The sequence below is a fragment of the Klebsiella sp. M041 genome (genome assembly GCF_059759695.1).
The window spans coordinates 54,661-166,617 of sequence record NZ_JCAXWU010000011.1; the positions used below are offsets into that span (position 1 = coordinate 54,661).

General features: G+C 59.7%; 108 protein-coding genes, 3 pseudogenes and 1 other annotated feature (1 of these 112 only partly in view). Of the genes and pseudogenes, 59 read left to right on the top strand and 52 right to left on the bottom strand.

Going from position 1 to position 111,957, the window contains the following annotated elements; all coding sequences use genetic code 11:
• Positions 1-400 carry the 3' portion of a CDP-alcohol phosphatidyltransferase family protein gene (locus AC6CWS_RS15835; protein ID WP_065882983.1) on the top strand. Its footprint begins 215 nt before the window's first position, so the window shows 400 of its 615 coding nt (coding positions 216-615); its start codon lies beyond the left edge, outside the window; its stop codon occupies positions 398-400.
• Between the two features lie 51 nt (positions 401-451).
• Here AC6CWS_RS15835 and AC6CWS_RS15840 read toward each other — a convergent pair whose 3' ends face one another.
• From AC6CWS_RS15840 to AC6CWS_RS15870, 7 genes are all read right to left on the bottom strand, one after another.
• Positions 452-1,759, bottom strand: a complete 1,308-nt coding sequence (locus tag AC6CWS_RS15840) for a sulfurtransferase (RefSeq protein WP_044522400.1) — start codon at positions 1,757-1,759, stop codon at positions 452-454.
• 93 nt (positions 1,760-1,852) lie between these two features.
• Positions 1,853-2,485 (bottom strand): ATP-binding cassette domain-containing protein, encoded by a 633-nt coding sequence (locus tag AC6CWS_RS15845; RefSeq protein ID WP_065882984.1) that lies wholly within the window; start codon positions 2,483-2,485, stop codon positions 1,853-1,855.
• A complete protein-coding gene (locus tag AC6CWS_RS15850; protein WP_065882985.1) occupies positions 2,485-4,020 on the bottom strand; it encodes an ABC transporter permease subunit in 1,536 nt (511 codons plus the stop codon). The genes AC6CWS_RS15845 and AC6CWS_RS15850 overlap by 1 nt, the downstream gene beginning before the upstream one ends.
• Positions 3,993-5,171 (bottom strand): ABC transporter substrate-binding protein, encoded by a 1,179-nt coding sequence (locus tag AC6CWS_RS15855; RefSeq protein WP_065882986.1) that lies wholly within the window; start codon positions 5,169-5,171, stop codon positions 3,993-3,995. Before AC6CWS_RS15855 ends, AC6CWS_RS15850 begins: the two co-directional genes overlap by 28 nt.
• A gap of 2 nt (positions 5,172-5,173) precedes the next feature.
• Positions 5,174-5,734 carry a carboxymuconolactone decarboxylase family protein gene (locus AC6CWS_RS15860; protein WP_064158338.1) on the bottom strand — a complete coding sequence of 187 codons (561 nt, stop codon included), beginning with the start codon at positions 5,732-5,734 and terminating at the stop codon, positions 5,174-5,176.
• The gene (locus AC6CWS_RS15865; RefSeq protein ID WP_065882987.1) at positions 5,731-6,441 is read right to left on the bottom strand and encodes a TVP38/TMEM64 family protein; all 711 of its coding nucleotides are present in this window, start codon (positions 6,439-6,441) and stop codon (positions 5,731-5,733) included. The genes AC6CWS_RS15860 and AC6CWS_RS15865 overlap by 4 nt, the downstream gene beginning before the upstream one ends.
• Positions 6,428-7,066 carry a TVP38/TMEM64 family protein gene (locus tag AC6CWS_RS15870; protein ID WP_223822588.1) on the bottom strand — a complete coding sequence of 213 codons (639 nt, stop codon included), beginning with the start codon at positions 7,064-7,066 and terminating at the stop codon, positions 6,428-6,430. Before AC6CWS_RS15870 ends, AC6CWS_RS15865 begins: the two co-directional genes overlap by 14 nt.
• Here AC6CWS_RS15870 and AC6CWS_RS15875 point away from each other — a divergent pair.
• A complete protein-coding gene (locus AC6CWS_RS15875; protein ID WP_023289292.1) occupies positions 6,998-7,141 on the top strand; it encodes a hypothetical protein in 144 nt (47 codons plus the stop codon). The genes AC6CWS_RS15870 and AC6CWS_RS15875 overlap by 69 nt on opposite strands.
• A 155-nt stretch (positions 7,142-7,296) precedes the next feature.
• Here AC6CWS_RS15875 and xthA read toward each other — a convergent pair whose 3' ends face one another.
• A complete protein-coding gene (gene xthA / locus AC6CWS_RS15880) occupies positions 7,297-8,103 on the bottom strand; it encodes an exodeoxyribonuclease III (RefSeq protein ID WP_023289293.1) in 807 nt (268 codons plus the stop codon).
• A 438-nt stretch (positions 8,104-8,541) separates the two neighbouring features.
• Here xthA and astC point away from each other — a divergent pair, with 438 nt between their 5' ends.
• From astC to spy, 6 genes are all read left to right on the top strand, one after another.
• Complete coding sequence (astC, locus tag AC6CWS_RS15885; protein ID WP_065882988.1) at positions 8,542-9,762, top strand: succinylornithine/acetylornithine transaminase; 1,221 nt, start codon at positions 8,542-8,544, stop codon at positions 9,760-9,762.
• The gene (astA, locus tag AC6CWS_RS15890) at positions 9,759-10,793 is read left to right on the top strand and encodes an arginine N-succinyltransferase (RefSeq protein WP_065882989.1); all 1,035 of its coding nucleotides are present in this window, start codon (positions 9,759-9,761) and stop codon (positions 10,791-10,793) included. The genes astC and astA overlap by 4 nt, the downstream gene beginning before the upstream one ends.
• On the top strand, positions 10,790-12,268 hold the full coding sequence (gene astD / locus AC6CWS_RS15895; RefSeq protein WP_065882990.1) for a succinylglutamate-semialdehyde dehydrogenase: 1,479 nt from the start codon (positions 10,790-10,792) through the stop codon (positions 12,266-12,268). The genes astA and astD overlap by 4 nt, the downstream gene beginning before the upstream one ends.
• Positions 12,265-13,590 carry an N-succinylarginine dihydrolase gene (gene astB / locus AC6CWS_RS15900; protein WP_065882991.1) on the top strand — a complete coding sequence of 442 codons (1,326 nt, stop codon included), beginning with the start codon at positions 12,265-12,267 and terminating at the stop codon, positions 13,588-13,590. The genes astD and astB overlap by 4 nt, the downstream gene beginning before the upstream one ends.
• Before the next feature lie 9 nt (positions 13,591-13,599).
• Positions 13,600-14,565, top strand: coding sequence for a succinylglutamate desuccinylase (gene astE / locus AC6CWS_RS15905; protein ID WP_065882992.1), 966 nt, complete (start codon positions 13,600-13,602; stop codon positions 14,563-14,565).
• A gap of 343 nt (positions 14,566-14,908) precedes the next feature.
• Entirely contained in the window at positions 14,909-15,394 is a 486-nt protein-coding gene (spy, locus tag AC6CWS_RS15910) for an ATP-independent periplasmic protein-refolding chaperone Spy (RefSeq protein WP_072096650.1), read from the top strand.
• Positions 15,395-15,481: 87 nt separating this feature from the next.
• On the opposite strand, the gene cho is transcribed toward spy, so the two are convergent.
• Both cho and nadE read right to left on the bottom strand, forming a co-directional pair.
• Entirely contained in the window at positions 15,482-16,345 is an 864-nt protein-coding gene (gene cho, locus AC6CWS_RS15915; protein WP_080901664.1) for an excinuclease Cho, read from the bottom strand.
• A 99-nt stretch (positions 16,346-16,444) separates the two neighbouring features.
• Positions 16,445-17,272, bottom strand: a complete 828-nt coding sequence (nadE, locus tag AC6CWS_RS15920; RefSeq protein ID WP_023289301.1) for an NAD(+) synthase — start codon at positions 17,270-17,272, stop codon at positions 16,445-16,447.
• 282 nt (positions 17,273-17,554) lie between these two features.
• On the opposite strand from nadE, the gene osmE reads away from it, so the two are divergent.
• The 8 genes from osmE to chbG all read left to right on the top strand — a co-directional run bounded on the left by osmE (position 17,555) and on the right by chbG (position 23,479).
• On the top strand, positions 17,555-17,893 hold the full coding sequence (osmE, locus tag AC6CWS_RS15925; RefSeq protein WP_023289302.1) for an osmotically-inducible lipoprotein OsmE: 339 nt from the start codon (positions 17,555-17,557) through the stop codon (positions 17,891-17,893).
• Between the two features lie 278 nt (positions 17,894-18,171).
• Positions 18,172-18,492, top strand: a complete 321-nt coding sequence (chbB, locus tag AC6CWS_RS15930; RefSeq protein WP_002901547.1) for a PTS N,N'-diacetylchitobiose transporter subunit IIB — start codon at positions 18,172-18,174, stop codon at positions 18,490-18,492.
• 19 nt (positions 18,493-18,511) lie between these two features.
• Positions 18,512-18,628: a hypothetical protein gene (locus AC6CWS_RS15935; protein ID WP_032429133.1), complete on the top strand. Its 117-nt coding sequence runs from the start codon at positions 18,512-18,514 to the stop codon at positions 18,626-18,628.
• Positions 18,629-18,639: 11 nt separating this feature from the next.
• Positions 18,640-19,998: a PTS N,N'-diacetylchitobiose transporter subunit IIC gene (chbC, locus tag AC6CWS_RS15940; protein WP_004203823.1), complete on the top strand. Its 1,359-nt coding sequence runs from the start codon at positions 18,640-18,642 to the stop codon at positions 19,996-19,998.
• Positions 19,999-20,051: 53 nt separating this feature from the next.
• Complete coding sequence (chbA, locus tag AC6CWS_RS15945) at positions 20,052-20,399, top strand: PTS N,N'-diacetylchitobiose transporter subunit IIA (protein WP_023289303.1); 348 nt, start codon at positions 20,052-20,054, stop codon at positions 20,397-20,399.
• Positions 20,400-20,426: 27 nt separating this feature from the next.
• Positions 20,427-21,251, top strand: coding sequence for a transcriptional regulator ChbR (chbR, locus tag AC6CWS_RS15950; protein WP_140599529.1), 825 nt, complete (start codon positions 20,427-20,429; stop codon positions 21,249-21,251).
• Between the two features lie 110 nt (positions 21,252-21,361).
• Positions 21,362-22,708: a 6-phospho-beta-glucosidase gene (locus tag AC6CWS_RS15955; RefSeq protein WP_023289304.1), complete on the top strand. Its 1,347-nt coding sequence runs from the start codon at positions 21,362-21,364 to the stop codon at positions 22,706-22,708.
• A 12-nt stretch (positions 22,709-22,720) separates the two neighbouring features.
• The gene (gene chbG, locus AC6CWS_RS15960; protein ID WP_065882995.1) at positions 22,721-23,479 is read left to right on the top strand and encodes a chitin disaccharide deacetylase; all 759 of its coding nucleotides are present in this window, start codon (positions 22,721-22,723) and stop codon (positions 23,477-23,479) included.
• A gap of 56 nt (positions 23,480-23,535) precedes the next feature.
• Here the strand turns inward: chbG and katE are convergent, their stop codons facing one another.
• Positions 23,536-25,794, bottom strand: a complete 2,259-nt coding sequence (gene katE, locus AC6CWS_RS15965; RefSeq protein WP_065882996.1) for a catalase HPII — start codon at positions 25,792-25,794, stop codon at positions 23,536-23,538.
• Between the two features lie 190 nt (positions 25,795-25,984).
• On the opposite strand from katE, the gene cedA reads away from it, so the two are divergent.
• Complete coding sequence (cedA, locus tag AC6CWS_RS15970) at positions 25,985-26,239, top strand: cell division activator CedA (RefSeq protein ID WP_008807754.1); 255 nt, start codon at positions 25,985-25,987, stop codon at positions 26,237-26,239.
• Between the two features lie 57 nt (positions 26,240-26,296).
• Here cedA and AC6CWS_RS15975 read toward each other — a convergent pair whose 3' ends face one another.
• The 4 genes from AC6CWS_RS15975 to hxpB all read right to left on the bottom strand — a co-directional run bounded on the left by AC6CWS_RS15975 (position 26,297) and on the right by hxpB (position 30,086).
• Positions 26,297-27,688: an L-cystine transporter gene (locus AC6CWS_RS15975; protein WP_023289308.1), complete on the bottom strand. Its 1,392-nt coding sequence runs from the start codon at positions 27,686-27,688 to the stop codon at positions 26,297-26,299.
• 135 nt (positions 27,689-27,823) lie between these two features.
• A complete protein-coding gene (locus tag AC6CWS_RS15980; protein ID WP_023289309.1) occupies positions 27,824-28,414 on the bottom strand; it encodes a metal-dependent hydrolase in 591 nt (196 codons plus the stop codon).
• A 91-nt stretch (positions 28,415-28,505) separates the two neighbouring features.
• Positions 28,506-29,267 (bottom strand): 2-dehydro-3-deoxy-D-gluconate 5-dehydrogenase KduD, encoded by a 762-nt coding sequence (gene kduD, locus AC6CWS_RS15985; RefSeq protein ID WP_065882998.1) that lies wholly within the window; start codon positions 29,265-29,267, stop codon positions 28,506-28,508.
• A gap of 150 nt (positions 29,268-29,417) precedes the next feature.
• Positions 29,418-30,086, bottom strand: a complete 669-nt coding sequence (gene hxpB, locus AC6CWS_RS15990) for a hexitol phosphatase HxpB (protein WP_065882999.1) — start codon at positions 30,084-30,086, stop codon at positions 29,418-29,420.
• Between the two features lie 188 nt (positions 30,087-30,274).
• On the opposite strand from hxpB, the gene AC6CWS_RS15995 reads away from it, so the two are divergent.
• Positions 30,275-30,811: a YniB family protein gene (locus AC6CWS_RS15995; protein WP_023283571.1), complete on the top strand. Its 537-nt coding sequence runs from the start codon at positions 30,275-30,277 to the stop codon at positions 30,809-30,811.
• 29 nt (positions 30,812-30,840) lie between these two features.
• Here the strand turns inward: AC6CWS_RS15995 and yciA are convergent, their stop codons facing one another.
• The 4 genes from yciA to AC6CWS_RS16015 form a co-directional block, all read right to left on the bottom strand.
• Complete coding sequence (yciA, locus tag AC6CWS_RS16000) at positions 30,841-31,239, bottom strand: acyl-CoA thioester hydrolase YciA (RefSeq protein ID WP_002901629.1); 399 nt, start codon at positions 31,237-31,239, stop codon at positions 30,841-30,843.
• A gap of 107 nt (positions 31,240-31,346) precedes the next feature.
• On the bottom strand, positions 31,347-31,886 hold the full coding sequence (locus tag AC6CWS_RS16005; protein ID WP_004203842.1) for a septation protein A: 540 nt from the start codon (positions 31,884-31,886) through the stop codon (positions 31,347-31,349).
• A 54-nt stretch (positions 31,887-31,940) separates the two neighbouring features.
• A complete protein-coding gene (locus AC6CWS_RS16010; protein ID WP_023289311.1) occupies positions 31,941-32,684 on the bottom strand; it encodes a YciC family protein in 744 nt (247 codons plus the stop codon).
• 25 nt (positions 32,685-32,709) lie between these two features.
• Positions 32,710-33,123, bottom strand: coding sequence for a YkgJ family cysteine cluster protein (locus tag AC6CWS_RS16015; RefSeq protein WP_023289312.1), 414 nt, complete (start codon positions 33,121-33,123; stop codon positions 32,710-32,712).
• 269 nt (positions 33,124-33,392) lie between these two features.
• Here AC6CWS_RS16015 and ompW point away from each other — a divergent pair, with 269 nt between their 5' ends.
• On the top strand, positions 33,393-34,031 hold the full coding sequence (gene ompW, locus AC6CWS_RS16020; protein WP_048334791.1) for an outer membrane protein OmpW: 639 nt from the start codon (positions 33,393-33,395) through the stop codon (positions 34,029-34,031).
• A 77-nt stretch (positions 34,032-34,108) separates the two neighbouring features.
• On the opposite strand, the gene ybiX is transcribed toward ompW, so the two are convergent.
• From ybiX to AC6CWS_RS16035, 3 genes and pseudogenes are all read right to left on the bottom strand, one after another.
• Entirely contained in the window at positions 34,109-34,786 is a 678-nt protein-coding gene (ybiX, locus tag AC6CWS_RS16025) for a PKHD-type hydroxylase YbiX (protein WP_065883000.1), read from the bottom strand.
• Positions 34,787-34,834: 48 nt separating this feature from the next.
• Positions 34,835-37,120, bottom strand: a complete 2,286-nt coding sequence (locus AC6CWS_RS16030) for a catecholate siderophore receptor Fiu (RefSeq protein ID WP_023289315.1) — start codon at positions 37,118-37,120, stop codon at positions 34,835-34,837.
• Positions 37,121-37,443: 323 nt separating this feature from the next.
• Positions 37,444-37,772, bottom strand: a pseudogene (locus AC6CWS_RS16035) (Rossmann-fold NAD(P)-binding domain-containing protein); the annotation flags it as partial.
• Positions 37,773-37,943: 171 nt separating this feature from the next.
• Between AC6CWS_RS16035 and AC6CWS_RS16040 the strand changes: the two are divergent.
• A pseudogene (locus tag AC6CWS_RS16040) lies at positions 37,944-38,206 on the top strand (MarR family transcriptional regulator); the annotation flags it as partial.
• 47 nt (positions 38,207-38,253) lie between these two features.
• Here the strand turns inward: AC6CWS_RS16040 and AC6CWS_RS16045 are convergent.
• The gene (locus AC6CWS_RS16045) at positions 38,254-39,162 is read right to left on the bottom strand and encodes a LysR family transcriptional regulator (RefSeq protein ID WP_065883001.1); all 909 of its coding nucleotides are present in this window, start codon (positions 39,160-39,162) and stop codon (positions 38,254-38,256) included.
• A 127-nt stretch (positions 39,163-39,289) separates the two neighbouring features.
• On the opposite strand from AC6CWS_RS16045, the gene AC6CWS_RS16050 reads away from it, so the two are divergent.
• The 3 genes from AC6CWS_RS16050 to AC6CWS_RS16060 are packed head-to-tail and all read left to right on the top strand — an operon-like array spanning position 39,290 to position 42,965.
• Positions 39,290-40,600 (top strand): MFS transporter, encoded by a 1,311-nt coding sequence (locus tag AC6CWS_RS16050; RefSeq protein WP_004203856.1) that lies wholly within the window; start codon positions 39,290-39,292, stop codon positions 40,598-40,600.
• Between the two features lie 14 nt (positions 40,601-40,614).
• A complete protein-coding gene (locus AC6CWS_RS16055; RefSeq protein WP_065883002.1) occupies positions 40,615-41,703 on the top strand; it encodes a tartrate dehydrogenase in 1,089 nt (362 codons plus the stop codon).
• 2 nt (positions 41,704-41,705) lie between these two features.
• The gene (locus AC6CWS_RS16060) at positions 41,706-42,965 is read left to right on the top strand and encodes a glycerate kinase type-2 family protein (protein WP_065883003.1); all 1,260 of its coding nucleotides are present in this window, start codon (positions 41,706-41,708) and stop codon (positions 42,963-42,965) included.
• A 216-nt stretch (positions 42,966-43,181) separates the two neighbouring features.
• On the opposite strand, the gene trpA is transcribed toward AC6CWS_RS16060, so the two are convergent.
• From trpA to AC6CWS_RS16085, 5 genes are read right to left on the bottom strand one after another with little or no spacing between them, the layout of a single operon-like run.
• The gene (gene trpA, locus AC6CWS_RS16065; protein WP_065883004.1) at positions 43,182-43,991 is read right to left on the bottom strand and encodes a tryptophan synthase subunit alpha; all 810 of its coding nucleotides are present in this window, start codon (positions 43,989-43,991) and stop codon (positions 43,182-43,184) included.
• The gene (trpB, locus tag AC6CWS_RS16070; RefSeq protein ID WP_065883005.1) at positions 43,991-45,184 is read right to left on the bottom strand and encodes a tryptophan synthase subunit beta; all 1,194 of its coding nucleotides are present in this window, start codon (positions 45,182-45,184) and stop codon (positions 43,991-43,993) included. Before trpB ends, trpA begins: the two co-directional genes overlap by 1 nt.
• Positions 45,185-45,193: 9 nt before the next feature.
• A complete protein-coding gene (gene trpCF, locus AC6CWS_RS16075; RefSeq protein WP_065883006.1) occupies positions 45,194-46,552 on the bottom strand; it encodes a bifunctional indole-3-glycerol-phosphate synthase TrpC/phosphoribosylanthranilate isomerase TrpF in 1,359 nt (452 codons plus the stop codon).
• A 3-nt stretch (positions 46,553-46,555) separates the two neighbouring features.
• The gene (gene trpD / locus AC6CWS_RS16080; RefSeq protein ID WP_023289325.1) at positions 46,556-48,151 is read right to left on the bottom strand and encodes a bifunctional anthranilate synthase glutamate amidotransferase component TrpG/anthranilate phosphoribosyltransferase TrpD; all 1,596 of its coding nucleotides are present in this window, start codon (positions 48,149-48,151) and stop codon (positions 46,556-46,558) included.
• A complete protein-coding gene (locus tag AC6CWS_RS16085; RefSeq protein WP_065883007.1) occupies positions 48,151-49,713 on the bottom strand; it encodes an anthranilate synthase component 1 in 1,563 nt (520 codons plus the stop codon). The genes trpD and AC6CWS_RS16085 overlap by 1 nt, the downstream gene beginning before the upstream one ends.
• 33 nt (positions 49,714-49,746) lie before the next feature.
• Positions 49,747-49,842: a sequence feature (Trp leader region), on the bottom strand.
• Between the two features lie 159 nt (positions 49,843-50,001).
• Here AC6CWS_RS16085 and rnm point away from each other — a divergent pair.
• The 4 genes from rnm to rluB all read left to right on the top strand — a co-directional run bounded on the left by rnm (position 50,002) and on the right by rluB (position 53,528).
• Positions 50,002-50,865, top strand: a complete 864-nt coding sequence (gene rnm / locus AC6CWS_RS16090; protein ID WP_023289327.1) for an RNase RNM — start codon at positions 50,002-50,004, stop codon at positions 50,863-50,865.
• 16 nt (positions 50,866-50,881) lie between these two features.
• A complete protein-coding gene (locus tag AC6CWS_RS16095; RefSeq protein ID WP_065883008.1) occupies positions 50,882-51,502 on the top strand; it encodes an L-threonylcarbamoyladenylate synthase in 621 nt (206 codons plus the stop codon).
• An 81-nt stretch (positions 51,503-51,583) separates the two neighbouring features.
• Complete coding sequence (locus AC6CWS_RS16100; RefSeq protein ID WP_023289329.1) at positions 51,584-52,246, top strand: response regulator; 663 nt, start codon at positions 51,584-51,586, stop codon at positions 52,244-52,246.
• A 379-nt stretch (positions 52,247-52,625) separates the two neighbouring features.
• Positions 52,626-53,528 (top strand): 23S rRNA pseudouridine(2605) synthase RluB, encoded by a 903-nt coding sequence (rluB, locus tag AC6CWS_RS16105; protein ID WP_023289330.1) that lies wholly within the window; start codon positions 52,626-52,628, stop codon positions 53,526-53,528.
• A gap of 60 nt (positions 53,529-53,588) precedes the next feature.
• Here rluB and cobO read toward each other — a convergent pair whose 3' ends face one another.
• On the bottom strand, positions 53,589-54,179 hold the full coding sequence (gene cobO / locus AC6CWS_RS16110; protein WP_023289331.1) for a cob(I)yrinic acid a,c-diamide adenosyltransferase: 591 nt from the start codon (positions 54,177-54,179) through the stop codon (positions 53,589-53,591).
• Entirely contained in the window at positions 54,176-54,937 is a 762-nt protein-coding gene (locus AC6CWS_RS16115) for a YciK family oxidoreductase (RefSeq protein ID WP_032452539.1), read from the bottom strand. The genes cobO and AC6CWS_RS16115 overlap by 4 nt, the downstream gene beginning before the upstream one ends.
• A 256-nt stretch (positions 54,938-55,193) precedes the next feature.
• On the opposite strand from AC6CWS_RS16115, the gene sohB reads away from it, so the two are divergent.
• A complete protein-coding gene (gene sohB / locus AC6CWS_RS16120; RefSeq protein WP_032429135.1) occupies positions 55,194-56,240 on the top strand; it encodes a protease SohB in 1,047 nt (348 codons plus the stop codon).
• Positions 56,241-56,302: 62 nt separating this feature from the next.
• Here sohB and AC6CWS_RS16125 read toward each other — a convergent pair whose 3' ends face one another.
• Positions 56,303-56,554: a YciN family protein gene (locus AC6CWS_RS16125; protein WP_002901761.1), complete on the bottom strand. Its 252-nt coding sequence runs from the start codon at positions 56,552-56,554 to the stop codon at positions 56,303-56,305.
• A gap of 406 nt (positions 56,555-56,960) precedes the next feature.
• On the opposite strand from AC6CWS_RS16125, the gene topA reads away from it, so the two are divergent.
• From topA to acnA, 4 genes are all read left to right on the top strand, one after another.
• On the top strand, positions 56,961-59,558 hold the full coding sequence (topA, locus tag AC6CWS_RS16130) for a type I DNA topoisomerase (protein WP_023289334.1): 2,598 nt from the start codon (positions 56,961-56,963) through the stop codon (positions 59,556-59,558).
• A gap of 343 nt (positions 59,559-59,901) precedes the next feature.
• Positions 59,902-60,876 (top strand): HTH-type transcriptional regulator CysB, encoded by a 975-nt coding sequence (cysB, locus tag AC6CWS_RS16135; protein WP_004203875.1) that lies wholly within the window; start codon positions 59,902-59,904, stop codon positions 60,874-60,876.
• A 245-nt stretch (positions 60,877-61,121) separates the two neighbouring features.
• Complete coding sequence (locus tag AC6CWS_RS16140) at positions 61,122-61,289, top strand: YmiA family putative membrane protein (protein WP_002901776.1); 168 nt, start codon at positions 61,122-61,124, stop codon at positions 61,287-61,289.
• 389 nt (positions 61,290-61,678) lie between these two features.
• Positions 61,679-64,357 carry an aconitate hydratase AcnA gene (gene acnA, locus AC6CWS_RS16145; RefSeq protein WP_065883009.1) on the top strand — a complete coding sequence of 893 codons (2,679 nt, stop codon included), beginning with the start codon at positions 61,679-61,681 and terminating at the stop codon, positions 64,355-64,357.
• Positions 64,358-64,404: 47 nt separating this feature from the next.
• Here the strand turns inward: acnA and ribA are convergent, their stop codons facing one another.
• On the bottom strand, positions 64,405-65,007 hold the full coding sequence (ribA, locus tag AC6CWS_RS16150) for a GTP cyclohydrolase II (RefSeq protein WP_023289336.1): 603 nt from the start codon (positions 65,005-65,007) through the stop codon (positions 64,405-64,407).
• Positions 65,008-65,170: 163 nt separating this feature from the next.
• Here ribA and pgpB point away from each other — a divergent pair, with 163 nt between their 5' ends.
• From pgpB to yciH, 5 genes are all read left to right on the top strand, one after another.
• Complete coding sequence (pgpB, locus tag AC6CWS_RS16155; protein WP_065883010.1) at positions 65,171-65,938, top strand: phosphatidylglycerophosphatase B; 768 nt, start codon at positions 65,171-65,173, stop codon at positions 65,936-65,938.
• Positions 65,939-66,073: 135 nt separating this feature from the next.
• Entirely contained in the window at positions 66,074-66,382 is a 309-nt protein-coding gene (locus tag AC6CWS_RS16160) for a LapA family protein (protein ID WP_023289338.1), read from the top strand.
• Between the two features lie 6 nt (positions 66,383-66,388).
• The gene (gene lapB / locus AC6CWS_RS16165; protein ID WP_004203879.1) at positions 66,389-67,558 is read left to right on the top strand and encodes a lipopolysaccharide assembly protein LapB; all 1,170 of its coding nucleotides are present in this window, start codon (positions 66,389-66,391) and stop codon (positions 67,556-67,558) included.
• Positions 67,559-67,749: 191 nt separating this feature from the next.
• Positions 67,750-68,487 (top strand): orotidine-5'-phosphate decarboxylase, encoded by a 738-nt coding sequence (gene pyrF / locus AC6CWS_RS16170; protein ID WP_023289339.1) that lies wholly within the window; start codon positions 67,750-67,752, stop codon positions 68,485-68,487.
• On the top strand, positions 68,487-68,813 hold the full coding sequence (gene yciH / locus AC6CWS_RS16175) for a stress response translation initiation inhibitor YciH (protein ID WP_002901782.1): 327 nt from the start codon (positions 68,487-68,489) through the stop codon (positions 68,811-68,813). The genes pyrF and yciH overlap by 1 nt, the downstream gene beginning before the upstream one ends.
• Positions 68,814-68,942: 129 nt before the next feature.
• Here the strand turns inward: yciH and osmB are convergent, their stop codons facing one another.
• From osmB to AC6CWS_RS16210, 7 genes are all read right to left on the bottom strand, one after another.
• Positions 68,943-69,161 carry an osmotically-inducible lipoprotein OsmB gene (osmB, locus tag AC6CWS_RS16180; protein ID WP_002901783.1) on the bottom strand — a complete coding sequence of 73 codons (219 nt, stop codon included), beginning with the start codon at positions 69,159-69,161 and terminating at the stop codon, positions 68,943-68,945.
• A gap of 271 nt (positions 69,162-69,432) precedes the next feature.
• Complete coding sequence (gene yciT / locus AC6CWS_RS16185) at positions 69,433-70,182, bottom strand: DNA-binding transcriptional regulator YciT (RefSeq protein WP_023289340.1); 750 nt, start codon at positions 70,180-70,182, stop codon at positions 69,433-69,435.
• 73 nt (positions 70,183-70,255) lie between these two features.
• The gene (yciZ, locus tag AC6CWS_RS16190; RefSeq protein WP_004203883.1) at positions 70,256-70,435 is read right to left on the bottom strand and encodes a protein YciZ/DeoL; all 180 of its coding nucleotides are present in this window, start codon (positions 70,433-70,435) and stop codon (positions 70,256-70,258) included.
• 158 nt (positions 70,436-70,593) lie between these two features.
• Complete coding sequence (locus tag AC6CWS_RS16195; RefSeq protein WP_023289341.1) at positions 70,594-72,528, bottom strand: exoribonuclease II; 1,935 nt, start codon at positions 72,526-72,528, stop codon at positions 70,594-70,596.
• Between the two features lie 81 nt (positions 72,529-72,609).
• The gene (locus tag AC6CWS_RS16200; protein WP_060591015.1) at positions 72,610-73,767 is read right to left on the bottom strand and encodes a CMD domain-containing protein; all 1,158 of its coding nucleotides are present in this window, start codon (positions 73,765-73,767) and stop codon (positions 72,610-72,612) included.
• A 188-nt stretch (positions 73,768-73,955) separates the two neighbouring features.
• Positions 73,956-74,744, bottom strand: a complete 789-nt coding sequence (gene fabI / locus AC6CWS_RS16205) for an enoyl-ACP reductase FabI (protein WP_023289343.1) — start codon at positions 74,742-74,744, stop codon at positions 73,956-73,958.
• 199 nt (positions 74,745-74,943) lie between these two features.
• Positions 74,944-75,486: a HutD/Ves family protein gene (locus AC6CWS_RS16210; RefSeq protein WP_065883011.1), complete on the bottom strand. Its 543-nt coding sequence runs from the start codon at positions 75,484-75,486 to the stop codon at positions 74,944-74,946.
• Between the two features lie 209 nt (positions 75,487-75,695).
• On the opposite strand from AC6CWS_RS16210, the gene AC6CWS_RS16215 reads away from it, so the two are divergent.
• Genes AC6CWS_RS16215 through AC6CWS_RS16235 form a run of 5 tightly spaced genes read left to right on the top strand, consistent with a single transcriptional unit; the run spans position 75,696 to position 80,305 of the window.
• A complete protein-coding gene (locus AC6CWS_RS16215) occupies positions 75,696-76,541 on the top strand; it encodes a transporter substrate-binding domain-containing protein (RefSeq protein ID WP_498256418.1) in 846 nt (281 codons plus the stop codon).
• Between the two features lie 11 nt (positions 76,542-76,552).
• On the top strand, positions 76,553-77,272 hold the full coding sequence (locus AC6CWS_RS16220; protein WP_023289346.1) for an ABC transporter permease: 720 nt from the start codon (positions 76,553-76,555) through the stop codon (positions 77,270-77,272).
• Between the two features lie 9 nt (positions 77,273-77,281).
• The gene (locus AC6CWS_RS16225) at positions 77,282-78,013 is read left to right on the top strand and encodes an ABC transporter permease (RefSeq protein ID WP_023289347.1); all 732 of its coding nucleotides are present in this window, start codon (positions 77,282-77,284) and stop codon (positions 78,011-78,013) included.
• Position 78,014: 1 nt separating this feature from the next.
• Positions 78,015-78,809 (top strand): ABC transporter ATP-binding protein, encoded by a 795-nt coding sequence (locus AC6CWS_RS16230; protein WP_017900863.1) that lies wholly within the window; start codon positions 78,015-78,017, stop codon positions 78,807-78,809.
• Positions 78,806-80,305 carry an HAL/PAL/TAL family ammonia-lyase gene (locus AC6CWS_RS16235; RefSeq protein ID WP_065883012.1) on the top strand — a complete coding sequence of 500 codons (1,500 nt, stop codon included), beginning with the start codon at positions 78,806-78,808 and terminating at the stop codon, positions 80,303-80,305. Before AC6CWS_RS16230 ends, AC6CWS_RS16235 begins: the two co-directional genes overlap by 4 nt.
• Positions 80,306-80,334: 29 nt before the next feature.
• On the opposite strand, the gene sapF is transcribed toward AC6CWS_RS16235, so the two are convergent.
• The 6 genes from sapF to AC6CWS_RS16265 all read right to left on the bottom strand — a co-directional run bounded on the left by sapF (position 80,335) and on the right by AC6CWS_RS16265 (position 86,862).
• On the bottom strand, positions 80,335-81,144 hold the full coding sequence (gene sapF, locus AC6CWS_RS16240) for a putrescine export ABC transporter ATP-binding protein SapF (protein ID WP_004203898.1): 810 nt from the start codon (positions 81,142-81,144) through the stop codon (positions 80,335-80,337).
• A 1-nt stretch (position 81,145) separates the two neighbouring features.
• On the bottom strand, positions 81,146-82,138 hold the full coding sequence (gene sapD, locus AC6CWS_RS16245) for a putrescine export ABC transporter ATP-binding protein SapD (protein WP_023289349.1): 993 nt from the start codon (positions 82,136-82,138) through the stop codon (positions 81,146-81,148).
• Positions 82,138-83,028 (bottom strand): putrescine export ABC transporter permease SapC, encoded by an 891-nt coding sequence (sapC, locus tag AC6CWS_RS16250; protein WP_004151901.1) that lies wholly within the window; start codon positions 83,026-83,028, stop codon positions 82,138-82,140. Before sapC ends, sapD begins: the two co-directional genes overlap by 1 nt.
• Positions 83,015-83,980 carry a putrescine export ABC transporter permease SapB gene (gene sapB / locus AC6CWS_RS16255; protein ID WP_017900865.1) on the bottom strand — a complete coding sequence of 322 codons (966 nt, stop codon included), beginning with the start codon at positions 83,978-83,980 and terminating at the stop codon, positions 83,015-83,017. The genes sapC and sapB overlap by 14 nt, the downstream gene beginning before the upstream one ends.
• Positions 83,977-85,620, bottom strand: a complete 1,644-nt coding sequence (gene sapA, locus AC6CWS_RS16260) for an ABC transporter substrate-binding protein SapA (protein ID WP_023289350.1) — start codon at positions 85,618-85,620, stop codon at positions 83,977-83,979. The genes sapB and sapA overlap by 4 nt, the downstream gene beginning before the upstream one ends.
• A gap of 333 nt (positions 85,621-85,953) precedes the next feature.
• Complete coding sequence (locus AC6CWS_RS16265) at positions 85,954-86,862, bottom strand: SDR family oxidoreductase (protein WP_074442654.1); 909 nt, start codon at positions 86,860-86,862, stop codon at positions 85,954-85,956.
• A 107-nt stretch (positions 86,863-86,969) separates the two neighbouring features.
• Between AC6CWS_RS16265 and AC6CWS_RS16270 the strand changes: the two genes are divergently transcribed.
• Positions 86,970-87,812 (top strand): helix-turn-helix transcriptional regulator, encoded by an 843-nt coding sequence (locus AC6CWS_RS16270; protein WP_060591009.1) that lies wholly within the window; start codon positions 86,970-86,972, stop codon positions 87,810-87,812.
• Here the strand turns inward: AC6CWS_RS16270 and AC6CWS_RS16275 are convergent.
• Positions 87,779-90,100 carry a helix-turn-helix domain-containing protein gene (locus AC6CWS_RS16275; protein ID WP_065883015.1) on the bottom strand — a complete coding sequence of 774 codons (2,322 nt, stop codon included), beginning with the start codon at positions 90,098-90,100 and terminating at the stop codon, positions 87,779-87,781. The two genes, AC6CWS_RS16270 and AC6CWS_RS16275, sit on opposite strands and share 34 nt — an antisense overlap.
• A 171-nt stretch (positions 90,101-90,271) precedes the next feature.
• Between AC6CWS_RS16275 and AC6CWS_RS16280 the strand changes: the two genes are divergently transcribed.
• Positions 90,272-91,441, top strand: a complete 1,170-nt coding sequence (locus AC6CWS_RS16280; RefSeq protein WP_065883016.1) for a M20 aminoacylase family protein — start codon at positions 90,272-90,274, stop codon at positions 91,439-91,441.
• 25 nt (positions 91,442-91,466) lie between these two features.
• Complete coding sequence (locus tag AC6CWS_RS16285) at positions 91,467-92,858, top strand: MFS transporter (RefSeq protein ID WP_080901667.1); 1,392 nt, start codon at positions 91,467-91,469, stop codon at positions 92,856-92,858.
• Here AC6CWS_RS16285 and pspF read toward each other — a convergent pair.
• Positions 92,849-93,838, bottom strand: a complete 990-nt coding sequence (pspF, locus tag AC6CWS_RS16290) for a phage shock protein operon transcriptional activator (RefSeq protein ID WP_074442655.1) — start codon at positions 93,836-93,838, stop codon at positions 92,849-92,851. The two genes, AC6CWS_RS16285 and pspF, sit on opposite strands and share 10 nt — an antisense overlap.
• 152 nt (positions 93,839-93,990) lie before the next feature.
• On the opposite strand from pspF, the gene pspA reads away from it, so the two are divergent.
• From pspA to AC6CWS_RS16320, 6 genes are all read left to right on the top strand, one after another.
• A complete protein-coding gene (pspA, locus tag AC6CWS_RS16295; protein ID WP_004203910.1) occupies positions 93,991-94,659 on the top strand; it encodes a phage shock protein PspA in 669 nt (222 codons plus the stop codon).
• A gap of 55 nt (positions 94,660-94,714) precedes the next feature.
• Positions 94,715-94,939, top strand: coding sequence for an envelope stress response membrane protein PspB (gene pspB, locus AC6CWS_RS16300; RefSeq protein ID WP_023289357.1), 225 nt, complete (start codon positions 94,715-94,717; stop codon positions 94,937-94,939).
• The gene (gene pspC, locus AC6CWS_RS16305; RefSeq protein WP_004203911.1) at positions 94,939-95,298 is read left to right on the top strand and encodes an envelope stress response membrane protein PspC; all 360 of its coding nucleotides are present in this window, start codon (positions 94,939-94,941) and stop codon (positions 95,296-95,298) included. The genes pspB and pspC overlap by 1 nt, the downstream gene beginning before the upstream one ends.
• Before the next feature lie 28 nt (positions 95,299-95,326).
• The gene (gene pspD / locus AC6CWS_RS16310; RefSeq protein WP_002901915.1) at positions 95,327-95,545 is read left to right on the top strand and encodes a phage shock protein PspD; all 219 of its coding nucleotides are present in this window, start codon (positions 95,327-95,329) and stop codon (positions 95,543-95,545) included.
• A 102-nt stretch (positions 95,546-95,647) separates the two neighbouring features.
• Complete coding sequence (locus tag AC6CWS_RS16315) at positions 95,648-97,045, top strand: YcjX family GTP-binding protein (RefSeq protein ID WP_032452561.1); 1,398 nt, start codon at positions 95,648-95,650, stop codon at positions 97,043-97,045.
• Positions 97,042-98,103, top strand: a complete 1,062-nt coding sequence (locus AC6CWS_RS16320) for a YcjF family protein (protein WP_065883018.1) — start codon at positions 97,042-97,044, stop codon at positions 98,101-98,103. Before AC6CWS_RS16315 ends, AC6CWS_RS16320 begins: the two co-directional genes overlap by 4 nt.
• 99 nt (positions 98,104-98,202) lie before the next feature.
• Here AC6CWS_RS16320 and AC6CWS_RS16325 read toward each other — a convergent pair whose 3' ends face one another.
• Entirely contained in the window at positions 98,203-99,072 is an 870-nt protein-coding gene (locus tag AC6CWS_RS16325) for a LysR substrate-binding domain-containing protein (protein ID WP_223822587.1), read from the bottom strand.
• A gap of 143 nt (positions 99,073-99,215) precedes the next feature.
• On the opposite strand from AC6CWS_RS16325, the gene AC6CWS_RS16330 reads away from it, so the two are divergent.
• The 3 genes from AC6CWS_RS16330 (at position 99,216) to AC6CWS_RS16340 (ending at position 103,397) form a co-directional block, all read left to right on the top strand.
• Positions 99,216-100,529, top strand: coding sequence for a 6-phospho-beta-glucosidase (locus AC6CWS_RS16330; RefSeq protein ID WP_048297344.1), 1,314 nt, complete (start codon positions 99,216-99,218; stop codon positions 100,527-100,529).
• Positions 100,530-100,701: 172 nt separating this feature from the next.
• Complete coding sequence (tyrR, locus tag AC6CWS_RS16335) at positions 100,702-102,243, top strand: transcriptional regulator TyrR (RefSeq protein ID WP_065883020.1); 1,542 nt, start codon at positions 100,702-100,704, stop codon at positions 102,241-102,243.
• Positions 102,244-102,344: 101 nt separating this feature from the next.
• Positions 102,345-103,397 (top strand): AbrB family transcriptional regulator, encoded by a 1,053-nt coding sequence (locus AC6CWS_RS16340; protein ID WP_065883021.1) that lies wholly within the window; start codon positions 102,345-102,347, stop codon positions 103,395-103,397.
• A 70-nt stretch (positions 103,398-103,467) separates the two neighbouring features.
• On the opposite strand, the gene tpx is transcribed toward AC6CWS_RS16340, so the two are convergent.
• A complete protein-coding gene (gene tpx / locus AC6CWS_RS16345; protein ID WP_008805229.1) occupies positions 103,468-103,974 on the bottom strand; it encodes a thiol peroxidase in 507 nt (168 codons plus the stop codon).
• Between the two features lie 102 nt (positions 103,975-104,076).
• Between tpx and ycjG the strand changes: the two genes are divergently transcribed.
• The gene (gene ycjG / locus AC6CWS_RS16350) at positions 104,077-105,042 is read left to right on the top strand and encodes an L-Ala-D/L-Glu epimerase (protein ID WP_048297345.1); all 966 of its coding nucleotides are present in this window, start codon (positions 104,077-104,079) and stop codon (positions 105,040-105,042) included.
• Here the strand turns inward: ycjG and mpaA are convergent.
• Positions 105,039-105,746, bottom strand: coding sequence for a murein tripeptide amidase MpaA (gene mpaA / locus AC6CWS_RS16355; RefSeq protein WP_065883022.1), 708 nt, complete (start codon positions 105,744-105,746; stop codon positions 105,039-105,041). The genes ycjG and mpaA overlap by 4 nt on opposite strands.
• A 93-nt stretch (positions 105,747-105,839) precedes the next feature.
• Here mpaA and AC6CWS_RS16360 point away from each other — a divergent pair.
• Both AC6CWS_RS16360 and AC6CWS_RS16365 read left to right on the top strand, forming a co-directional pair.
• Positions 105,840-105,932, top strand: a pseudogene (locus AC6CWS_RS16360) (hypothetical protein); the annotation flags it as partial.
• Entirely contained in the window at positions 105,933-107,549 is a 1,617-nt protein-coding gene (locus tag AC6CWS_RS16365; protein ID WP_140599527.1) for a peptide ABC transporter substrate-binding protein, read from the top strand.
• 167 nt (positions 107,550-107,716) lie between these two features.
• Here AC6CWS_RS16365 and AC6CWS_RS16370 read toward each other — a convergent pair whose 3' ends face one another.
• Together AC6CWS_RS16370 and AC6CWS_RS16375 are read right to left on the bottom strand one after the other, a co-directional pair.
• The gene (locus AC6CWS_RS16370; protein WP_323109625.1) at positions 107,717-108,103 is read right to left on the bottom strand and encodes a VOC family protein; all 387 of its coding nucleotides are present in this window, start codon (positions 108,101-108,103) and stop codon (positions 107,717-107,719) included.
• Positions 108,104-108,426: 323 nt separating this feature from the next.
• Complete coding sequence (locus tag AC6CWS_RS16375; RefSeq protein WP_065883023.1) at positions 108,427-109,311, bottom strand: LysR family transcriptional regulator; 885 nt, start codon at positions 109,309-109,311, stop codon at positions 108,427-108,429.
• Between the two features lie 171 nt (positions 109,312-109,482).
• On the opposite strand from AC6CWS_RS16375, the gene AC6CWS_RS16380 reads away from it, so the two are divergent.
• Positions 109,483-110,619, top strand: a complete 1,137-nt coding sequence (locus AC6CWS_RS16380) for an alpha/beta hydrolase (protein WP_065883024.1) — start codon at positions 109,483-109,485, stop codon at positions 110,617-110,619.
• 72 nt (positions 110,620-110,691) lie between these two features.
• Positions 110,692-111,894 (top strand): MFS transporter, encoded by a 1,203-nt coding sequence (locus AC6CWS_RS16385; protein WP_065883025.1) that lies wholly within the window; start codon positions 110,692-110,694, stop codon positions 111,892-111,894.
• The last annotated feature ends 63 nt before the right edge of the window (positions 111,895-111,957 follow it).

Consider the following 111,957-nt stretch of genomic DNA (forward strand, 5'->3'; position numbering starts at 1 on the left):
GCGGCGGCGCGGGCTTAGCGACGCCGGCGGTTTTCTCGATATCTCACTGGATTTTCTCTTCTATGCCCTGGCGCCGTTCGGTTTTATCCTGGCGGATCCGCAAAATAACGCCCTGGCGGGGGGCTGGCTGCTGTTTGCCTTTATCGGCACCGGCAGCAGCTTTCTCGCCTTTGCCGCGCTGGCGGCAAAGCACCAGATCGCCAATCCCGGCTATGCCCATAAATCGCTGCACTATCTCGGGGGGCTGACGGAGGGGACGGAGACTATCCTGCTGTTTGTCCTCAGCTGCCTGTTTCCGGCGCATTTCGCCTGGCTGGCGTGGCTGTTTGGCGCGCTATGCTGGCTGACGACGGCGACGCGTATCGCCAGCGGCTACAGGACCTTAAAGCGGGTGGCGTGAGCAGGAAATCGCGCGTCGCCGGCAGGGGGCGACGCGCGCGGGTGGGACGCGTTACTGGCTGCTTTCCGGGCCGCGTTCTCCGCGGGCGACCGGATTGTGCGGGTTGCTGCTCCATTCGTACCAGCCGCCGTCATAGACGGCGACGTGCGGCCAGCCCATGGCCCGGGCATACATGAAGGTTTCCGAGGCCCGCCAGCCGGTTCCGCAATAGAACGCCACCTGCTGGTCAGGCAGGATGTTCCACTGGCGCCACAGGGCGGCGATATCGTCGGCGCTGCGCATGGTGCCGTCCGGGTTATGGAAGTCTTCCATGTGCGTGGAGTCGCTTCCGGCATGGCCCCAGCGGGCGCCGGCGATGTCGCCCTTCGGTTTGATATAGCTGTACCCGCTGGTGGTGCCGATAAACTCCGGCCACGAGCGGACGCTGACCAGCGAGGCGTCCTGGCGATGCAGCAGACCGCGGGCCTGCCCGGTATCCAGCATCAGCTGCGGCTGGCCGGGGATCGGCGCGCCAAAATCCGGCGCCGGCTGCGGCGTCGGCGGCATGCCGCGCGCCACCGGCAGACCGGCGTCGGACCAGGTCTGCCAGCCGCCGTCCAGCAGGCGCACGTCTTTGACGCCGGCGTACAGCATGATCTGCGCCACCCGCGCCGCGGCGTAGACGTCGCGACCGTAGAGGATCACCGTGGTGTCATGGCGGATGCCGTGCTTCGCCAGCATCGCCTTCAGCTGCGCATCGGACACTTTATTCCACAGCGGTTCGCTCTCCACCTCATTGGTGTCGATATAGCCCGCGCCCGGGATATGACTCAGCAGATAGAGCTTCGGCGCTCCCCAGGCGGCCTCAAACACTTTCCAGTCGCCGGCCGGGGCGGCAGCCACGCTCTTCCCTTGCTGCAGATCGTGTAGCCACTGCGGGTAGACCAGCTGTTCAAAGTGCGGCAGCTTTTGCAGACGGTCGCCCTGGCTTAGAGCGTCGCTCAGGACGTTGAGCCGGGTGAAGCCCGCTTGTTTCAGTCGCGCCGCGACGCTGGCGTTATCCTCAGGACTGCCGTACAGCGCGATGGGGGTATCGGGCTGGAGCTGGTGCTGTTTAGCCCAGCTGTGGAGCTGCTCGTCGCTCATGGCGCCGAGCCAGCGGGCGGAAAGGTTCAGCGCCTGCGGCTCATGCCCTTCCGGGCCGTTGACGTGCTGCGGCCAGCCGTTGTAATAAGCGCTCAGGCGGGTGTCGATGGCCACGCCGTGCTGCTGTTGCAGATGGGAGAGGGTGAGCGCTGGCATGGTTTCAGCGGCGCAGGTGGTGGTGGCAGCAAGCCCCATGAGCAGGGCGAGTGCGGTCAATTGAGAAACACGTTTCATCGAAATGCCCGACGGTAAAAAGTGGAGGGCGTATTCTCCGCTTGCCAGGCGTTGATTTCTTTGCGGTAACGCAGGTTTGCACGCTATTGCGCTTCATTGCCAGCGCTCCATCGCCAGGCACCGCCCCGTCGGCGGACAGTCCTCGCGATCGTGGGTCACCAGGATCGCCGGAATGGCCTGGCGGGCCAGTTCCTCAAATACCCAGCGACGGAACGCGGCGCGCAGGGTCGCATCCAGGCGGCTGAAGGGCTCATCCAGCAGCAGCGCCTCGGGGCGCGCCAGCAGGGCGCGCAGCAGACTCACCCGCGCCCGCTGTCCGCCGGAGAGCGTGGCCGGGTCGCGCGCGGCGAAGCCATGCAGCCCGGCGCGACTGAGCGCCTGCTCCACCGCGGCTTTTCGCGCCTCGCCGCGCACGCTTTCCGGTAGCGCCAGCTGTAAATTTTGCCCGACGCTGAAATGGTCGAACAGCAACGGGTCCTGAAACAGGATGCCGATGCGCCGGCGCTCCGTTGGCAGCGTATCGCAGCGCCGCTCGTTGAGCCACAGCTCGCCCTCGGCGCGGAAGTCGCCGGCCAGAGCGCCAATCATCCATGCAAACAGCGTCGATTTTCCGCTGCCGGAAGGGCCCATCAGCGTCAGCACTTCACCCGGGGCCACCGAGAAGGCGACCTCCCGCAGCAGCGGCTGACGTTTCACGCTCAGGGTCAGATGGTTTACGGTTAGCACTAGCGAAGTCCTCGTCGATAGCGGCCCGCCAGCCAGGCCAGCAGGGACGTCAGGGTAAAGCATACCGCCGGCAGCAGTAATTGCCACAGCGCCTGGGCGGCGAGCGTCTGCGCCTCGCCGCCGCTGCTGAGCGCCACCGCCTGGCTGGTAAGCGTCGGGATACGGCCTGCCCCCAGCCATAGCGTTGGCAGATACTGCGCAATGCTCACCGAGAAACCCACCGCCAGGGCGGTCAGCAGCGGGCGGGTCAGCGAGGGCAGGGTCAGCAGCCAGAAAATACGCGTGGGATCCCAGCCGAGCGTGCGGGCGATCACCGCCATCCGCGGATCGCGCTGGCGCCAGGCCGGGCGCAAAATAAACAGCATCCACGGCACCACCCACAGCAGATGGCCCCACAGGACGGTCCACCATTCGCCGTCTAGCCAGGCGTACAGCGCCAGCCGGTACTGGCCGTCGGCCAGCGGCAGGGCCGGCAGCACCAGCGGCAGCCAGACCCAGCCATCTCCCCGCGCCGGGCCGCAGGCCAGCCACAGCAGGCAGACGGCCGCGCCGAGGGCGCAGGCCGCCAGCGCCAGACCAAGGCTGTTAATCAATGCCTCGGTCTGCGGCGGCGCCGAGCGCGCCAGCCCCGCCAGCAATAGCGCGCACAGCAGGCCGCTCAGCGGCAGGGCTCTCGCCAGCAGGCGGCCGGGCAGGGCGTGGGGATGGGGATGCCGAACGCCGCGCAGATCGGGCAGGCGTCGACGCTGTAGCCGCCATCCGCCCCAGGCGACCAGCGCCAGCCCGCCGAGGATCGCCAGCAGCAGCAGGCTGGCCAGCGCCCCTTTCGCCTGCTGCAGGTCATCGCCCTGGCTTAACCACTGCCACGCCAGCACGGCGAGGGTGGGCGGATTGCCGGGCCCCAGCACCAGGGCGACGTCTACCGTCGACAGGCTCCAGGCCGCGGCGGCCAGCAGCACCATGCCGAGGGCGGGCAGCAGCCCAGGCAGCACCAGCCAGCGCAGGCACTGCCAGCGGCCGTAGCCGAGGCTCTTTAGCGCTGTCGCCTGGTCGGCGAGGCGCGCCTCCCCCAGCAGGCCGTAGATCACCCACAGCACAAAGGCGCTCTCTTTCAGGGCCATCGTCAGGCCAAGCCCGATGCCGTACCGGTCGACCGGCGGCGTCAAAAACGGCAGCCGCTGCCAGATCCAGCCGCCTTCGGCGAACAGCAGCAGCGCCGCCGTCGCCAGGGCTAGATGGGGCACCGCCAGCAGCAAGGGCAGGCGGGAAGCCAGTCGCCGCCAGCGGGCCGAAGGCCAGAGGGCAGCGACGATGGTCAGGGCGATCAGTAACGCGCCGCCGACGGACAGCAGCGTGGAAACAAGGGTGGCGGCCAGCGCCTGGCCCAGCTGCGGGTCGGCGAACAGCGCCCGCCAGTGGACCGGGGAGAGCGCCGGCCACACCAGCCCTGCGGCGGCGGGGAATAAGGGCAGATAGATTGCCGCCATCGTCCCCCAGGCCAGCAGGATCAGTGGGTACCGTAGCGGCGCAGCCATTCCTGCTCCAGTGCGTCAACCCACGCCGCGTGCGGCTCGGCAAGCACCGGCGGCAGATCCTGCGGCAGGGTGGCCGCCAGCGCCTGGCGCTGCTTGTCAGGTAGACGCTGCGGGTCCAGGACGCTTGGATCGCCCCAGACGGCGGCATCCGCCTTGCGCAATTGCGCCTCAGGGGAGAGCAGGAAATTGGCCACCACTTTGGCGGCGGCGACGGCGCGCGCGTTGGCCGGAATAGTCACGAAATGGACGTTGCCGAGGGTCCCTCCGGTAAAGCCGAAGCTGTAGCTGTCCGCCGGTAACTCCCCGCTGGCGGCCTTCTGCCGGGCATGGAGCGGATTAAACGTCAGCGACAGGCGGAGGATGCCCTGGTTGAGCATGGCGTCCATCCGCGCCGGCGACGCCGGGAAATCCTTGCCCGCCCGCCACAGCGTCGGGTGCAGCGCATCGAGATAGCGCCACAGCGGGGCGGTGACCGCCGCGAAAGTCGCCGTCTGCGGCGGCTGGCGCAGGGCGGCAGGCTGGTCGGTGAGGGCGAGCAGCAGCTGCTCCAGCAGGGCGGTACCGGTGAAGTCCGGTGGCCGCGGGTAGGTTACGCTGCCCGGATGGGCTCTGGCGAAGGCCAGCAGCGCCTGCGGGCTGGTGGGAGGCTGCGGGGTTTGTTCGCGGCGGGCGATAAACGTCAGCTGGGCGCTGCCCCACGGCGACTCGGCGCCCTCGGTGGCGACAGAAAAATCTTCCTGAACCGGCTTTTGCCGATCGACATAGCGCCAGTTGGGCAGCGATTCGGCCCAGCCGGAGAGCAGCAGGTTGGCCTGTTTTAGGGTGTGAAAGTTTTCGCCGTTGATCCACAGCAAATCCACCGAACCGCCGCGGCGACGGCCAGCCTGCGCCTCAGTCTGGATGCGTTTCACCGCGTCGGCGGCGTCGGCGATGGGGACAATACGCAGGTCGATCGCGTAGTGGCGTTTGACCTCCTCGCTGACCCACGCCAGATAGCGGTTGACGGCCGGGTCGCCGCCCCAGGCGTTAAACCAGACGGTCTGGCCACGGGCTTCCGTCTGGGTCTGCCGCCAGCTGTCGTCGGCATTCACCACCAGCGGCCAGAGCAGCAGCAGGTACAGACAGAGGCTGAAATCACGCAAACGGCGCATCATTACTCCTTATTGTGCGGGGAAGAGGGGGGTATCTTGCACAGCCCCTGGGCCGGGATCGCCATCGCGGCGTTGAACCGCGCTGATAAATTTTGCAGGCCAATCAGGGCGGTCAGCTCGGTGAGCGCCCGGGCGTCAAAATGCGCCGCCATCGCGCTGCGCAGGGCATCATCCACCTCCGGCGGCGTTTGACTGGCGGCTTCGGCATAGGCCAGCGCCAGACGCTCTTGCTCGCTAAACAGCGTACTGTTGCGCCAGTCGGCGACCGCCAGCAGTTTGTCGCGGCCTCCGCTCCGCGCAGCGAGGGTCATGCTGGTGATATCGATGCAGAATTCGCAGTGGCACAGCTGGGCGATACGGGCGCTGACCAGCGAGCGCAGCACCGGATCCAGCGGCGAGCGGCGGCGTTCAATATAGCCGACGAACAGCGAGACCAGGTAAAACAGCCACGGGATCCGCCCCCACCAGCGAATGGGGCTCAGCACCTGGCCGTAATGACGACGGTGCAGCCAGGCCTGCGGACGAAGGATCAGGGGGACAGTATCCAGCGGGGGTAAGCTCATGGCGACGATCTCTTATGACGTTCACGGTAAATATTTTTGGCGATGGAGATGACCACCGCCAGGGCAAAAAGCAGCGAAAGGCCAGTGGCCAGCCAGAAGGCGCCTCCGGTCAGCAGGCTCCCGGCCCAGGAATAGACGATGGTCGCCGGCAGCTGTCCCACGCCGGTGGCCAGCATAAAGGGCCAGAAGCGCAGCGAAGTCAGTCCGGCGGCATAGCTGACCGGATCAAAAGGGACAAACGGCAGCAGGCGACAGATCAGGATCGTCTGCGGGCCAAAGCGGGCGAAATAGCCGTCGACGCTGCGCAGCACCGTGCGGCCGGTGAGTTTCTCCACCACCTCGCGCCCCAGCGCTCTGGCGATGCAGAAGCAGAGCCCGGCGCCGACCATGGCGCTGAACCACGACAGCGCGCCGCCCCAGAAGGCGCCGAACAGCGCGGCGTTCGCCAGGGTGATCAGGAAGGCCGGCAGCGGGGCGACGATCGCCTGGAGGATCATCAGCGCAAAAGAGACCAGCGCCGCCTGCGCCCCCCAGGCGGCGATAAAGTCTTTAACATGCTGGGGATCCAGCGACGCTAGCGCCGTCAGGCTGTGCTGCAGAAAGGCTCGCCCGCCGGGGAACCACAGCCAGGCGGCCAGAGCGGCAACGGCCACCACGGCGAGAGCCAGCCGGGCGCGGCGCAGGTGACGGCGATCAGGTCGGGTCATGGCGCACCTCCTCGCCGGGCGTTGCCACACGGCGGGCGCGGGCAAACCGTTTGCCCATCTGCACCAGGGCAAACAGCAGCCCGCCGGCGAGGCTCAGCTTGAGCGCGAAGGCGAAGGTCGCTCCCTCGCGAGCCAGTTCGCTGGCCATCACCGAATAGATCACCAGGCCCGGCAGGGTGGTCACGGCGGAGATCAGGGTAAAAGGCCAGAAGGGGATCGCCGTCAGGCCGTAGGCGTAATTCTGAATGTTGTAGGGAAAGAGCGGTACCAGGCGGGTGAGGATCAGAAAATCGCTGCCGCTGCGGGCGATACCGCGCTCAATGGCCTGGAAGACGGCGGTATGGCCCACATAGCGCTGCAGCAGATCGCGCCCAAGCCAGCGGGCGATCAAAAACGACAGCGAAGAGGCGACAGTGGCCGCGGCAAACGAGAGCAGAGAGCCGGTCAGCGGGCCGAAGAGTATTCCGCCGGCGATCACCAGCAGGCTGCCGGGGATCAGGCACAGGGTGGCAATGATAAACAGCGCTGCATAGACCAGATAGCCCCAGGCGCCCTGATGGCGCAGGGTCTCCTGCAGCAGATGCAGGTGAGTCAGCAGATCGTGGAGACCGACGCGGTGGCTGATAACGGCCAGCGTGGCCGCCAGCGCGATGAGTCCCAGCCCTTTACCAATGGCCGGATGATGGCTTCTTTTTCATGAAGGGGTCTCCTGTACAGCCTGGACGCGGTGGACATTAAAAAGTGCGCGCGACAGTATCCTGTTCAGACGACGGCCACAATGGTTTACCGTCGCTTTGTTGATTTTGCTCAGGAAATTCTGCCCCTCGCGCGGCGGGAGGCAGGTCAGGACGTGGCTTACGGCCGGAAGGTGGCCCACACCGGCGCGTGGTCGGACGGTTTTTCCATCCCGCGGATCTCATAATCGATTCCGGTCTCCACGCAGCGCTGGGCCAGAGGCTGGCTGGCCAGCAGCAGGTCGATGCGCAGCCCGCGGTTATCGTCGAAGCCTTTGGAGCGGTAATCAAACCACGAGAAGTGCTCCTGATTGTCCGGGTTAGCCTGACGCCAGGTATCCACCAGGCCCCAGCCCAGCAGACGGTCCATCCATTCCCGCTCTTCCGGCAGGAAGGAACATTTGCCGGTGCGCAGCCAGCGTTTGCGGTTCTCTTCACCGATACCGATGTCGAGATCGGTAGGGCTGATGTTCATATCGCCCATGATCAGCACCGGATTCTCTTTATTGAGCTCGGTCTCCAGATAGTTCTGCAGATTCTGATAGAACGCCGCTTTGGCCGGGAATTTGGTCTCATGATCGCGGCTTTCACCTTGCGGGAAATAACCATTAATCACCGTAACGTTACCGAACGGCGACGGGATCTCGGCCATGATGATGCGGCGCTGAGCCTCTTCGCCATCGTCCGGGAAACCGCGGCGGACGGCAATCGGCGTCTCTTTGGTCAGCAGAGCGACGCCATAATGGCCTTTCTGGCCGTGATAAAAGACGTTATAGCCGAGTCTGGCGACCTCTTCGAGAGGGAACATATCGTCGTGAACTTTGGTTTCCTGCAGGCCAATCACGTCCGGCTGGTGCTTTTCGACGATGGCGGCCAGTTGGTGTGGGCGGGCGCGCAGGCCGTTGATATTAAAAGAGACGAATTTCATAGTCGCTGCCACTGTGCAAGGTGAATAGTGCAGGGATGGTAGCAGAAATTCGCCAGGCTGGCTGCCATCCGATGCGTCATTCTGCCAATCGCTGCGCATGAGCGTACCGTGGGTGCCCCTTTTGCGGGCACGCCGCGCCAAAAAAGGGCAAATAGCTACGATAAATTTCGCAGAAGATCACAATTACAGAATTATATCTTACCTTTGCATAACTTATCTTCTTTAATCACTGTTCATCCCCCTTTGTCGGATACTTATTCACTAATTATGCATTTTATGTGAATAGCGACAGGTTGTAACTCATTGATATTGCGTTATCTCATCCGGTTTATGCATTTTTATCGCTGGCTGGCACGAACCGTGCAATCTACATTTACAGCGTAATAACTCATATTTATTAACATTATTGCTACTTTTAATTTACCGGAAGAGGTCGATATGTCTCAGTCAATTACGCGTAACCACTTTGATGAATGGATGATGCCGGTCTACGCGCCAGCGGCTTTTATTCCGGTGCGGGGCACCGGGTCGCGGCTGTGGGATCAGCAGGGCAAAGAGTATATCGATTTTGCCGGAGGCATCGCCGTGAACGCGCTGGGGCATGCGCATCCGCGTCTGGTGCAGGCCCTCACCGATCAGGCTGGCAAGTTCTGGCATACCGGCAATGGCTATACCAATGAGCCGATCCTGCGTCTGGCCAAAATGCTTATCGATGCCACCTTCGCCGACCGGGTCTTCTTCTGTAACTCCGGGGCCGAGGCCAATGAGGCGGCGCTCAAGCTGGCGCGTAAATATGCCCACGATCGCTTTGGCAGCGAGAAAAGCGGCATTGTCGCCTTCCAGAACGCCTTCCACGGGCGGACGCTGTTCACCGTTTCGGCAGGCGGTCAGCCGGCCTACTCCCGGGATTTTGCCCCGCTGCCGCCGCAGATCCAGCATGCGGTGTTTAACGATCTCGCGTCGGCAAAGGCCTTAATCAATGACCAAACCTGCGCGGTGATCGTCGAGCCGGTGCAGGGCGAAGGCGGCGTGGTGCCGGCCAGCGTCGAGTTTTTACGCGGCCTGCGCCAGCTTTGCGACCAGCACAACGCCCTGCTGATTTTCGATGAAGTGCAGACCGGGGTCGGGCGCACCGGCGAACTGTATGCCTATATGCACTACGGCGTGACCCCTGATGTGCTGACCACCGCCAAAGCGCTGGGCGGCGGCTTCCCCATCGGCGCGCTGCTGGCGACAGAGGCCTGCGCCAGCGTAATGACCGTCGGCACCCACGGCACCACCTACGGCGGTAACCCGCTGGCGGGGGCGGTGGCCGGCGAGCTGCTGTCGATCGTCAATACCCCGGAAGTGCTCTCCGGCGTCAGACAGCGCCATCAGTGGTTTTGCGAACGCCTGCAGGCGATCAACGCCCGCTATGGTCTGTTCAAGGAGATCCGCGGCCTGGGGCTGCTGATCGGCTGCGTGCTGAACGACGCCTGGGCCGGGAAGGCGAAAACCCTCAGCAACCTGGCGGCGGAAGAGGGCGTGATGATCCTGATCGCCGGCGCCAACGTGGTGCGTTTCGCGCCAGCGCTGAACGTCAGTGAAGAAGAGGTGAACAGCGGGCTGGATCGCGTCGAGCGGGCCTGCGCGCGATTCCTGGCGGGAGTTTCATCATGATGGTTATTCGACCGGTGGAGCCGGGCGATCTGCCCGGGCTGCTGAAGCTGGCGGCGGAGACCGGCGGCGGGCTGACCTCGCTGCCGGTGGATGAAGCCACCCTCGCGGCGCGGATCGCCCGCTCACAGCAAACCTGGCGCGGCGAGCTGCCGAAAAGCGAGCAGGGCTATGTCTTTGTGCTGGAAGAGAGCGAGAGCGGCGCTGTGGTGGGCATCTGCGCGATAGAGGTGGCGGTGGGGCTCAACGATCCCTGGTACAACTACCGGGTCGGCACCCAGGTCCATGCCTCGAAGGAGCTTAACGTCTATCAGGCGCTGCCGACGCTGTTTCTCAGTAACGACCACACCGGCAGCAGCGAGCTGTGTACCCTGTTCCTCGACCCGCAGTGGCGCAAAGAGGGTAATGGCTATCTGCTGTCGAAATCGCGCTTCTTATTTATGGCCGCCTTTCGCGAGCGCTTTAATGAGAAGGTGGTTGCCGAGATGCGCGGGGTGATTGACGAGCACGGCTATTCCCCGTTCTGGGAGAGCCTGGGCAAACGCTTTTTCGCCATGGAGTTTTCCCGCGCCGACTACCTGTGCGGCACCGGACAGAAGGCTTTTATTGCCGCCCTGATGCCCAAGCACCCGCTGTATATCGATTTCCTCACCCCCGAGGCGCAGGCGGTGATCGGCAAGGTCCACCCGCAGACCGCCCCGGCCCGGACGGTGCTGGAGAAAGAGGGATTCCGCTACCTGAACTACATCGATATTTTCGACGGCGGCCCGACCCTGGAGTGCGATATCGACCGGGTGCGGGCGATCCGTCAAAGCCGTCTGGTGACCACCGAGGCCGGCGAAACGCCGCCCGGCGACGGGCCGCTGTGCCTGGTGGCGAACGAACAGTACCACCAGTTCCGCGCCCTGCTGGTGCATGCCGACCCGGATGGCGACACCCTGACCCTCAGCGCCCGCGAGCTGGATATGCTGAAGTGTCATGCCGGCGACCAGGTGCGCATGGTGCGCCTGATCCCTGAGGAGAAAACCGCATGAGTCTGTGGATTAACGGCGAGTGGCGGCCCGGCGATGGGCCGCGCTTCAGCAAACAGGATCCGGTCAACCTGAAGGTTGTCTGGCAGGGAGAGGCGGCGGACGCCGGGCAGGTCGCCGAGGCGGTGGCGGCAGCCCGCCAGGCGTTCCCGGCCTGGGCGCGGCTGCCGTTTGCCGACCGCCAGGCCCTCGTCGAAAAGTTTGCCGCGCTGCTGGAGGCCAGCAAGGCGGAGCTGACGGCGATTATCGGCGCCGAGACCGGAAAGCCGCGCTGGGAGGCGGCCGGGGAAGTGACGGCGATGATCAACAAGGTGGCGATCTCGGTGAAGGCGTACCACACCCGCACCGGCGAACAGCACAGCGAGCTGCCCGATGGCGCCGCGACGCTGCGTCACCGGCCGCATGGCGTGCTGGCGGTCTTTGGCCCCTATAACTTTCCCGGCCATCTGCCGAACGGGCATATCGTGCCAGCGCTGCTGGCGGGCAATACCGTGGTGTTCAAACCCAGCGAACTCACCCCGCACAGTGGCGAAGCGGTGGTGAAGCTGTGGGAGCAGGCCGGCCTGCCCGCCGGGGTGCTCAACCTGCTGCAGGGCGGTCGGGAAACCGGCGAGGCGCTCAGCGGCCAGGCGGATATCGACGGGCTGCTGTTTACCGGCAGCTCGACCACCGGTTTTCATCTGCATCGCCAGCTGGCCGGACAGCCGCAGAAGATCCTCGCGCTGGAGATGGGCGGCAATAACCCGCTGATCGTCGACGATCCGCGGGACGTCGATGCCGCGGTGCATCTGACCATCCAGTCCGCCTTTATTACCGCCGGCCAGCGCTGCACCTGCGCCCGGCGTCTGCTGGTCCGGCGCGGAGAGGCGGGAGATGCTTTCCTCTCCAGGCTGGTGACGGTGAGCCAACGGCTGATCCCCGCGGCGTGGGACGCTGAGCCGCAGCCGTTTCTCGGCGGGCTTATCTCTGAACAGGCCGCGCAGAAAGTGCATCAGGCCTGGCTGCAGCGGGTCGCCGCAGGCGCAGCCACCCTACTGGAGCCGCGCTTATTGCAGGCCGGGACGTCGCTGCTGACGCCGGGGATTGTCGACATGAGCGACGTGGCCCAGGTCGAGGATGAAGAGGTGTTCGGCCCGCTGCTTGGCGTGTGGCGCTACGACACTTTCGAGGAGGCGATTGCCCTGGCCAATGCCACCCGCTTCGGGCTCTCCTGCGGGTTAATTTCCCCGGAACGGGAGAAGTTCGATCGGCTGCTGCTCGAGGCGCGGGCCGGGATAGTCAACTGGAACAAACCGCTGACCGGGGCGGCGAGTACCGCGCCGTTCGGCGGCACCGGGGCCTCTGGCAATCATCGCCCCGGGGCCTGGTATGCCGCTGATTATTGCGCCTGGCCGATGGCCAGTCTCGAATCGCCGACCCTGACGCTGCCCGCCAGTCTCAATCCGGGGCTCGACTTTCGGGCCGGGGAGGCGTCATGACCGCCCGCGAAGTCAATTTTGACGGTCTGCCCGGACTGACCCATCACTACGCCGGGCTCTCCTTTGGCAATGAGGCCTCCACCCGGCACCGCTTTCGGGTGTCGAACCCGCAGCTGGCGGCAAAGCAGGGGCTAAAAAAAATGAAAGCCCTCGCCGACGCCGGCTATCCGCAGGCGGTGATCCCCCCTCAGGAGCGGCCCAACGTGCCGCTCCTGCGTCAGCTGGGCTTTAGCGGCAGCGATGAACAGGTGGTGGCTCGCGCGGCTCAGCAGGATCCGGATCTGCTGTCGGCGGTGAGTTCGGCCTCGGCGATGTGGGTGGCCAACGCCGCGACGGTCTGTCCCTCCGCCGATTCGCTGGATGGCCTGGTACACCTGACGGTGGCGAATCTGCAGGATAAATTCCACCGCGCCAGCGAAGCCCCCACCACCCGGGCGTTGCTGCAGGCGATATTCCCGGACCGCACGCGATTTGCCATCCACCCGGCGCTGCCTGCCTCGGCATGGTTTGGCGACGAAGGGGCGGCGAACCATAACCGTCTCGGCGGGGAATATGGCGCCCCCGGCGTTCAGCTCTTTGTCTATGGCCGCCGCCGGGGAAGCGAAGAGGCGCCGCGTCGCTATCCGGCGCGGCAAACTCTTGAGGCCAGCCAGGCGGTGGCGCGCCTTAATCAGGTCAATCCCCGCCAGCTGATCTTCGCCCGCCAGCATCCGGCGGCGATCGACATGGGGGTTTTTCATAACGATGTCATCGCGGTGAGCAATCGTCAGGTCCTGTTCTGCCATGAGCAGGCCTTTGCCGACCAGAACGCGGTTTTGCAGCAGCTGGCGCAGCAGGTGCCGGGCTTCACCCCGCTGGTGGTTCCCGCCAGCCGGGTCACGGTGGAAGAGGCGGTTGCCACCTATCTGTTCAATAGCCAGCTGTTGAGCCGGGCGGACGGCAGCATGGCGCTGATCCTGCCCCAGGAAGCCCAGGCGCATCCGGGCGTGTGGAACTATCTCAATGAGCTGCTGGCCGGGGATAACCCCATCGCCGCGCTGCAGGTGTTTGATCTGCGCGAGAGTATGGCCAACGGCGGCGGTCCGGCGTGCCTGCGTCTGCGGGTAGTGTTGACGGCCGAGGAGTATCAGGCGGTCAATCCGCACGTCCTGATGAACGATACGCTGTTTGCCACCCTCAATGATTGGGTGGATCGCTACTATCGCGATCGTCTCACCCAGGCCGACCTCGCCGACCCCCAGCTGCTGCGGGAAGGGCGCGACGCGCTGGATCGGTTGACCCAGATCCTGCAGCTCGGTTCGGTTTATCCATTTCAGCAATAAGGGGGCGCGGTGGAACACTTTCTGGCATTAACCCTGGCGGGGCGTTTGCCCCATCACTTTCACGGCGAGACGGCCCATTTCCGCTGGCACTGGCTTGGGGAGGGGATCCTTGAGCTGACGCCGCATGCGCGCTGCGAGCGCGGGCTGGTGCTCTCCTGCGCCATCCATGGCAACGAAACGGCGCCGGTGGAGATTGTCGACCGGCTGGTGCAGCGGCTGGTTCGGGAGGAACTCCCCCTGCGCTGGCGGCTGCTGGTGATCGTCGGTAACCCGCCGGCGCTGCGGGCGAATAAACGCTATCTGCACAGCGATATGAACCGGATGTTTGGCGAGCGCTGGCGGCAATTCCCGACCAGCGAGGAGACACAGCGGGCGCAGCGGCTGGAGCAGGCGGTGGGCCGCTTCTATCGCGACCACGGTGGTCCGCGCTGGCACCTCGATCTGCATACCGCGATCCGCGGGTCGCTGCATCCGCGCTTCGGGGTGCTCCCGGCTCGCGATACGCCCTGGGAGGAGGATTTTCTTCACTGGCTGGGCGGCGCCGGGCTGGAGGCGTTGGTGTTTCATCGCCAGCCAGGCGGGACCTTCACCCACTTCAGCTGCGAGCGGTTCGCGGCGCTGGCCTGCACCCTTGAGCTGGGCAAAGCGCTGCCGTTGGGGGAAAACGATCTGTCGCAGTTTGCCGCCGCCGAGGGGGCTATCTCCCGGCTGCTGGTGGGGGATCTGGCCATTGCCGACGCCCCGGCGCCGTTGCGCTACCGGGTGGTGCAGCAGATCACCCGCCATAGCGATGATTTCCGTCTGCATATGGCGGATCGGACGCTGAACTTCACCCCCTTCGCCCCAGGCACGCTGCTGGCGGAGGAGGGGGAGATGCGGTATGTGGTGGGGGCAGAGCCGGAGTATGTTCTGTTTCCCAATCCGGCGGTGGCCAGGGGGCTGCGCGCTGGCCTGATGCTGGAAAAATTACCCTGACGGCAAGCCGTCCACCGGGCGGCCTGCTTAATTTCGCGCGTCGTTTTACATCTTCTTATTTTTTCGTGCGCCAGCGTAAATTTGCAGATTATTCCTGGTAAAATGCTTTGTTTTTAATCTCCCCTCCTTTATGCTCTCCATAATTTCTCTGAAAAACAGTAGGTTATTTATTTTTTATTGCAATTCCTCGTTCAAATTCCTTATTTTCTCCATAATTGGTGAGAAACTGTTTTTTACACTTTCATTGTTTTACTCTTGCTCTGACTAATTGACGATTAACGTCGTAAAGTTAATCTCGTCAACACGGCAACGCGCCGTAAGAATAACGTAAAGTAAGGATTGAATGATGAAGAAACTCACTGCACTGTTTGTTGCCTCTACTCTGGCTCTGGGCGCGGCTAACCTGGCACACGCCGCCGATACCACCACCGCGCCGAGCGACAGCAAGCCGATGATGATGCATCATAAAGGCGGCCCGGGTCAGCATGACATGATGTTTAAAGGCCTCAACCTGACCGATGCGCAGAAGCAGCAGATCCGTGACATCATGAAGAGCCAGCGCGAAAACATGAAGCGTCCGTCCCTTGACGAACGCCGCGCGATGCACGAGCTGATCGCCAGCGATACCTTCGACAAGGCGAAAGCGGAAGCGCAGATCGATAAGATGGAGGCGCAGCATAAAGCGATGGCGCTGTCCCGCCTGGAAACGCAGAACAAGATCTACAACATTCTGACCCCAGAGCAGAAAAAACAGTTCAATGCCAATTTTGAGAAGCATCTGACAGAACGCAACGCGCCGGCAGGTAAAATGCCTGCACCCGCTGAATAATGTAGCGTACTGAATCAAGACCGCCGGTCTTGCCCAATAATGCCATCAGGCGTTGGGCAGGGCCGGCGGTTTTTTCTTTCTGGCTTCTCAGCTAAGCGGGTGCAGCGGGTAGTTGCCGCTGAGCAGAGGTTTACAGAGAATTTTGTAACCATCCTGGTCGAATCCGGCGGGCAGGCGGGTGAGCTCAGCGGCCTGGTCGAGCGAGTCGACGGCCCCCAGCCACAGCCAGTTATGAATGACATGATACTGCGTCATATCAGTGCCGCGCTCCTCCAGCGCCACCGGTCCTGCCCAAGGCCAGCACACCAGCTGTAGCTTGCTCATCTGCGCCAGCAGACGCTGGCGGTGCGCCTCCACGCTCTCCTTTCCACAGCAGGCGCCGGCGCAGCGGCCCAGCGCGGATCGAAAGCAGGCGCGGCCGCGGCTGAGCGGCTCCAGACCGAGCAGGCCATAACAGAGGCGCTGTTCGTCAGCGAGGCTCTGCAGCATCTGCATCGCCGCCCGCCGGTTGGCGAACAGACCATAGAGATGCTGCTGATGAGAGAAATCAACTTCGCGGGCATAGACAATCTGCGGCCGGTCGTCCGCAAGCAGCCAGGCGCAGAGTTGCTTGTTACGCCGTAGCCGCTTGTTAAACAGCGGCTGCTGCTCTTTAATTAACCGCGCCTCCAGCAGCAGCGCCCCCAGCTCGCCAGCGGTGCGCTGCCAGGTAATACGCCGGGACTGACGCAGCATCGCGGCCTCTTCAGGCGTGCGCAGGTGGGAGAGCACCCGGCTGCGCAGGTTAACGCTCTTGCCGATATAGAGCGGCATCGTGTCGCTGTCGCCGTGAAATTGATAGACGCCCGGCAGCTTCGGCAGCGCCTCCAGCCACGGGCGAAGGTGTTCGGGATATTCATAGATCGCCGCCGCCTCAAACTCCAGACGCGGGGCAGATTGCTTTCTGGCCACAATAACTCCTGATACTGTCTATCTATCCAGTATAGCAGGCGGTTTTTGCGGCGAAAAGCGCAAAAAATAACCCCGGCGCGGGCCGGGGCGAGGGAGGGACTATTTTTTCCAGAAATCGTCAAAGACGGTGATGGGCGGCCGACGCTTGTGTTCGGTTTTCAGATACCAGCCTTCGATTGTTTTGGCGATGCTGGGGTCCAGCGTTTTGCCTTCCAGATAGTCGTCGATATTCTCATAGGTGACCCCCAGCGCCACTTCATCCGGCAGGGAGGGACGATCGTCTTCCAGATCGGCGGTCGGCAGCTTCTTATACAGATGTTCCGGGCAGCCGAGATGGGCCAGCAGCTGTTTGCCCTGACGTTTGTTCAGGCGGAAGATCGGGTTGATGTCGGTGCCGCCGTCGCCATATTTAGTGAAGAAGCCGGTAATCGCTTCCGCCGCATGGTCGGTGCCGACCACCACCCCTTTGGTCATCCCGGCGATGCTGTACTGGGCTTTCATGCGCTCACGGGCTTTTTCGTTGCCGCGAACGAAGTCGCTCAATTCGATCCCCGCTTCGCGCAGGGCCTGTTCGCTTGCCAGTACCGAGGCTTTGATATTCACCGTCAACACGCGGTCAGGCTGAATAAAGGCGATGGCATCCTGGCAGTCCTGCTCATCCGCCTGCACGCCGTAGGGTAAACGGACGGCGATAAACTGCAGGCTGCTGTCGCCAGTTTCGGCGCGCAGTTCATTGATCGCCATCTGGCACAGTTTCCCCGTCAGGGTCGAGTCCTGGCCGCCGCTGATACCCAGCACCAGCGATTTAATAAAAGGGTAAGTCTGCAGATAGGATTTCAGGAAATCGACGCTGCGGCGGATCTCGCCTGCGGCATCAATCTGCGGCTTCGCGCCCAGCGCCTGAATAATCTCTTGTTGTAGCGTCATCGCGCCCTCCGAAAGTGAATCTGTTTGGCAACCTGTTGGCTTAAAGCTACCTCTTTGCCGCTGAAACGACAAGGACCGGGGTTTTGACTGCCGGAAAAGAAGGCAATCAATGACATAGGATTTCATTATAGATGCCCGCGCGCAGGAGGAAGCGCCGGTCTTCGGCGGAGCGTCAATCCTGTTTACGCATTAACACAATCAGACATGATTTCGCTGTTCGGCTTGAAAAATAACACTATTTATTCCAGGCTTATCGTTACACAGTGGAAGAGAGGAACCAAAATGAACAAAAGCTTAGCAGGAATACTGGGCGTCACCGTCGCGTTAACCTTACTCGCGGGCTGTACCGCTTACGATCGTACCAAAGACCAGTTTACCCAGCCGGTGGTGAAAGATGTGAAGAAAGGAATGTCGCGTGAGCAGGTGATGCAGATCGCTGGCAAACCTTCAACGGAAGTGACGATGGTCCATGCCCGCGGCACCTGCCAGACCTATATCCTCGGTCAACGAGATGGTAAAGTGGAGACCTACTTTGTGGCCCTCGACGAAACGGGGCACGTGATGAACTCCGGCTACCAGACCTGCGCTGAGTATGATACGGATCCGCGCAACGCTAAGTAAGCGCCCTACTGTTGACTGAGTTGTACGTAAGCCCGACCACTGGTCGGGCTTTTTTGTGAGTCCTGATGCTTATTTAATTGCGCGAATTATTTGGATGAAAATGTGAGGGTAGTCAAAACCGGAGGTCAATGAGAGACAATTCTGTTCAACAGGGAATTATCACGACGGCTCAGGTTGCCGTATACTCAACCCATAAACAGAATTAACCGGATGTTACCAGTCTTACCGGCTCTCAGCGGTTACTGAAGGCCCTGGTCTCACACATTGAGGAAGCGTTCATGGAAAAGAAACACATTTATCTGTTCTGCTCGGCAGGCATGTCCACGTCACTGCTGGTCTCCAAAATGCGGGCGCAGGCGGAAAAATACGAAGTCCCGGTCATTATTGAAGCCTATCCTGAGACTCTCGCGGGTGAAAAGGGACCGGAAGCCGACGTTGTATTATTAGGGCCACAAATTGCGTATATGTTACCGGAAATTCAGCGCCTGCTGCCGAATAAACCGGTAGAAGTCATCGATTCTCTTCTGTATGGCAAGGTGGATGGTTTAGGGGTATTGAAAGCCGCCGTCGCGGCCATTAAGAAAGCTGCAGCACAATAATTTTAAATTTTAAAACTCGATATATTTTGACGCCTGGCGGCATCCCGTTGCCGGACGTCAAAGAATAAAGAGTTTATTTTCCCGTCAAAGAGTAATTTCATACATCATCGCCGTAATAGTTTATTGCGGCTTTTAAGGGTATTGACTATGAGTAAAGTGATCGACTCGCTTGAAAAGGTACTCCTTCCTTTTGCAGTGAAAATAGGAAAACAGCCGCATATTAATGCGATTAAAAATGGATTCATTAAATTAATGCCGTTGACCCTCGCCGGGGCCATGTTTGTATTAATTAACAACGTTTTTCTGAGCTTCGGCGAAGGCTCTTTCTTTTATTCCATGGGCATTCGCCTGGATGCCTCCACCATTGAAACCTTAAACGGTTTTAAGGCTATCGGCGGTAACGTCTATAACGGCACCCTCGGCATTATGTCGCTGATGGCGCCATTCTTTATTGGCTCCGCGCTGGCGGAAGAGCGCAAAGTCGACCCGATGGCCGCAGGCCTGTTGGCGGTCGCGGCCTTCATGACCGTGACCCCGTATAGCGTGGGCGAAGCCTATGCCGTCGGCGCCAACTGGCTGGGCGGGCAGAACATCATCTCCGGCATGATTATCGGTCTGGTCGTCGCGGAGCTGTTCACCTTCGTGATCCGTCGCAACTGGGTGATCAGACTGCCGGACAGCGTGCCGGGGTCGGTATCGCGCTCTTTCTCCGCGCTGATCCCTGGCTTCTTGATCCTCTCCATCTTCGGCATTATCTCGTGGGCCCTGTCGAGCTACGGCAGCAACTTCCACCAGATCATCATGGACTCCATCTCTACGCCGCTGGCGGCGATGGGCAGCGTGGTCGGCTGGGCATACGTCATCTTCAACTCCCTGCTGTGGTTCTTCGGGGTGCATGGTTCGCTGGCGCTGACCGCGCTGGATAACGGCATCATGACGCCGTGGGCGCTGGAAAACATCGCGCTGTACAACCAGTACGGATCGGTTGATGCGGCGATCGAAGCGGGTAAACAGTTCCACTTCTGGGCCAAGCCGATGCTCGACTCCTACATCCTGCTGGGGGGTTCCGGGGCGACGCTGGGTCTGATCATCGCCATCTTTATCGCTTCCCGTCGCGCTGACCATCGTCAGGTTGCGAAGCTGGCGCTGCCGTCAGGCATCTTCCAGATTAACGAACCGATTCTGTTTGGCCTGCCGATCATCATGAACCCGGTCATGTTCATCCCGTTCGTGCTGGTCCAGCCGATTCTGGCGGCCATTACTCTCGCGGCCTACAGCCTGGGGATTATCCCACCGGTGACCAACCTGGCGCCGTGGACCATGCCAACTGGCCTGGGGGCGTTCTTCAACAGTAACGGCAGCGTCGCCGCTCTGCTGGTCGCCCTGTTCAACCTTGGCGTCTCCACCCTGGTCTACCTGCCGTTTGTGGTGCTGTCGAATAAAGCGCAGACCGTCATCGAGCAGGAAGAGAGCGAAGAAGACATCGCCAACGCACTGAAATTCTGATACCGCGCGGTACGGGCAGCGTCCCGTACCGCCTGAGAAATGAGGGAAATATTATGTTTGATCTGGACAACATCGACGCGGTAGAGACCCCGGAAAACGACCTCGAAGAGGTGGTGATGGGGCTGATTATCAACTCCGGACAAGCCCGTAGCCTGGCCTATGCCGCGCTAAAACAGGCCAAGCAGGGGGATTTTGCCGCGGCGAAATCGATGATGGAGCAGTCGCGTCAGGCGCTGAGCGAGGCGCATCGCGTGCAGACCCAGCTTATCGAAAGCGACGAGGGCGAAGGGAAAATGAAGGTCAGCCTGGTGCTGGTGCATGCTCAGGATCACCTGATGACCTCCATGCTGGCCCGCGAGCTGGTTGCGGAATTGATTGAGCTGCACGAGAAGGTACAATAGGCCATCACGACGATGAGGCAGCCCAGGATGATGACCACCGAGATCAGTACCGCCAGAGAACAGCAGTTGTTCAACGGGAAGAACTTTCATGTGGTCATCTATAACAAAACGGAAAGCGTGAGCGGGCTCCACCAGCATGATTACTACGAATTTACCGTCGTATTAACCGGGCGCTATTACCAGGAGATCAATGGCAAACGGGTGCTGCTGGAGCGCGGGGATTTTGTCTTTATCCCGATGGGCTCGCACCACCAGAGCTTCTACGAATTTGGTGCGACGCGCATCCCTAACGTCGGCATCAGCAGGCGCTTCTTTGAGAAACACTATCTGCCGCTGCTGCCGTTTGGCCTTGTGGCGTCGCAGGTCTATGCCGTGCAGAGCGCTTTTCTCGGCTATATTGAGTCGGTCATCGCCTCACTCAATTTTCGCGAAACGGAATTTGACGAATTTATCGAGCTGGTCTCCTTTTATGTCATTAACCGTTTACGTCACTATCGCGAAGAGCCAGTTGCAGACGTCGTTCCACAATGGTTAAAAAATACCGTTGAGGCCATGCACGATAAACTGGAGTTTGGCGAGAGCGCCCTCGAGAATATGGTTCGGCTATCGGGCAAAACGCAGGAATATTTAACCCGGGCGACCCAGCGCTATTATGGTAAAACGCCGATGCAGATAATTAACGATATCCGTATTAACTTTGCCAAAAAGCAGCTGGAAATTACCAACTATTCGGTGACGGATATTGCCTATGAATCAGGGTACAGCAGCCCGAGCCTGTTTATTAAAACCTTTAAAAAGCTGACCTCGTTTACGCCGAGCAGTTATCGCAAACATTTGACCAGTATTAATTAAACCCGCGCGGTATTAGCCGCCCGGCTTACACCGTAACTAATTTAAGTTAACTGTCCGCATTTATGCGGAGAGCTGCCTGCGCCCAGGCGCAGCGCCTAAGGGAGAAAAAAATGAGCCAGAAATTAAAAGTCGTCACCATTGGCGGCGGTAGCAGCTATACCCCGGAATTACTGGAAGGTTTTCTGAAACGTTATCATGAACTGCCGGTGACAGAGCTGTGGCTGGTGGATGTGGAAGAGGGCCAGGAGAAGCTCGATATTATCCATGCGCTGTGCGAGCGGATGGTGGAAAAAGCCGGCGTGCCGATGAAGGTTTATAAAACGCTGGACCGCCGCGAGGCGCTGCAGGGCGCGGATTTCGTTACCACCCAGCTGCGGGTGGGCCAGCTGAAGGCGCGTGAAAAAGATGAGCGCATCCCGCTGAGCCACGGCTATCTTGGCCAGGAGACCAACGGGGCGGGTGGGCTGTTTAAAGGGCTGCGCACCATCCCGGTGATTTTCGACATCGTGAAAGATGTGCAGGAGATCTGCCCGGACGCATGGATCATTAACTTCACCAACCCGGCGGGCATGGTCACCGAGGCGGTCTATCGCCACACCAGTTTCAAACGCTTTATCGGCGTGTGCAACATTCCCATCGGCATGAAGATGTTCATCACCGACGTGCTGCAGCTCAGCCCGAGCGATGAGCTGAACATCGACCTGTTCGGTCTGAACCACCTGGTGTTCGTCCGCGACGTGCTGGTTAACGGCGTCTCGCGCTTCGATGAACTGCTGGACGGCGTTGCCTCCGGCCGCCTGACCGCGAACTCGGTAAAAAATATCTTCGACCTGCCGTTTAGCGAGGGGCTGATCCGCTCCCTGCGCCTGATCCCATGCTCCTATCTGCTCTATTACTTTAAGCCAAAAGAGATGCTGGCGATTGAGATGGGCGAGTACTATAAGGGCGGCGCGCGCGCCCAGGTGGTGCAGAAGGTGGAGAAGCAGCTGTTCGAGCTGTATAAAAATCCGGATCTCAAGGTCAAGCCGAAGGAGCTGGAGCAGCGCGGCGGCGCCTATTACTCCGATGCCGCTTGCGAAGTGATCAACGCTATCTATAACGACAAGCAGACTGAGCACTATGTAAATATCCCGCATCATGGCCATATCGATAATATCCCGGCGGACTGGGCGGTCGAGATGAGCTGCACCTTAGGTCGCGATGGCGCGAAGCCGACGCCGCGCATCACCCATTTCGACGAGAAGGTGCTGGGGCTTATCTACACCATCAAAGGGTTTGAAGTGGCGGCCAGCCAGGCGGCGATCAGCGGCGAGCTGAACGACGTGCTGCTGGCGCTGAACTTAAGCCCGCTGATCCATTCCGATCGTGACGCCGAGCAGCTGGCGCGGGAGATGATTCTGGCTCATGAAAAATGGCTGCCGAACTTTGCGGCGACGATCGAAAAACTGAAAGCGTAACGGGAGCGGCAAATGGAACGGGTATTGATCGTCAACGCCGACGACTTCGGCCTCAGTAAAGGGCAGAACTACGGCATTATCGAAGCCTGCCGCAACGGCGTGGTGACATCGACTACGGCGCTGGTCAACGGCGCGGCTATTGACCACGCCGCCCAGCTGAGCCGCAGTACGCCGGAGCTGGCGGTCGGGATGCACTTTGTGCTGACGCTGGGCGAACCGCTGTCGGCCATGCCGGGGTTAACCCGCGACGGCCGGCTGGGCAAATGGATCTGGCAGCAGGCGGAAGAAGATAACCTGCCGCTGGAGGAAATTGCCCACGAGCTGGCGTGTCAGTACCGTCGTTTTATCGATCTCTTCGGCCATGAGCCGACGCATCTCGACAGCCATCACCATGTGCATATGATCGCCGCGATCTATCCCATCGTCGCCGCTTTTGCCCGCGATAAAGGCATCGCGTTGCGCATCGATCGCCAGGTGGCGGCGCAGAGCGGTCTCGATCAGCAGGCGGCGCGCAGCAGCGCAGGCTTCAGCAGCGAGTTTTACGGGGAAGCCGTCTCTGAGGCGCTGTTCCTGCAGACGCTGGACGCCTCAATCGCCCGCGAGGAGCGCTCGCTGGAGGTGATGTGTCATCCGGCCTTTGTCGACCAGACCATCATGGGCAGCGCCTACTGCTACCCGCGGCTGGGCGAGCTTGATGTGCTGACCTCTGCCTCGCTGAAAGCGGCGGTGGCCGACCGGGGTTATCGCCTGGGAACCTACCGCGACGTGTAAGCCCGACGGGGGAAAGGAAAGTGAGTCAAGCCCGGCACACTGTGCCGGGCTTTTTGCTACGCCGGAATAGCGGCGATTTTTGGGCTTCTCGACCACACCCGGTGGGCCGTCATCAGCGCGAGCAGTTTATCTGCCGCCGGGGTGTCGAGAGCATCGGTAACGATGATGCCCTCTTCTCCCTGGGCCGGGACCTGGAGAACCGACGTTAACTGCCGCGCATCGCCTGCCAGCAGGATCGGCTTCAGGTGCTTATAGGCCTCCAGCAGGTAGTAGCGCGCATCGCCGCTCTGGCTCAGGGCGCTGAGGTCGCCGCCGGGCACCACCACGGCATCCACCGTCAGCGATGGGGAACCGGCGAAGGTGCCGGCGATCGGCACGGGAGAACCATCGTCGGCGATGACCTCGCCCATCCGCGAATAGAGCAGTTTACTGTGCACGCCCTGGGCCTGTAGCGCCTGCAGGAGATGGACCAGGTCCTGCGCCGAGGTACGCTCATTGAGCAGCACCGCCACCACGCGACCTTTCACATCTCCTTCGGCGTCCGCATAGAGGCTGAGGGTGGGATCTTTCTCCACGCCGTTGACCGGGGAGGGCAGAGTGAGGCTGCGCTGCTCATCGCTCAGTTCAATACCTAAATTCGCCCCGACCGCTTCCGCCAGCCGGGTATCAATATGGGCCAGGTGATCGACCACCCGCTCGCGGATCCAGGTGCGGACCACTTTGCTGAGCTCGAAGCTGAAGCCATCGATAATATGCTGCTGCTCAATCGGCGTCTGGCTCAGCCAGAACAGACGCGGCTGGGCGTAATATTCGCCGAATGAAGGGCTGCGCTGGCGGATCTTCTCGCCGTCGACGCGCTCGGCAAGGGACTCGAAACCGCCGCGTTTGGCGGCTGGCGGCGTCTCGCGCGGCCAGTTGTCGTTGATCGAGTTGGGTTCGTAGTTGGCCGGGTTGGTGTCAATCTCCATCCGGTGCATACCGTCGCGCTGGAAGTTGTGGTACGGGCAGGTTGGCCGGTTGATCGGGATTTCATGGAAATTCGGTCCGCCGAGGCGGCTAATCTGCGTATCGGTGTAGGAGAAGAGACGTCCCTGCAGCAGCGGATCGTTGCTGAAATCGATGCCCGGTACGATATGCCCGGGATGGAAGGCCGCCTGTTCGTTCTCGGCAAAGAAGTTGTCCGGGTTGCGGTTGAGGACCATTTTGCCGACCCGTTGCACCGGCACCAGCGCCTCAGGGATCAGCTTGGTGGGATCTAACAGGTCGAAGTCAAAATCAAATTCGTTCTCCTCGGGGATCAGCTGCAGCCCGAGCTCAAATTCCGGGTAGTCCCCGGCTTCAATGGCCTCCCACAGGTCGCGGCGATGAAAATCGGGGTCACGGCCGGTCAGCTTCTGCGCTTCATCCCACACCAGCGACGCCTTGCCGGCGACCGGTTTCCAGTGGAAGCGAACAAAGGTGGCTTTGCCCTCGGCATTGATCAGGCGGAAGGTGTGGATCCCGAAGCCTTCCATGGTGCGATAGCTGCGCGGGATGCCGCGATCGGACATCGCCCACATCACGTTGTGCAGCGTTTCCGGCTGCAGGGAAACGTAGTCCCAGAAGGTGTCGTGAGCGCTTTGTCCCTGGGGGATGGCCCAGTGGGGCTCAGGCTTCACGGCGTGGACAAAGTCGGGAAACTTCAGCGCGTCCTGAATGAAGAAGACCGGGGTGTTGTTGCCGACGAGGTCAAAAATCCCCTCGTCGGTGTAAAACTTGGTGGCGAAGCCGCGAATATCGCGAACGGTGTCCGCCGACCCCGCGCCGCCCTGCACGGTGGAGAAGCGCACAAAGACCGGGGTGATTTTATCGGCTGCCGAGAGAAAATCGGCTTTGGTCAACGCTGTCAGACTTTTGTAGGGCTGGAAGTAACCGTGGGCCGCTGAGCCGCGGGCATGTACGATACGCTCCGGAATTCGCTCATGGTCGAAGTGGGTGATCTTCTCCCGCAGAATGAAATCTTCCAGCAGCGTTGGGCCGCGGGCGCCGGCGCGCAGCGAGTTCTGATCGTCGGCAATGCGCACGCCCTGGTTGGTGGTCAGCGGATAGTCTTCTCCGCCTTTGCGCTGCGGCTCCAGGGCGTCAAGTTTGCTGCTGTGGGTATCAGGCGCTTTCAGGCTGCCAGGGGCGGTCGGTTCAGCGCCAGGGGCGGTCGGTTTCGGCGTGGGGCGCCACTCCCGATCATCCGGCGCCAGCGAGTCGAGACCCGGCTGCGCTTCCTCGCTGCCGTGAACCGGTGCCTGCTGGTGGTGCGGGTTTGGGTGCTTATCAGACATTGCTCGTCTCCTGCTTTCATTGCTAAAAGTGGTCGTTGATAAACCAAAACCCTTCTAACTATAGAACATTACGCTGGCTGCGCCCGACGAGGGGGCAGGGAGTTATCCTAAAATGCGCATCGGCGGCAGGGGGGCGACGAACGGGGCCACGATCGGCTATGATAGAGGTTTCTGTTTCCCGCTTTGCTTAGTGAATCCATTTGTTATGAAACCATTGCGCCAACAAAATCGCCCTGTCATTAGCTACGTGCCGCGCGTGGAGCCTGCGCCCCCGGAACATGCCGTGAAAATGGACCATTTTCGCGATGTCTGGATTTTGCGCGGGAAGTATGTCGCCTTTCTGCTGATGGGGGAGCATTTCCGCCGTTCACCGGCGTTCAGCGTGCCGGAGTCGGCGCAGCGCTGGGCTAACCAGGTGCGTCAGGAAGGTGAGATTGAAGCCTGAATCTGCTGCAGAAATAAAAAAACCGCTGATTATCAGCGGTTTTTTTGTGCTTACCGTTTAGCGATGTGCCAGTTCGGCCTCTTCTTCGCTATCGAAAATCGACTTGTCCGTCTGGCGCAGCCACTGGCTGGTCAGCGTCCCGGCGGTCATGGAACCGTTAACGTTCAGCGCGGTACGCCCCATATCGATCAGGGGTTCGACGGAGATCAGCAGCGCCACGAGGGTCACCGGCAGGCCCATCGCCGGCAGGACGATCAGCGCGGCGAAGGTGGCCCCGCCGCCCACTCCGGCGACGCCCGCCGAGCTGACGGTGACGATGCCCACGAGGGTGGCAATCCACATCGGATCCAGCGGGTTGATGCCTACGGTCGGTGCGACCATCACCGCCAGCATGGCCGGGTAGATACCGGCGCAGCCGTTCTGACCAATGGTGGCGCCAAAGGAGGCGGAGAAGCTGGCAATCGACTCCGGTACGCCGAGACGACGGGTCTGCGCTTCCACGTTCAGCGGAATGGAGGCGGCGCTGGAGCGGCTGGTGAAGGCGAAGGTGATCACCGGCCAGACTTTACGGAAGTACTTCAGCGGGCTGATGCCGTTAATCGCCAGCAGCAGGCCGTGAACGACAAACATGATGCCCAGCGCGATGTACGAGGCCACCACGAAGCCGCCAAGCTTGATGATATCCTGTAGATTCGACCCGGCAACCACTTTGGTCATCAGCGCCAGCACGCCGTAAGGGGTCAGCTGCATTACCAGACGAACCAGCTTCATCACCCAGCCCTGCAGGGTATCGATGGCGGTCAGTACGCGCTGGCCTTTTTCCACATCCTCTTTCAGCAGCTTCAGGGCTGCGACGCCGAGGAACGCCGAGAAAATGACGATGCTGATGATCGAGGTCGGGTTAGCCCCGGTGAGGTCAGCAAACGGGTTCTTCGGCACGAAGGAGAGGATCAGCTGCGGGACGCTGAGATCGGCCACTTTACCCACATAGTTGCTCTGAATGGCGTTCAGACGGGCGGTCTCCGCGCTGCCCTGGACCAGCCCCTCGGCGGTGAGGCCGAACATGTTGGTCACCAGCACGCCAACCAGGGCGGCGATCAGGGTGGTGAACAGCAGAGTACCGATGCTCAGGAAGCTGATTTTCCCCAGCTGCGAGGCATTGTGCAGGCGGGCCACCGCGCTAAGGATTGATGCGAAGACCAGCGGCATAACGATCATTTGCAGCAGCTGGACATAACCGTTGCCGACGATATTGAACCACTGGATGGAATCTTTCAGCACCTGGCTGTCAGACCCATAGATCAGCTGTAGCGCCAGACCGAAGATCACGCCAATCGCCAGGCCGACCAGGACCTTCCTGGCCAGGCTCCACTGTTTATGGCGAGTTTGCCCCAGCGCAAACAGCAATACGGCGAACACGACTACGTTCGCTATTAATGGAAAGTTCATCCCCGTTCTCCTGATATTTTTATAACCTGGGCTGGTGGATAACCAGCTCTTATGACCGCAAGGTTAGCAGAAGGCGTTATCAAGGACTTATATTCAAATGGAATGGGTTATAACCAAATGGCGTTTTCTGCCGGTTTATCGCCCACTCTGGTGACTTATGAAGCGATTGAAGGTGATCTGCAGGGAATTAATCACCCCGGAAGACCAGCGTATCGCGCTGTTGTCCGCCAGCGTCTGCGGCATCCAGACGGCATAGACGAACAGCGCCATGCATAAGGCGCGCTCCAGCTGGTTGCCTTTGCGCGGCGCAAGGATCGGCAGCCGGAAGCGCCAGCGACACGGCCATAGCAGCGGCACTCCGGCGGGGGTGAGCATATCGGCGAGAATGTGGCTGAGATAGCCCAGCACCAGGCCCTGGAGGGCGTCCGCCGGGACAATCCAGCTGTCAGGCACCTTGAGGTAGAATAGCGTCAGCGCGCCAAACACCGCCAGCAGGCTGTGGGTGAAGCCGCGGTGGCCAAAGGCCCGCGCCACGGGCCTGGAGATCCAGCTCAGCCGCTGGCCAAGAAACGACTTTGGGTGATCGATGTCCGGCAGCAGGCAGGTCAAGACCGCGGAGGGCACAATATGCCACCAGTCGCCCTGCGCCAGCACCGGCGTTAACTCTGCGTTTTTGGCAAATACTGCGCAGGCGATTGAAAAGAAGAGATGGCCTTCCGCCGTCATGATAACACACCCTAAACTGTCGATTCATACAGTATAGGGTTTTTATACAGTGCACGGAAGAGGTGACGGTGTAACTCTTTGTCACAAATTCTCAGCGCGCCAGCCATCCGCCGTCGACGGCCAGGGTATAGCCATGAATATAGTCGGCGGCGGACGAGGCGAGAAACACCGCCGGCCCCTGCAGGTCACCCGGCACCCCCCAGCGACCGGCGGGGATACGCTCAAGGATTGCCTGGTTACGCTCTTCATCTTCGCGCAGCGCCTGGGTGTTATTAGTGGCCATATACCCGGGCGCAATGGCGTTGACGTTGATACCCTGACCAGCCCATTCGTTGGCCAGCAGGCGGGTCAGGCCCAGCACGCCGCTTTTCGAGGCGGTATAAGAGGGGACGCGGATCCCGCCCTGAAACGAGAGCATCGAGGCGATGTTAATAATTTTCCCGCCTTCACCCTGGCGAATGAACTGCCTGGCGACCGCCTGGCAGAGGAAGAAAACCGCTTTCAAATTCAGATCGATGACCGCGTCCCAGTCGCTTTCCGTGAAGGTCAGGGCGTCATGGCGGCGGATAATCCCGGCGTTGTTAACCAGAATATCGACCCGGCCCATCGCTGCTACCGCCTGGTCGACCAGAACGGTCATATCATCCTGATGGCTGAGATCCGCCTGAATGGCATGAAAGCGGCGGCCCAGCGCCTCAACCTGCGCGGCCGTGTCGTGGGGAATTTTGCGGTTGACGCCGACGATATCGCATCCGGCCTGCGCCAGGCCCAGCGTCATTCCCTGTCCCAGGCCGGTATCGCAACCGGTCACGATGGCGACCTTACCCGTCAGGTCGAAGGCGTTCAGTACCATATTCACCTCTGCGTGCTGATCTTCAGGCGTACGATGACGCCACCTGTGCCCAGCATAGAGGCAGGAAAACAAAATTACAATTAAAATGAAACGCTGTTTTGTTTTTTATTGCCGGCGGCGTGACGGCGATCGCGTCAGCCGCCAGCGGCCTTACCCGAGCAGCGCCTCGACGGTCAGGGCCTGCAGTGACGGCAGCTTGACGTCCGCCAGCACAAAGCGCGGGTCGCGGCTGTTCTCCGCTTCCGGCACCACGATAGCGCGCATGCGCGCAGCTTTGCTGGCGATCATGCCGTTGACCGAGTCCTCCAGCGCGACGCAGCGCTGTGGGTCGACCCCGAGGGCGGCGGCGCAGTTGAGATACACCTGCGGGTGCGGTTTGCTCCAGGGCAGATGCTCCGCCGAGGCGAGGGCATCAAACTGATCGCGCAGCTCGAACATATTGAGCACTTTCTCCAGCATCACCAGCGGCGAGGCTGAGGCCAGCCCAACCTTCAACCCCTGGGCTTTACACAGGGTCACCGCCTCGCGCACCCCCGGCAGCAGCGGACGTGAGGCTTCCACCAGTTCAATGGCGCGACGGATAATGCGCGCGGTGGCTTCCGCGCGGTCCACGCCGCGCCACGGCTGCTGCGCGTACCACAGATCCACCACCAGGTCGATTCGAAGACCCAGCAGGTCGGGCAGTTCATCGCGGCGGCGGGTATCCACCCCCAGGCTCTCCATGACCTCGACCTCCGCCTGATCCCAAAGCGGCTCAGAGTCAATCAGCAACCCGTCCATATCAAAAATCGCAGCCTCAATGCGGCGCTTCGCTGACATATGTCCTTCTCCTGTTGCGTAATCAGATAAACGAATCGGCATTCATGGTATATCATACCGCGCGTTATTGGGCGAAATTCGCCGTGGAAGATAGACTTATACCCGACACATTCGGGTAAGCGAGGAGCGCCTGCGCCACGCAACGGGCGGCAGGCGAACCACTAACGCGTCTTTAACAAGGGGAACTCATGACGTACCAACAAGCTGGACGCATTGCGGTCATCAAACGTATTTTGGGATGGGTCATCTTTATTCCCGCCGTGCTGTCGACGCTGATTTCTGTCCTCAAATTTATGTATGAGCACAGTGAAAAGAAACCCGGCATTGACGCGGTAATGATGGATTTTGCGCACGTCATGATTGAGATGATGCGCTTTAACACGCCGTTCCTGAACTTTTTCTGGTACAACTCACCGCTGCCGGATTTTCACCACAGCCTGAACATCGGCTTCTGGATTATCTTCATTCTGGTGTTCGTCGGTATGGCGCTGCAGGCCTCCGGCGCGCGGATGGCGCGGCAGGCGAAATTTCTCCGCGAGGGGATTGAGGATCAGCTGATCCTCGAGCAGGCGAAAGGCGCGGAAGGGTTAACTCGCGAGCAGCTCGCCGAACGCATTGTGGTGCCGCGACATACGATCCTGGTGCAGTATTTCCCGCTGTACGTGCTGCCGGTGATCGTAATTGTCATCGGCTACTTCTTCTTCTCGCTGCTGGGCTTTCTCTAAGCCAGGTGCCCGGTTAGCCGGGCGCCATCTTATTCCGCCGGCAGAGGGCGTGGTTTACCCTGATTATCGACGGCAACGTAGATAAACAGCGCTTCCGTCGCCTTGTAGCGCTGGCCAATCGGTTCTGAAGAGACTTTTTTCACCCACACTTCGATGTTAATGGTCACCGAGGTATTGCCGCGCTTCACGCAGCGGGCATAGCAGCACACCACGTCGCCGACGGCCACCGGGCGTAAAAAGGTCATCCCATCCACGCGCACGGTCACCACGCGTCCCTGGGCGATCTCTTTGGCCATAATGGCGCCGCCGATATCCATCTGCGACATCAGCCAGCCGCCAAAAATATCCCCGTTGGCATTAGTATCCGCCGGCATTGCCAGGGTGCGTAAAACCATTTCGCCCTTCGGGGCGAGATCTGTTGTTGTCATGCTCTACTCTGTTGTGGTCAAAGACGATCAGCGGGATGCTACTATGAAAACGGCGGAGAGAGAATAGGGGATAGCGCCCGCGGAGGCGGGCGCAGGCTGCCGGGGGATTAGTGGTGGTCGTCCTGCGGCATATGGCGGTAGATGTAGATCCCGCTCAGCAAGGTAAAGACCAGCGTGAGGGCGGTTAAACCGAAGACCTTAAAGTTAACCCAGATATTCTGCGGCAACCAGAAGGCGATATAGATATTAGCCAGCCCACAAAGGATAAAAAACGCCGCCCACGCCAGGTTTAGACGCGACCAGACCTGCTGCGGCAGGGTCAGCTCTTTACCCAGCATACGCTGGATAAGCGGCTTTTTCATTACCCACTGGCTGAACAGCAGCGCGCCGGCGAACAGCGCATAGATCACCGTCACCTTCCATTTAATAAACTCATCATTGTGGAAGAAGAGCGTTAATCCGCCGAAGACGGCCACCAGCACGAAGGTGATCAGCGCCATTTTTTCGATTTTACGGTAGCGCACCCAGCTGTAGATCAGCACGATGGCGGTCGCCACAATCAGCGCCGTGGTAGCGGCGTAGATATCGTAAAGCTTGTAGAAGGCGAAGAAGACCACCAGCGGTAAAAAATCCAGAAACTGCTTCATACATCGATCCCGTCTGTCAGGACGGACCGGGAAATTTCCCGGTCCAGGTTAAAATTAGCTACGGATAAGCATATACACGCGGAATAAATAGATCAGCAACAGGGCGGAAATCAGGTTGCTGATGGTGTTGATGACCACCGCGCCGACGTTCGGCGTCAGCACGGCAAAGCTGGAAGCGAACAGCAGCAGCAGGGTTTTCGCCACCAGCCAGCCGATAATGGCCGGCGCCACCAGCCGCAAATTGGCCCAGGCCAGACGCATGCTGCTGCGCATGGCGCTGAGGATGCCCATTTTGTCCTGCACCAGCATGATCGGCGCAAAGGCCAGCACAATGGCCAACAGGACGCCGGGCACCAGCACTAACATCATCCCCATCTGCACCAGGAAGGTGGTGAAGAGGATCAACAGCAGCAGCTTCGGCAGCACCGGCGCCGAGGCGCCGATAGCGCGCAGAGCGCTGACGCGATGACCGGCAGAGACCAGCTGGATGAGCAGCAGGACGCCGCCGGCGAGGATCGCATTGCCCACCAGACCCGAGAAGGTCGATGCCGCCGAGGCGCGCAGCAGAACCTGCTGCTGCTCCGGCGTCATATTCTGCACCAGCTCGAACAGGCCTGCGCTACCGGCGAGGTTGTCGCCTTCGCTGAGTATCGACAGCTGCTCGTCGCTGGGTGAAAAGGCATGGCCAAGTACTACCGTAATGAACGCGCACAACAGCGCAATCAGCAAAATGGTAATGAACTGATTACGAAAAAAATTCCCCGTGTCACGGTAGACGGACTTCGCCGTGATAGACATGCATTCTCCTTGAGTGTCGCAGGTGTTAACTAGCCGGCGATTGTACCGCAAATCGTTCCGTCGTAGCACTCTCTGCGCCGGTCAGGGCAGGTATATCTTTGTAAAGAGGCCGCAATGGCGGCAGGCCATAGCGCGCTCGCGCCCGGTTGCAGGCGTCGTTTTCCTCGCCATCTTCCCCGGACATGGCGAATTCGCGACATGGCGAGGGACGGTTTTCATAGATAGTGCAGTGGACAGCGTCGCCGATTTCGCCCGATAGCGCCGCGCAGCGGCCCTGGCGTTGGTTGGTGCCGCTCATGCAGCGCAGGAAAGGGGTTAGCGGCTCGGTCAGCGCGGAGGGCACCAGGCCGCCCGCGTCGTCGGCTTCCGCCCAGTAGAAAGAGACACGAAAATACGCACAACAGGCACCGCACGTCATGCACGGGTTGATTTCACTCATAATTACACCTGAAAAAAACGCATCAACACAGATTGTCGGCAGTTAACTTATCCAGCCGCCTCAGCGGCGGCAAGAGGGGCAGAAATAATTTTTTTCGCGAAAAGTGAAAATTGATGTGCGAAGGATTCAGCGTATTGCGATCGGTATCAAAAATTAATCTGGATCAATAAATGTTAAATCTAAGGTTTTAGTGTGATCTAAAACAGATCAAACGTAACTCGTTATAGGTATATTTGGCCGCGCTGAAAAACCATAATGAGGAAGTGGACATGAAGAAGTTAGCAGCGGCGGCATTAATTCTAAGCACTCTTTCCACCGGCAGCGTCTGGGCGCATGAAGCGGGTGAATTTTTCATTCGCGCCGGGACCGCCACCGTCCGACCGACGGAGGGCTCTGACAATGTGTTAGGCAGCCTTGGCGGTTTCAACGTCAGTAACAACACTCAGTTGGGTTTAACCTTTACCTATATGGCGACCGATAACATCGGCGTGGAACTGCTGGCGGCAACGCCCTTCCGCCATAAGGTTGGTACCGGGCCAACCGGCACCATCGCCACCGTCCATCAGTTGCCACCCACCCTGATGGCGCAGTGGTACTTTGGCGATGCGCAAAGCAAGGTACGCCCGTACGTGGGGGCGGGGATTAACTACACCACCTTCTTTAATGAAGACTTTAACGATAACGGCAAGGCGGCCGGGCTTTCCGATCTGAGCCTGAAGGACTCCTGGGGCGCGGCGGGGCAGGTCGGCCTCGATTACCTGATTAACCGTGACTGGCTGCTGAATATGTCGGTGTGGTACATGGATATCGATACCGATGTGAAATTCAAAGCCAACGGCGTGGACCAGAAAGTCAGCACCCGCCTGGATCCGTGGGTGTTTATGTTCTCCGCAGGCTATCGGTTCTAACGCCTGCTGCAAACTGGCCAGCGGACGGCCAGTTTGTTCCTCCTCACTCCTCCCTGCGATACCCCTTCGCCTGCGGATCACACTTCCGTCCACTGGCGCAGCAGGTTGTGATACATATTGAGCAGGGAGAGCACCTCTTCTCCGTCGCCAAAGCGAGTTTTGAGCGACTGGATCGTGCGGTCCAGGTCGTAGAGCATCGCGCGCTGCTTATCGTCGCGGACCATCGACTGGATCCACAGGAAAGAGGCCTGGCGTACGCCGCGGGTGACCGGGGTGACGCAGTGCAGGCTGCTGGCGGGATAGAGCACCAGATGCCCGGCCGGGAGCTTCACCCGATGCTGGCCATAGGTGTCTTCAATGACCAGTTCGCCTCCTTCATAGCTTTCCGGTTCGCAGAGAAACAGCGTCGCCGATAAATCGGTCCGCATCCAGCCCGCTTCGCCGTTCTGACGCACCGCGCCATCGACATGAAAGCCGTAGGTCTCCCCCGGCCCGTAGCGATTAAACAACGGTGCGGAAATCGTCCGCGGCAGCGCGGCGGAAAAAAACTGCGGATGGCCGCGCAGCGCGTCGAGTACGGCGCCCTGAAGACGGGCGTACAGCGGCGTGCGGGTATCGATCTGCTGGTTTTGTTTGACGGTCGCCCCCTGGCTGCCGACGGTAACCCGCCCGTCAACCCATTCGGCCTGCGCCAGCAGGCGGGCATATTCAGCCACCTGGTCCGCCGTTAGCACGTCAGGAATGTGATACATCATTGCGGTGTCCTCTCAAAAAGGTGGGGCGCGATGGCCCCACGTACAGACTCAGAAATGGACGTTCGCCGTCAGCATAAAGGTACGGGGTTCGCCCGGATGATAGCGATAGCCGCTCTTGTTGATCGAAGCCACGTAATCGGTATCAAACAGGTTGTACATATTGAGCTGCAGATCGAGGTTGCTGTTGACCCGATAGCCCAGTTTGGCGTCGGCGACCCAGTAGCCCTCGGTATGATCCGGGGTACCCACCGCGCCATCGCTGCCCCGGCGCAGGCTTCCGACATAGCGCACGCCGCCGCCGACGGACAAATCGCTGGTGGCCTGATACTGCGTCCACAGCGTAAAGGCATGTTTCGGGGTGTAGGCCAGCGCGGAAGAGCCATCCTGCGCCACATTCTGCCCCTCTGTCACCTTGGCATGCTGCTGGGTGTAGCCGGCGATGATCGTCCAGTCCGGGGTCAGGTTCCCGGTCGCGGAGAGCTCATACCCCTCCACGCGCTTTTTGCCGTATTGCGACCAGGTTCCGTCATCGTTAGCGGCCACTTCGTTTTCAATATCGGTACGGAATAACGCCGCGCTGAGCAGCAGGCGCTTGTCGAGGATCTGCCACTTGGTACCCAGCTCGCTGGATTTCGCCTTCTGCGGTTTAAAGTCGGTCCGGTTGGCGCTGTTGCCGCTGCCGCTGGCGGCCAGCGCGAAGCTGCTGCCCCCCGGCGGTTGCTGCGAGATGGCATAGTTGACGTAGATATTGCCCTGCTCGGTTAAGCGATACAGCGCCCCGGCCTTCCAGTTAACCAGGTTACCGGATTTGGCGGTATCGACTGTGGTGACCGGGCTGCCGGTCGACTGTCCTGGCGGGCAGGCGACAGCCCCGCGTCCGCTGCCGCCGCAGGCGGTGGCGCTGTCATATTTGGTATGGTAACTGTCGAGACGCAGCCCGCCGTTGACCTCAACCCGATCGGTCAGCGCCAGCGTATCGAAGGCATAAATGCCGAAGGTATCGGTCTGGCCGTTGGCGTTCGCCCCGTTTCTGTCCAGCCCGCCAATCGACAGGCTGCTCACCGGATGATAGAGATTCACTGCCGGGGCGGTCAGGGCGTTGACGCCATAGTTGGTCTGGTTTTCCCGGGTAAACTCCACGCCGGCGCTAACGTCATGGCCTATCGAGCCGGTATTGAAGGTCGAGGTGATATTGGTCTGGTTGGTCAGAATGCGGTTGCTGACATCTTTGGTATTAACCAGCCGTGACCAGCTCCAGGTATTGACGTCATTGATGTCGGGGGCAGTGATATTGCTCGCGCCGCCCATCACCGCAGTCAGGAGATACTCCTGCTTCACCCGCGACCAGCGGGTGGTATTGCGCACGGTGGTATTGTCCGTCAGATCGTGTTCGAAGCGCAGGGTGCCGCTGTCGGTGGTGGATTTATCATAATCGGAGTCGGTGCCATAGAAATTGCTGGTATTGACCTTACCGGCGGAATTGAGCGCGGCATACTTCGGCGAAGGCGCTGAATAGCCCGGCAGGCCGACGGTGGGGATCCCGCCATCCGGGGTGTTGTTCTGCCGGACGTGGAGATAGTTCAGATACAGACGGGTGGGCGTATCGAGGCCAAAGGCCAGCGACGGAGCGATGCCGTAGCGCTCGTTCTCAATTTTATCCCGGCCGGCGTCGTGGGTTTTTTCGCCCATCAGGTTGAGGCGAAACGCGGCGTTGTCGCCGAAGGCCTGGTTAAGATCAAGAGTACCCCGGCGCGACCAGGCGCTGCCGATGCTGGCCGAACCGTCGATCCCGGAGTCAAGACGCGGCTGTTTGCTGATCATATTGATCGAGCCGGAGGGGGCGCTGCGGCCATAGTCCGTGCCGGCGGGCCCTTTGATGACTTCCACCTGCTGGGTATTGAAGGTATCCCGCGTCACGCTGCCGATATCGCGAATGCCGTCCACATAAATACTGTTGGAGGTGTCCACGCCGCGCATAAAGATGGCGTCCCCGGTGGTTGAGCTGCCATTCTCCCCGGCGTAAAACGCCCCGACGCCAGGGACGTTCTTGAGGGCGTCAGTCAGGTTGGTGACGCCCTGATCTTTAATGACCTGTTCGGGGATCACGGTGATGGTGCGAGTGGTATCCACCAGCGGTTTATTAAACTTGGGATCGGCGGAGGCCCCGGGAGAATAAAGCGAAGGCGGGGCGGCTTCCACCACCAGCGTCTCTTCATTATTTTTGACTGATTTTTCCGCTGCCATGCCGGTTGCCGGCGCGGCCCCCAGACACAGACCCGTAAACAATGCCAATGAGTTGAAACTGCCAAACGGCAGAGAAGCGTTTTTTTCCATGATAAATGCAGGCTTATTTTTAGTTATTCGCACATATCACGCCGCGCAAAAGCGACGTTATTCGTCGTCTGGCTTGCGCTGACCCGGCGTGACTCTATAAATGATAAAAAGAATAGTTATCATTCGCCTTAATATTTACACAGAAAAGTTGACGTTTAAACTGATTTCTTCACCACCGTTTACAAATTTCATAAATTTTGAACAAAAAAGGCGAATTAGCTCGGCAAAGGCGGCGGGACAAAGCGGTACATGGCGTGGTGATCTGGGATCGATGACGCCGGGCGGGCGCCGGAGGACGCCCGGAGGCAGGCGTCCCGGCGGGCTTACCAGGGCACCGTGCGGCCCTGGTAATCCGGAAACTCCAGTCCCGGGCGCCGCTGCTTGTCGAGCAGGACGTTCACCAGGCATGGGATGGTCTCTTCGATGGTCAGGGGGCGTCGGCCCCGCCGAGCTCGGTGCGGATCCATCCCGGAGCCATCACTACCAGCGGGTGGCAGGCCGAGGTGGGGCGAGCGGCGAAGCTGCGCATGAACATATTCAGCGCGGCTTTACTTCCGCGGTAGAGCTCCCGCTGGCCGCCGAGATTGTTCGTCAGACTGCCCTGGCCGGAGGACATCACGCCCAGCAGCCCCTGCGGCTTGACCGCCGGCTGTGGCAGCTGGTGCGTGAGGTGTGTTGTGAGTAAAAAAAAGCCCGCACAAGTGCGGGCAAAAATACTGGAAGCAATGTGAGCAATGTCGTACTGAATACCTGAGTTATTTACTCAACTATTCAGTAATGAGAAAGATAATATTTCTCATTTAAGATATCAACCCCATCTTTTGTGCGGAAGCGATTTTTATCCAAGGGTAAAGACCGTGCGCTGCTGGATAGCATCAGCGTGATGAACCAGCCGGTGCGCGATGAGCAGAACCTCCAGGCGGCTGGCGTCCAGCTGGAACAGATGCTGTTTCCGCTGCTGATGGCGGTAGGGCGTCATGGCCGGTGGGGGGTGAGCTGGCGGATCATTTAGGGCGCGATTACACCACCGTCAGTCGCCAGGTGAAGAAACTGGAAGCCCAGGGGCTCGCCTGTAAGCAACCGAACTAAATTCTCGCGTGTTGCCGCCCCGGCGCAACAATCATCTTTTTCCGTCACAAATCACGGGTCAGCTCGTCGATATTGTCGGAGAGTATCTCCAGTAGGGATCGCAAATAGATAGTGTTATTTCCCTGATGCCACATCGCGCTGAGGGGAAGGCCTTCGATATGTTTTGTGGGCGCGAGCTTAAGGTATTTCACGCCGTCCGCATTCATATCTTTATATGACGCAGGCACCAGAGCAATGCCCAGTCCAGCGGCAACAAAACTCAGGATAGTCTGCTTCTCTTCGGCATACTGCGCGATGACAGGCATGCTGCCACCCTCCTTGAAAATATTCATTGTCAGGTCATGGCTGTGACGCCGGGTGCCTCTTTCCGGCACGATAACCGGCTCGTGTCGGAAGTCATCGATACTGACTTCGTCATAACTGACCAGGCGGTGGTTAGCGGGCACGGCGAGCACGCAGGTTTCATTGGCGATAAAACGTGTTGTCAGCGTGGCATCAATATGTTCCGGCGGACGTACAAAGACCACATCCAGCCATCCTGAAATGAGTCGGGGGATAAGTTTGTGAGATTTATCTTCCGTAAGATGAATGTCTGCCTCCGGAAAACGCCTGACGAAAAGATTAAGCAGTTCAGGAAGTAATCCTTTGGCTGCGCTATCGATAGCTCCGATCCGCAACGTCCTTTTCTGCAACAGGCTATTTTTCCGGAATCGCTGCCGTAGCGCATCGAAATCAGCAATGACCGTTTTGGCCTCATTTAAAAAGGCGGCACCTTCAGGCGTTAGCGACACATTGCGGGTCGATCGATTCAGTAGTCTTATCCCCAAATCATCTTCCAGCAGTTTGATGAAGCGACTCAGTGACGCAGGCATCATTTCAAGTTTACGGGCAGCACGGCCGAAGTGAAGCTCATCACCCAATACCACAAAGCAACGTAGCTGATTTATATCCATTTTTTCACCAAAACCTGATTATGCAAATTATTTATATAAAGCCATGCCGATGATAAAGCGGTTCAAAACTTCATACTGGGTTTATTACAAAACGATAACAACCCTACATCACTATGGAGCATCCGTCATGAAAAACGACCTCGAAAAGAAGGTGATGCGCAAGGTTACCCTGCGCATTATTCCTTTCATCATGCTGCTGTACTTCATTGCCTTCCTCGACCGTGTCAACATTGGCTTTGCCGCCCTGACCATGAATCAGGATCTGGGTTTTTCACCCACCGTTTTTGGGCTGGGCGCCGGCATCTTCTTCCTGGGGTACTTTCTGTTTGAGGTGCCGTCAAACTTAATTCTCCATAAAGTAGGTGCCCGCATCTGGATTGCCCGCGTCATGATCACCTGGGGCCTGGTCTCTGGCTGCATGGCTTTTGTGCAGGGTACGACGAGCTTCTACATTCTGCGTTTTCTACTCGGTGTAGCGGAAGCCGGTTTCTTCCCGGGAATTATCCTTTATCTCAGTTATTGGTTCCCGGCAGCCAGACGCGCGCAGGTTACCGCCATCTTTATGGCCGCAGCCCCGCTCTCTACAGCATTGGGATCGCCTGTTTCTGCCGCCCTGCTGGAGATGCATGGCTTTCTCGGCTACGCCGGCTGGCAGTGGATGTTTGTGCTGGAAGCCTTGCCAGCGCTGATACTCGGCGTTGTGGTTCTGTTCTTTCTTACCGATCGTCCGGCCAAAGCCAAATGGCTGACTGACGAAGAGCGTGCATGGCTGGAAAACACCATGCAGGCCGAGGAGCTGGCCCGGGCGGCAAAACAGAACCACAGCAGCGCATGGAAAGGACTGGCGGATAAGCGGGTACTGGCTCTGGCGCTGGTCTATTTCGGTACTTCTGCCGGCTTGTACACACTTGGCATCTGGTCCCCGCAAATCATCCGCAGCTTCGGTGCTACCTCACTGGAGATTGGCTTCCTCAACGCCTTCCCGGCGGTCATCGGCGTCATCGCCATGATCCTGTGGGCGCGGCATTCTGACCGCACCAGAGAGCGCAGCTGGCATGTGATTGGTGCCTGCCTGCTGGCAGCAGCCGGTCTGATTTACGCCGGTAACGTCAGCACACTGTTTACCGTGATTGTTGCCTTAACCCTGGTCACCGCAGGCATCAGCGCCTCGAAACCGCCCCTCTGGAGTATGCCTACCGTGTTCCTCAGCGGCCCGGCTGCGGCCGCGGGTATTGCCACGATTAACTCCATCGGCAATCTGGGCGGTTTTGTCGGCCCGATGATGATTGGCGTGATCCGCGAGCAGACCGGTAGCTACACCTGGGGCCTGTACTTTGTCGCCGGACTGCTGGCTATTTCGGCCCTCATTGTCCTGATCCTTTCTGCCAGGGCGGGTAAACCGCAAACGGCAGAACTCACTCATCCTCATACTCATTAACCGGAGAATTTACTATGCGTAACTATAAAATTGCCGCCATACCTGCCGACGGTATTGGTCCTGAAGTCATCTCGGCAGGTGTTGAAGTGCTGCATGCACTGACACGCCACGATCCGCAGCTGAAGTTTGATGTGGAGACCTTTGACTGGGGGTCGGACTATTACAAAAAACATGGCGTGATGATGCCGGAAGAAGGGCTGAACACACTAAAAAAATTTGATGCCATTTACTTCGGCGCGGTGGGCGCACCGGATGTCCCTGACCACATCACACTCTGGGGTCTGCGCCTGCCAATTTGCCAGGGGTTTGACCAGTACGCCAACGTGCGTCCAACCAAAATCCTGCCGGGTGTCACCTCACCGCTGCGCAACCGCGGGCCCGGCGATCTTGACTGGGTGATTGTGCGCGAAAACTCCGAAGGTGAGTATTCCGGTAACGGCGGCCGTGCACACCGTGGCTTACCGGAAGAAGTCGGCACCGAGGTGGCCATCTTCACCCGCGTCGGGGTTACTCGCATTATGCGCTATGCCTTCAGACTGGCGCAGTCTCGTCCACGTAAACTGCTGACCGTGGTGACTAAATCCAACGCCCAGCGCCACGGAATGGTGATGTGGGATGAGATTGCCGCCGAGGTGGCGCAGGAATTCCCGGATGTGCAGTGGGACAAGATGCTGGTCGATGCGATGACGCACCGCATGACGCTGCATCCCCAGACCCTGGATACCATCGTTGCCACCAATTTGCATGCCGATATCCTTTCCGATCTGGCCGGCGCGCTGGCGGGCAGTCTGGGCGTAGCGCCGACCGCCAATATTGATCCGGAACGCCGCTTCCCTTCCATGTTCGAACCTATCCATGGTTCAGCTTTTGATATCACCGGCAAAGGCATTGCTAACCCGATAGCAACCTTCTGGACTGCGGTACAGATGCTTGATCATCTGGGAGAGCGTAACGCCGCGGCGCTGATTATGGAAAGTATCGAATATGTTTGTGAGAAAGGCATTCTGACGCCAGATGTCGGTGGAACGGCCAGTACCGCGGACGTCACCCGCGCTGTAGTGGAATTTATTGAAGCCAGAGCAAATATCGCCGAGACCGTATAACCATGATAAATGAACAGCCTGCAGAGATCCTGCAGGATATTTTTCAGCATGCTGTCGACAGCGCCCGAGCCGGGCCTGCGATCCTGTCTAACCTGCCGGAAAAACCGCGTGGCCGCTGCGTGGTAATCGGTGCCGGTAAAGCCTCGGCGGCAATGGCAGCGGCTGTGGATGCAGCCTGGCCGGATGTGGATGTGTCTGGCGTGGTGGTGACGCGTTACGGTTACGCGGTGCCTGCTGGTCGCATCCGCATTATCGAGGCTGCTCATCCGGTATCGGATTCGATGAGCGAAGTTGCCGCAATGCTGATTGTGGAAGCGCTGCGCGGATTGACCTCTGATGACCTGGTGCTGGCGCTCATTTCCGGTGGCGGGTCGGCGTTGATGGCGCTGCCCGCACCAGGATTAACATTGAAAGATAAGCAGGCCATTACCCGCGCGCTACTGCACAGCGGTGCCAATATCAAAGAGATGAATCTGGTACGTCGTCATCTCTCCGCGGTGAAAGGCGGCAAGCTGGCAAGAATAGCGCAACCGGCCCGTATTGTGTCACTGATTATCAGCGATGTGCCGGGGGATAACCCGGCAGATGTGGCATCAGGTCCTACTGTCGCCGATGACAGCACGCCGCTTGATGCGCTTCGGGTACTTCAGCGCTACGGTATTCAGACCCCGGAACCTGTTCATAAACTGCTAAGCCAGCCGGCAGGCCCGGTTGAAAGCACAGCGAACAGCGAAGTAAAACTCATTGCCACGCCGCAGCTGGCTTTGCAGGCTGCCGCGCTGGCTGCGTGCAGACACGGACTTACGCCGCTTATTCTCGGCGATGCGTTAGAAGGCGAAAGTCGTGAAGTGGCCATTGTTATGGCCGGGATTGCTAAATCCGTGAAGCAATATGGTCATCCGGTTTCCGGTCCGGCAGTGCTATTGTCGGGGGGCGAAACCACCGTGACGGTAAGTCAGGGTCAGCACGGGAAAGGGGGTCGTAATACTGAATTTGCGCTCAGTCTGGCCTGTGCGTTGCAGGGAGAAAGCGGTATATGGGCAATCGCTGGCGACAGTGATGGTATCGACGGAACGGAAGATGCAGCAGGTGCGCTGGTATTCCCGGACACGCTAACACGCGGCAAAATGGGTGGTCTAAATGCGGCTAGTTATCTTGATGTACACGATAGCTATAGCTATTTTCATGCGCTCGATGACCTGGTAATGACCGGCCCAACGTTAACCAACGTCAATGATATTCGGGCAATATTGATTGCCTGACCTATCGCTCTCCTGTACCAGGGAGAGCGATATTTTTACTCTCAACATGGTGCAAATCTTCGGTATCCGCCCGCCATCAATTTCCACGTTAAAGCGCATCGCCTGGCGTCAAGGTGTCGATCATCGTTCAGTCTGATGTGCAGGCGTGCAAGATGACATGGAAGGGGAGCTAACGCGAGGAAATCGCCGCCTGGCGCGATGCCAGGCGGCTGACGGTCAGGCGGTTTTGGTCGCCGCCTTCAGGCTCCGGACGAAGGCTTTCAGCTCGTCGAGCATGGTTTGCGGCTCATCAAGATGACGTTCGATGATTTTGACGATGGCGGAACCGGAGATCGCCCCGGCGGCCCCGGCGTCAATGGCGGCGCTCACCTGCTCCGGCGCGGAGATGCCAAAGCCCTGCAGCGGCGGCGCAGCGTGATATTCCGCCAGCTTCTCCACCAGATGGTGCAGCGGCAGCGCAGCGCGATTTTCCGCTCCCGTCACCCCGGCGCGCGACAGCAGATAGGTGTAGCCGCGGCCATAAGAGGCGATCTGGCGCAGTAAATCGTCATCCGCATTGGGCGGGCAAATGAAAATTGGCGCGATGTTATGGCGCATCGCCGCCTGGCGGAACGGGGCGGACTCTTCCACCGGCACGTCGGCTACCAGCACCGAGTCGACGCCGACGCGGGCGCACTGGGCATAGAACTCATCGATACCCGGGCTGAAGACGAGGTTGGCGTACATCAGCAGGCCGATTGGGATCGTCGGATGCTTCTGGCGGATCGCCGCCAGCATCTCAAAGCACTGCGCCGGGGTTACCCCCGCGGCGAAGGCGCGCAGGGCCGCTCCCTGGATGGTCGGGCCGTCCGCCAGCGGGTCGGAGAAGGGGATCCCCAGCTCAAGGGCATCGGCGCCGCCTTCGATCAGCGCATCGATAATTTTCAGCGACTGCTCCGGTCCCGGATCGCCAAGGGTGACAAAGGGGACGAAAGCGCCTTCCTGGCGGTTTTTCAGTTGGGCAAACAGCGTCTCATAGCGTTCCATCAGATTTCCCCTCGCGCTTTCAGGATGTCGTGTACGGTGAAAATGTCTTTATCGCCGCGGCCGGAGAGGTTAACCACCAGCAGCTGCTCTTTTTCCGGGTTCTCGCGCATCATTTTCAGCGCATGGGCCAGAGCGTGAGAGGACTCCAGCGCCGGGATGATCCCTTCGTGGCGGGAGAGCGCTTTAAACGCCTCCAGCGCTTCGTCATCGGTGATCGACACATAGTCGGCGCGCCCGGTGCTGTTCAGATACGCGTGCTGCGGCCCAACGGACGGGAAGTCCAGCCCGGCGGAAATGGAATAAGATTCCTCGATCTGGCCGTCGGCGGTTTGCATCATCGGCGACTTCATCCCGAAGTAGATCCCCACACGACCATGCTTCAGCGGCGCGCCGTGCTCCCCGCTTTCGATACCGTGCCCGGCAGGCTCCACGCCGATCAGGCCGACGCGGGTTTCCTCGATAAAATCAGCGAACATGCCGATGGCGTTTGACCCGCCGCCGACGCAGGCGATCACCGCGTCCGGCAGACGGCCCTCTTTTTCGAGGATCTGCGCTTTGGTCTCTTCGCCGATCATGCGCTGGAATTCACGCACGATGGTCGGGAACGGGTGCGGACCGGCGGCGGTGCCCAGCATATAGTGCGCCTTCTCGTAGCTACCGGACCAGTCGCGCAGCGCCTCGTTACAGGCATCTTTCAGCGTGGCGGAGCCGCTGTGCACCGGGATCACCTCGGCGCCCATCAGGCGCATACGGAAGACGTTCGGCGACTGGCGTTCGACGTCCTTGGCGCCCATGTAGATACGGCATTTCAGGCCGAGCAGGGCGCTGGCCAGCGCTGAGGCGACGCCGTGCTGGCCGGCGCCGGTCTCGGCGATAATTTCGGTTTTGCCCATCCGTTTGGCCAGCAGAGCCTGGCCCAGTACCTGGTTGGTTTTGTGCGCGCCGCCGTGCAGCAGATCTTCGCGTTTCAGGTACAGGGTGGTGCGGGTCCCTTCGGTCAGGTTCCGACATTTGGTCAGGGCCGTCGGACGACCGGCGTAGTTTTTCAGCAGGTCGGTGAATTCCGCCTGAAAAGCCGGGTCCTTCTGCGCGCTGACAAAGGCTTCTTCCAGCTGGCGCAGGGCGGGCATCAGGATCTGCGGCACATACATGCCGCCGAATTCGCCGAAGTAGGGGTTCAGTAAAGTGCTCATTATTGCTCCTTAATATGCGCGCAGCGTCTGGAAAACGGAGGCCAGCTTGCTGGCGTCTTTAATCCCGGGTTGCGACTCTACGCCTGAATTGAAATCGAGTCCGGCACAGCCGCTTTTGGCCGCTTCCACACAGTTATCGGCGCCGAGGCCGCCGGCCAGCATAACGTTGCGCAGATCCTGGCCCTGCAGCAGGCTCCAGTCAAAACGCTGGCCGCTGCCGCCCTGGCCGTTGTCGAGCAGATACTTATCGACATGGCGGAGTGTACGGGCCGGCAACGTTTCGCCAACGCTCAACGCCTTCCAGATGCGGACGTTATCCGCGAGGGCGTCGCGCAGTGCGTCGATATAAGCCTGGTCTTCATCACCGTGCAGCTGCACGGCGGCCAGCCTCAGGGCCTGGGCGCGGGCGACCACCTCGTCCAGCGGCGCATTGCGGAAGACGCCGACGTACTGCAGCGGCGCGGCGGCGATCACCGCTTTGGCCTGGGCATCATTTACCGCCCGCGGCGAGGTCGGGACGAAGATCAGGCCACCGTAGATGGCGCCGGACTCCCAGGCCACCTGGGCATCCTGTGGGCGCGTCAGGCCGCACACTTTGTTCTCGCCGAGCAGCACGCGTTTGACCGCCGCTTCCAGATCCGCCTGCTCCATCAGGGCGGAGCCGATCAGGAAGCCGTTGGCGAAGTGGCTCAGCTCACGCACTTCGGCATAGGTATGGATGCCGGATTCGCTGATCACCGTGACATCCGGGCCGAGACGCGCCGCCAGCTGACGGGTGCGGTTAAGGTCAATCGACATATCGCGCAGGTCGCGGTTGTTAATGCCTACCACCTTCGCCTTCAGAGCGATGGCGCGCTCCAGCTCCTCTTCATTGCTGACTTCGGTCAGTACGCCCATATTCAGGCTGTGAGCCACCGCGGAGAGCTGACGATACTGTTCATCGTCGAGCACCGAGAGCATCAGCAGGCAGGCGTCGGCCTGATAGTAGCGCGCCAGGTAGATCTGGTAAGGGTCGATGGTGAAGTCCTTACACAGGATCGGCTGCGGCGCGACCTTGCTGACGATCGGCAGAAAATCGAAGCTGCCCTGGAAATATTTCTCATCACACAGCACCGAGATCGCCGAGGCGTAGTGTTTGTAGATGCTGGCGATCGCCGCCGGATCGAAATCTTCGCGAATCAACCCCTTCGACGGCGAGGCCTTTTTGCACTCGAGAATAAACGCGGTGCGGGTGCCGGCCAGCGCGTCATAGAAATTGCGCTGCGTCGGGACGACCTCATTCTGAAAACTGGCTAACGGTTGTTGTTGTTTGCGGGCTTCCACCCAAATCGCTTTGTCGGCAACGATTTTTGCTAAAACGGTCTGCATTCTTTACCCTCTTGCCGCTAAGGCGGTCACTCTGTCATAGGCCGCGCCGCTGTGCAGCACATCCAGTACCTGCTGAGCGTTAGCTTTCAGATCTTCATGCCCGTGTAAACGCATCAACATGGCGACGTTGGCGGCGACGGCGGCTTCGTGAGCGGCTTCACCTTTACCTTGTAGCAAGCGCGTCAGAATGTCACGGTTTTCTTCCGGCGTGCCGCCCGCCAACTGCGCCTGATGGTAAGGCGTCAGGCCGAAGTCGTCGGCGGTCAGCTGATAGCTTTTGATTTCCCCGGCATGCAGCTCGGCGACCACCGTGGGCGCATGCAGCGAGACTTCATCCATCCCGCCGCTGTGCACCACGGCCGCGCGCTGATAACCGAGTACGCGCAGGGTTTCCGCAATCGGCAACACCAGCTCCGGGCTGTAGACGCCAATCAGCGCCAGCGGCGGATGCGCCGGGTTGATCAGCGGTCCCAGCACATTAAACAGGGTACGGGTCTTCAACTGCTGACGGACCGGCATCGCGTGGCGGAAACCGGTGTGATACTTGGGCGCGAACAGGAAGCAGACGCCCAGCTCATCGAGCGCCGCGCGGGATTTATCGGCGTTCATATCGAGATTAATGCCGAAGGCCGCCAGCAGGTCGGAAGAGCCTGATTTACTGGAGACGCTGCGGTTGCCGTGCTTCGCCACTTTCAATCCACAGGCGGCGGCGACAAACGCGCTGGCGGTGGAGATATTAATGCTGTTGCTGCCGTCGCCACCGGTGCCGACGATGTCGGCAAACAGGTAGTCCGGGCGCGGGAACGGCGCGGCGTTTTCCAGTAGCGCGGTGGCGGCGCCGGCAATTTCCTGCGGCTGCTCGCCGCGCACTTTCATGCTGACCAGCGCGGCGGCCAGCTGTTCAGGCTTCACTTCGCCGCGCACCACAGCGGAGAACAGCTGGTGGCTCTCCTGCTGACTCAGGGTTTCCGCCTGGTACAGTTTCTCCAGGATCGGCTGGAGGGTGTTGGTATGCTCCAGCTTCTGCAGCGCCCAGGCCAGAGTCTGCTCCAGCAGTCGCGCGCCCTGGGTGGTGAGGATTGATTCCGGGTGGAACTGGAAGCCGCACACCCGGTCCGCATCGTGACGCACCGCCATCACCATGCCGTTGAAATTGGCGTTAATCGTCAGCCCGGCGGGAATATTGCTGCCGACCAGCGAGTGGTAGCGCGCCACCGGCAGCGGGTTAGCCAGACCGGCAAACATCGCCTGGCCGTCGTGCTCAATGCTGGAGGCTTTGCCATGGAGGATCTCGCCCGCCTGGCCGACATAGCCGCCGTAGGCTTCGACAATGGCCTGGTGGCCGAGGCAGATGCCGATGATCGGCAGCTTGCCCCGCATGCGGGTCAGCAATTCCGGCATGCAGCCGGCTTCGCTTGGCGTACCCGGGCCAGGGGAGAGCATCAGCACCGGGTTGTCCATGGTGCCCAGACGCTCAATCAGCGCCTGCGCCGGAACGGAGTTACGGTAAATGACCACGTTATGGCCGTTGGCGCGCAGCTGGTCTGCCAGGTTATAGGTGAAAGAATCGATATTATCGAGCAGCAGAATGTCAGCCATCAGAAAATCTCCTTCGCGTGATGGGCCTGGGCAATGGCGCGCAGCACCGCGCGGGCTTTATTTCGGGTCTCATCCGCTTCCGACTGGGGAACCGAGTCGAGCACAATGCCGGCTCCGGCCTGGACGGTAGCGATACCCTCCTGCACGTAGGCGGAACGGATGACGATGCAGGTGTCGAGGTCGCCGTGGGCGGTGAAATAGCCCACCGCGCCGCCGTAGCTGCCGCGTCGTTTACCTTCGGCGGCGGCAATCAACTGCATGGCGCGAACCTTCGGCGCGCCGCTGAGAGTGCCCATGTTCATGCAGGCGCGGTAGGCGTGCAGTACATCAAGATCCTGACGCAGTTCACCCACCACCCGGGAGACCAGATGCATGACAAAGGAGTAACGGTCAACCTTGGTTAAATCGGCGACATAGCGGCTGCCCGGGGTGCAGATACGGGCCAGATCGTTGCGCGCCAGGTCCACCAGCATCAGGTGCTCGGAAAGCTCTTTGTGATCGGTGCGCATTTCCAGTTCGATACGGCTGTCGAGATCGCGATCCAGCGAACCGTCGGCGCGGCGGCCGCGCGGCCGGGTGCCGGCGATGGGGTAGATCTCAATCTGACGGCTGACGGCATCGTACTTCAGCGAGCTCTCCGGCGAGGCGCCGAACAGGGTGAAATCGTTGTCCTGCATAAAGAACATATACGGGCTGGGGTTGCTCTTCTTCAGCACATCATAGGCGGCCAGCGGTGACGGGCAGGGCAGCGAGAAGCGGCGGGAAGGGACCACCTGGAAGATTTCCCCGGCGCGGATCGCGCGCTGCATTTTGCGCACCACCGCGCCGTACTCTTCATCGCTCTGGTCAACGTCGCAGCGCATTTCGGCCACGGTGGTGACCGGCAGCGGCAGCGGCGGCTCGTTCAGCTGCTGGCGCAGCTGGCTCAGGCGCTGCTCCAGGCGCTGTTTTTCATTCTCCAGCGGCGTAAACAGGCTCGCCTGAATGCGGGTATGCTTGGTCTGATGGTCGATGACCAGCAGGGTCTCCGCCAGATAGAAACAGTAGTCCGGGCAGGCGGTGTCGCTCTGCAGCGGCGGCAGATCTTCAAAGCCGGCCACCAGGTCATAGGCGAACAGGCCGCCGAAGAACATCGCTTCACGCTCGTTGGCCGGGACGGTCACCAGCTCCTGCAGGAGACGAAAGGCGTCAAACACTGACAGCGAGCAGAGGCGGGCGTCTTCATCGAGCAGGGAGCTGACCGCCGGGAAGGTCAGGATGCGGCCATTGGGCTGGCGCTGATTGGCGATCCCGGAGGGCAGCGCGCCGTCCAGCAGCTCCAGCAGCGCGGCGCCGTTGGCGGAGAGGGCCTGAATGGTGACAGTGTCACCGAGGGCAGTGATGCGCAGCGCGCTGTCGACCAGCAGCAGGCTTTTTAAGTCATCTTTGCTGTCGATGTCAGCCGATTCCAGCAGCAGGGTGGCCGGACGGGCGCCGCACAGTTGGTGGAATAACGCCGTCGGGTTCTCCCGGTAGATGGCGTCGCTGGTGAGAAGCTCGAGTGCCGGTTTGGATGTTTGCATTATTGTTCTCGCCTGTTCGTATTATTTTTGTCCAATAAAAAGCCCGCTCATTGGCGGGCCGGGTATCTGTATGCTGAATGCAAAACGCGATCACGCCGCCCGTTATCAGGAGGTGCGCCACCAGCTGTGCAGAGTGATAAAGTGCATTTTCATCGTGATACCCCTTCATGTGAACTTGCGTACTAGTTAACTAGTTCGATGGAATAAAGTCAACCCTTGTTTGCAGATTTTCTCTGCCTGTCGGTATGATAATGCGCTTATTTACGTTGATGTCCAGCAGGAGTCCTTTTGAGCGACAGCCAATACGCAGTGATTTACGATCTGCACAGCCATACCACCGCCTCTGACGGGCGGCTGACTCCGCAGGAACTGGTCCATCGCGCCCATGAGATGCGCGTTGGCACGCTGGCGATCACCGACCATGACAGCGTGGCGGCTATCCCGGCGGCCCGGGAAGAGATTGCCCGCGCCGGATTACCCTTGACCCTGGTGAACGGCGTCGAGATTTCCACCCTCTGGGAGAATCACGAGATTCATATTGTGGGTCTCAATATTGATATTGCACACCCGGCGATGACCGCCCTGCTGGAGGAGCAGAAAGCGCGGCGCCAGCAGCGCGGCCAGATGATTGCCGAGCGTCTGGAGAAGGCGCGCATCCCCGGCGCCTGGGAAGGGGCGCTGCGGCTGGCGGACGGTGGCGCCGTCACCCGAGGCCATTTTGCCCGTTTTCTGGTGGAGGCCGGCCACGCGAAGAACATGGCGGAGGTCTTCAAAAAATACCTTGCCCGCGGGAAAACCGGTTACGTGCCGCCGCAGTGGTGTACAATAAAACAAGCAATTGATGTCATTCATCATTCTGGCGGCAAGGCGGTGATAGCCCATCCCGGACGTTACGATCTTTCCGCCAAGTGGCTGAAGCGGCTGTTGGCCCACTTTAGCGAGCAGGGCGGTGATGCCATGGAAGTGGCCCAGTGCCAGCAGGCGCCCCACGAACGCGCTCAACTGGCCGCCCTGGCCGTGCAGTTTGGTCTTCTGGCGTCGCAGGGATCCGATTTCCATCAACCCTGCGCGTGGATCGAGCTTGGCCGTAAGCTCTGGCTCCCTGCCGGCGTCGAAGGCGTCTGGCACAGCTGGGAAGCGGCCGCCGAATAAAAATTGAGAGGGAAGTATGAGCCAGTTTTTTTATATCCATCCGGATAACCCGCAGGCGCGGTTGATTAACCAGGCGGTGGAGATTGTGCGTAAGGGCGGGGTGATCGTTTATCCTACTGACTCCGGCTACGCGCTGGGCTGCAAAATTGAAGACAAGGGCGCGATGGAGCGGATCTGCCGCATCCGTCAGCTGCCGGACGGACACAACTTCACCCTGATGTGCCGCGACCTGTCCGAACTGTCAACCTACGCCTTTGTGGACAACGTGGCGTTTCGCCTGATGAAAAACAATACGCCGGGCAACTACACTTTTATCCTCAAAGGAACGAAAGAGGTGCCGCGCCGGCTGCTGCAGGAGAAGCGTAAAACCATTGGTATGCGCGTCCCGTCCAATCCCATCGCTCAGGCGTTGCTTGAGACCTTAGGCGAACCGATGCTCTCCACCTCGCTGATGCTGCCCGGCAGCGACTTTACCGAATCCGACCCGGAAGAGATCAAAGATCGTCTGGAGAAAGTCGTGGACCTCATTATCCACGGCGGCTTCCTTGGACAGCAGCCGACCACGGTTATCGATCTCACTGAAGACGCTCCGGTGGTGCTGCGCGAAGGCGTCGGCGACGTGAAGCCGTTTCTGTAATCTGACGAAAAGTGGGCTGAAGCAACGCTCGAACGTCAGGAGCCTGTCTGGCTCCTGAAAGTCTCATGGGAGAACCTGGTTATGCTTCATGAGCTGATATCGTTAATCAATGTTGTTATTTGGCCCGCTATTGTTCTGTTTTTTCTATGTCGATTTGGAACTGCAATCAACCGGTTTCTTGAAAACCTCAGCCGCCTTTCCATTAAAGGTCCTGGCTTTGAAGTCGAGACCTTCAATAAAGGGGCTGAGTCTAGTGCCAATCTTGCCGCTGCATTGGCCAGCAAAGGTACCATTGCTAAAGGCGAGGGTAATGTAGAGCAAAGCGTTCTGGATGACGTCAACGTAGTGACTCAGGCTGTAACGCCGAGAGTATTGCGAAGAGCGGGTGATGCCGTCATCTTGTGGGTAGATGACAGACCCAATGGTAATCGCTTTGAACGTCAGTCCATGGAAGCTCTGGGCATAAGGTTTGTTAATGTAGTATCTACCGACGAGGCTCTCGAAAGACTAAAAAATCAGTCGTTTGATGTGATTATTTCCGATATGAAGAGGCCAGGGGATGATCGTGCGGGATATACTCTCCTGGATGAGCTAAGAAGAAAGGGCAAAGACATTCCATACATTATCTATGCGAGCTCCAATGCTGCTCAGCATAAGGAACAAGCAAAACAGCATGGCGCTTTAGACGCGACCAATAATCCGCCGGAATTATTTCGCCTGGTCATGGGGGCGTTAAAAAAATAATTATCGATCAAATCCAGAGGATGACTTCTGCATTCCACCTCTTGCTATATCCTCGGCTGGAGGCGGGTTATCTGTAAATTCCCTTTCCCGGATTGATAATCAATGACCCACCAGGTCTTTATAGGTTCAGGCTGCTCGCAAATCTAAGCGTCCGCGCAAAATCTGTTCCATACTCAGCGCAATGCGGCGAACAGAAGCTTTCCCGACGAAGTTAGTGTAGTATGTTCGGCCACGATTACGGGCTCGCGGTGAATGTTTTGCGCATGCCAGCGAGACTTTACGTAAAAAGTATATACGTAACAATGAGTTGTTGAAAAAGGCCTCATTGTTTCATAAAGCATACCAGACGCCTGGGAAGGCGACACCTTAAGGAAGCTCAATGAGCGAGAAACTGCAAAAAGTGCTGGCCCGCGCCGGCCACGGCTCCCGCCGTGAAATTGAAGCGAAAATCGAAGCTGGCCGCGTCAGCGTCGATGGCAAAATCGCCACCCTCGGCGACCGTGTGGAGATCGTCCCCGGTTTAAAAATTCGTATCGATGGCCATCTGATCTCGGTGAAAGAGTCCGCTGAGCAGATCTGCCGCGTGCTGGCTTACTACAAGCCGGAAGGCGAACTGTGCACCCGTAACGATCCGGAAGGGCGCCCGACGGTGTTCGATCGTCTGCCTAAACTGCGCGGCGCGCGCTGGATTGCCGTTGGTCGTCTGGACGTCAACACCTGCGGCCTGCTGCTGTTCACCACCGACGGCGAACTGGCAAACCGTCTGATGCACCCGAGCCGTGAAGTCGAGCGTGAGTACGCCGTTCGCGTTTTCGGCCAGGTGGATGAAGATAAGCTGCGTCAGCTGTCTCGCGGCGTGCAGCTAGAAGATGGTCCGGCGGCGTTTAAAACCATTAAATTCACCGGCGGTGAAGGGATTAACCAGTGGTACAACGTCACCCTGACCGAAGGGCGTAACCGCGAAGTGCGTCGCCTGTGGGAAGCGGTCGGCGTGCAGGTCAGTCGCCTGATCCGCGTGCGCTATGGCGATATCTTGCTGCCGAAAGGCCTGCCGCGCGGCGGCTATACCGAGCTGGACCTGGCGCAGACCAACTACCTGCGCGAGCTGGTGGAACTCACTCCGGAAACCAGCTCTAAGGTCGCCGTTGAAAAAGATCGTCGCCGGTTGAAAGCCAATCAGATCCGCCGGGCGGTGAAGCGCCACAGCCAGAGCAGCGCTAACCCGCGCCAGGGTAATAACAGCAACCGCCGTTCCAGTACCCGCAATAAGACCAACGGTTAATGTTGCGCGTTCCGGTGGTTTTGCGCCGGAACGCGGACTTCCTTTCGCCGTATCCGGCCCTCAGTAGTCAATCCCCATCTGTGCTTTAATGCCGGCATCAAAGGCATGTTTCACCGGGCGCAGCTCGCTGACGGTATCCGCCAGTTCAATAATATCGCGATGACAGCCGCGGCCGGTGATGATCACCGACTGGTGGGCAGGACGCTCACGTAGGGCGCTCAGCACCGCCTCCAGCGGCAGGTAATCGTAGGCCACCATGTAGGTCAGTTCGTCCAGCAGCACCAGATCGAGCTGGTCGTCGGCAAGCATACGGCGGGCATGCTCCCAGACCGCCAGACAGGCGGCGGTATCGCTGTCGCGGTCCTGGGTGTTCCAGGTAAAGCCTGTCGCCATTACCTGGAATTCGACGCCGTGTGGCTCCAGCAGATTACGCTCGCCGTTAGGCCAGGTCCCCTTGATAAACTGGATCACGCCGACTTTTTTGCCGTGGCCGACGGCGCGGGTCGCGGTGCCAAAGGCGGCGGTGGTTTTGCCTTTGCCGTTGCCGGTAAAGACCATCACAATGCCGCGTTCGTCCTGGGCCGCCGCCACCCGGGCGTCAACTTTATCTTTCAGCCGCTGCTGGCGTTCGCGGTAGCGTTCATCACTCATTGGGCAATTCCTGGTTTACGCCCCGGTTGGGCGTCGAAGGTCATTCCCGTCTTGCGACGACTGTCGTCGCCCATCAGCCACAGATAGACGGGCATAATGTCAGCGGGGGTTTTCAGTTTCAGCGGATCTTCCGTCGGGAACGCGCTGGCGCGCATGCCGGTGCGGGTACCGCCAGGGTTGATGCAGTTCACGCGCAGGTGGCGGCTTTGGTACTCGTCGGCCAGCACCTGCATCATCCCTTCGGTAGCGAATTTGGAGACGGCATAGGCGCCCCAGTTGGCGCGACCCTGACGACCGACGCTGGATGAGGTAAAGACCAGCGAACCTGATTCAGAACGGAGTAATAAAGGAAGAAGCGCCTGGGTCAGCATAAAGGTGCCATTGACGTTCACCTGCATCACCTGCTGCCAGACCTCCGGTTTCTGCTCATCCATCGGGCAGATGTCGCCGAGCAGGCCAGCATTGTGCAGCACGCCGTCAAGGCGGGGATAGTGCATGCTGATCTGCTGCGCCAGCTGCTGACACGCCTGCGGCGTGCAGGTTAGCAGGTCGAGAGTAAACCAGCGGGGGGAAATACCGCCCTCGCGTTCAATCTCCTGGGCGACGGCGCGCAGTTTTTCGTCGTTGCGGCCAAGCAGAATCACGCTGGCGCTGTAGCGGGCGTAGGTCAGGGCCGCTTCACGGCCAATTCCGTCGCTGGCCCCGGTGACCAGAATGATGCGATCTTTCAGCAAGTGGCGTTGCGGTTGATAATGCACGGCGACTCCTTTGGCGATCGGCTCTCGATCGCGCTTCATCTTTGGTATCTCACTTTTGCGCTGTTATGCCTGAAAGCGCCCGCCATTGCAATCGGCGAAGCGGAAAGTATTCACAAAATTAATATCTTGCAACGATTTCAGCCTCGCTGAAAAAAAAACGGAATCCGCTGCGCAGAGGACACAAAGCACAAAGACTTCTCGCCAGGGGCTGATGTACACTGTGCCGCAACGTCAGTGCTTTACACAAGGTGAAAACGTGGAATTACTTGCTCAATATGGCTTATTTTTAGCCAAGATCGCGACCGTTGTCGTCGCTATCGCGGTGATTGCCGCTATTATCGTCAACCTGGCCCAGCGCAAGAAGCAGCGCGGCGAGCTGCGGGTGACGAATCTTAGCGAGCATTATAAAGAGATGAAGGAATCGCTGGCGGTGGCCCTGCTGGATGGCCCGCAGCAGAAGCAGTGGCATAAGTCGCAGAAGAAAAAGCAAAAGCAAGAGGCGAAGGCGGCGAAAGCGCGGGCGAAGCTGGGTAACGTGGAGCCGGAAGGCAAGCCGCGCGCCTGGGTGCTGGATTTCAAAGGCAGTATGGATGCCCATGAGGTCACCAGCCTGCGCGAAGAGATCACCGCGGTGCTGGCCGCGGCGAAAGCGCGCGATCAGGTGGTGATTCGTCTGGAAAGCCCCGGCGGGGTGGTGCACGGCTACGGGCTGGCTGCCTCTCAGCTGCAGCGCTTGCGTGACAAACAAATCCCGCTGACGGTGGCGGTCGATAAAGTGGCGGCCAGCGGCGGCTATATGATGGCCTGCGTGGCGAACAAAATTGTCTCGGCGCCGTTTGCGATCCTCGGCTCTATTGGCGTGGTGGCGCAGATCCCAAACCTGCACCGTTTCCTGAAGAACAAAGATATTGATATCGAACTGCACACCGCCGGACAGTACAAACGAACGCTCACTATGCTGGGTGAAAACACTGAAGAAGGACGGCGCAAGTTCCGCGAGGATCTCAATGAGACGCACCATTTGTTCAAGGATTTCGTTCATCGGATGCGCCCGGGCCTTGATATTGAGCAGGTGGCCACTGGCGAGCACTGGTACGGGGTACAGGCGCTGGAAAAAGGGCTGGTGGATGCGGTTGAAACCAGCGATGAGCTGCTGCTGGGATTAATGGAAAGCCACGAGGTGATCGGGGTGCGTTATCAACAGCGTAAGAAAATGCTCGATCGCTTCACCGGTAGCGCGGCGGAGAGTGCCGATCGACTGCTGCTGCGCTGGTGGCAGCGCGGACAGAAGCCGCTGATGTAGATGATAAAACGCGAGGCTCTGCCTCGCGTTCTCGTTTAGAGCGGTCTTAATCTACGCCGGTCTTAATCGACAAGGTGATATTTGTCCGACAGCTCATGGGCGAGGTACTTAAACATATTAAATACCGCTGTACTCTTTGGCGTCGGCAGACCCTGCTCATCAAGATAAAACTCACCGCTAAACACCAGGACATTGTTGCGCTGAACGACGTCGGTGGCTTCGATACCGGCTAACGTATCCTCATGTTCGCGAATAAGTTTGTTGGCTTTTTCGAGCAGCGTCTGGCGATCGATTGGTTGGGTTGTACCTTGCATAACGGACTCCTCTTTTTCTCCGGGCGTAGTTTACGCCGCGCGGCGGCGCGGGGCAAATTTTCCATGGACAAAACAGGGGTAATCGTAACCAGTGGAGAAACAGCGGTTTACTGGCGTGATTCGCTTTTGCATGCTAATAAAGTTGCGTAACGAATTTTATCAGGTACAGTGTGACGCTTTCGGCGATCTGGCAACAGATTTGCTTGACATTCGGCCAAAAATTCTTCGTGCTATGTCACCTGACGAAAAAAGGTCAGTAAACTCAAGCGCCTGGTTTTACGGAGTTGAAACAGGTGTTCTGGGTTGATATTCACCGACGGTGCCGCAACATATGAGGCAGTCGCCAGTGGAGGGTGTATGAATGTGCGATGTATTCCTGGATGAATCAAATTAGGTAAAGGTGAATATGGGTAAAGCTCTCGTTATCGTTGAGTCCCCGGCAAAAGCCAAAACGATCAATAAGTATCTGGGTAATGACTACGTGGTGAAATCCAGCGTCGGTCATATCCGCGATTTGCCGACCAGTGGATCAGCTTCCAAAAAGAGCACCGACTCTACCGCCACCAAAGGGGCTAAAAAGCCTAAAAAGGACGAACGTGGTGCTCTGGTTAACCGCATGGGCGTGGACCCATGGCATGACTGGAATGCGCATTATGAAGTACTTCCGGGTAAAGAAAAGGTCGTTTCCGAACTCAAACAGTTGGCGGAAAAAGCTGACCACATCTATCTCGCAACCGACCTTGACCGCGAAGGGGAAGCCATTGCCTGGCACCTGCGGGAAGTCATCGGCGGCGATGAGCAGCGTTACAGCCGCGTGGTGTTCAATGAGATCACCAAAAACGCCATTCGTCAGGCTTTCGAAAAGCCGGGCGAGCTGAATATCGATCGGGTTAACGCTCAGCAGGCGCGTCGCTTTATGGACCGCGTGGTGGGTTATATGGTTTCGCCGCTGCTGTGGAAAAAAATCGCCCGTGGTCTTTCTGCCGGGCGCGTGCAGTCCGTCGCGGTCCGCCTGGTGGTGGAGCGTGAGCGTGAAATCAAAGCGTTCGTCCCGGAAGAGTACTGGGAAGTTGATGCCAGTACCACCACGCCGGGCGGCGACGCGCTGCCGCTGCAGGTGACCCATAAGGATGATAAGCCATTCCGTCCGGTCAGCCGTGATGAGACGATGGCGGCGGTATCGCTGCTGGAAAAAGCCAGCTACAGCGTACTGGAGCGGGAAGACAAGCCGACCAGCAGTAAGCCGGGCGCGCCGTTCATCACCTCCACCCTGCAGCAGGCGGCCAGCACCCGCCTCGGCTTCGGCGTGAAAAAGACCATGATGATGGCTCAACGTCTCTATGAGGCGGGGCATATCACCTATATGCGTACCGACTCCACCAACCTGAGTCAGGACGCGCTGAACATGGTTCGCGGTTATATCAGCGATAAGTTTGGTAAAAAATATTTGCCGGAAAGCGCGAATCAGTACGCCAGCAAAGAAAATTCACAAGAAGCGCACGAAGCGATTCGTCCGTCTGATGTGAACGTGCTGGCGGAAACGCTGAAAGATATGGAAGCGGATGCGCAGAAACTGTATCAGCTGATCTGGCGCCAGTTTGTCGCCTGTCAGATGACGCCGGCGCAGTACGACTCCACGACGCTGACCGTGGCGGCGGGCGATTTCAAACTGAAAGCGCGCGGTCGTACCTTACGCTTCGACGGCTGGACCAAAGTGATGCCGGCCCTGCGCAAGGGCGATGAAGACCGGACCCTGCCGCTGGTCAAACAGGGCGACCAGCTGAGCCTGGTCGAGCTGACGCCTGCGCAGCACTTTACCAAGCCGCCGGCGCGCTTCAGCGAAGCCTCGCTGGTTAAAGAGCTGGAAAAACGCGGCATCGGCCGTCCGTCGACTTATGCCTCGATTATTTCCACCATTCAGGATCGTGGTTACGTGCGAGTGGAAAACCGTCGTTTCTACGCGGAGAAAATGGGCGAGATCGTCACCGACCGACTGGAAGAGAACTTCCGCGATCTGATGAACTACGACTTCACCGCGCAGATGGAAGATCGTCTCGATCAGGTGGCTAACCACCAGGCCGAGTGGAAAGAGGTGCTGAACCACTTCTTCGGCGATTTTACCACCCAGCTGGAGACGGCGGAGAAAGATCCGGAAGAGGGCGGCATGCAGCCGAACCCGATGGTGCTTACCAGCATCGACTGCCCGACCTGCGGCCGTAAAATGGGTATCCGTACCGCCAGCACCGGCGTTTTCCTCGGCTGTTCGGGCTATGCCCTGTCGCCGAAAGAGCGCTGCAAAACCACCATTAACCTGGTGCCGGAAAACGAAGTCCTCAACGTGCTGGAAGGCGATGACGCCGAAACTAACGCGCTGCGCGCCAAACGCCGCTGCCAGAAGTGCGGTACGGCGATGGACAGCTACCTTATCGATCCCAAGCGTAAACTGCACGTCTGCGGTAACAACCCGACCTGCGATGGCTATGAGATTGAAGAGGGCGAGTTCCGCATCAAGGGCTATGACGGTCCGGTAGTGGAGTGCGAGAAGTGCGGCTCCGAGATGCACCTGAAGATGGGGCGTTTTGGGAAGTACATGGCTTGTACCAACGACGAGTGTAAGAATACGCGTAAGATCCTGCGAAATGGGGAAGTGGCGCCGCCGAAGGAAGATCCGGTGCCGCTGCCGGAGCTGCCGTGCGAGAAGTCTGACGCCTATTTCGTGCTGCGTGACGGGGCCGCGGGCGTCTTCCTGGCGGCCAACACCTTCCCGAAATCACGGGAAACGCGCGCGCCGCTGGTGGAAGAGCTGTACCGCTTCCGCGATCGTCTGCCGGAAAAACTGCGTTATCTCGCCGATGCGCCGCAGCAGGATCCGGAAGGCAATAAGACGCTGGTGCGCTTTAGCCGTAAAACGAAGCAACAGTACGTAGCGTCCGAAAAAGAGGGCAAAGCGACCGGCTGGTCAGCCTTCTTTATCGACGGTAAATGGACGGAAGCTAAAAAGTAACTGACCATTATCAGGCAGGAAAAGGGCGCTTTTCCTGCTCTGGCGGCCGGCAGGGGCCATGGATGCCTCTGCCGTGTCGTTTTCCTTTTTCTCCGCGCTTTTCACCCTCTTATAACCACCTATATTATTTTTCGTTACCGTCTATACAGTGTTGATATAAATGATATAGTGGTTATAGTTAATGCCTTTTTTATTATTAAAACGTCTTATACATCATCGCTTTCAGGATGCGTTGCGGCGCCACTATGGCCAACTGCCGGGAGGCCTGGCCTTCACCGGCGACAAGTTGCCTGAACGTAAAGTGTATTAAGCGGCTTCATTTTACGCGCAAACGGATATCAGCATGAAACTACAACAGCTTCGCTACATCGTTGAGGTGGTTAACCATAACCTGAATGTTTCATCCACCGCCGAAGGGCTTTATACCTCTCAGCCAGGCATCAGTAAGCAGGTGCGTATGCTGGAAGATGAGCTGGGCATCCAAATCTTTGCCCGCAGCGGCAAGCATTTGACTCAGGTGACGCCTGCCGGGCAGGAGATCATCCGTATTGCCCGCGAGGTGTTGTCGAAAGTCGATGCCATCAAATCTGTCGCCGGGGAGCATACCTGGCCGGACAAAGGGTCGCTGTACGTGGCGACCACCCATACCCAGGCGCGCTATGCGTTGCCCGGGGTGATCAAGGGCTTTATTGAACGCTATCCGCGGGTGTCGCTCCATATGCATCAGGGTTCGCCAACCCAGATCGCCGAAGCCGTGTCGAAAGGCAACGCCGACTTCGCCATTGCTACCGAAGCGCTGCATCTGTATGACGACCTGGTGATGCTGCCATGCTATCACTGGAACCGGTCGATCGTGGTGACGCCGGAGCATCCTCTGGCCTCCAGGGGCTCGGTATCAATAGAAGAGCTGGCGCAGTACCCGCTGGTGACCTATACCTTTGGCTTCACGGGCCGCTCCGAACTGGACACCGCGTTTAACCGTGCGGGCCTGACGCCGCGCATTGTCTTTACCGCTACCGATGCCGACGTCATTAAAACCTATGTTCGCCTGGGGCTGGGGGTGGGGGTGATTGCCAGCATGGCGGTAGATCCGGTCTCCGATCCGGACCTGGTGAAGCTGGATGCCAACGGTATTTTCAGCCACAGCACCACTAAAATAGGCTTCCGCCGCAGCACCTTCTTACGAAGCTACATGTATGATTTTATTCAACGTTTTGCACCCCATCTGACCCGCGATGTCGTGGATACCGCAGTGGCGCTACGGTCGAATGAAGATATTGAAGCGATGTTCAAAGATATAAAACTTCCGGAAAAATAACCCCGTTAAAAATAATGGCATTCCGTGTAAGGAGTGCCATTAACTATCATGGCCCTTATTTAACAACTTAAACCTCGAACCAATCACAAAATTAAGAATTTCTGATAACGCGTTTTTCATAATGCCCGTCGCGATCAAATAACCGGTCAAATATATTCCATCAGGCCTAAATTCACTGGATTAATCGTTTATCCATAATTAAGATTTATCTGTACCTGATGATTTGAGCAATTGGTGGTGACAATATGATAAGTAATATCGATTACATGAAACTGGCGATGTCATACGAAAATGACAAAACCGAAATCGATCCCGTTCTGCGTAGTCGCGTATGGGGCGTAGTGTTGGTAGGGCTGGCGATGTTCTGGAGCATCATCGCGCTCACCATCTGCAACATCTGGATTGTCAGCTAAAGCTGTAGGTCATCGTTGTAGATACATGTCATTTTTATGACAGTGAAAGGAAACTGTAATATAAAATCAGTGACCGGCAATACAGGGAGAATATATTTTGCCGCGGGATTCATCCAACCTGAAATCAATCACAAGAGCTAATCGGCCAGCAGGTAATGATTAGCTCTTTTTTTGTCCTCGTGTACTAATACAATATCGCTTAAAAGACCTCCCTGCACTATTTTGGTGCTATTTCCTCTGCGCGTAGATAATTCCCTTTTAACCCCTCTCCGTCACATCAGATTTAGCAATTTGGGTTGTTATCAAAGTGTTATGCCCAGCATGTGTTATCTTTAATGGAGACCCTGAGGAGAATCGGGGTATGCCATCCCTGAGATAAAGGAGGAGCTATGTCGTCAACCCTACGAGAAGCCAGTAAGGATACGCTGCAGGTTAACGCGAAAACCTGGCATTACTACAGTCTGCCGCTGGCGGAGAAGCAACTGGGCGATCTCAGTCGACTGCCCAAGTCGCTGAAGGTGCTGATGGAGAACCTGTTGCGCTGGCAGGACGGTGACTCGGTGACTGAAGAAGATATTCGCGCCCTTGCCGGTTGGCTGCAGCAGGCCCATGCCGACAGGGAGATTGCTTATCGTCCGGCCCGCGTCCTGATGCAGGACTTTACCGGCGTACCGGCGGTGGTGGATCTGGCCGCCATGCGCGAGGCGGTGAAACGCCTGGGCGGCGATACCGCGAAGGTGAACCCGCTGTCGCCGGTCGACCTGGTGATCGACCACTCGGTGACGGTCGACCGCTTCGGCGATGACGAAGCCTTTGAAGACAACGTCCGCCTGGAAATGGAGCGTAACCACGAACGCTACGCTTTTCTGCGCTGGGGGCAGCAGGCCTTCAGCCGCTTCAGCGTGGTGCCGCCGGGCACCGGGATTTGCCACCAGGTCAACCTGGAATATCTCGGACGGGCGGTGTGGAGCGAAGAGGTGAATGGGAAGTGGATGGCGTGGCCGGATACCCTGGTGGGTACCGACTCCCATACCACCATGATTAACGGGCTCGGCGTGCTGGGCTGGGGCGTGGGCGGGATTGAAGCGGAAGCCGCCATGCTTGGCCAGCCGGTGTCGATGCTGATCCCCGATGTGGTAGGCTTTAAGCTCAGCGGCAAATTGCGCGAAGGCATTACCGCTACTGACCTGGTCCTGACGGTCACCCAGATGCTGCGCCAGCACGGCGTGGTCGGAAAATTTGTTGAGTTCTACGGTGACGGTCTGGATACCTTACCCCTGGCCGACCGCGCCACCATCGCCAATATGGCGCCAGAGTATGGCGCCACCTGCGGTTTCTTCCCGATCGATGACGTGACGCTCAGCTATATGCGCCTCAGCGGACGTAGCGAAGAACAGGTGGCGCTGGTGGAAGCCTATGCCAAAGCGCAGGGCATGTGGCGCCAGCCGGGCGATGAGCCGGTCTTTACCAGTACCCTGGCGCTGGATATGGGCAGCGTTGAAGCAAGCCTCGCCGGGCCGAAGCGGCCGCAGGATCGCGTGGCGCTCGGCGATGTGCCGAAAGCCTTTGCCGCCAGCGGCGAGCTGGAGGTTAACCACCTTCAGCGTCAGCGTCAGCGCCAGCCGGTGGCGTATACGCTGAACGGGCATCACTATTCGCTGCCGGATGGCGCTGTGGCCATTGCGGCGATCACGTCCTGTACCAACACCTCCAACCCCAGCGTGCTGATGGCCGCCGGCCTGCTGGCGAAAAAAGCCGTCGAACGCGGACTGCAGCCGCAGCCGTGGGTGAAAGCTTCTCTGGCCCCTGGCTCGAAAGTGGTGTCGGATTATCTGGCCCATGCCGGCCTGACGCCTTACCTCGACCAGCTCGGCTTCAATCTGGTGGGGTATGGCTGTACCACCTGTATCGGTAACTCCGGCCCGCTGCCGGAACCTATTGAAGAAGCAATCAAAAAAGGCGATCTCACCGTCGGGGCGGTGCTCTCCGGTAACCGTAACTTCGAAGGGCGTATCCACCCGCTGGTGAAAACCAACTGGCTGGCCTCGCCGCCGCTGGTGGTCGCTTACGCGCTGGCCGGGAACATGAACATCGATCTTACCCGCGAGCCGCTGGGGCAGGGCAGCGACGGCGAGCCGGTCTATCTGAGAGATATCTGGCCGAGCGGGGAGGAGATTGCCTGCGCGGTGGAACAGGTCTCCACGGAGATGTTCCGCAAAGAGTACGCGGAAGTGTTTTCCGGGACAGAGGAGTGGAAGGCGATCAAGGTGGAGGCGTCAGATACCTACGGCTGGCAGGAAGATTCGACCTATATTCGCCTGTCGCCGTTCTTTGACGAGATGGGCATTGAGCCGCTGCCGGTGGAGGATATTCACGGCGCGCGGATCCTCGCCATGCTGGGCGATTCAGTGACCACTGACCACATTTCGCCGGCGGGAAGCATCAAAGCCGATAGTCCGGCAGGCCGCTATCTGCAGGAGCATGGGGTTGCCCGGCGCGACTTTAACTCCTACGGCTCCCGTCGCGGTAACCATGAGGTGATGATGCGCGGCACCTTCGCCAATATCCGCATCCGCAACGAAATGGTGCCGGGGGTGGAAGGGGGCATGACCCGCCATCTGCCGGACCGCGAACCGGTGGCAATCTACGATGCAGCGATGCTATATAAAGCTGAGGGCATACCGCTGGCGGTGATTGCTGGTAAGGAGTATGGCTCAGGTTCCAGTCGCGACTGGGCGGCGAAGGGGCCGCGCCTGCTGGGGATCCGGGTGGTGATCGCCGAGTCCTTCGAACGTATCCACCGCTCCAACCTGATCGGGATGGGGATTCTGCCGCTGGAGTTCCCGCAGGGCGTCACCCGTAAAACGCTACAGTTGACCGGCGAAGAGCGGATTGATGTCAGTAACCTGCAGTCGCTGCAGCCCGGCGCCACGGTGCCAGTGACCCTCACCCGCGCTGACGGCTCGCAGGAGGTGATCGCCTGCCGGTGTCGTATCGACACGGCGACCGAACTCACCTACTACCGCAACGACGGCATTTTGCACTACGTTATCCGCAATATGCTGTAAAACGAAGGGCCAGCATCGCTGGCCCTCTCTTTACGCTGCCGCCGGTATTATTCCGCCGGCTTGCTGTTCAGCAGATGGCCCATCTTGGCGGCTTTGGTGTCCAGATAGTGGGCGTTTTTCGGGTTGCGCCCGACGATCAGCGGAACGCGCTCCACAATGTTAATCCCGGCTTCGCTGAGGATTTCCACTTTTTTCGGATTGTTGGTTAACAACCGCACTTGCTCAACGTTGAGCAGCTTGAACATATCGGCGCACAGGGTGAAGTCGCGTTCATCGGCGGCGAAGCCAAGCTGATGGTTCGCTTCGACAGTGTCATAACCCTGATCCTGCAGCGCGTAGGCGCGGATCTTATTCAATAAACCAATGTTGCGACCTTCCTGACGATGATAGAGCAGGATCCCCCGGCCTTCTTCGGCGATATGCGACAGGGCCGCCTCCAGCTGAAAGCCGCAATCACAGCGCAGGCTAAACAGGGCATCGCCCGTCAGACATTCTGAATGGACGCGGGCGAGCACCGGCGACTGCCCTGAAATATCGCCGTATACCAGCGCGACATGATCCTGTCCGGTTGCCAGTTCTTCAAAACCCACCATCAGGAAATCGCCCCAGGGGGTTGGCAGTTTGGCTTCTGCCACACGTTTAAGCTGCATGTGATTCTCCAGATTCTGTCAGCACCTGAATGTGCTTTCTGTTTACCGCTATTTTGCCACAACGCCGGGACGTTCTCCTAATCACGAACGGTTAGCCGCGCGGAAAGCGCACAAACGATCTACTTTCCGCTATGATGTTCATCTACAAGGAGAAGGAGAGAAAATGCTGTTGATTGCCCGACGAACCGCTCTCGCGGCGGCGCTGCTGCTGGTCATGCCCCTCACGGTCTGGCTGTCTGGTTGGCTGTGGCAGCCAGGACTGCCGGTGGTATGGCTGAAAAGCCTCTGGTGGGTGACGGAAACGGTGACCCAGCCGTGGGGAATTATCACCCATGTTGTGCTGTGCGCCTGGTTTCTCTGGTGCCTGCGCTTTCGCCTGCGCGCGGCGCTGATCCTGTTCCTCATTCTTGCCGCCGCCATCCTGGTGGGACAGGGGGCCAAATCCTGGGTCAAGGCGCGGGTTCAGGAGCCGAGACCGTTTGTCATCTGGCTGGAAAACGCAAGGCAGGTGCCGGTGACGCAATTCTACGCGTTAAAGCGCAAAGAACGCGCTAAACTGGTGCATGAGCAGCTGGCGCAGGCGCAGGACATCCCGCCGTTTTTACGCAAACACTGGCAGAAAGAGACCGGGTTTGCATTCCCGTCAGGCCATACGATGTTCGCCGCCAGCTGGGCGCTGCTCGCTGCCGGGCTGCTGTGGCCGCGTCGGCGCTGGGGCACGATCGCGTTACTGCTGGCGTGGGCGACGGCGGTGATGGGGAGTCGCCTGGCGCTCGGTATGCACTGGCCGCTGGATCTCATCGTCGCTACGCTGATCTCCTGGCTGCTGGTCACGGTGGCCTGCTGGCTGACGCAGCGTCTTTGCGGGCCGCTTTCGCCGCCGGGGGAAGAGGCGCAGGATATTAAAAAACGGATGCCTGAAGCGGAATAATGTTGATTTTAGCGGCATCCGACCGCATATCCTGTCGAGTTGCCGTGCTTTTTCGTTCCACCGCTGCGGCGAAAATGATACTTTATAGGGCTGAAAGCGGGCTTTTTACGCGCAACCCACAGAACGGGAAGTCATGTGAAATATTTACTCATTTTCTTACTGGTGTTAGCAATCTTCGTCATTTCAGTGACGCTGGGGGCGCAGAATGACCAACAGGTCACTTTCAACTATTTGCTCGCTCAGGGTGAATTCCGCATTTCGACGCTGCTGGCGGTGCTGTTCGCCGCGGGCTTTGCTATCGGCTGGCTGATCTGCGGCCTGTTCTGGCTGCGGGTGCGCGTCTCGCTGGCGCGCGCGGAGCGGAAAATTAAGCGCCTGGAGCACCAGATTGCTCCTGTTAGCCCGGCGGCTGTCGAGGCAGGCGTGCCTGCGGTGAAGGAATAACCTCTTATGCTGGAGTTGTTGTTTCTGCTTTTACCCGTTGCCGCCGCCTACGGCTGGTACATGGGGCGCAGAAGTGCACAACAGTCCAAACAGGACGACGCGAGCCGCCTGTCACGGGATTACGTGGCGGGGGTTAACTTTCTGCTTAGCAACCAGCAGGATAAAGCCGTCGATCTGTTCCTTGATATGCTGAAAGAGGATACCGGCACCGTTGAGGCCCACCTGACCCTTGGCAACCTGTTCCGCTCGCGCGGCGAGGTTGACCGCGCGATCCGTATTCACCAGAGTTTGATGGAAAGCGCGTCGCTCACCTACGACCAGCGCCTGCTGGCGGTGCAACAGCTGGGGCGCGACTATATGGCCGCCGGGCTGTATGACCGCGCGGAAGATATGTTCAAACAGCTGGTGGATGAGACCGATTTTCGCCTCGGCGCGCTGCAGCAGCTGCTGCAGATCTACCAGGCGACCAGCGACTGGCAGTCGGCTATCGAGGTGGCTGAACGGCTGGTGAAGCTGGGGAAAGAGAAGCATCGTGGCGAAATCGCCAACTTTTGGTGCGAACTGGCCCTGCAGCAGATGGCGGCCAACGATCTGGATAAGGCGATGGCGCTGTTGAAGAAAGGCGCCGCCGCGGACCGCAACAGCGCCCGGGTTTCGATCATGATGGGCCGGGTGTGGATGGAGAAGGGCGACTACGCCAAAGCGGTGGAGAGCCTCGAGCGGGTTATCGATCAGGATAAAGAGCTGGTGGGTGAGACGCTGGAGATGCTGCAAACCTGTTACCAGCAGCTCGGCAAAGCCGATGAATGGGAAGTTTTCCTGCGCCGCTGTGTGGAGGAGAACGCCGGGGCGACCGCCGAACTGATGCTGGCGCAGATCCTTGAGCAGCGGGAAGGGGTCGAAGCGGCGCAAAACTACGTGACCCGGCAGCTTGAGCGCCACCCGACCATGCGCGTTTTCCATAAGCTGATGGACTACCATCTCAACGAAGCGGAAGAAGGGCGGGCGAAAGAAAGCCTTGGGGTGCTGCGAAACATGGTCGGCGAACAGGTGCGCAGCAAACCGCGCTACCGTTGCCAGAAATGCGGCTTTACCGCTCATACTCTCTACTGGCATTGTCCGTCCTGCCGCTCCTGGGCGACCATCAAACCTATTCGCGGCCTCGACGGCCAGTAAGGTCAAAAAAAACAGACGATTTAGTTACAACATACTTATCATTTCTTTCCCGTCACCGCCTGCAGCCCCGGCAACGGCATCGTCCGCACAGGGCAAAACAGCAGCCTGTTATTTTGTTAGCTTCACAGGTAGAATGCTGCCCGTTTACCTTTTTTGCGCCCTCTGGCGCCCATCAACACTAAGGTCTGGTCATGACGTCAACAGCTATCCCATCTTCCCGCGCTGTCACTTCCTCTCCCGTTGTGGTTGCGCTCGACTATGATAATCGCGATAAAGCGCTGGCATTTGTCGACCGCATCGACCCGCGCGACTGCCGCCTGAAGGTGGGCAAAGAGATGTTCACCCTGCTGGGACCGCAGTTTGTCCGCGATCTGCATCAGCGTGGGTTTGAGGTGTTCCTGGACCTTAAGTTTCACGATATTCCCAACACTACCGCCCGCGCGGTGGCGGCCGCCGCCGAGCTTGGCGTATGGATGGTGAATGTCCATGCCTCCGGCGGCGCGCGGATGATGACCGCGGCACGCGAAGCGCTGCTGCCCTTTGGTCAAGACGCGCCGCTGCTCATCGCCGTCACCGTCCTCACCAGCATGGAGTCCAGCGACCTGCAGGATCTGGGCATTACCTTATCCCCGGCTGACTACGCGGCGAAGCTGGCGGCGCTGACCCAACGCTGCGGCCTCGACGGGGTGGTGTGTTCAGCTCAGGAGGCGGTACGCTTTAAGCAAGAGCTGGGGCAGGCGTTCAAGCTGGTCACCCCGGGTATCCGTCCGCAGGGCAGCGACGCTGGCGATCAGCGGCGGATCATGACTCCCGAGCAGGCTCAGGCGGCAGGGGTGGACTATATGGTTATTGGCCGCCCGGTTACCCAGTCGACCGATCCAGCCGCGACGCTGCGGGCGATCAACGATTCTCTGCGCAAGGGGGCATAATGAGCGATTCCAACAGCCGTCTGGTCTACTCCACCGAAACCGGGCGTATCGACGAGGCGAAACCGGCGCCGGTGCGCCCGAAAGGCGACGGTATTGTGCGGATCCAGCGCCAGACCAGCGGCCGCAAGGGCAAAGGCGTCTGTCTGATTAGCGGAATTGATGCCGACGATGCGGCGCTCACTGCGCTGGCGGCAGAGCTGAAGAAGAAATGCGGCTGCGGCGGCGCGGTGAAAGATGGCGTGATCGAGATCCAGGGCGACAAACGGGATTTACTGAAGTCGCTGCTCGAGGCGAAAGGGATGAAGGTGAAGTTAGCCGGCGGCTAATTGTTATTTCAACCCTAATTAATGGCCTGGTGAAATAACAAGGCCGCGGTGAATGCCGCGGCCTTGAATGTTTTAACGTGCGTAAGTCAATTCGTGTGAATTATTCTTTTATTTCGTCAGATAAATATATTATTTGCCGACCTGGTGACCAATAATACCACCGACTGCTGCGCCACCCAGGGTACCGAGTGCGCTACCGTCAGTTAACACCGCACCGCCGATGGCGCCGGCACCTGCGCCGATAGCAGTGTTACGATCGCGTTTAGACATGTTAGAGCAAGCGCTCAGAGACATTGCTACAGTGACAGCCAGAACAACAGCAGCCATTTTTTTGCTCGTTGAAGTCATCATTTTTTTCTCCTGAATAATCTATTCATGGATTACAGCGCTCCTGTAAGCATAGCCTGATAAAGCAGCTTTAGGGCAATTCCATGAAGTTAGGGTGCGCAGGTATCACGAAAATCACGCAGGTGATAGTCACTTCCTGTTATATCGCTAATAATAATTTTACTTTTTTTAAAATTTAGCGTCAGGTAAAAAGTCTTAATTACCGGCTCGGAATACTCTCAGAGCGTTAACGCGCCCGTCCGACGCTTGGCTGGGACGGGGCGGAGACACATCAGACGTAGGGTACAATATCCACAGTCAGGCCGCTGCGCAGCAACTGCTCACGGCAGTCGTTCGGCAGACGATCGTCGGTTATAACACGATTGAAGCGGCCGGCTGGCCCAAGCGGATAGGGGTGCACCGCGCTGAATTTTGAGCTATCGCTGAGGATAATCGCTTCGCAGTGCTTCTCCAGAACGGCGTTAACCACGTCCGCACGCATCATATCGCGACCGGTAAAGCCGGTTTCCGCCTGCCAGCCATCGATCCCGATAAAGGCTTTACTGAAATGCACCTGCTGGATGAACTGGCGGGTCAGTGGGCCAACCATACTTTCACTGCGTTTCTGGTAAATCCCGCCCAGCAGGATCACCTCTCCCGGCGTCTCTTTCAGCAGATGGGCGATATAGCTGCTGACGGTGATGATGGTGATATCGCCGCGTTCGGCCAGGGTGCGCGCCAGCAGGGCGTTGCTGCTGCCGTTTTCGATAAATACTGTTTCGCCGGCATTCACCAGCGCCGCGGCGCGGCTGGCCAGTTCACGCTTAATGGCGAAATGGGTCATCATGCGGGTTTCGACATCTTCACTGTCCAGTGGGACGGCGTAGCCATGGGTGCGGCGCAGATAGCTCTGCTTCTCCAGCAGGTTCAGATCCTGACGGATGGTGACCTCTGAGACTCCGGTCATCTTCGCCAGATCGGCGACGCTCATGCGGCCTTTATCGATGACCACTTGCAAAATACTTTGTTGTCGGGCGTTCATAGCAACATCACTGTTAGGGGGCTATACGGCGAGCAACCGGTCAGCATCGCCGGTTGCGGCATGTGGGCGATAATCAGATTTCCCAGGGCGCTTTGGGTGGTTTGTTTTGCTCGGCGTCGTCTGCCGCCAGCGCCAGCAGCTCCGCTTTGAGGATCTCCAGATTATGGATCGCGGAGTGGTAATCACCGGCAACCAGAATATCCAGCACGGTATCGATACGTTGGGCGAGCAGGTGGGCATTCACATCTGACATGGCATTATCCTGGTAACAAAAACGAATGAAATCAATGATGCTAAAAATGGGTGAAAAAGAGAAGCGAAAAAAACGCACAACCTTAATCGGTGCGACGGAAATGGCGGGACAGGGAGGAAAGAAGGAGCGGTTCCCGGAGGAACCGCTGTGATGAGACGTCAGGCAGCCGGACGAGCAATGATGCTACGAGTTTCCATGCGGACTTCAGCGATAGTGACATCGATAACATCGGTCACTTTGTAGACCACTTCTCCCTTAATCTGCACGGTGCCGTTTTCCTGGCTGCAGACCAGTTCGTCGCGCACGGCGTGAAGGAACGGGGCCGGAATAAAGGCGACCGCGCCATTGTCCACCAGACGCACGCGCATCCCGCCGCGGCTGATGTCGATGATCTCCGCCGCAAAGCGGGTATCGGTGCCGGCTTTATCGTTGAGGAAACGGGCATACAGCCAGTCGGCGACATCGCGTTCGGCCATGCGGTTGAGACGACGGCGCTCCGCCATCTGCACGGTGGCTTCATCCTGCGGGCGCGCAATGGTTTCGCCTTTGATGATGGCCTTAAGCAGACGGTGGTTGATCATGTCGCCATACTTACGGATCGGCGAGGTCCAGGTGGCGTAGGCCTCAAGACCGAGACCAAAGTGCGGGCCCGGCTCGGTGCTGATTTCAGCAAACGACTGGAAACGACGTATGCGGCTGTCGAGGAAACCGGTCGGCTGGGCGTCCAGTTCGCGGCGCAGCTTGCAGAAACCTTCCAGGGTGAGCACTTCCGTCGGATCAACGTGTACGTCGTGGGTCTTCAGCAGGGCCGCCAGCTGCTCGGTATTCGCCGGATCGAAGCCGGTGTGGACGTTATAAACGCCGAAGCCGAGCTTGTCGCGCAGAACGCGGGCGGCACAGATGTTGGCGGCGATCATCGACTCTTCGACAATACGGTTGGCAATACGACGCGGTTCCGCGACGATGTCCAGCACTTCGCCTTTTTCGCCGAGGACGAAACGGTAATCCGGGCGGTCTTTAAACACCAGCGCGTGGGTCTGACGCCATTCGCTGCGACGCTGACACACGTCCTTCAGCAGCGTAATTTGCTGCGCGATTGCCTCGCTGCCCGGCTGCCAGCTGCCGCGGCCTTCCAGCCAGTCAGAGACGTCGTCATAGGCCAGCTTGGCTTTCGATTCGATGGTGGCGGCAAAGAACTCGATGTTGTCTTCAATGGTGCCATCGGCCGCCAGGGTCATCCGGCAGGCCAGCACCGGGCGCACTTCATCGGCACGCAGGGAACACAGGTCGTCTGACAGTTCGCGAGGCAGCATCGGGATGTTGAAGCCCGGCAGATAGTTGGTAAAGGCGCGTACTTTTGCGGCGTTGTCCAGCTTGCTGCCTTCGGCAATCCATGCGGTCGGGTCAGCGATCGCCACCGTCAGCAACAGTTTGCCGTCGGCGCCAGATTCGACATACAGCGCATCGTCCATATCTTCGGTGCTGGCGCTGTCAATGGTGACGAAGTCGAGGGCGGTCAAATCGCGGCGTGTCAGCCCTTCGTCAAGCATCTCGGTGGCGACGCCGTCCGGTGCCTCTTTTTCCAGATTATGGCGCGCCAGCGTCACCCACCACGGGACAAAGTGGTCGTCGCTGAAGGTGATGAACTGGGTCAGCTCCGCGTAAAACCCGCGGTCGCCTTTTAACGGATGACGGCGCATTTCAGCGACGGCCCAGTCACCCTGTTTGAAATCATGCTCAACGCCACGGGCGGCGCGGCAGGGAATGGCGTCTTTCAGCAGCGGATGGTCAGGAACGATAGCGAGGCGATCGTCTTTCTTCTGGACTTTACCGACGAAACGGGTCAGGAAAGGCTCAACCAGCGACTCCGGCTCGGCGCTTTCGCGTTCTTTTTCAGAATGGATCACCGCAACGATACGGTCGCCATGCATCACTTTTTTCATCTGCGGCGGCGGAATGAAGTAGCTCTTCTGAGCGTCCACTTCGAGGAAGCCAAAGCCCTTTTCCGTGCCCTTAACGACCCCTTCCGCGCGCGGCGTTTGGGAATGCAGTTGCTGTTTAAGCTGCGCTAGCAGCGGGTTATCCTGAAACATAATTAGGTATTTTCGTGGCTAAAAGAGCGGCTGACATTTTTACGCGATTATGCCTGTCGCAGCAAGCGCTGTTTCAGCAATTTACGTCTGCTGACGCACATTGCCGAGGGCGATTTTCAGACGATTCATCCAGCCGCACAGCCCGCTCCAGGTTAACAGATCGATCGCTTGTTCCGCTGAGAGTCCATATTCGCCGAGGGGTGTTAACTGGGCGGCGCTAAACCGGTCCGGGGAGCGGGTTAACAACTGTACCGCGGTAACGAGCGCGCGCGACTGAGGATGCTGCCCAAGCCAGCGATGGAGAGCCTGATCGCCCTCCCGTAAATGGCTGGCGAACGCTTCTTCACCGTGCCAGTGGGGGAGCCAGGCGTCAAAACAGGTGGCGCTGCCATTGGTGCGCGCGGTGAGTAAGGCGACCTGCGGGCCAAAGGTATCGTTGCCGCTGAGCTGGCGTAACAGCGTCTCCAGCGGCGCCATCAACTGCGGGTCGCAGGCCAGCAGCGGAGCCAGCGGGCCCAGGCCGGGCAGCGACTGCCAGCTGGCGATGCGCCGCTGGCGCTCGTCATCGGCATACTGCAGATCGGGATCTTCAATGTCGGTTTGCCACTCTCCCGGTGGGATGGCAAACAGGCCGGCGGGCGCCTCCTCTTGCTGCGGCATTCCGGGGATCCAGCGCACCGGGAAGCCCTGCGCCGCCTGCAGCACGGCAATCGCCCGCGCCTGGAAGCCGACAAAACCGATAATCTGGTTGATCAGGATAATATCCCGGCTGGTCAGGCCCACTTCGTCCAGCTGGCTGCGGGAAAGGGCGTTAATGACGGAGGGGGAACCGGCGAGCTGACGAGCGTATTGGGTGATCTGCGCCAGACGACGGTTGCTCTCGCGCGAAGAGTCGGGCCCCGGCAGGGGCGCCAGGCGGGCGGCATAGTGGTTACACAGCCGCTGGACGCCGTAGACCTGGGCGACGGTGAGCGCAGTGCTCAGGCGATCGTAGGCGGTAAAGGTTTGCAGGCGGCTTACCGGCACCTGGTCGGGAAACAGCCGCTCGGCGAGCTGGCGCGCGGGGCGTAGCCAGCCTGTGTGGGCGTGTAGCCAGGCGTCCGGCAGCGTCAGGTCCAGCAAAAAGCGGTCTTCAACATGGGCGGCTTCAGGGACGAGCGGCAGGACATCCACCGGGCAGATTGTTGACTGGGTTTCGTGATACCAGTGGTTTTTGCCATTCACGCGGCGTGGCTCCATGGGCTTTCCTTGTTCGGTATGTGGCGAACCGCCGTTCCGCGGATCGTTTATGCAGAACTATCCTGGCGTAACCCGGAAGCAGGAGAAAATATTGATACGTGCTATCAAATAGCCGATTGGAATAACAGGGGGAGCGCAAGGCCTGGGAAGGGAAAACCCTCCTCACCGGGGCGAGGAGGGGAAGGAACTTATTTCAGTTCCAGCTCGTTCATAGCGGCGATACTGAACCCACCATCAACGTGAACGACTTCACCGGAGATACCCGCAGACAGGTTGGAGCACAGGAAGGCTGCGCTGTTACCCACGTCTTCAATGGTGACGGTGCGACGGATCGGGGTGACCGCTTCGCAGTGCGCCAGCATTTTACGGAAATCTTTGATACCGGACGCGGCCAGGGTACGGATCGGACCGGCGGAGATAGCGTTGACGCGAACGCCTTCCGGACCCATCGCGTTCGCCATATAGCGCACGTTCGCTTCCAGAGAGGCTTTCGCCAGACCCATCACGTTGTAGTTCGGGATCGCGCGCTCGGCGCCCAGGTAGGAGAGCGTCAGCAGAGCAGAATCCGGGTTCAGCATCGTGCGGCAGGCTTTAGCCATCGCCACGAAGCTGTAGGCGCTGATGTCGTGCGCAATTTTGAAACCTTCGCGGGTGACCGCGTTGACATAGTCGCCGTCTAACTGGTCAGCCGGGGCATAACCGATAGAGTGGACGAAACCATCGAATTTTGGCCAGACTTTTTCCAGCTCGGTGAACAGCGCGGTGATGCTCTCATCTTCAGCAACGTCGCACGGCAGCACAATGTCAGAACCCAGCGCGGCAGCAAACTCTTCAACACGACCTTTCAGTTTTTCATTCTGATAGGTGAATGCCAGTTCCGCGCCTTCGCGGTGCATTGCCTGCGCAATACCGTAGGCGATGGACAGTTTGCTGGCGACGCCAGTGATCAAAATGCGCTTACCGGAAAGAAAACCCATAGCTTTAATCCTTATCGTTATTGCTTATTTTTACTTTAACAATCATAACGTTATCATTGTTATTTCAAAATAACTCAAATTTAGCCGGGAATTATATCCCACTGACGACCCCTTGTGTCACGATATTTTTCAGCCGGCCCGCGCCGCGCGGGGTAAAAGCCGATCGCGATGGCTCAAGTATACCATTTTTCTCTGCTGACTATTTGAGCGCAATCGCCGCCAGCAGCAGACGCCCATCGGCGCTGAGAGGCAGCAACTCCCCCGGAGCGTCGTCGTGCCAGCAGAGCCCGCTGCCGACGGCGCAGCGCCGTCCGGCCAGATCCCATTCACCCTGCAGTACATAAGCAACCCCGTTAGTGGCCGGTCGCTGCCGGTCGCTCACCACTTCAACCTGCGCGAGGGCTCGCCCGCGCTGGGTCATGACATTGAAGTCCAGTCCAGGCTCAACGATCCCGACGCTGGACAGCGCCCATTCGCCGGGAAACGCCCACGGCTGCCAGCGCGCCAGCGGATGGTCGATCTCCTCCCCGCGTAGCCGTAGCGGTTGCCCCGCCAGCAGGACGATCGTCCGGTCGACGCCGGGAAAAGGGGAGAATGGGCCATCGGCCTGCAGGGTGGCAATGCTCGCGCGCCAGAGAAAAGGCGCATCTACGGAAGGAACGGCGATAATTTCCCGGGTGGCGCCAGCGCCGTTCTTCCATGGCGTGACGGGCAAGGTAGCGTAATCAAAATAGGTGATCATAGTTTGCTCGGCGGAAGTCGGAAGTGGATAGTATTTGTTACACACTTGTCTCAATGTTCTTACAAATTATTTACAACAGGGCTCACAAATCCATCATTGAGCGCGTGTGCGGGTTTGTCAATGCTTGTATATACATGAGCAGTCATCTGCGAATTATCTTATCGCCTTGACCAGAGCCATCATGACAAAACGCGATCGGGAGAATGAAAATGCAACAGCGTATTACTTTCCGCCAGGCCTGCCTGGTCACCCTGTTTTCGGGGCTACTGCTGTCTGGTGGCTCAACATACGCTAAAGAGTGGAAATCGATCACCATCGCTACGGAAGGCGGCTATGAACCTTGGAATCTGACGCTTCCCGGCGGGAAACTCAGCGGTTTCGAGCCCGAGCTTATGGCGAATTTATGCCAGCGGATGCAGATCGAATGCAAACTGGTGGTGCAGAACTGGGATGGCATGATTGCCGGACTTAACGCCGGAAAATATGACGTGATCATGGATGCTATCGTCGTCACCCCAGAGCGCTCGAAGGTCGTGGCGTTTACCCAGGCATACGCAGCCACGCCGGCCTCTTTCATTGGGGTAAAAGGGTCGCTGCTACCGCCTTCGCCAGCGGTCAAGCTTCATGATAATGAGAAAGAGATTCAGGCGGCGATTGCGCCGCTGCGCGCGGCGTTGAAAGGGAAAACCATCGGCATCGCGTCCGGCACCGTGTACACGCCGTTTATTGATAAGTATTTCAAGGATATCGCTGATGTCCGGGAATATAACAACTCAGCGGATGCGATCCTCGACCTGCAGGCTGAGCGCATCGACGCGGTGTTTGATGATATTACCTTTGCCAACACCACCCTGTCGCGCCCGGAGAATAGCAATCTGGCATTGAGCGGTCCGCTGATGAGCGGCCCAATCTGGGGAGGCGGTGAGGCGATGGGCGTGCGCCTCGCCGATACCGAACTCAAAGCGAAACTGGATAGCGCCATTCAGGCGGCGCTGGCCGATGGGACGGTAAAAAAACTGAGTGAGAAATGGTTTAAAAGCGACGTGACTCCCTGAGCGAGGCAACCATGTTAAATCTTCTGAGTTTGGGTGAAAACGGGTGGGGGACGCTGATCCTCAGCGCAACGCTGACTACGTTGCTGCTGTCGCTCGCGGCGCTGGCCGTCGGTGCGGGGGTGGGCGGCGTTATCGCCGCCGCGAAGCTGTCCCGCCACGCGCCAGCGCGCTGGTTCGGCGCCGCCTGGTCGGTGGTATTCCGCGGTATCCCTGAATTACTGGTGATCTATCTGTTTTATTTTGGCGGCTCAGGGATGATTTCATGGCTGGGGCGTCTGTTTGGCGCAGACGGCTTTATTGAGGTTCCGCCATTTCTGATTGGCGCTCTGGCGATTGGCTTGATCTCCTCCTCGTATCAGGCGGAAGTCTACCGTGCTGCTCGTCTGGCGCTGATGCCCGGGGAAGTGGAGGCGGCTTCCGCCATTGGCATGCCGCGCTGGCGGATCCTGCAGCGCATCCTGTTGCCGCAGATTGTCCGTTATTCGCTGCCGGGTTTGTCCAACGTCTGGCAAATGAGCCTCAAAGACTCGGCGCTGGTATCGGTGACCGGGATGGTTGAACTGATGCGCGCCAGCCAGATTGCCGCTGGCTCTACCCGCGATTATTTCCTGTTCTATCTCATCGGCGGCGGCTGCTATTTGATCCTGACGCTGCTCTCTAACCGCGCGTTTACCCGGGCGGAGAGCCGTCTGAACCGCGCCTGGCTGCGTCGCAGCGCCGCGCAGGCGTAAGGAGCCCATATGATTATCGATTTTGCCTTTCTCGGTGAGACGTTGTTGAAGCTCGGCGCGGCGCTGCCGGTGACGCTGGGACTCTTTATCTGCTCTTTTTTGCTCGGCGGCGTGTTGGCTCTTGGCGTTCTGGCGCTGCGAATGAGCCGCTGGCCGCTGGCTAGCGGTTTCGCCAAAGGCTATATCCTGATCTTTCGCGGTTCGCCATTGCTGATCCAGTTGTTTCTCATTTATTACGGGCTGGGTCAGTTTGGGGTGATCCGCCACAGTTTCCTGTGGCCGCTGCTGCGCGAACCCTTTATCTGCGCCGTTCTGGCGCTGGCGCTCTGTACGGCGGCCTATACCGCGGAAATTCTGCGCGGCGGGTTGCTGGCGATACCGCCGGGCCAGATTGAAGCCGGCCAGGCTTGCGGTATGTCGCGCTGGCTGCTGCTGCGGCGGATCATTGCCCCGGTGATGCTGCGCTATGCGCTGCCAGCCTACTCCACGGAGGCCATTTTATTGGTCAAGTCGACGGCGCTGGCAAGCCTGGTGACCGTCTGGGACGTCACGGGGGTGGCCCAACAGATTATTCAGCGTACCTACCGGACGATGGAGGTATTCCTCTGCGCGGCGGCCATCTACCTGCTGCTCAATTTCATCATTGTGCAGCTGTACGCCCTGCTTGAACGGCGTTTAACCCCGCATACCCGGCAAAATCCGGCGACCGTGTCGCTCAAGCCGATAACCAAAGGAGAGTAAGATGCTCGATTCACGTCCGGTGACCTTATCGGTCAGCGATATTCATAAGTCCTTTGGCTCCCTGGATGTCCTGAAGGGGATCACCATTCAGGCGCAGCAGGGCGATGTCATTTCGATCCTCGGCGCCAGCGGCTCCGGTAAAAGTACGCTGCTGCGCTGCATTAACCTGCTGGAAACGCCCGATGCCGGAGTGGTCAGCGTCGGCGGCGAGACGATTGAAATGAAGCATCATGCCCGCGGGCATCGGCTGGCGGCGAACCCCCGGCAGATAGAGCGCCTGCGCTCGCGGTTGGGGATGGTCTTCCAAAGTTTTAACCTCTGGTCGCATATGACGGTTCTGCAGAATGTCATTGAGGGGCCGCATTATGTGCTCAAACGGGACAAACGGACCTGCATTGAACAGGCTGAGCAGTTGCTGGAGCGAGTGGGGATGTTGAACCGAAAGGATTTCTATCCTGCGCAGCTCTCCGGCGGCCAGCAGCAGCGCGTGGCGATAGCCCGCGCGCTGGCCATGGAGCCGGACGTCATGCTCTTTGATGAACCTACCTCCGCGCTGGATCCCGAACTGGTCGGCGAGGTGCTAAAGGTGATGCGCAGCCTGGCGGAGGAGGGACGGACGATGCTGGTGGTCACCCATGAGCTGGGATTCGCCCGCCATGTTTCCAACCGGGTGGTCTTTATGCACCAGGGGACGATTGACTGCGACGGTGCGCCAGAGGCGCTGTTTGGCAGCCAGGGATCCGCGCGCTTCAAGCAATTTATCTCCAGCCACCAACAGCCAGGACAGGTCGTATGAAAATGATCCAGTGGGGCGATGCGCCGATACGCTGGCAGGAGGTGGCTTGCGTTGCCCGGGGCGAGGCGACCTTGAGCCTCAGCGACAGCGCCTGGTCGCGTATCGCGCAAGGGCGGGCGATTGTCCAGCATATCGTTAAAGCCGGCCAGGTAGCCTATGGGATCAACACCGGGCTGGGGGCGCTGTGCAATATTACGCTGCCGGAAGCGCAGCTACACCAGCTGTCGCGCAATACGTTGCTCAGCCACGCCTGCGGGGTGGGACCGTTGCTGGAGGTCGCCCCAACCCGGGCAATTATGTGCGCCGCGGTGGCCAATTTCAGCCACGGTAAATCCGGGATCTCCGCCGGGATAGTGCAGCAGCTGTTGGCGTTTTTGCAGCATGGCGTCACCCCTCAGGTGCCCTCCCAGGGGTCAGTTGGCTATTTAACGCATATGGCGCACATTGGCCTGGCCCTGATGGGGGTTGGCGATGTGCTCTGGCAGGGGCGAACGTGGTCAGCGGCAAAGGTCCTGTCGCAGCTAGATCTGCAGCCCATCGCGCCGGGAGCGAAAGAGGGGCTGAGTCTGGTCAACGGTACGCCGTGCATGACCGGTCTGGCCTGTCTGGCGTTAGACGACGCCGAGCGCTTAATGAACTGGGCCGATGTAACCGGCGCGATGAGCTTTGAAGCGCTGCGCGGCCAGCTTGTGGCATTCGATGCCGAGATCCTGGCGCTGAAAGCCAGCCCCGGGATCCAGACCAGCGGCCAGCGGCTGCGTGAGCTACTGGCGGACAGCCGTCTGCTGGCCGAAAGTGAAGGACTTCGCACCCAGGATGCGCTAAGCCTTCGCTCGATGCCTCAGGTGCATGGCGCCTGCCGCGATCAGTTTAGCCACGCGCAGACGCAGATAAATATCGAACTCAACGCCTGTACTGATAATCCGCTGATCATTGGAACCGTTGAGCAGTGGCGGGTGGTCTCCCAGGCGCATCCGCACGGCGAATCGGTGGCGATGGCCTGCGATTTGCTGGCCATTGCCATGGCTGAGCTGGGCGCCATCGCTGAACGACGCCTTGACCGGCTGGTGAATCCTCTGGTGAGCGGGTTGCCGGCGTTCCTGGTCGCCCGACCGGGCGTGAATTCAGGCATGATGATTGCCCAGTACGTCGCCGCGTCGTTGTGCGCGGAAAACAAGCAGCTGGCGCAGCCGGCGGTGCTGGATAATTTTGTTACCTCGGGTCTGCAGGAGGATCATTTAAGCTTGGGCACCGGCGCAGCGCTGAAACTGCAGCGCCTGCTGGGCAACCTCTATCAGATCCTGGGCATCGAATATTTACTCGCCGCCCAGGGGCTCGATTTTTACGAGCCGCAGAAGCTGGCGGCGGGCACGCGCCGGGCGCGAGACCTGCTGCGCGAAAGCGTGCCTGGCTGGGAGGACGATCGCTGGCTGGCGCCGGACATCGCCAGCGCGGTGGCCATCCTTAAGCGAACCGCTGGCCACGCGCCGGCGTGAGGTCAGCGGGCGAGGTGAATGAGACGGCGCTATTTGCCGTCTTTGCGCCAGGCGTCGGCGGTGAGAGCCTCACCGAAGTGGCCAGCGATCAGGCGTCGTGTCAGGTCGTGCAGCGGTGAGGCCAGCACATCGGCGGTGCTGCCGCGCTCAACCACTTCCCCGTTATGCATCACCAGCACCTGATCGCTGATGTGCTTCATCATTCCCAGGTGCTGGGTGACATAGATGTAAGAGATACCCTGTTTCTCCTGCAGCTCCAGCATCAGGTTGATGAGCTGGGAACGCATCGACATATCCAGCGAGGCCAGCGCCTCATCGCAGACGATGACCTTCGGACGCAGGATCAGCGCCCGGGCGAGGCCAAGACGCTGCTTCTGACCCGGGGCAAGCATATGGGGATAGTAGCTGACGTGGTCCGGCAGCAGGCCGACCATGCGCAGGGTATCGATGATCTGTTTCTGCCGCGCTTCGGCGTCGAGGTCGGTATTCAGCCGCAGCGGAAAATCGAGGATCTGCGAGATGCGCTGGCGCGGGTTTAGCGACGTCGACGGATCCTGAAAGATCATGCGAATCTTCTGGCTGCGGTAGGAGTAATCCCCGAAGGTCAGCGGATGGTCATCGATCAGCACCTCGCCGCTGGTGGGCTCCACCATGCCGGCCAGCATCTTCGCGAGGGTGGATTTCCCGGAGCCATTCTCGCCGATAATCGCCAGCGTCTGCCGTTCGCGCAGGGTAAAACTCAGCGGCTTAACCGCCTCCACCGTCTGGCGGTGAAACCAGCCGGTGCGATAGCGAAAGGTCTTACTGAGTTGGCGCACTTCCAGCAATGTTTCGACCATTTCACTCTTTCTCCATGTTCAGCGGGAAATGACAGGCGTACAGGTGATTGCGCGCCCCGGTAAGACGCGGGGTTTCAATACACTCGCGCTGGGCGTACGGGCAGCGCGGCCCCAGCCGACAGCCGATGGGCAGCTGCTCCAGCAGGGGTATTGCCCCCGGCAGGGTGTTGAGACGGCTTTTATGCGGCATGGCGCTGCCAAAATCCGGGATCGCGCGGATTAACGCCTGGGTGTAGGGGTGATGCGGCAGGGTGATCAGCTCTTCGCTGGGCCCGCTCTCCACCGTCTGCCCGCAGTACATGACGTTGATTTTATCCGCCCATTTGCTGAGCATCTGCAGATCGTGGCTGATCAGCAAAATGGTGGTGTTGTTGTTCTGGTTGAGCCGCGTCAGCAGGCGGATAATCTGCGCCTGCGTCGTGGGCTCCATAGCGTTAGTCGGTTCATCGGCGATCAGCAGGCGCGGCTGGTTGGCCAGGGCGATGGCAATCATCACCTTCTGGCACTCGCCTTCGGTCAGCTGATAGGGGAAGCTGCGCATGGCGTCTTTGTGATCTTTAATCCCGACGCGGTGCAACAGCTCGATGGCCCGACGTTTACGCCAGCCCAGCCGCTGCCACCAGCGGCCCTTGTAGGTCCAGCCAGGGATACTCTGGATCAGCTGCTGGCCGATGCGCTCAGAGGGGTCGAGGCACGACTGGGGCTCCTGGAATATCATCGACACGTTGTGGCCGATCAGTTTCCGGCGCTCGCGGTTCGACAGCCGCAGCAGATCGATGTCGTCGAAACGCATGCGGTCGGCCGTGACCCGCCAGTTGTCTTTTGTCACGCCGCAGATAGCTTTGGCGATCAGGCTCTTCCCGGAGCCGGATTCCCCCACCAGGCCACGGATTTCGCCTTCGGTCAGGGTCAGGCTGACGCGGTCGACGGCTTTTACCCAGCCTTCGTTGGTTTTGAATTCGATGGTTAAGTGACGAATATCGAGTAACGGCATTATTCTACCCCGGCAATGATCGCCCGGCGAATACCGTCGCCCAGCAGGTTGACCAGCAGTACGCTGAGCATAATCGCGGCCCCGGGCAGCATCACGGTCCACGGCGCAACATAGATAAGCTCCAGCGCATCGCCCAGCATCGCTCCCCATTCCGGCGAAGGCAGCTGAGCGCCGAGGTCAAGAAAGCCCAGCGCGGCAATATCCAGAATAGCCATCGACAGGGCGCGGGTGATCTCGGTCACCAGGCCGGAGGCGATATTGGGCAGGATGGCGAACAGCAGAATATTCAGCGTCGACGCGCCGTCGAGGCGGGCGGCGATAATGTACTCTTTCTCCAGCTCATCGTGGACCATGCTGTAGACGGAGCGCACCATGCGCGGCAGCAGCGCCAGCCAGACGGCAAACATCGCATGGCTGAGGTGCGGCCCGGCAAAGGCGACGACGATGATCGCCAGCAGCAGCGAGGGGATGGAGAGCAGGGTATCAAGGATATGGTTCATCACCGCCGAGCGCAGGCCGTGGGTCGATCCGGCAATGACGCCCAGCACCAGGCCAAACAGCGTGGCGCCGAGGGTGACGACAAAAGCGCCGCCGACGGTCGGCGCCGCGCCGCTCAGCAGTCGGCTGAGCACATCGCGCCCCAGGTCATCGGTTCCGAGGAAGAAAGAGACTTCCCCATAGCGCGACCACGATGGCGGCAGCAGCTGGTAGCCGAGGAACTGCTGGTCGATGCCGTAGGGGGCGAACCAGCCGCCGAAGACGCAAAGCAGCAGCAGCCCCGCGCAGCCGTACAGGCCGATCATCGCCGTGGTGTCGCCATAGAATTTACGCCATACGGTGCGCAGCGCGCCGGGCGGACGCTTTTCCAGATAAACGCTATCGTAGGGCATACCATTCCTTATGTTTCAGTGGGTTAGCCATGGCACCGAGAATATCGGAAATCACGTTGACAATAATCACCAGCGCGCCAATCACCATCACTCCGGCGGAGATCGCCGCGTAGTCCTGCTGACGAATGGCGTTGATAAGCCACCGGCCCAGCCCTGGCCAGCTGAACACCATCTCCGTGATCATCGCCAGGGTGAGCATGGTGGAAAACTGCAGGCCGAGGCGCGGGATCACCGGCGGCAGGGCGTTGTGCAGCACGTGGCGCAGTAAAATTTTGCGTCGCGAGACGCCGCGGGTGGCGGCCGCCTTGACGTAGTTGGTGTCATAGACTTCGCTGGTGCTAATGCGCATCAGGCGGATCACTTCGGTAGTGGGGGCTACCGCCAGGGTCAGCACCGGCAGCACCATATGCCGGGCGGCGCTGACGATCATCTCATGGCGCCACGGCGAGTCCGAAAGCCAGGCGTCAATCAGCGCGAAACCGGTGACGTTTTTCACCTCATACAGCAGGTCGAAGCGGCCGGAGACCGGAAGCCAGCCGAGGGTCAGGGAGAAGAAGAGGGTCAGGAGCAGCGCCAGCCAGAAGACCGGGATCGAGAAACCGACCAGCGCGACGGCGCTGATCAGGGTATCGGGCCATTTGTTGCGCATCACGCCGGCGATCATCCCCACCGGAATGCCAATCAGCAGGGCAAAGCCGAAGGCGAGGATGCACAGCTCCATGGTCGCCGGGAACACCTCGCGCAGCTGCTCGGAAATCAGCTGGCCGTTAATGCTGGAGACGCCAAAATCCCAGTGCAGCACCCCTTCAAACCAGAACAGCCATGCATTCCACAGGGTCGCGCCCTGCAGCGGGGCATGGGGAGTGAAGTAGCTCAGGCTGAAGCCGACAAAGGTCAGAAAAAAGAGGGTGACCAACAGCAGCAGCAGACGGCGCAGGGTAAAAATAATCATGGTTTTTTCACCTCTTCGGTTTTCTCCCGCGATACGCCAGCGAACGAAGCGTTACCGAAGGGGCTAAGCACCAGGCCTTTCATATCATAGCGATAGGCCTGCAACCGCAGCGATGAGGCCAGCGGCAGGACCGGCAGTTCACGAGCGAGGATGCGCTGGGCCTCTTTGTAAGCGTCCATCCGCGAGGAGAGCTGCTGCGAGAGCAGCGCTTTTTGCAGCACGTCATCAAATTCCCGGTTACACCAGTGGGCAAAGTTGGTTTGCGAGGCGATCGCCGCGCAGCTCAGCAGCGGCCGGAAGAAGCTGTCCGGATCGTTACTGTCCGTCGCCCAGCCGGAGAGCGTCAGGTCATGGTTCATGTCCATCAGCCGTGCCTCCTGGAAGCGCCCCTCCACCGGCATGATGATCACCTTGACGCCAATCTGCGCCATATCCGCCTGGATCAGCTCTGCTGTTTTCAACGGGCTGGGGTTCCACGCCTGCGAGCTGGTGGGAACCCACAGTTTGAGGGTCAGATTTTCCAGCCCCAGGGCCTTCAGGCGGGTGCGGGCTTCCTGGGGATTATATTCGGTAATCTTAGCGTCGTTATCGTAGGCCCACGAGGCGCGCGGCAGCATCGACGCCGCCGTCTCCGCGGTGCCATAGTAGATAGACTGCATCAGGCGCTGGTTGTTAATGGCCAGCGCCAGCGCGTGGCGCACCTCCGGGTTGTCCAGCGGCGGTTTGGCGGTGTTGAAGGCCAGCCAGGCAATGTTCATCCCCGGACGCAGCGTCAGGCGCAGGCGCGGGTCGTCACGCAGGATCGTCAACTGGCTGGCGGCCGGCCAGGCCAGCACGTCGCATTCGCCGGTCAGCAGTTTCGACAGGCGGCCGGTTCCACCGGAGCCGAGGTCGACCACCACCTGCGGCATCAACGGTTTTCCGCGCCAGTAGCCGGGGTGGCGCTGCAGGCGAACATACTGCCCGGAGCGGTACTCCGACAGCTGGAACGGGCCGGTACCCACCGGCTGGCGATCGAGCTGTTCCTGACGATCGTCCTGCGTTAAGCGGGCGGCATATTCGGCGGAGGTAATCGACGCATAGTGGGTGGCCAGATGCCAGAGGAATGATGCATCCGGCCGCTTGAGGCGAAACTCCACGGTCTGATTATCGAGCTTGCGGACGCTCTCCACGCTGTCAGCAAACTGCAGGCTGTCGAAGTAGGGGAAGCTGCTGCCGTTGACGTTGTGCCAGGGGTGATCGCGGTTAAAAATGCGGCCAAAGGTGAAAATCACGTCATCGGCGTTGAAATCCCGCGTCGGGGAGAACCATGCCGTGCGTTGAAACGGGACGTGGCGGCGCAGGTGAAAGCGGTAGGTGGCGCCGTTATCGAGGACTTCCCAGCTCTCCGCCAGCTCGGGGACCAGCCGATAGGTATAAGGGTCGACGTCAAGCAGGCGATCGTAGATCTGCGCGGCCAGCGTATCGACGATCAGGCCGCTGCTCACTTTCTGCGGATTAAAGGTATTAACCTGGCCGCTGACGCAATAGACGAAACCGCTGTCGCGAATATCGGCGCGGTCGGGGAGCGCAGGGGCGGCAAAAGCCTGCCCACACAGCAGGGAAACCGCTGCCAGGAGAGATGACAATTTCAGGCGCATATTTTCTGTTTGATTATAGAGTTGAACTCTATCTTATTAAGATTCATAGACATTCACCACCGCCTTCAACAAGCCTGAGGGATAATGCGGTTACCGGGTGCGTATAGTATTCAGTCAATTGATTAAAATAGTCGCGGAACCGAGTCTGTATAATGAAACATGGTAACTTTTTATCGCCGATATCGCCAGTCAGCTCTGTTTGGCCGAGGTTGACCGGACGGTGGACGCGACGCTAACGCCGGGGATAAATTCAGTATAGCGGGGAGAAAGCAGAGGGTCCGACGGGCGGGTAACCCTACCCGTCGGATGTCATACAGGGGGGGACGTTTTTGTTTATCGTGACAACGTCACTTTTTGATAATCCATATCCCGCAAGTCCTCCAGCAGCCCGGGGCCGACCGGCTGCCACTGCAATCGCTCGCGAGTCCATGCCGAGCTGGCGCGCAGGTCAAGGGCGGTAAAGGGGGCAAACCAGCCGAACCAGGCGTCAGCCTGCTCCTCATCCAGCTGGGTCAGCGGCAGATTTAAGCCCCGGGCGATGACTGCGGCAATCTCCCGTAATGCGATCCCCTCTTCAGCCACCGCATGGTAGCGCTCGCCCGCAGCGCCCTGCAGCAGTGCGCTGACGTACAGGCGCGCGACGTCATCGACATGGGCGGCGGACCAGCGGTGGTTCCCCTCGCCGCGCAAGGCCACCGCGCCGCTGGCGACCGCGCGTTCGATATAGCTGGTGAGCAGCCCCTGGCGCACGGTGTCATGCACCTGCGGCAGGCGAACGACCCGGACGTCCACTCCCGCCTCCAGCAGCTGCTGGCCGGCAAGTTCTGAGGCGGTCCGCGGGCTGGGGTGCGCGGCGTTAAAGCACGACTCGCGGGCCGGGGCGCCGCTCCCGTCGTCGCCCATCAGCGTGCCGGAGGTGATGACCAGCGGCCGCGCGCTGCCCCGCAGCGCCTGGCCCATGGTGAGGATCGCCTGGCGGTCTTTCTCGCAGTTGGCGGCAAAGCGGCTGAAGTCGTGGTCGAAAGCGGTATGGATCACCGCGTCGGCGCTCTCGACGCCCGCCAGCAGCGAATCGGGGGCGTCCAGCGTGCCGCGGCGCACCTCGACCCCTGCCGCTTCCAGGGCCTGCGCCGTGGCGTCGCTTCGCGCGAGGCCGATAACCTGATGGCCCGACGCCTGCAGCGCCGGAAGAATACGCGAGCCGATAAATCCGCTCGCGCCGGTAAGAAATATACGCATTATGAACCTCCTGGACGGGTTATCAGGCGTATCCTACCCGCGATGTCATACTATAAAAGTAGAGACATTATCGGGGTATAAATTCTAACAGGCAGACTTACAGGCAGATGATGAACACTTCTGACAATCATGCTTTAGGTGATTTTCTCCGCGCCAGGCGCCAGCGTCTCGACCCGGTAACGTTTGGCTTCCCGGCGGGACGCCGGCGCACGCCGGGCCTGCGCCGTGAAGAGGTCGCCCAGCTCGCCAGCATCAGCCCGACCTGGTATACCTGGCTTGAACAGGGGCGCGGCGGGGCGCCTTCCCGCGAGGTGCTGGAGCGGATCGCCCGCGGTCTTCGGCTGACCACCCCGGAGCGCGAACATCTGTTTATACTCGCCTTCGGCCATCCGCCGCAGACCCGTTTGACGATCACAGATGATATGACGCCGCGGCTGCAGCGGGTGCTCGATGCCTTCGCCATTCCGGCGATTATCCGTACCGCCAGCTGGGACGTGATCGCCTGGAACGCGGCGGCGGCCAGGGTGCTGACCGACTACGGCCAGCTGCCGCTGGCGGAGCGCAACGTGCTGCGCCGCCTGTTTACCCGGCCTGAGGCCCGCTGCACCCTGGAGGACTGGCAGACGGTGGGGCAGCTTATCGTTAATGCCTTTCGCGCCGACGTCACGCGGATGGGCGCCACGACGGAAACTGACCAGCTGATCGCGGAGCTCAGCCAGCAGAGTGTCGAGTTCGCCCGTTTCTGGCAAAGCCACGACGTCGCCGGCCACGGCGAGGGCTATAAGCGCATTCACCACCCGCAGATGGGCCCGCTCGATCTGGAGTTCACCTCTTTTGCCGTGGAGGGCCGCCCCGATCTGTCGCTGCTGGTTTTCAACCCGGCGACGACGGAGAGCCAGCGCAAAATTCACGGCCTGCTTCAGGCGTCGGGATCCTCATCGGGGGAGTACTGAGGGGTAAATTCGTACAGGGCCAGGGCGTTGCTCTCCAGCGAGTCGACCCGCAGCCAGTGGCCGTCGAGTCGGGCTTCCTCCACGCTGAGCGCCGGACGGGCCTGATGCATCAGCCACTGATAATCTTCGGCGTCGGGGCCGCTGCGGCTGCGAAAGGCGTCCACCAGCGGGAACAGCGCGCCGTGGTGCTGATCGAAGAGGTGCTGTTTGATGCGCCAGCGGCCCTTGAGCCCCTGCAGCCGCACATTGTACGGCTGGCTGAAGCGTTGAATAAAAGCCGCTTCGCTGGAGAGCCAGGGGTTATAGACCACCGTATTGCGCAGCAGCAGCTGGTAGTGCCCCTGGTGATGGAGCAGCAGCAGGTTTTTGTCGTGAAACAGGATCTCGCCGCGCAGCCGTCGCCAGAGCCACAGCACCCAGTAAACCGGGCGCGGCAGCCCGTGCAGATAGTGTAGCGCCAGGCTGGAGGTATCCAGCTTGCCGTTGGCGCGGGCTTCGCCCTGGAGGCCGGAGTTTAACCAGAAGCCCGCCAGCCAGACCTGGTCCGCGACCCCCAGCAGATTATCCATCAACAGCGCGCCGCGAAAAAAGCGCCCGTTGGTGTCCCGCGTATCGCCGGTCAGCGTATTCCACGAGAGCAGCCATAGCGGCAGGTTAAGCTGCCGTTGACGCAGGGCGCTGTGGATCTGTCGCAGCTTATGTGCCGGATAGTGCTCGCTGGAGGCCAGACTGCTGCTGTCCGCCTGAGCCAGATCCAGCCGTTCGTTGGCATCCGCCTGGCAGGCGAGAAAATCGGCTTCCGCCAGCAGCGGCGAGTGGAACAGCGGATCGTCCCCGGGCGCGCTGGCGGCAAAGCGGTGCCAGATCCCCAGCTGCGGCTGCGGCAGCAGACGGTGAAGAACCTCGCGCTGCTGCCGCCAGGCGGCCTGGCGGGCCGCTTCGCTGGCCTGCGGCGACCAGTGCCAGACAAAGCGCCAGCTGCTGAGCGTCGTCGGTGGAAAATGGTTGGCGGCGAGTTGCAGGAAGCGCTGCAGCAGATCGCTGCGGGTGGTGACCCCGGTATGCAGGATCACCTGCCAGCCCATCGCCGCCAGCCAGCTGAAGATCTGCTGCAGGTTGTACCAGCAGGCGTAGCCAGCCATCTGCGGATCGTCCCAGCCGGTGCCGAACAGGCGGCTGCTGAGAAAGGCATCGTTGATATCAATGGCATACACCGGCAGGGCGCGGTGCAACTGCTCCAGTTCGCGGCGCACGTCCTCCCGCAGCAGATCGTCCAGCTCGCGCACGGTCACCACCATCCGGGTATGGCGCAGCACCGCGGCGCGCGCCGGTCGCTGGTGCAGATTAATCTCCCGGGTTTGCGGCGGATTGATCAACAGCGGCTGACTCTCCCGGTCGCGTTGTTCCGGCTCATTAAGGCGGGCGTAGAGCCGGTCCACGGCCACCGGCTGCCAGCGATCGCCCTGCGGCGGGCGCGGTCGGCCAGGCTCCCGGGGGGACCGCTCGCGATACTGGCGCGGCGTCACCCCATGGTGGCGCTTAAACAGATCGCTCATCATTCGCGTGCTGGCGAACCCCTGCTCGCGGGCAATTTGCTGAACGGGTTTGCGGGTGGTTAACAGCTGATCGGCGGCGTGGCGCAGGCGCAGCGCGGTGAGGTACTGAACAAAACTGACGCCAACCTCCTTGTGAAACAGGCGTGACAGCCAGGCCTCGGAGACAAACTCGGCGGCCGCCACCTCCTGTAAAGAGAGACGGCGCTGATAGTTGGCGTCGATCCGCGCCACTACGCTGGCTATCCTCCGGCTCCATTTTTCAGCATCGCGCCGGGGCGTGAAGGCGATGGGCTGGCTGAAGCGCGTGGCCAGCAGCAGCGCTATCTCACTCAGCCAACGGTTGGCCTCCAGCCGGTAATGGCCGGGATGATTGACCAGGCCGCTCACCAGCAGCTGGCGCATCAGGCGGCGCAGGCCGTCATCGGCATCGCGGGTGCGCGGCGATATCTGATAGTCGACGGCAAAAAAGGCGTTGTCGAGGCGGGCCAGCCAGCTGGCGGAGAGGGTCAGGATCATCACCGCGTTGCCCCCGGCGCTGCGCAGGCTCCAGCGACGGTTGCGGTTAACGATCGCCAGCCTGTCGACGGCAAGCTGCTGCGGCGCGCCTTCCGCCTCCGCCAGATTTACGCTCCCCTCCAGTACCCACAGCAGCGTCAGCAGATCGCTCTCCGGCTGGCTTAGCTGACGCACATCGCGCACGGTGACGCTAAAGTCGCCTGAATGCTGCTCCACATGGTTCTCCTCTGTAGACAAAAAGCAACCGGTTGTTTTTTGTCATAACCGATATGTATGAAAAACACTCATTCATTTCTCGTCAATATAAAACAAAAAAGCGCGCCTGAAAGCTGTTTCACCCGCATAAACTCGAAAGTGTCGTGCAAACACAACACAGGAATAACAAAAATGACACATCCGTTGCTTGAAGCCTTGCAGGTCAACGAGGCGCAATTTATTGCCTTACGTCGCCAGTTCCACCAGCAGCCGGAGATCGGCTTTGAAGAGCATCAGACCAGCAGCGAGGTCGCCCGACTGCTTGGCGAATGGGGATACGAGGTTCATCGCGGCCTGGCGGGCACCGGGGTGGTGGGTACGCTGCGCGTCGGCCACGGGGAAAAACGCCTCGGCCTGCGGGCGGATATGGATGCCCTGCCGATGCAGGAGCGGAGCGGGAAGCCGTGGGCAAGCCAGGTTGACGGGCGCTTTCACGGCTGCGGCCATGACGGGCACACCACCACGCTGCTCTACGCGGCTGAATATCTGGCGCGCACCCGCCAGTTTAACGGGACGCTGCAGCTGATTTTCCAGCCCGCGGAAGAGTTGCTGTACGGCGGGCGGGTGATGGTCGAGGACGGTCTGTTTGACCAGTTTCCCTGCGACGCCATCTTCGGCCTGCACAATATGCCGGGTCAGCCGCTGGGTAAAATCGGTCTGCGCGACGGGGCGATGATGGCCTCCTCCGATACGCTGCATATTGAAGTGAAGGGCGTTGGCGGCCACGGCGCGGTACCGGAGCATACGGTGGATGCCACGCTGGTGGCCTGCCATATTACCCTCGCGCTGCAGTCCATCGTCTCGCGCAATATCACCCCGTTTGAGCCAGCGGTCGTGACCGTCGGCAGCATCCAGGCCGGACATGCGCCCAATATCATTAACGATCATGTGTTGATGAAGCTCACGGTGCGCACCCTCAATGAGCAGGTACGCGAGACCGTGCTGCAGCGGATCCATGATATTGCCGTGGCTCAGGCGGAGAGCTTTAACGCCACGGCTACGCTGACCCACGTTAACGGCAGCCCGGTATTACGTAACGATCCGGCGGCTAACGCCATGGTGCGGGAGGTGGCCACAGCGCTGTTTGGCGCAGAGCAGGTGGGCGAGGTGAAGCCGTTTATGGGCAGTGAAGATTTCGCCTTCATGCTGGAGCAGCACCCCCACGGCAGTTATTTCACTATCGGCGCTGGCGACGAGCCGGATCGCTGCATGGTGCATAACCCGGGCTATGACTTCAACGACGCGCTGTTGCTTAGCGGCGCGGCGCTGTGGTGCGGCCTGACGGAACACTATCTGCGTTAATCACCGGAAACGGGAGGGCCATGCAATGAGCACTGTCACCGTAAGCGACACCCCCTATGTCGGCAGCGATCGTCTGCTGGTGGGGATTGTGCTGAGCGTTTTAACCTTCTGGCTGTTTGCCCAGTCGGTGATTAACGTCGTGCCGGCGATGAAAAGCAGTCTTGATATTTCCCTTGAGACCTTAACCCTGGCCGTCAGCCTCAGCGCGCTGTTCAGCGGCTGTTTCGTGGTGGCCAGCGGCGGCCTGGCGGACAAGTTTGGCCGCATGCGAATGACCACCCTCGGGCTGGGGCTGAGCATCGTCGGCAGCGCCATGCTGGTACTGGCCCAGGGGCCGGGGCTGTTCCTCGCCGGCCGGGTGCTGCAGGGGCTGTCGGCGGCGTGCATTATGCCGGCGACGCTGGCGCTGATTAAGACCTGGTACCAGGGGCGCGCGCGTCAGCGGGCGGTCAGCTTCTGGGTCATCGGCTCGTGGGGCGGCAGCGGCCTGTGCTCCTTCGTCGGCGGAGCTATCGCCACCGGCCTGGGCTGGCGCTGGATCTTTGTCTTTTCCATCGCCGTTGCCCTGGCGGCGCTGGCGTTACTGCGCGGCACGCCTGAGAGCCGCAGCGCCAGCGCCAGCCAGCAGAAGCTGGACGTTGGCGGCCTGCTGAGCCTTATCGCCGGGCTGGTGCTGGTGAATCTGTTTATCAGCAAAGGCCACGGCTGGGGCTGGAGCAGTCCGCTGTCGTTGAGCATGCTGGCGGGGGCGCTGATCGCTGGCGCGGTGTTTATTCGCAGCGGGCTGCGCAAAGGCGAGGCGGCGCTGATCGATTTTGCGCTGTTTCGCAACCGGGCGTACGGCGCGGCGGTGCTGTCTAACTTTCTGCTCAACGGGGCGATTGGCACCATGATGATCGCCAGCATCTGGCTGCAGCAGGGGCACCACCTGACGCCGCTGGAGAGTGGAATGATGACCCTCGGCTATCTGGTCACCGTCCTGGCGATGATCCGGGTCGGCGAGAAGCTGCTGCAGCGCTACGGCGCCCGGCTGCCGATGATGGCCGGCCCGGTGCTGACCGCCATCGCCATCGGCCTGATATCCTGCACCTTTCTCGATAAGGCGCTCTATATCGGCGTGGTGTTCGGCAGCAATGTGCTGTTCGGCCTCGGGCTGGGCTGCTACGCCACGCCGTCAACGGATACGGCGGTGGCCAACGCGCCGGAGAACAAAATTGGCGTCGCCTCGGGGATCTACAAGATGGGCAGCTCGCTGGGCGGGGCGATGGGGATTGCCGTGACGGCGTCACTTTTTGCGCTGTTTTTGCCGCTCGGTATGGCCCATGCCGCCCAGTATGCCCTGTGGTTCAACGCCGCCTTATGCCTGGGGGCGATGGCGGTAAGCGCGCTGCTGCTGCCGCGCACTTCTCACAGCTGATGCTTTTTCAGCAGCGCGCGGAGCTGGTGATAGGTTAACCCCAGCAGCTCCGCCGCCTGCTTCTGATGATACTTCGCCTGCTGCAGACTCCGCTGCAGCAGGCGTTTTTCCTGCTGTAGCTGAAAATCGCGGAGATCCAGCGGCAGGGCGGGCAGTTCGTCCCCGGACGCGGCCTCCGGCTCGGAGGCGGCGGTCTGACGGAAAGGGTTGAGGATAATGGCGTCCAGCTCGTGCTCGCTGTCGCCGTGGCGATAGACCGAGCGCTCGACGACGTTCTTCAGTTCACGAATATTCCCCGGCCAGCGGTAGCCGAGCAGCGTGGCGGTGGCACGTTCGCTGAAGCCGGGAAACAGCGGCAGGCCGAGCTCACGGCACATCTGAATGGCAAACTGGTTGGCGAGCAGCATGATGTCGCTCTGCCGTTCGCGCAGCGGCGGGAGCTGCACTACGTCGAAGGCCAGACGGTCGAGCAGATCGGCGCGAAAGTGGCCTTCCTCCACCATACGCGGCAGGTCAGCGTTGGTGGCGCACACCAGCCGGACGTTGACCTGCAGCGGCTGGCTGCCGCCCACGCGCTCCAGCTCGCCATATTCAATCACTCTCAATAGCTTCTCCTGCACCAGCATCGGGGCCGTCGCCAGCTCATCGAGAAACAGCGTCCCGCCGTCGGCGCGCTCGAAGCGCCCGGGATGGCGCTTGCTGGCGCCGGTGAAGGCCCCGGCTTCGTGGCCGAATAGTTCCGAATCGAGCAGATTGTCGTTCAGCGCCGCGCAGTTCAGCGAGATAAACGGCCCTTGCCAGCGGGCGGAGAGGTAGTGCAGACGGTTGGCGATAAGCTCTTTCCCGGTACCGCGCTCGCCGATGACCAGCACCGGCTTATCCAGCGGAGCCAGCCGGGAAACCTGTTCCAGCACCTCGAGAAAGCTGTTGGCCTCGCCCAGCAGATTATCCTTGTACTGCGCCATGATGAATTTCGCCATTAAATAGTGGGATTAACCAGGTGACTGTAGCAATGCCCTGCGCAATTCGCAACCACTCTGTTTAAAATCAATAAGATAAAAAGTTGGCACGCCATTTGTATTAGCTAACCCACAGGTGAATGCCTGCAACCAGAACTATGAGGACTGAAATTATGGGTATTTTTTCTCGTTTTGCCGACATCGTGAACGCCAACATCAACTCCCTGCTGGAGAAAGCTGAGGACCCGCAAAAGCTGGTGCGTCTGATGATCCAGGAGATGGAAGACACGCTGGTTGAGGTACGTTCCACGTCGGCCCGCGCGCTGGCCGAAAAGAAACAGCTGACCCGTCGTATTGAGCAGGCGGTCGCCCAGCAGGCGGAATGGCAGGAAAAGGCCGAGCTGGCCCTGCGCAAAGAGAAAGAGGATCTGGCCCGGGCGGCGCTGATCGAAAAACAGAAGCTGACCGACCTTATTGCTCAGCTGGACCACGAAGTGCAGCTGGTGGATGAAACGCTGGCGCGCATGAAGAAAGAGATTGGCGAGCTGGAGAACAAACTCAGCGAAACCCGCGCCCGTCAGCAGGCGCTGGCGCTGCGTCATCAGGCGGCGAGTTCGTCCCGCGATGTGCGTCGCCAGCTGGACAGCGGTAAACTGGATGAGGCGATGGCGCGCTTTGAATCCTTTGAACGTCGCATCGATCAGATGGAAGCGGAAGCGGAGAGCCACCGCTTCGGCAAGCAGCAGACGCTGGATCAGCAGTTTGCCGAACTGAAAGCGGACGATGAAATCAGCGAGCAGCTGGCGGCATTGAAAGCCAAAATGAATCAGTCCAACCAGTAAGTACGATTGCGCGGCGCGGCGTTGCGCCGCGGCTCACCCCCTGTAAGGAGTACACATGAGCATGCTTTTTCTCGCCATTCCGTTGACGCTGTTTGTGCTGTTTGTTCTGCCGGTCTGGCTGTGGCTGCACTACAACAATCGCGGCGCCAACGGGACGCTGACGCAAAATGAGCAGCAACGGCTGCTGCAGTTGACCGATGACGCGAAGCGGATGCGCGAGCGCATTCAGGCGCTGGAAGCGATCCTGGATGCCGAACATCCGAACTGGAGAGACAAATAATGGCTGGACTGGATCTGAATAAAAAACTGTGGCGTATCCCGCAGCGCGGGATGGTCAAGGGCGTCTGCGCGGGTATTGCTCAGCATCTTGATGTCCCGGTGAAGCTGGTGCGCCTGATTACCGTGCTGGCGATGATTTTTGGCCTCTTTTTCTTCGTCCTGGTGGCCTACATCATTCTGACCTTCGCCCTGGACCCGATGCCGGACAGTGAGCTTTACGGCCACAAAGCGCCGAGCAATGGCGATCTGCTGGCCGCCGTGGATGCCGAACTGGCCTCCGGCGAACAGCGTCTGCGTGAGATGGAACGGTACGTCACCTCCGACACCTTCACGCTGCGCAGCCGCTTTCGTCAGCTGTAAATCCTGTTGTTAACGAGTGAGGCAACGCATGAATAGCAAATGGCAACGCGCCGGGCAGCAGGTTAAGCCCGGCCTGAAAATCGTCGGTAAGCTGGCGCTGCTGACCGCGCTGCGTTATGGCCCGGCGGGCGTTGCCGGCTGGGCGGTCAAATCGGTCGCGCGACGGCCGCTGAAAATGCTGCTGGCGGTGGCGCTGGAGCCGCTGCTCAGCCGGCTGGCCAACCGCGTCACGCGCGGGATGAAATAACGCCGCCGTGGGGAAGGCGCAAAAGGATTAACGTTCTCCTGCTTATCCCCGGCAGATAGCTTATGATGACGAGACACACCTTCAGGGCATAACGGACTGGCGATGAAGCGACTGAAAACTGAATTGAATGCGCTGGTCAACCGCGGGGTTGACCGGCATTTACGGCTGGCGGTGACCGGCCTGAGCCGCAGCGGCAAAACGGCGTTTATCACCGCGCTGGTCAACCAACTGCTGAATATTCACACCGGCGCCCGCCTGCCGCTGCTGAGCGCTGCGCGCGAAGAGCGACTGCTCGGCGTCAAGCGCGTACCGCAGCGGGACTTCGGCATTCCGCGATTCACCTACGATGAAGGGCTGGCCCAGCTGTACGGCCAGCCCCCCATGTGGCCAACCCCGACGCGCGGCGTTAGCGAGATCCGTCTCGCGCTGCGCTACCGTTCCAACGACTCCCTGCTGCGCCATTTTAAAGACACCTCCACGCTGTATCTGGAGATCGTCGACTATCCGGGCGAGTGGCTGCTCGATCTGCCGATGCTGGCGCAGGATTATCTGAGCTGGTCGCGGCAGATGACCGGACTCCTGCAGGGACAGCGTGCGGAGTGGTCGACCCGCTGGCGGCAGTTGTGCGCCGGGCTGGATCCGCTGGCCCCTGCCGACGAGGCCCGGCTGGCCGAGATCGCCGCCGCCTGGACGGATTATCTGCACGCCTGTAAGCGTGAAGGGCTGCACTTTATCCAGCCCGGACGCTTTGTCCTGCCCGGCGAAATGGCCGGCGCGCCGGCGCTACAGTTTTTCCCATGGCCTGACGTCGATGCCGTCGGCGAAGCCAAGCTGGCGCAGGCCGATAAACACAGCAACGCCGGCATGCTGCGCGAACGCTACAAGTACTACTGCGAAAAGGTGGTGAAGGGGTTCTACAAAGAGCACTTCCTGCGCTTCGACCGGCAGATTGTGCTGGTGGACTGCCTGCAGCCGCTCAACAGCGGGCCGCAGGCGTTTAACGATATGCGCCTGGCGCTGACCCAGCTGATGCAAAGCTTCCATTACGGGCAGCGCACCCTGTTCCGCCGGCTGTTTTCGCCGGTCATCGACAAGCTGCTGTTCGCCGCCACCAAAGCCGACCACGTCACGGTGGATCAGCACAGCAATATGGTGTCGCTCCTGCAGCAGCTGATCCAGGACGCGTGGCAGAATGCCGCCTTCGAGGGGATCAGTATGGATTGCCTGGGGCTGGCGTCCATTCAGGCGACCCAGAGCGGGCTGATTGAGCTGAACGGCGAGAAAATCCCCGCCCTGCGCGGCAATCGGCTGAGCGACGGCCAGCCGTTGACCATCTATCCCGGCGAGGTGCCGGCGCGCCTGCCGGGGCAGGCCTTCTGGCAGCAGCAGGGATTTCAGTTTGAAAACTTTCGTCCGCAGGTCATGGATGTCGATCGGCCCTTGCCGCACATTCGCCTCGACGCGGCGCTGGAATTTTTGATTGGAGATAAACTGCGATGAGCGAACCGTTAAAACCGCGGATTGATTTTGATGGCCCGCTGCAGGCGGAAAAAACGCCGCCGCTGAAAAGCGCCCGCGCCTTCGACCGACGGGAAGCCGACAACTTCGCGCCGGCGCTTCTGGTGACCGGCGAAGAGGAAGAGGGGGCGGCAGAGGCGGTGGTGGATTCGGTGCTGCGGCCGAAACGCAGTCTCTGGCGGCGGATGGTCAGCGCTGGCCTGGCGATCTTCGGCGTCAGCGTCGTGGCGCAAGGGGTGCAGTGGACCGCCAACGCCTGGCAGACGCAGGACTGGATTGCGCTGGGCGGCTGCGCTGCCGGGGCGCTAATCGTCGGCGCCGGCGTCGGATCGGTGGCCACCGAGTGGCGCCGCCTGTGGCGACTGCGCCAGCGCGCCCACGAACGCGATGAAGCCCGCGATATGCTGCACAGTCACGCGGTCGGCAAAGCGAAATCCTTCTGTGAGAAGCTGGCGCAGCAGGCGGGTCTGGATCAGTCGCATCCGGCGCTGCAGCGCTGGTATGCCGCCATCCACGAAACGCAAAGCGACCGGGAAGTGGTCAGCCTCTATGCCCAGCTGGTGCAGCCGGTGCTCGATGCCCAGGCGCGGCGGGAAATCAGCCGTTCGGCGGCGGAGTCGACGCTGATGATCGCCGTCAGTCCGCTGGCGCTGGTGGATATGGCGTTTATCGCCTGGCGCAATCTGCGGCTGATCAACCGAATTGCCACCCTGTACGGCATTGAGCTGGGGTATTACAGCCGCCTGCGCCTGTTTCGCCTGGTGCTGCTGAATATCGCTTTCGCCGGCGCCAGCGAACTGGTGCGTGAGGTGGGGATGGACTGGATGTCGCAGGATCTGGCGGCCCGGCTGTCGGCGCGCGCCGCGCAGGGCATCGGCGCCGGTCTGCTTACCGCCCGCCTTGGTATCAAGGCGATGGAGCTGTGCCGCCCGCTGCCGTGGATCGCCGATGATAAACCGCGGCTCGGCGATTTTCGTCGCGAGCTGATTGGGCAGCTGAAAGAGACCCTGCAGAAAAGCAAAACCAGTCCGGAGAAATAACCTTCGCTCAGAGACATCGCCGGGCGGCGGTTTCGCCTTGCCCGGCCTGCGAGGTCGAGTCCAGGCTTGCGCACCTGCCGCGCCGCGGGCAATGTCCGGTCATACGCATTCCGCCGCCAGCCACTCGCTGAAGGCGCGAAAGCGCGGGCGCGAGCGGTTCTCCTGCGGACAAATCAGATCATAGCCAAAGGGAGATTCCGCCTCGTCTCCGGACAAGGCTACCAGTCTCCCGGTGGCGAGCAGCGGCTGGATCAGCGTTTTACGCCCCATCACGACCCCGAGTCCATTCAGCGCCATCTCAATGGCCAGCGAGTGGTTGTTCACCGCGTAATACCGGCCGTCAAAGGGTAACGCCTGTCCGCTTTGCTGGCACCACAGGCGCCATTCGGCAAACTGATCCTGCACGTCGGTGGATTCGCAGGCATGGATCCAAACGATCGCCGCCGCGTCGCCGCCGCTCAGCGGGCGATACTGCCGGCGATACTCCGGAGAGCAGACCGGCAGCAAACTTTCCGCCATCAACCGTTGTTGATAAAGATCGGGATAGCGCGTGGCGCCGTAATAAATCGCGAGGTCTACCCGCTCCTCGTTAAAATCCATCACCCCGGCGCGGACGCGAAACTGTAGATTTAGTCCCGGCCACTGGGCCTGGAAGCGGGGCAGGCGCGGCATCAGCCAAAGATGGGCCAGGGTCGGCGCAATACCAATCTGCAGCGTGCCGCGCAGATCCTGTTCGCGAATATCCTCAATTTCATCGTTAATCGCCCGCAGCGAATGGCTCAACGTCGTCAGCAGGCGTTTGCCTTCCTCCGTCAGCGCCAGTTTACGCGTCATGCGAATAAACAGGCGAAACCCGATATGCATCTCCAGCTTGCGGATCCGATGGCTGACCGCCCCCTGGGTCAGGTTCATTTCATGCGCGGCGAGGGTAAAACTCAAATGGCGGGCGGTCACCTCAAAGGTCTGCAGCAGCGCAAGGATGCTTTGTTGTTCAAGCACAGGTTGTCTCCCTTATGCATTAATTTGCTTCATGCATAGGCCTATTTAATTCGTTTGTTACGCCAGTTTGGCCGGTTTTAAATAGTTATATCGTAACTAAACCGAGGTATACCATGTCAGGACTCAAAATTGTGGTGATTGGCGGCGGCTCCAGCTACACCCCGGAACTGATTGAAGGTTTGCTTAACCGCTATCACGAGATGCCGGTCGCTTCGCTATGGCTGGTGGACATTGAAGAGGGCAGAGAGAAAGTCGAGATCATCGCCGGACTGGCGCGGCGAATGATCGCCAAAGCCGGGCTGATCATCGAGGTGGTGGCTACCCTGGATCGGGAGAGCGCCCTGCGCGATGCCGATTTCGTCTGCTCGCAGTTTCGCGCCGGCTGCCTTGACGCCCGCATCAGCGATGAACGTATTTCTCTCAAGTATGGCCTGATCGGCCAGGAGACCAACGGCCTAGGGGGCTTCGCCAATGCCTGCCGTACCATTCCCATCGCCCTGGCGATTGCTGCCGATATGGAACGACTCTGCCCTGACGCCTGGCTGCTGAACTTTACCAACCCGTCGGGGATGGTGACCGAAGCGATCCTGCGCCACAGTCGCATCAAAGCCGTCGGCCTGTGTAATGTGCCGGTGATTATGCAAAAAGGGGTGACCACCCTGCTGCAATGCGCTGACGAAAAGGAGGTAGTGATGCAGGTCGCCGGCCTGAACCACTTTATCTTCGTGCGCCAGATCCTGCACAAAGGAAAAGAGTGGCTGCCGGAGGTCATCGCCGAGATCAATGCCGGTCGGGATCCGCTGGTGCCGCGCAACATTCCGCCGTTCCGTTGGCCGTCGCATCTCCTGCAGGGCTTAGGCATGATCCCCTGCGCCTATCTGCGTTATTACTACATGAAGGACGATCTGCTGCGTCAGGAGCTGGCGGAGGCGGGCGGCGAAGGGACCCGTGGCGAAGTGGTTAAGCAGCTGGAAAAAACCTTGTTTGAACAGTACAGCGACCCGCACCTCGCGGTTAAACCGAAGGCGCTGGAGGGCCGTGGCGGTCAGTACTATTCCGAGGCGGCCTGCGAGCTGATGAATGCCATCTACAACGACAAGCGCATTATCATGCACGTCAACACGCGCAACAACGGCGCCATCAATGGCCTGCCGGATGACTGTGCGGTGGAGGTCAGCTCGCTGATCACCGCTTCCGGTCCGCTGCCCCTCAACGTGGCGCCGTTCCCTGACGATACCCTGCGTTTGCTGCAGCTGATGAAATCTTTCGAACAGCTGACCATCGAGGCCGCCATCACCGGCAACCGCCATACGGCGTGGCGCGCGCTGGTGCTGAATCCGCTGATTGTCAGCGGCGAGAAGCTCGAACAAGCGTTGGATGAAGTGATCGCCCATAACCGCCAGTGGCTGCCTGCCTTCCATGCTTAACCCCCAATTAACCGGCCGGATGGCCGGTTAATTGACCACTGACCGCCTGACTTTACGGCGCAACGCCCATTTTTCCGCCATGCTGTCAATAATTGTTGACAGTTAGCTTCCCGAAAGTCCATTCCTGGCCTATTATTCTCCGGTCATTGGCACTTTTAGGGTGAACACTCCCATGCGTCTTGAAGTCTTTTGTGAAGACCGCCTCGGTCTGACTCGTGAATTGCTCGATTTGCTGGTGCTGCGCGGCATTGATCTGCGTGGTATCGATATTGACCCTATTGGCCGTATCTACCTCAATTTTGCCGAACTGGAGTTCGCCACCTTCAGCAGCCTGATGGCGGAGATCCGCCGTATCGCCGGCGTGACAGACGTGCGCACCGTGCCGTGGATGCCATCCGAGCGTGAACATCTGGCGCTGAGCGCGCTGCTGGTGGCGATGCCGGAGCCGGTGCTGTCGCTGGATACCAAAGGCAGGGTCGAACTGGCCAACCCCGCCAGCTGCCTGCTGTTTGGCCAAAGCCAGGCGAAGCTGCGCAACCATCCGGTGGCGCAACTGATCGACGATTTTAACGTCCAGCGCTGGCTGGAAAGCAGCCCGCAGGAGACGCTGGCGGAGCATGTGGTGGTGAATGGGCAGAACTACCTGCTGGAAGTGACCCCGGTTTATCTGGAAGGGGAGCATAACGAGCGAGTGCTGACCGGCGCCGTGGCGATGCTGCGCTCAACCGTGCGCATGGGACGCCAGCTGCAGACCATGACCAGCCAGGACACCAGCGCCTTCAGCCAGATCCTCGCGGTGGGGCCGAAAATGCGCCACGTGGTGGATCAAGCGCGTAAGCTGGCGATGCTCAGCGCGCCGCTGCTGATTGTCGGCGACACCGGCACGGGTAAAGATCTGCTGGCGCACGCCTGCCATCTGGCCAGTCCGCGGGCGGGCAAACCCTATCTGGCGCTCAACTGCGGCTCCATTCCCGAGGACGCCGTTGAGAGCGAGCTGTTCGGTGACGCGCTGCAGGGCAAAAAAGGCTTCTTCGAGCAAGCTAACGGCGGCTCGGTGCTGCTGGATGAAATTGGCGAGATGTCGCCGCGAATGCAGACCAAACTGCTGCGCTTCCTCAACGACGGTACCTTCCGCCGCGTCGGCGAGGATCATGAAGTGCACGTCGATGTGCGGGTGATCTGCGCGACGCAGAAAAACCTGGTCGAGCTGGTGCAGAAAGGGCTGTTCCGGGAAGATCTTTACTATCGCCTCAATGTCCTGACGCTGTATCTGCCGCCGCTGCGCGATTGCCCGCAGGACATTATGCCGCTGACGGAGCTGTTCGTTGCGCGCTTTGCCGATGAGCAGGGGATCCCCCGCCCGAAGCTCTCCGCCGATCTCAGTACGGTGCTTACCCGCTACAGCTGGCCCGGCAACGTCCGCCAGCTGAAGAATGCGGTCTATCGCGCGCTAACCCAGCTGGAAGGATTCGAGCTGCGTCCGCAGGACATTTTGCTGCCGGACCACGACGTCGCCTCGCTGCCGGTGGGCGAGGAGGCCATGGAAGGATCGCTGGACGACATTACCCGCCGCTTTGAGCGCTCGGTATTGACCCAGCTGTATCGCAGCTACCCCAGCACCCGTAAGCTGGCGAAGCGGCTGGGGGTGTCGCATACCGCCATCGCCAATAAGCTGCGCGAATATGGTTTGAGTCAGAAAAAGGGCGACGAATAATCGCTGAACGCCGGCGACGCTCGTCGCCGGTATCCCGGCCTGCAAAGCGGGCTAAACCTGTATATACTGGTTTTTTAATCCTTTTTCCGGGGTGGTGCATATTGGCGTCGCGTCGCGCGATCGGGCAATGGCTGACATTGCTGCTGCTCTCAATTCTCTTTTCCTCGCTGCTGTTACGCATTCATCTGCCGGCAGCGCTGCTGCTGGGGCCGCTGATTGCCGGTCTCATTTTGAGCCTGCGCGGGGTGAAGCTGAGGATCCCCCGCGCCTGTTATCTGGCGGCGCAGGCTATCGTCGGCTGTATGATCGCCCGCGCCATTAACCCCTCCGTTTTTGGCGTGCTGTTCAACAACTGGGCGCTGGTGCTGGCGATCCTGTTAACGACCTTGGCGATCAGCGGCCTCACCGGCTGGCTGCTGGTCCGCTACAGCGCGCTGCCGGGCGCCACCGGCGCCTGGGGAAGCTCTCCCGGCGGGGCGTCGGCAATGGTGGTGATGGCTCAGGAGTACGGGGCTGATGTACGCCTGGTGGCGCTGATGCAGTATCTGCGAGTGCTGTTTGTCGTCGGCGCGGCGGCGCTGGTGGTGCGCTATGCCCTGGGCAACGAGGCGCAAACAATGAGCCAGGCTATCGTCTGGTTTCCACCGTTGACCCTTAATTTCCCTTTAACGCTGCTGCTGACAGCGGCGGGCTGCTGGCTGGGCGTGCGGCTGCGCATTCCTTCCGGCGCCATGCTGCTGCCGATGCTGCTCGGCGCGCTGGCCCAGGGGGGCGGCTGGGTGATGCTGGAGCTGCCGGAGTGGCTGCTGGCGATGGCCTACGCGGTGCTGGGCTGGACGGTGGGATTGCAGTTTAACAAGGCGGTGTTTCTGTTGGCCCTGAAGACGCTGCCGCAGATTATCGCCTCCATTCTTGGGCTGATCCTGATGTGCGCTCTGATGGCCCTCGGCCTGACCCACATTCTGCAGATGGATTTCATGACCGCCTATCTGGCCACCAGCCCTGGCGGACTCGACACGGTGGCGATTATCGCCGCCGGCACCCGGGCGGATATGTCGTTTATTATGGCGCTACAGACGCTGCGGCTGTTTACCATCCTGCTGACCGGCCCGGCGATGGCGCGGGCTATTTCCCGCTATGCGCCGCGGCAATAAAAAGCCCCCGCAGAGCGAGGGCTGAGTACATAGCATGTCCGCAGGCGCGATGCGCCCGGACAGTCTGTTATCAGGCTTTCAGGGCGGCCAGCGCGGCGTCGTAGTCCGGCTCTTCGGTGATTTCGTTCACCAGCTGGCTGTAGACAACCTGATCGTTTTCATCGATAACGACCACCGCGCGAGCGGCCAGGCCCGCCAGCGGACCGGCGGCGATGGCGACGCCGTAGTCAGCGAGGAACGAGGCGCCGCGCAGCGTGGAAAGGGTCACCACGTTGCTCAGGCCTTCCGCGCCGCAGAAGCGGGACTGGGCGAACGGCAGGTCAGCGGAAATGCACAGCACCACGGTGTTGTCCAGTTCAGCGGCCAGCTGGTTGAATTTACGCACTGATGCGGCGCACACGCCGGTATCAATGCTCGGGAAAATATTCAGTACTTTACGTTTGCCGGCGTACTGGCTCAGCGCGACGTCAGAGAGATCTTTGGCGACCAGCGTAAACGGCTGCGCTTTAGCGCCTGCCTGCGGAATGGTGCCCTGAACAGAAACGGGGTTGCCCTGGAAATGCACGGTTTGTGACATGGTTATCTTCCTGTTTACATATAGTTAACGTCGCGAGTAGTGTATGACATCCGCCAGCTACACGGCAAACCCTATTTAACATTTACCAGAGAGGACAAGGGAATGCGCAACGTGCGAGTGTATGAGGAAGCCTGGCCGCTCCACACCCCCTTTGTGATCGCCCGCGGTAGCCGCAGCGAGGCAAAAGTGGTGGTGGTGGAACTGGAAGAGGACGGTGTGAAAGGGGTGGGGGAATGCACCCCGTATCCCCGCTATGGCGAGAGCATCGCTTCGGTCATGGCCCAGGTGATGGCAATCGGCGAACAGCTGGAGGCGGGACTTACCCGCGAACAGCTGCAGCGGCTGCTGCCGGCAGGCGCCGCGCGCAATGCCATTGACTGCGCCCTGTGGGATCTGCAGGCGCGGCGCGAAGGCAAAACCTTGCCCCAGCTGCTGGGGGTGACGTTGCCAAACCGGGTGATCACCGCCCAGACGGTGGTCATTGGCACGGCGGATCAGATGGCGGCCAGCGCCGCGGCGCTGTGGCAGAAGGGCGCTCAGCTGTTGAAGGTGAAGCTTGACGACCGGCTGATCAGCGAGCGGTTAATCGCTATCCGTCAGGCGGCGCCGGAGGCTACGCTGATTGTCGACGCCAATGAATCCTGGCACAGCGAGGGGCTGGCGGCGCGCTGCCAGCTGCTGGCGGACCTCGGCGTGGCGATGCTTGAGCAGCCGCTCCCTGCCGACGCCGATGCGGCGCTGGAAAACTTCGTCCATCCGCTGCCAATTTGCGCCGACGAGAGCTGCCATACCCGGGAGAGCCTGCCCAGGCTGCGCGGACGCTATGAGATGGTCAATATCAAACTGGACAAAACGGGCGGCCTGACCGAAGCGCTGGCCCTCGCCGAGGAGGCAGAACGACAGGGCTTTGGACGGATGCTGGGCTGTATGCTCTGCACCTCGCGCGGGATCGCCGCCGCGCTACCCCTGGCGCCGCTGGCGCGCTTCGCCGACCTCGACGGCCCGACATGGCTGGCGGTGGACGTCGAGCCGGCGCTGCGGTTCAGCACCGGCGTGCTTCATCTTTAATCCTGCCAGCGCAGCAGGTCGGTCATCGCCGGCAGGTAACGCTCGGTTGCCTCGTCGGCGGAGACCGGCGGGAACTCAGCGGTGATGCAGGGGAGTCCGATATCAGCGCACCAGCTGCCAAAGGAACCTGGGGTGTCGTAGCCCACGCTGCCGACCAGCGGCAGTGAGAAGGCGTCGGCCAGCCAGTGTCCCAGCGGGCTGTGTCCCGGGTCTTCGATGCAGGCCAGCGGATCGTGAAAGGAGACCACCCACGCCGGATGGATCTGATGGATCAACTGACACAGGGCCTGGGTCTCTCGCTCCGAGCCCGGCTGTTCGCCGGTCAATAACACCACGTCTCGTTCCGTCGCCGCGCTGTTCCAGCGGTACACCGTTTCCCCTTGTCTCCAGTTAGCGGCCGGAAAGTTACGGTTGAGGTCAACGCCACGGGCGTTGGCGCGCAGCCCGAGCTGACAGCCGTCAGGATTGACCGTCAGCACCACGTGGTGGCGGCGCAGCTCCGGCTTCAGGGTGCGCAGGGCGCAAGAGAGGGTCACAATCGACGAATTCTCATCGCCGTGGGTGCCGGCAATAATCAGGCCGCTGCGGCTGTCGGCCATCGGCGCAGGAAACCACAGCAGCGGCGCGCCCAGTTCCGAGCTGCCGTACTGCCGGGTCCCCGGCGGAAAGTCGCCGCGCTGCGGGCGAGGACGTGAAATAGACATAGGGCTTCCTGTGTGTCGTTATTATGTAGTGTTAGCGAAAAGCGTGTTGGAATCAAACCCATTCCCTGAGGTGCGAAATCCGACGGCACATCAATTTTCTATCATATGTTGTTTGCAATTTCAGGTGATGAAACAAATAATTATCGCTCTGTTGGCGGTGTTTTTTCTCATTTTAAAGGGGATCTTATGAAGTATCCTGTCGCTTTGACATGCGGCGCGCTGTGGTTAGCCAGCGTATCTTCTCTGGCCTGGGCGGCGGACGTACCGCCGGGCACGGTACTGGCGAAAAACCAGCTGTTAGTGCGCCATATCAAAGATGAACCCGCCTCGTTAGATCCCGCAAAAGCGGTGGGCCTGCCGGAAATCCAGGTGATCCGCGATCTGTTTGAAGGTTTAGTCAATCAGGATGCGAAAGGCAACCTGATCCCGGGCGTGGCGACCCGCTGGCAGAGCAACGATAACCGCGTCTGGACCTTTACCCTGCGCGATAACGCCCGCTGGTCCGACGGCACGCCGGTCACCGCTGAGGACTTCGTCTATAGCTGGCGGCGTCTGGTGGACCCGAAAACCACCTCGCCGTTCGCCTGGTTTGCCGCGCTGGCGGGGATCGCCAACGCGCAGAACATCATTGACGGCAAAGCCGCGCCGGAGACCCTGGGGGTCACCGCCGTCGACGCCCACACCCTGCGGGTGCAGCTGGATAAGCCGCTGCCGTGGTTCAGCAACCTGACCGCCAGCTTTGCCTTCTACCCGGTACAAAAGGCGAACGTCGACAGCGGGGCAAACTGGACGCGGCCCGGCAGCCTGGTGGGCAATGGCGCCTATGTTTTGAAAGATCGCGTCGTGAATGAAAAGCTGGTAGTGGTGCCCAACACCCACTACTGGGATAACGCCAAAACGGTGATCCAGCAGGTCACCTTTGTGCCGATCAATCAGGAGTCCGCCGCCACCAAACGCTATCTGGCCGGCGATATCGATATCACCGAATCTTTCCCGAAAAATATGTATCAGAAGCTGCTGAAGGATATTCCGGGGCAGGTGTATACCCCGCCGCAGCTGGGCACCTACTATTACGCCTTTAATACCCAAAAAGGGCCGACGGCGGACGAGCGGGTGCGACTGGCGCTGAGTATGACCATCGATCGCCGGGTGATGGCGGAGAAGGTGCTGGGGACCGGGGAAAAACCGGCCTGGCGCTTTACCCCGGACGTAACGGCGGGCTTCACGCCGCAGCCGTCGCAGTTTGAGAGCATGAGTCAGGCCGAGCTTAACGCTCAGGCGAAAGCCCTGTTGGCTGCCGCCGGCTATGGCCCGAATCGCCCGCTGAAGCTGACGCTGCTGTATAACACCTCTGAGAACCACCAGAAGATTGCCATCGCGGTGGCGTCGATATGGAAGAAGAACCTCGGCGTGGAAGTGAAGCTGCAGAATCAGGAGTGGAAAACCTATATCGACAGCCGCAACACCGGCAATTTCGATGTGATCCGCGCCTCGTGGGTAGGGGATTACAACGAGCCGTCCACCTTCCTGTCGCTGCTGACCTCCACCCACAGCGGAAATATCTCCCGCTTTAACGATCCGGCATACGACAAAATCCTTGCCCAGGCGGCGGTGGAAAATTCAGCCAAAGCGCGTAACGACGATTACAACGCGGCGGAGAAGATCATTATGGTCAAAGCGCCGATTGCGCCGATCTACCAGTACACCAACGGTCGGCTGATTAAGCCGTGGCTGAAAGGCTACCCGATCACCAACCCGGAAGATGTGGCCTATAGCCGTACCATGTACATCGTTAAACACTGATGCGTACTGGCCTCCTGCTCAGGGCAGGTAGCCATTGCTGAACCCGGAGCTGGCGCGGATTACGGCGCCAGTTTCTCCTGCTCACCTTCTCCCGCCACAGTTGAAAGCATCACTTTTCTGGTAGTATGGCCGACTGAAACCAGGTCTAACCCTCTGAAAGCGAAGCATCAGAAGATCTCATCCGCTGGGTTTTTGTCATGATGCTCAACGTATTCGGCAATCATACCATCCGGATGCTGAACCAGCATGTTCCAGCCGGTTGGCACGATCTTCACCGGGTTGATAATCGTTGCTCCGGTGGAAGGCAGATGTTTCTCCCAGGCGGAAATGTCGTTGACCAGGAAAGTGGCCTCGGTAGCGCGAAAAGGCGCCAGGCTTTTCTCGGTTCCGCCGATTAAAAGCACCGAACCAACCTGCGCCAGTTTGAGGTCGTATTCGGGATAGTCGAAGCGCAACCTCGCCTTCTGCGCGATGAGGTTTTTATAGAACGAAACGGTTTCTTCATAACAGCTCAGCAGCACGCATCGACGGATCAGAATATTGAGGACTTTCATTACGCCTCCTTTGCCATTGACGTAGCGATAGCCTGGCAGTCCTGAGGTGGAATGCAATGCTTAAGCGTTTTAGAGGTATTTCAAGAACAGGCGTGGGTAGGCGAAGAAAAAGGGTTTGCGCAGCAGGGAAATATGCGTTGTTTAACTTGTTACGAAGCGGTGCTGTATTATAACTTTATAATCAAATAGGCAAGTCGCAAAATTAATACTGATATAAGATCATTTCCGCCTTGCATGACAATTTGCATAGTTCGGAATTAAGCGAAAGCTCTGAGCTCAGCCCCCTCCGCCAATCGATACCTGCTACGCGCAGGCATCCTCTGCTACATTCGCAATGTCTCAATGACCGCTCTCAGCGCGGGCGACACATTGCGGTGCGGGTAATAGAGAAATGAACCTTCCAGACGCTGGCTATAACGCTGGAGCACCCGTATAAGCGTGCCCTGCGCTAGATCGTCGGTAATCAGTTCTTCCGGGACATAGGCCAGCCCCAGACCGAGCCTGGCCGCTTTGGCTTCCATATAGCTATCGGCGAAAGCCCACTGTCCCTGCGGCGGATGAGTGATTTTTTTGCCATCCACGTGAAGTTCCCAGGCGTAAAGGCTGCCGTCGCCAAACTGATAAGCGATGCAGGGGTGGACGACTAAATCGGCGGGCGTTTGTGGAAAGCCGTAGCGTCGAAAATGTTCCGGTGTACCCACCACCGCCATCTCCATATCGTGCGAAATGCGTACCGCAATCATGCCGCTTCCGACTTCCGGGCCCAGACGTACGCCCGCATCGAATCGCTCCGCAATAATATCGACAAAACGGCTTTCGCTGATCAGTTCCAGTCTGATATCGGGATAGCGTTGTTTAAATACTGCCAGCTTCGGCAGCAGGACTTTATCAATGGCATGCTGGCTGGCATTGATGCGTACCGTACCGGATGGCGTTTGACGATAGTGGGCCAGCGTGGCGAGTCCCATATCTAAGGCGTCGAAACCAGATTCGACATTGTGATAGAGCTGCTCACCCGCCTGAGTGAGCGACAAACGGCGGGTGGTGCGCATCAGAAGCTGAACGCCCAGGCGCTCTTCAAGTTCACGAACCGCACGGCTGATCCCGGACTGCGCCAGGCCGAGTCGTTGCGCTGCGGCGGTAAAACTGCCTTCCCGCACCACCTGCATAAACAGATAAAGGTCATTATAGTTTTCTCGTTTCGCCATTCTACCGCCTCGTAATCCGCATGCCATTTAGAACAATATGGTATTAATCTTAGCATTTTTCACCCACTAATCAGCACTATTACTGCTGGCTACACTAAGCCCACGACAACAAAGCGCAGCAGCGTTGTCTACTGGAGATTTGCATTGATCACGTTTATTTAGGGGACTTTGATGACGGTTTTCACCAAAAAACTGACAGCCGCGATACCTGCCATGCTGCTTTGCGCCTCACTAAGTGGAGTCACAACGATGAGTTATGCTGATACGACTAACCCGAATACGCCTGTCTCTTTGATTGAAAAATGGGACAAAACATTTCCTGAGAGCGTGAAAGTGGATCATCGTAAGGTGACCTTCCACAACCGCTACGGGATTACCTTAGCAGGAGACCTCTACTTGCCGAAGGATCGCGGCGACCGCAAACTGGCCGCCATTGCCGTTAGCGGTCCTTTCGGCGCGGTAAAAGAGCAATCCAGCGGCCTGTATGCCCAGACGTTGGCCGAGCAGGGGTTTGTCACCCTGGCGTTTGACCCATCCTATACGGGTGAAAGCGGTGGCTACCCACGTAATGTGGCCTCGCCGGACATCAATACCGAGGATTTCAGTGCCGCGGTGGACTTTCTGGGCCTGCAAAAAGAGGTGGATCGCCACCGTATCGGTTTGCTCGGCATTTGCGGATGGGGCGGTATGGCCTTAAACGACGCGGCGATGGATACGCGCGTCAAAGCGGTGGCGACCAGCGTCATGTATGACATGAGCCGCGCGATGGGGCATGGAGTCGGCGATGGCAAAGACCGCTACACGACCGCCGACCGCCGAGCGGTACTGCAGTACCTGAACGCGCAGCGCTGGAAGGATGCGGCAAACGGCACTTTCGCCCCCGGCGGGCATGACATTTATGTTGATGATAAAGGCAACGTCAGCGCTGCCGATCGTATTTTGCCGGAAACCTTGCCCGCCAATCCCAACCCGGTCCTGAAAGAGTTCTTCGATTATTACCGTATGCCGCGTGGTTTCCATCCGCGTTCGGTTAATTCAACCGGGGCATGGAATGCGACGATGCCGCTGTCGTTTATGAATATGCCGCTGCTGAATTATGCCGGCGAAGTGACTATTCCGACGCTTATCGTGACTGGCGAAAAAGCCCATTCTCGCTATTTTGCCGAAGATGCCTATAAGGCTATTGGCAGCAACAAGAAAGAACTGGTGATTGTCCCTGGCGCAAACCATGTCGATCTTTATGACAACGCCGCAGGCAAAATTCCCTTTAGTCAGTTTGAGCAGTTCTTTAAAACCAACCTGAAATAGATCTCCGGTGCCGGAGACATCCCCAATGCCGCCACGCGCCTGCGGGCGGCTTTGTATGGTCGGAGCTAAATAATGTCTGCATTAAGTAACACCCGGGCACACTGGAGCGGCGTCCTGGCGATGACGCTCTGCGTATTTGTACTCATTGCCTCAGAATTTATGCCGGTCAGCCTGTTAACGCCCATCGCTGGCGATTTAGGCGTCACCGAAGGATTAGCCGGTCAGGGCATTGCCATTTCAGGCGCGCTGGCGGTGCTGACCAGCCTGACCATTTCTCGCCTTGCGGGAGCATGGGATCGTAAATACCTTCTGTTAGCGCTCACGGCGCTGATGGCGGTCTCGGGAATGATGATTGCCCTGGCGTCCTTCTATCCAGTTTATATGCTGGGCAGGGCGCTCATTGGGATCGTCATCGGCGGTTTCTGGTCTATGTCGGCGGCAACGGCCATTCGCCTGGTGCCGCAACGCCAGGTCCCCCGCGCATTGGCCATCTTTAACGGCGGCAACGCGCTGGCCACCGTTGTGGCAGCGCCGCTGGGCAGCTACCTGGGGGCCACCGTCGGCTGGCGCGGCGCCTTTTTATGTCTCGTCCCGCTGGCGATGGTGGCTTTCGTCTGGCAATGCGTTAGTCTGCCGTCGATGAAAAGCCAGCGCGCACCACAGCCGCAGGGAACCGTGCTGGGTCTGTTCCGCCGCTCGACGGTATTCCTTGGATTGCTGGCCTGCGGGCTGTTTTTTATGGGGCAGTTTACCTTATTTACCTATGTGCGACCGTTTCTGGAGACCGTGACCCGAGTCAGTTCCTCTGGTCTGTCCCTGATATTGCTGGCGATGGGTACCGCCGGTTTCGTCGGCACGCTGCTTATTTCGAGCGCGCTGAACGCCCGGTTTTATCCGACGCTGGTGGCTATCCCTTTGGTCATGGCCGCGATTGCCGGAACGCTTCTGCTGGCCGGACACCACACGGGATCAGTCGCCGTACTGTTAAGCCTGTGGGGCCTGCTGGCGACGGCCGCGCCCACCGGCTGGTGGACATGGATTGCGCGGACGCTGCCCGAGGATGCGGAGGCGGGCGGTGGTCTGATGGTCGCCGTGATCCAGCTATCGATTGCCCTCGGGTCAACGGCAGGCGGCCTGATGTTTGATAGTCTGGGATGGCGCAGCAATTTTGCACTGAGCGGTCTGTTACTGCTGGCGGCGGCATGGGCGACTTTTCTGCTCTCTGCCAAAATCAGCTCATCTCAGCGCACGCCTATTAATGAGCTGGATGCATAAGTCAGATCACAAATGACAGGGTAATCACGGCGACGTTTATGGCCTACCATGATGGTTAAACAA

Excerpts from the sequence above, each read along its gene's own strand:
- yciT (WP_023289340.1), bottom strand. The coding sequence starts at position 70,182 with ATGAACGCCCGACAACAAAGTATTTTGCAAGTGGTCATCGATAAAGGC.
- osmB (WP_002901783.1), bottom strand. The coding sequence starts at position 69,161 with ATGACTTCAACGAGCAAAAAAATGGCTGCTGTTGTTCTGGCTGTCACT.
- AC6CWS_RS16280 (WP_065883016.1), top strand. The coding sequence starts at position 90,272 with ATGACACATCCGTTGCTTGAAGCCTTGCAGGTCAACGAGGCGCAATTT.
- astA (WP_065882989.1), top strand. The coding sequence starts at position 9,759 with ATGATGGTTATTCGACCGGTGGAGCCGGGCGATCTGCCCGGGCTGCTG.
- kduD (WP_065882998.1), bottom strand. The coding sequence starts at position 29,267 with ATGGTACTGAACGCCTTCGACCTGACGGGTAAGGTCGCCATCGTGACC.
- tpx (WP_008805229.1), bottom strand. The coding sequence starts at position 103,974 with ATGTCACAAACCGTGCATTTCCAGGGCAACCCCGTTTCTGTTCAGGGC.
- AC6CWS_RS15980 (WP_023289309.1), bottom strand. The coding sequence starts at position 28,414 with ATGACGGCGGAAGGCCATCTCTTCTTTTCAATCGCCTGCGCAGTATTT.
- AC6CWS_RS15855 (WP_065882986.1), bottom strand. The coding sequence starts at position 5,171 with ATGCGCCGTTTGCGTGATTTCAGCCTCTGTCTGTACCTGCTGCTGCTC.
- astB (WP_065882991.1), top strand. The coding sequence starts at position 12,265 with ATGACCGCCCGCGAAGTCAATTTTGACGGTCTGCCCGGACTGACCCAT.
- chbR (WP_140599529.1), top strand. The coding sequence starts at position 20,427 with ATGATGACCACCGAGATCAGTACCGCCAGAGAACAGCAGTTGTTCAAC.
- nadE (WP_023289301.1), bottom strand. The coding sequence starts at position 17,272 with ATGACGCTACAACAAGAGATTATTCAGGCGCTGGGCGCGAAGCCGCAG.
- AC6CWS_RS16385 (WP_065883025.1), top strand. The coding sequence starts at position 110,692 with ATGTCTGCATTAAGTAACACCCGGGCACACTGGAGCGGCGTCCTGGCG.
- ycjG (WP_048297345.1), top strand. The coding sequence starts at position 104,077 with ATGCGCAACGTGCGAGTGTATGAGGAAGCCTGGCCGCTCCACACCCCC.
- pspC (WP_004203911.1), top strand. The coding sequence starts at position 94,939 with ATGGCTGGACTGGATCTGAATAAAAAACTGTGGCGTATCCCGCAGCGC.
- trpA (WP_065883004.1), bottom strand. The coding sequence starts at position 43,991 with ATGGAACGCTATGAGACGCTGTTTGCCCAACTGAAAAACCGCCAGGAA.
- AC6CWS_RS16380 (WP_065883024.1), top strand. The coding sequence starts at position 109,483 with ATGACGGTTTTCACCAAAAAACTGACAGCCGCGATACCTGCCATGCTG.
- AC6CWS_RS16225 (WP_023289347.1), top strand. The coding sequence starts at position 77,282 with ATGATTATCGATTTTGCCTTTCTCGGTGAGACGTTGTTGAAGCTCGGC.
- AC6CWS_RS16030 (WP_023289315.1), bottom strand. The coding sequence starts at position 37,120 with ATGGAAAAAAACGCTTCTCTGCCGTTTGGCAGTTTCAACTCATTGGCA.
- ribA (WP_023289336.1), bottom strand. The coding sequence starts at position 65,007 with ATGCAGCTTAAACGTGTGGCAGAAGCCAAACTGCCAACCCCCTGGGGC.
- AC6CWS_RS16195 (WP_023289341.1), bottom strand. The coding sequence starts at position 72,528 with ATGTTTCAGGATAACCCGCTGCTAGCGCAGCTTAAACAGCAACTGCAT.
- AC6CWS_RS16365 (WP_140599527.1), top strand. The coding sequence starts at position 105,933 with ATGAAGTATCCTGTCGCTTTGACATGCGGCGCGCTGTGGTTAGCCAGC.
- pspF (WP_074442655.1), bottom strand. The coding sequence starts at position 93,838 with ATGGCGAAATTCATCATGGCGCAGTACAAGGATAATCTGCTGGGCGAG.
- AC6CWS_RS15955 (WP_023289304.1), top strand. The coding sequence starts at position 21,362 with ATGAGCCAGAAATTAAAAGTCGTCACCATTGGCGGCGGTAGCAGCTAT.
- fabI (WP_023289343.1), bottom strand. The coding sequence starts at position 74,744 with ATGGGTTTTCTTTCCGGTAAGCGCATTTTGATCACTGGCGTCGCCAGC.
- sapD (WP_023289349.1), bottom strand. The coding sequence starts at position 82,138 with ATGCCGTTACTCGATATTCGTCACTTAACCATCGAATTCAAAACCAAC.
- AC6CWS_RS15975 (WP_023289308.1), bottom strand. The coding sequence starts at position 27,688 with ATGAACTTTCCATTAATAGCGAACGTAGTCGTGTTCGCCGTATTGCTG.
- AC6CWS_RS15850 (WP_065882985.1), bottom strand. The coding sequence starts at position 4,020 with ATGGCTGCGCCGCTACGGTACCCACTGATCCTGCTGGCCTGGGGGACG.
- AC6CWS_RS16055 (WP_065883002.1), top strand. The coding sequence starts at position 40,615 with ATGCGTAACTATAAAATTGCCGCCATACCTGCCGACGGTATTGGTCCT.
- AC6CWS_RS16060 (WP_065883003.1), top strand. The coding sequence starts at position 41,706 with ATGATAAATGAACAGCCTGCAGAGATCCTGCAGGATATTTTTCAGCAT.
- AC6CWS_RS16320 (WP_065883018.1), top strand. The coding sequence starts at position 97,042 with ATGAGCGAACCGTTAAAACCGCGGATTGATTTTGATGGCCCGCTGCAG.
- AC6CWS_RS16315 (WP_032452561.1), top strand. The coding sequence starts at position 95,648 with ATGAAGCGACTGAAAACTGAATTGAATGCGCTGGTCAACCGCGGGGTT.
- trpD (WP_023289325.1), bottom strand. The coding sequence starts at position 48,151 with ATGGCTGACATTCTGCTGCTCGATAATATCGATTCTTTCACCTATAAC.
- AC6CWS_RS16200 (WP_060591015.1), bottom strand. The coding sequence starts at position 73,767 with ATGGAGCCACGCCGCGTGAATGGCAAAAACCACTGGTATCACGAAACC.
- AC6CWS_RS16050 (WP_004203856.1), top strand. The coding sequence starts at position 39,290 with ATGAAAAACGACCTCGAAAAGAAGGTGATGCGCAAGGTTACCCTGCGC.
- AC6CWS_RS16285 (WP_080901667.1), top strand. The coding sequence starts at position 91,467 with ATGAGCACTGTCACCGTAAGCGACACCCCCTATGTCGGCAGCGATCGT.
- AC6CWS_RS16210 (WP_065883011.1), bottom strand. The coding sequence starts at position 75,486 with ATGATCACCTATTTTGATTACGCTACCTTGCCCGTCACGCCATGGAAG.
- AC6CWS_RS16215 (WP_498256418.1), top strand. The coding sequence starts at position 75,696 with ATGCAACAGCGTATTACTTTCCGCCAGGCCTGCCTGGTCACCCTGTTT.
- yciH (WP_002901782.1), top strand. The coding sequence starts at position 68,487 with ATGAGCGATTCCAACAGCCGTCTGGTCTACTCCACCGAAACCGGGCGT.
- chbB (WP_002901547.1), top strand. The coding sequence starts at position 18,172 with ATGGAAAAGAAACACATTTATCTGTTCTGCTCGGCAGGCATGTCCACG.
- ompW (WP_048334791.1), top strand. The coding sequence starts at position 33,393 with ATGAAGAAGTTAGCAGCGGCGGCATTAATTCTAAGCACTCTTTCCACC.
- AC6CWS_RS16010 (WP_023289311.1), bottom strand. The coding sequence starts at position 32,684 with ATGTCTATCACGGCGAAGTCCGTCTACCGTGACACGGGGAATTTTTTT.
- AC6CWS_RS16015 (WP_023289312.1), bottom strand. The coding sequence starts at position 33,123 with ATGAGTGAAATCAACCCGTGCATGACGTGCGGTGCCTGTTGTGCGTAT.
- AC6CWS_RS15865 (WP_065882987.1), bottom strand. The coding sequence starts at position 6,441 with ATGACCCGACCTGATCGCCGTCACCTGCGCCGCGCCCGGCTGGCTCTC.
- hxpB (WP_065882999.1), bottom strand. The coding sequence starts at position 30,086 with ATGTCAGCGAAGCGCCGCATTGAGGCTGCGATTTTTGATATGGACGGG.
- sapA (WP_023289350.1), bottom strand. The coding sequence starts at position 85,620 with ATGCGCCTGAAATTGTCATCTCTCCTGGCAGCGGTTTCCCTGCTGTGT.
- AC6CWS_RS16100 (WP_023289329.1), top strand. The coding sequence starts at position 51,584 with ATGCTTCATGAGCTGATATCGTTAATCAATGTTGTTATTTGGCCCGCT.
- topA (WP_023289334.1), top strand. The coding sequence starts at position 56,961 with ATGGGTAAAGCTCTCGTTATCGTTGAGTCCCCGGCAAAAGCCAAAACG.
- AC6CWS_RS15840 (WP_044522400.1), bottom strand. The coding sequence starts at position 1,759 with ATGAAACGTGTTTCTCAATTGACCGCACTCGCCCTGCTCATGGGGCTT.
- pspB (WP_023289357.1), top strand. The coding sequence starts at position 94,715 with ATGAGCATGCTTTTTCTCGCCATTCCGTTGACGCTGTTTGTGCTGTTT.
- sapF (WP_004203898.1), bottom strand. The coding sequence starts at position 81,144 with ATGGTCGAAACATTGCTGGAAGTGCGCCAACTCAGTAAGACCTTTCGC.
- sapB (WP_017900865.1), bottom strand. The coding sequence starts at position 83,980 with ATGATTATTTTTACCCTGCGCCGTCTGCTGCTGCTGTTGGTCACCCTC.
- acnA (WP_065883009.1), top strand. The coding sequence starts at position 61,679 with ATGTCGTCAACCCTACGAGAAGCCAGTAAGGATACGCTGCAGGTTAAC.
- AC6CWS_RS16370 (WP_323109625.1), bottom strand. The coding sequence starts at position 108,103 with ATGAAAGTCCTCAATATTCTGATCCGTCGATGCGTGCTGCTGAGCTGT.
- katE (WP_065882996.1), bottom strand. The coding sequence starts at position 25,794 with ATGTCTGATAAGCACCCAAACCCGCACCACCAGCAGGCACCGGTTCAC.
- pgpB (WP_065883010.1), top strand. The coding sequence starts at position 65,171 with ATGCTGTTGATTGCCCGACGAACCGCTCTCGCGGCGGCGCTGCTGCTG.
- AC6CWS_RS16085 (WP_065883007.1), bottom strand. The coding sequence starts at position 49,713 with ATGCAAACATCCAAACCGGCACTCGAGCTTCTCACCAGCGACGCCATC.
- AC6CWS_RS16045 (WP_065883001.1), bottom strand. The coding sequence starts at position 39,162 with ATGGATATAAATCAGCTACGTTGCTTTGTGGTATTGGGTGATGAGCTT.
- yciZ (WP_004203883.1), bottom strand. The coding sequence starts at position 70,435 with ATGTCAGATGTGAATGCCCACCTGCTCGCCCAACGTATCGATACCGTG.
- rluB (WP_023289330.1), top strand. The coding sequence starts at position 52,626 with ATGAGCGAGAAACTGCAAAAAGTGCTGGCCCGCGCCGGCCACGGCTCC.
- AC6CWS_RS16140 (WP_002901776.1), top strand. The coding sequence starts at position 61,122 with ATGATAAGTAATATCGATTACATGAAACTGGCGATGTCATACGAAAAT.
- AC6CWS_RS16125 (WP_002901761.1), bottom strand. The coding sequence starts at position 56,554 with ATGCAAGGTACAACCCAACCAATCGATCGCCAGACGCTGCTCGAAAAA.
- spy (WP_072096650.1), top strand. The coding sequence starts at position 14,909 with ATGATGAAGAAACTCACTGCACTGTTTGTTGCCTCTACTCTGGCTCTG.
- mpaA (WP_065883022.1), bottom strand. The coding sequence starts at position 105,746 with ATGTCTATTTCACGTCCTCGCCCGCAGCGCGGCGACTTTCCGCCGGGG.
- pyrF (WP_023289339.1), top strand. The coding sequence starts at position 67,750 with ATGACGTCAACAGCTATCCCATCTTCCCGCGCTGTCACTTCCTCTCCC.
- chbC (WP_004203823.1), top strand. The coding sequence starts at position 18,640 with ATGAGTAAAGTGATCGACTCGCTTGAAAAGGTACTCCTTCCTTTTGCA.
- osmE (WP_023289302.1), top strand. The coding sequence starts at position 17,555 with ATGAACAAAAGCTTAGCAGGAATACTGGGCGTCACCGTCGCGTTAACC.
- AC6CWS_RS16230 (WP_017900863.1), top strand. The coding sequence starts at position 78,015 with ATGCTCGATTCACGTCCGGTGACCTTATCGGTCAGCGATATTCATAAG.
- tyrR (WP_065883020.1), top strand. The coding sequence starts at position 100,702 with ATGCGTCTTGAAGTCTTTTGTGAAGACCGCCTCGGTCTGACTCGTGAA.
- AC6CWS_RS16005 (WP_004203842.1), bottom strand. The coding sequence starts at position 31,886 with ATGAAGCAGTTTCTGGATTTTTTACCGCTGGTGGTCTTCTTCGCCTTC.
- trpCF (WP_065883006.1), bottom strand. The coding sequence starts at position 46,552 with ATGCAGACCGTTTTAGCAAAAATCGTTGCCGACAAAGCGATTTGGGTG.
- AC6CWS_RS16220 (WP_023289346.1), top strand. The coding sequence starts at position 76,553 with ATGTTAAATCTTCTGAGTTTGGGTGAAAACGGGTGGGGGACGCTGATC.
- xthA (WP_023289293.1), bottom strand. The coding sequence starts at position 8,103 with ATGAAATTCGTCTCTTTTAATATCAACGGCCTGCGCGCCCGCCCACAC.
- sapC (WP_004151901.1), bottom strand. The coding sequence starts at position 83,028 with ATGCCCTACGATAGCGTTTATCTGGAAAAGCGTCCGCCCGGCGCGCTG.
- cysB (WP_004203875.1), top strand. The coding sequence starts at position 59,902 with ATGAAACTACAACAGCTTCGCTACATCGTTGAGGTGGTTAACCATAAC.
- AC6CWS_RS15995 (WP_023283571.1), top strand. The coding sequence starts at position 30,275 with ATGACGTACCAACAAGCTGGACGCATTGCGGTCATCAAACGTATTTTG.
- AC6CWS_RS16330 (WP_048297344.1), top strand. The coding sequence starts at position 99,216 with ATGTCAGGACTCAAAATTGTGGTGATTGGCGGCGGCTCCAGCTACACC.
- astD (WP_065882990.1), top strand. The coding sequence starts at position 10,790 with ATGAGTCTGTGGATTAACGGCGAGTGGCGGCCCGGCGATGGGCCGCGC.
- AC6CWS_RS16095 (WP_065883008.1), top strand. The coding sequence starts at position 50,882 with ATGAGCCAGTTTTTTTATATCCATCCGGATAACCCGCAGGCGCGGTTG.
- ybiX (WP_065883000.1), bottom strand. The coding sequence starts at position 34,786 with ATGATGTATCACATTCCTGACGTGCTAACGGCGGACCAGGTGGCTGAA.
- AC6CWS_RS16375 (WP_065883023.1), bottom strand. The coding sequence starts at position 109,311 with ATGGCGAAACGAGAAAACTATAATGACCTTTATCTGTTTATGCAGGTG.
- astC (WP_065882988.1), top strand. The coding sequence starts at position 8,542 with ATGTCTCAGTCAATTACGCGTAACCACTTTGATGAATGGATGATGCCG.
- chbG (WP_065882995.1), top strand. The coding sequence starts at position 22,721 with ATGGAACGGGTATTGATCGTCAACGCCGACGACTTCGGCCTCAGTAAA.
- AC6CWS_RS15860 (WP_064158338.1), bottom strand. The coding sequence starts at position 5,734 with ATGAGCTTACCCCCGCTGGATACTGTCCCCCTGATCCTTCGTCCGCAG.
- pspD (WP_002901915.1), top strand. The coding sequence starts at position 95,327 with ATGAATAGCAAATGGCAACGCGCCGGGCAGCAGGTTAAGCCCGGCCTG.
- AC6CWS_RS16235 (WP_065883012.1), top strand. The coding sequence starts at position 78,806 with ATGAAAATGATCCAGTGGGGCGATGCGCCGATACGCTGGCAGGAGGTG.
- yciA (WP_002901629.1), bottom strand. The coding sequence starts at position 31,239 with ATGACAACAACAGATCTCGCCCCGAAGGGCGAAATGGTTTTACGCACC.
- chbA (WP_023289303.1), top strand. The coding sequence starts at position 20,052 with ATGTTTGATCTGGACAACATCGACGCGGTAGAGACCCCGGAAAACGAC.
- trpB (WP_065883005.1), bottom strand. The coding sequence starts at position 45,184 with ATGAGCACTTTACTGAACCCCTACTTCGGCGAATTCGGCGGCATGTAT.
- cobO (WP_023289331.1), bottom strand. The coding sequence starts at position 54,179 with ATGAGTGATGAACGCTACCGCGAACGCCAGCAGCGGCTGAAAGATAAA.
- lapB (WP_004203879.1), top strand. The coding sequence starts at position 66,389 with ATGCTGGAGTTGTTGTTTCTGCTTTTACCCGTTGCCGCCGCCTACGGC.
- AC6CWS_RS16270 (WP_060591009.1), top strand. The coding sequence starts at position 86,970 with ATGAACACTTCTGACAATCATGCTTTAGGTGATTTTCTCCGCGCCAGG.
- AC6CWS_RS15875 (WP_023289292.1), top strand. The coding sequence starts at position 6,998 with ATGGCGCAGGGTCTCCTGCAGCAGATGCAGGTGAGTCAGCAGATCGTG.
- pspA (WP_004203910.1), top strand. The coding sequence starts at position 93,991 with ATGGGTATTTTTTCTCGTTTTGCCGACATCGTGAACGCCAACATCAAC.